82 protein-coding genes and 1 tRNA gene (1 of these 83 cut by a window edge) are annotated in these 115,343 nt (G+C 52.2%); 39 read left to right on the forward strand and 44 right to left on the reverse strand.

Going from position 1 to position 115,343, the window contains the following annotated elements; translation table 11 throughout:
* Positions 1-117: 117 nt before the first annotated feature.
* Positions 118-191: transfer RNA gene (locus tag ACN0YN_RS06870), tRNA-Ile, on the reverse strand.
* Positions 192-460: 269 nt separating this feature from the next.
* Here ACN0YN_RS06870 and ACN0YN_RS06875 point away from each other — a divergent pair.
* Entirely contained in the window at positions 461-1,567 is a 1,107-nt protein-coding gene (locus tag ACN0YN_RS06875) for a sialidase family protein (RefSeq protein ID WP_417384262.1), read from the forward strand.
* Here ACN0YN_RS06875 and ACN0YN_RS06880 read toward each other — a convergent pair.
* The 3 genes from ACN0YN_RS06880 to ACN0YN_RS06890 all read right to left on the reverse strand — a co-directional run bounded on the left by ACN0YN_RS06880 (position 1,564) and on the right by ACN0YN_RS06890 (position 8,168).
* Positions 1,564-3,636 carry a CehA/McbA family metallohydrolase gene (locus ACN0YN_RS06880; RefSeq protein WP_417384263.1) on the reverse strand — a complete coding sequence of 691 codons (2,073 nt, stop codon included), beginning with the start codon at positions 3,634-3,636 and terminating at the stop codon, positions 1,564-1,566. The two genes, ACN0YN_RS06875 and ACN0YN_RS06880, sit on opposite strands and share 4 nt — an antisense overlap.
* Positions 3,637-3,686: 50 nt before the next feature.
* On the reverse strand, positions 3,687-7,196 hold the full coding sequence (locus ACN0YN_RS06885) for a PVC-type heme-binding CxxCH protein (protein ID WP_417384264.1): 3,510 nt from the start codon (positions 7,194-7,196) through the stop codon (positions 3,687-3,689).
* A 111-nt stretch (positions 7,197-7,307) separates the two neighbouring features.
* Complete coding sequence (locus tag ACN0YN_RS06890) at positions 7,308-8,168, reverse strand: 3-keto-disaccharide hydrolase (RefSeq protein WP_417384265.1); 861 nt, start codon at positions 8,166-8,168, stop codon at positions 7,308-7,310.
* Between the two features lie 268 nt (positions 8,169-8,436).
* Here ACN0YN_RS06890 and ACN0YN_RS06895 point away from each other — a divergent pair, with 268 nt between their 5' ends.
* Both ACN0YN_RS06895 and ACN0YN_RS06900 read left to right on the forward strand, forming a co-directional pair.
* The gene (locus ACN0YN_RS06895) at positions 8,437-11,250 is read left to right on the forward strand and encodes a PSD1 and planctomycete cytochrome C domain-containing protein (RefSeq protein ID WP_417384266.1); all 2,814 of its coding nucleotides are present in this window, start codon (positions 8,437-8,439) and stop codon (positions 11,248-11,250) included.
* A 7-nt stretch (positions 11,251-11,257) separates the two neighbouring features.
* Positions 11,258-12,679, forward strand: a complete 1,422-nt coding sequence (locus tag ACN0YN_RS06900; protein WP_417384267.1) for a DUF1501 domain-containing protein — start codon at positions 11,258-11,260, stop codon at positions 12,677-12,679.
* 16 nt (positions 12,680-12,695) lie between these two features.
* Here ACN0YN_RS06900 and ACN0YN_RS06905 read toward each other — a convergent pair whose 3' ends face one another.
* Positions 12,696-13,172: a GNAT family N-acetyltransferase gene (locus tag ACN0YN_RS06905; RefSeq protein ID WP_417384268.1), complete on the reverse strand. Its 477-nt coding sequence runs from the start codon at positions 13,170-13,172 to the stop codon at positions 12,696-12,698.
* Positions 13,173-13,367: 195 nt separating this feature from the next.
* Here ACN0YN_RS06905 and ACN0YN_RS06910 point away from each other — a divergent pair, with 195 nt between their 5' ends.
* From ACN0YN_RS06910 to ACN0YN_RS06925, 4 genes are all read left to right on the forward strand, one after another.
* The gene (locus ACN0YN_RS06910) at positions 13,368-13,898 is read left to right on the forward strand and encodes a sigma-70 family RNA polymerase sigma factor (RefSeq protein ID WP_417384269.1); all 531 of its coding nucleotides are present in this window, start codon (positions 13,368-13,370) and stop codon (positions 13,896-13,898) included.
* Positions 13,898-15,508 carry a FecR domain-containing protein gene (locus tag ACN0YN_RS06915; protein ID WP_417384270.1) on the forward strand — a complete coding sequence of 537 codons (1,611 nt, stop codon included), beginning with the start codon at positions 13,898-13,900 and terminating at the stop codon, positions 15,506-15,508. Before ACN0YN_RS06910 ends, ACN0YN_RS06915 begins: the two co-directional genes overlap by 1 nt.
* 75 nt (positions 15,509-15,583) lie before the next feature.
* Complete coding sequence (locus ACN0YN_RS06920; RefSeq protein ID WP_417384271.1) at positions 15,584-16,609, forward strand: DUF1559 domain-containing protein; 1,026 nt, start codon at positions 15,584-15,586, stop codon at positions 16,607-16,609.
* 85 nt (positions 16,610-16,694) lie between these two features.
* Complete coding sequence (locus ACN0YN_RS06925; protein ID WP_417384272.1) at positions 16,695-17,159, forward strand: carboxypeptidase regulatory-like domain-containing protein; 465 nt, start codon at positions 16,695-16,697, stop codon at positions 17,157-17,159.
* Between the two features lie 18 nt (positions 17,160-17,177).
* Here the strand turns inward: ACN0YN_RS06925 and ACN0YN_RS06930 are convergent, their stop codons facing one another.
* From ACN0YN_RS06930 to ACN0YN_RS06945, 4 genes are all read right to left on the reverse strand, one after another.
* Entirely contained in the window at positions 17,178-18,809 is a 1,632-nt protein-coding gene (locus ACN0YN_RS06930) for a Na/Pi cotransporter family protein (RefSeq protein ID WP_417384273.1), read from the reverse strand.
* A gap of 119 nt (positions 18,810-18,928) precedes the next feature.
* Entirely contained in the window at positions 18,929-19,732 is an 804-nt protein-coding gene (locus ACN0YN_RS06935; protein ID WP_417384274.1) for an SDR family NAD(P)-dependent oxidoreductase, read from the reverse strand.
* Between the two features lie 21 nt (positions 19,733-19,753).
* Positions 19,754-20,773 (reverse strand): Gfo/Idh/MocA family protein, encoded by a 1,020-nt coding sequence (locus ACN0YN_RS06940; protein ID WP_417384275.1) that lies wholly within the window; start codon positions 20,771-20,773, stop codon positions 19,754-19,756.
* Between the two features lie 183 nt (positions 20,774-20,956).
* The gene (locus tag ACN0YN_RS06945) at positions 20,957-22,441 is read right to left on the reverse strand and encodes a hypothetical protein (RefSeq protein ID WP_417384276.1); all 1,485 of its coding nucleotides are present in this window, start codon (positions 22,439-22,441) and stop codon (positions 20,957-20,959) included.
* 194 nt (positions 22,442-22,635) lie between these two features.
* Here ACN0YN_RS06945 and ACN0YN_RS06950 point away from each other — a divergent pair, with 194 nt between their 5' ends.
* The 3 genes from ACN0YN_RS06950 to ACN0YN_RS06960 are packed head-to-tail and all read left to right on the forward strand — an operon-like array spanning position 22,636 to position 26,548.
* A complete protein-coding gene (locus ACN0YN_RS06950; RefSeq protein WP_417384277.1) occupies positions 22,636-23,808 on the forward strand; it encodes a GntR family transcriptional regulator in 1,173 nt (390 codons plus the stop codon).
* Positions 23,809-23,848: 40 nt separating this feature from the next.
* Entirely contained in the window at positions 23,849-25,519 is a 1,671-nt protein-coding gene (locus ACN0YN_RS06955) for a M14 family zinc carboxypeptidase (RefSeq protein ID WP_417384278.1), read from the forward strand.
* A 30-nt stretch (positions 25,520-25,549) separates the two neighbouring features.
* Positions 25,550-26,548 (forward strand): sialidase family protein, encoded by a 999-nt coding sequence (locus ACN0YN_RS06960; RefSeq protein ID WP_417384279.1) that lies wholly within the window; start codon positions 25,550-25,552, stop codon positions 26,546-26,548.
* Between the two features lie 85 nt (positions 26,549-26,633).
* Here the strand turns inward: ACN0YN_RS06960 and ACN0YN_RS06965 are convergent, their stop codons facing one another.
* Positions 26,634-28,262 (reverse strand): aspartate:alanine exchanger family transporter, encoded by a 1,629-nt coding sequence (locus tag ACN0YN_RS06965; RefSeq protein ID WP_417384280.1) that lies wholly within the window; start codon positions 28,260-28,262, stop codon positions 26,634-26,636.
* A gap of 177 nt (positions 28,263-28,439) precedes the next feature.
* Here ACN0YN_RS06965 and ACN0YN_RS06970 point away from each other — a divergent pair, with 177 nt between their 5' ends.
* Entirely contained in the window at positions 28,440-30,875 is a 2,436-nt protein-coding gene (locus ACN0YN_RS06970) for a glycoside hydrolase family 10 protein (RefSeq protein WP_417384281.1), read from the forward strand.
* A gap of 60 nt (positions 30,876-30,935) precedes the next feature.
* On the opposite strand, the gene ACN0YN_RS06975 is transcribed toward ACN0YN_RS06970, so the two are convergent.
* The gene (locus ACN0YN_RS06975; protein ID WP_417384282.1) at positions 30,936-32,339 is read right to left on the reverse strand and encodes an RtcB family protein; all 1,404 of its coding nucleotides are present in this window, start codon (positions 32,337-32,339) and stop codon (positions 30,936-30,938) included.
* Between the two features lie 667 nt (positions 32,340-33,006).
* Between ACN0YN_RS06975 and ACN0YN_RS06980 the strand changes: the two genes are divergently transcribed.
* Both ACN0YN_RS06980 and ACN0YN_RS06985 read left to right on the forward strand, forming a co-directional pair.
* Positions 33,007-36,216 (forward strand): DUF1553 domain-containing protein, encoded by a 3,210-nt coding sequence (locus ACN0YN_RS06980; RefSeq protein ID WP_417384283.1) that lies wholly within the window; start codon positions 33,007-33,009, stop codon positions 36,214-36,216.
* A gap of 80 nt (positions 36,217-36,296) precedes the next feature.
* Positions 36,297-37,781 carry a DUF1501 domain-containing protein gene (locus ACN0YN_RS06985; RefSeq protein WP_417384284.1) on the forward strand — a complete coding sequence of 495 codons (1,485 nt, stop codon included), beginning with the start codon at positions 36,297-36,299 and terminating at the stop codon, positions 37,779-37,781.
* An 86-nt stretch (positions 37,782-37,867) separates the two neighbouring features.
* Here the strand turns inward: ACN0YN_RS06985 and ACN0YN_RS06990 are convergent, their stop codons facing one another.
* A complete protein-coding gene (locus ACN0YN_RS06990) occupies positions 37,868-38,665 on the reverse strand; it encodes a sialate O-acetylesterase (RefSeq protein ID WP_417384285.1) in 798 nt (265 codons plus the stop codon).
* 121 nt (positions 38,666-38,786) lie between these two features.
* On the opposite strand from ACN0YN_RS06990, the gene ACN0YN_RS06995 reads away from it, so the two are divergent.
* Both ACN0YN_RS06995 and ACN0YN_RS07000 read left to right on the forward strand, forming a co-directional pair.
* Positions 38,787-39,689, forward strand: a complete 903-nt coding sequence (locus ACN0YN_RS06995) for an alpha/beta hydrolase (RefSeq protein ID WP_417384286.1) — start codon at positions 38,787-38,789, stop codon at positions 39,687-39,689.
* Between the two features lie 62 nt (positions 39,690-39,751).
* Positions 39,752-42,703 (forward strand): PVC-type heme-binding CxxCH protein, encoded by a 2,952-nt coding sequence (locus ACN0YN_RS07000; protein WP_417384287.1) that lies wholly within the window; start codon positions 39,752-39,754, stop codon positions 42,701-42,703.
* Positions 42,704-42,711: 8 nt separating this feature from the next.
* On the opposite strand, the gene ACN0YN_RS07005 is transcribed toward ACN0YN_RS07000, so the two are convergent.
* Positions 42,712-43,482 carry an SDR family NAD(P)-dependent oxidoreductase gene (locus tag ACN0YN_RS07005; protein ID WP_417384288.1) on the reverse strand — a complete coding sequence of 257 codons (771 nt, stop codon included), beginning with the start codon at positions 43,480-43,482 and terminating at the stop codon, positions 42,712-42,714.
* Positions 43,483-43,927: 445 nt separating this feature from the next.
* Here ACN0YN_RS07005 and ACN0YN_RS07010 point away from each other — a divergent pair, with 445 nt between their 5' ends.
* From ACN0YN_RS07010 to ndk, 3 genes are all read left to right on the forward strand, one after another.
* Positions 43,928-44,323 (forward strand): ArsR/SmtB family transcription factor, encoded by a 396-nt coding sequence (locus tag ACN0YN_RS07010; RefSeq protein ID WP_417384289.1) that lies wholly within the window; start codon positions 43,928-43,930, stop codon positions 44,321-44,323.
* Between the two features lie 141 nt (positions 44,324-44,464).
* On the forward strand, positions 44,465-45,643 hold the full coding sequence (gene carA / locus ACN0YN_RS07015; protein ID WP_417384290.1) for a glutamine-hydrolyzing carbamoyl-phosphate synthase small subunit: 1,179 nt from the start codon (positions 44,465-44,467) through the stop codon (positions 45,641-45,643).
* A gap of 210 nt (positions 45,644-45,853) precedes the next feature.
* The gene (ndk, locus tag ACN0YN_RS07020; RefSeq protein ID WP_417384291.1) at positions 45,854-46,321 is read left to right on the forward strand and encodes a nucleoside-diphosphate kinase; all 468 of its coding nucleotides are present in this window, start codon (positions 45,854-45,856) and stop codon (positions 46,319-46,321) included.
* 86 nt (positions 46,322-46,407) lie between these two features.
* Here ndk and sucD read toward each other — a convergent pair whose 3' ends face one another.
* Positions 46,408-47,286, reverse strand: a complete 879-nt coding sequence (gene sucD / locus ACN0YN_RS07025; protein ID WP_417384292.1) for a succinate--CoA ligase subunit alpha — start codon at positions 47,284-47,286, stop codon at positions 46,408-46,410.
* 116 nt (positions 47,287-47,402) lie between these two features.
* Entirely contained in the window at positions 47,403-48,590 is a 1,188-nt protein-coding gene (sucC, locus tag ACN0YN_RS07030; protein ID WP_417384293.1) for an ADP-forming succinate--CoA ligase subunit beta, read from the reverse strand.
* Between the two features lie 266 nt (positions 48,591-48,856).
* Here sucC and ACN0YN_RS07035 point away from each other — a divergent pair, with 266 nt between their 5' ends.
* Positions 48,857-49,288, forward strand: coding sequence for an RbsD/FucU family protein (locus ACN0YN_RS07035; protein ID WP_417384294.1), 432 nt, complete (start codon positions 48,857-48,859; stop codon positions 49,286-49,288).
* Between the two features lie 1,517 nt (positions 49,289-50,805).
* Here ACN0YN_RS07035 and ACN0YN_RS07040 read toward each other — a convergent pair.
* On the reverse strand, positions 50,806-52,092 hold the full coding sequence (locus ACN0YN_RS07040) for an adenylosuccinate synthase (protein ID WP_417384295.1): 1,287 nt from the start codon (positions 52,090-52,092) through the stop codon (positions 50,806-50,808).
* Between the two features lie 240 nt (positions 52,093-52,332).
* Between ACN0YN_RS07040 and ACN0YN_RS07045 the strand changes: the two genes are divergently transcribed.
* Positions 52,333-52,713 carry a response regulator transcription factor gene (locus ACN0YN_RS07045; RefSeq protein ID WP_417384296.1) on the forward strand — a complete coding sequence of 127 codons (381 nt, stop codon included), beginning with the start codon at positions 52,333-52,335 and terminating at the stop codon, positions 52,711-52,713.
* Between the two features lie 615 nt (positions 52,714-53,328).
* On the opposite strand, the gene ACN0YN_RS07050 is transcribed toward ACN0YN_RS07045, so the two are convergent.
* From ACN0YN_RS07050 to ACN0YN_RS07070, 5 genes are all read right to left on the reverse strand, one after another.
* The gene (locus ACN0YN_RS07050) at positions 53,329-53,841 is read right to left on the reverse strand and encodes an REP-associated tyrosine transposase (RefSeq protein WP_417384297.1); all 513 of its coding nucleotides are present in this window, start codon (positions 53,839-53,841) and stop codon (positions 53,329-53,331) included.
* Between the two features lie 460 nt (positions 53,842-54,301).
* Complete coding sequence (locus ACN0YN_RS07055; RefSeq protein WP_417384298.1) at positions 54,302-54,565, reverse strand: MoaD/ThiS family protein; 264 nt, start codon at positions 54,563-54,565, stop codon at positions 54,302-54,304.
* Between the two features lie 18 nt (positions 54,566-54,583).
* Complete coding sequence (locus ACN0YN_RS07060) at positions 54,584-56,878, reverse strand: xanthine dehydrogenase family protein molybdopterin-binding subunit (protein WP_417384299.1); 2,295 nt, start codon at positions 56,876-56,878, stop codon at positions 54,584-54,586.
* A complete protein-coding gene (locus ACN0YN_RS07065) occupies positions 56,878-57,384 on the reverse strand; it encodes a (2Fe-2S)-binding protein (protein ID WP_417384300.1) in 507 nt (168 codons plus the stop codon). The genes ACN0YN_RS07060 and ACN0YN_RS07065 overlap by 1 nt, the downstream gene beginning before the upstream one ends.
* Positions 57,385-57,454: 70 nt before the next feature.
* Positions 57,455-58,324 (reverse strand): FAD binding domain-containing protein, encoded by an 870-nt coding sequence (locus ACN0YN_RS07070; RefSeq protein WP_417384301.1) that lies wholly within the window; start codon positions 58,322-58,324, stop codon positions 57,455-57,457.
* Positions 58,325-58,825: 501 nt separating this feature from the next.
* Here ACN0YN_RS07070 and pruA point away from each other — a divergent pair.
* From pruA to ACN0YN_RS07085, 3 genes are all read left to right on the forward strand, one after another.
* Complete coding sequence (pruA, locus tag ACN0YN_RS07075; RefSeq protein ID WP_417384302.1) at positions 58,826-61,837, forward strand: L-glutamate gamma-semialdehyde dehydrogenase; 3,012 nt, start codon at positions 58,826-58,828, stop codon at positions 61,835-61,837.
* A 409-nt stretch (positions 61,838-62,246) separates the two neighbouring features.
* Positions 62,247-64,127, forward strand: coding sequence for a cache domain-containing protein (locus tag ACN0YN_RS07080; protein WP_417384303.1), 1,881 nt, complete (start codon positions 62,247-62,249; stop codon positions 64,125-64,127).
* Positions 64,115-66,382 (forward strand): EAL domain-containing protein, encoded by a 2,268-nt coding sequence (locus tag ACN0YN_RS07085; RefSeq protein WP_417384304.1) that lies wholly within the window; start codon positions 64,115-64,117, stop codon positions 66,380-66,382. The genes ACN0YN_RS07080 and ACN0YN_RS07085 overlap by 13 nt, the downstream gene beginning before the upstream one ends.
* Positions 66,383-66,484: 102 nt before the next feature.
* Here the strand turns inward: ACN0YN_RS07085 and ACN0YN_RS07090 are convergent, their stop codons facing one another.
* The 7 genes from ACN0YN_RS07090 to ACN0YN_RS07120 all read right to left on the reverse strand — a co-directional run bounded on the left by ACN0YN_RS07090 (position 66,485) and on the right by ACN0YN_RS07120 (position 73,099).
* Positions 66,485-68,455 carry a hypothetical protein gene (locus tag ACN0YN_RS07090; RefSeq protein WP_417384305.1) on the reverse strand — a complete coding sequence of 657 codons (1,971 nt, stop codon included), beginning with the start codon at positions 68,453-68,455 and terminating at the stop codon, positions 66,485-66,487.
* A 51-nt stretch (positions 68,456-68,506) separates the two neighbouring features.
* Positions 68,507-69,931 (reverse strand): replicative DNA helicase, encoded by a 1,425-nt coding sequence (gene dnaB, locus ACN0YN_RS07095; protein WP_417384306.1) that lies wholly within the window; start codon positions 69,929-69,931, stop codon positions 68,507-68,509.
* Positions 69,932-70,147: 216 nt separating this feature from the next.
* On the reverse strand, positions 70,148-70,654 hold the full coding sequence (gene rplI / locus ACN0YN_RS07100) for a 50S ribosomal protein L9 (protein ID WP_417384307.1): 507 nt from the start codon (positions 70,652-70,654) through the stop codon (positions 70,148-70,150).
* Between the two features lie 88 nt (positions 70,655-70,742).
* Positions 70,743-71,225, reverse strand: coding sequence for a single-stranded DNA-binding protein (gene ssb / locus ACN0YN_RS07105; protein WP_417384557.1), 483 nt, complete (start codon positions 71,223-71,225; stop codon positions 70,743-70,745).
* Positions 71,226-71,307: 82 nt separating this feature from the next.
* On the reverse strand, positions 71,308-71,724 hold the full coding sequence (gene rpsF, locus ACN0YN_RS07110) for a 30S ribosomal protein S6 (protein WP_417384308.1): 417 nt from the start codon (positions 71,722-71,724) through the stop codon (positions 71,308-71,310).
* 126 nt (positions 71,725-71,850) lie between these two features.
* Positions 71,851-72,420, reverse strand: coding sequence for an aminoacyl-tRNA hydrolase (gene pth / locus ACN0YN_RS07115; protein WP_417384309.1), 570 nt, complete (start codon positions 72,418-72,420; stop codon positions 71,851-71,853).
* 55 nt (positions 72,421-72,475) lie between these two features.
* Positions 72,476-73,099, reverse strand: coding sequence for a 50S ribosomal protein L25 (locus ACN0YN_RS07120; RefSeq protein WP_417384310.1), 624 nt, complete (start codon positions 73,097-73,099; stop codon positions 72,476-72,478).
* A gap of 676 nt (positions 73,100-73,775) precedes the next feature.
* Between ACN0YN_RS07120 and ACN0YN_RS07125 the strand changes: the two genes are divergently transcribed.
* From ACN0YN_RS07125 to ACN0YN_RS07135, 3 genes are all read left to right on the forward strand, one after another.
* Entirely contained in the window at positions 73,776-78,488 is a 4,713-nt protein-coding gene (locus ACN0YN_RS07125; RefSeq protein ID WP_417384311.1) for a PQQ-binding-like beta-propeller repeat protein, read from the forward strand.
* An 83-nt stretch (positions 78,489-78,571) separates the two neighbouring features.
* Complete coding sequence (locus ACN0YN_RS07130) at positions 78,572-79,024, forward strand: hypothetical protein (RefSeq protein ID WP_417384312.1); 453 nt, start codon at positions 78,572-78,574, stop codon at positions 79,022-79,024.
* A gap of 181 nt (positions 79,025-79,205) precedes the next feature.
* A complete protein-coding gene (locus ACN0YN_RS07135; protein ID WP_417384313.1) occupies positions 79,206-79,643 on the forward strand; it encodes a hypothetical protein in 438 nt (145 codons plus the stop codon).
* 130 nt (positions 79,644-79,773) lie between these two features.
* Here the strand turns inward: ACN0YN_RS07135 and argJ are convergent, their stop codons facing one another.
* Together argJ and argC are read right to left on the reverse strand one after the other, a co-directional pair.
* A complete protein-coding gene (argJ, locus tag ACN0YN_RS07140; protein WP_417384314.1) occupies positions 79,774-80,973 on the reverse strand; it encodes a bifunctional glutamate N-acetyltransferase/amino-acid acetyltransferase ArgJ in 1,200 nt (399 codons plus the stop codon).
* A gap of 27 nt (positions 80,974-81,000) precedes the next feature.
* Positions 81,001-82,014: an N-acetyl-gamma-glutamyl-phosphate reductase gene (gene argC, locus ACN0YN_RS07145; protein WP_417384315.1), complete on the reverse strand. Its 1,014-nt coding sequence runs from the start codon at positions 82,012-82,014 to the stop codon at positions 81,001-81,003.
* A 525-nt stretch (positions 82,015-82,539) separates the two neighbouring features.
* On the opposite strand from argC, the gene ACN0YN_RS07150 reads away from it, so the two are divergent.
* The 4 genes from ACN0YN_RS07150 to greA all read left to right on the forward strand — a co-directional run bounded on the left by ACN0YN_RS07150 (position 82,540) and on the right by greA (position 86,729).
* A complete protein-coding gene (locus ACN0YN_RS07150) occupies positions 82,540-83,763 on the forward strand; it encodes a hypothetical protein (protein WP_417384316.1) in 1,224 nt (407 codons plus the stop codon).
* An 87-nt stretch (positions 83,764-83,850) separates the two neighbouring features.
* The gene (locus tag ACN0YN_RS07155) at positions 83,851-84,903 is read left to right on the forward strand and encodes a sugar phosphate isomerase/epimerase family protein (RefSeq protein WP_417384317.1); all 1,053 of its coding nucleotides are present in this window, start codon (positions 83,851-83,853) and stop codon (positions 84,901-84,903) included.
* 58 nt (positions 84,904-84,961) lie between these two features.
* Positions 84,962-86,119 carry a Gfo/Idh/MocA family protein gene (locus ACN0YN_RS07160; RefSeq protein WP_417384318.1) on the forward strand — a complete coding sequence of 386 codons (1,158 nt, stop codon included), beginning with the start codon at positions 84,962-84,964 and terminating at the stop codon, positions 86,117-86,119.
* Between the two features lie 133 nt (positions 86,120-86,252).
* Positions 86,253-86,729 (forward strand): transcription elongation factor GreA, encoded by a 477-nt coding sequence (greA, locus tag ACN0YN_RS07165; RefSeq protein WP_417384319.1) that lies wholly within the window; start codon positions 86,253-86,255, stop codon positions 86,727-86,729.
* 291 nt (positions 86,730-87,020) lie between these two features.
* Here the strand turns inward: greA and ACN0YN_RS07170 are convergent, their stop codons facing one another.
* From ACN0YN_RS07170 to ACN0YN_RS07185, 4 genes are all read right to left on the reverse strand, one after another.
* Positions 87,021-87,362: a hypothetical protein gene (locus tag ACN0YN_RS07170; protein WP_417384320.1), complete on the reverse strand. Its 342-nt coding sequence runs from the start codon at positions 87,360-87,362 to the stop codon at positions 87,021-87,023.
* Positions 87,363-87,746: 384 nt separating this feature from the next.
* Positions 87,747-89,081 (reverse strand): alpha/beta fold hydrolase, encoded by a 1,335-nt coding sequence (locus tag ACN0YN_RS07175; RefSeq protein ID WP_417384321.1) that lies wholly within the window; start codon positions 89,079-89,081, stop codon positions 87,747-87,749.
* 120 nt (positions 89,082-89,201) lie between these two features.
* Positions 89,202-89,585 carry a hypothetical protein gene (locus tag ACN0YN_RS07180; protein WP_417384322.1) on the reverse strand — a complete coding sequence of 128 codons (384 nt, stop codon included), beginning with the start codon at positions 89,583-89,585 and terminating at the stop codon, positions 89,202-89,204.
* A 446-nt stretch (positions 89,586-90,031) separates the two neighbouring features.
* A complete protein-coding gene (locus ACN0YN_RS07185) occupies positions 90,032-92,041 on the reverse strand; it encodes a sigma 54-interacting transcriptional regulator (RefSeq protein ID WP_417384323.1) in 2,010 nt (669 codons plus the stop codon).
* Between the two features lie 257 nt (positions 92,042-92,298).
* On the opposite strand from ACN0YN_RS07185, the gene ACN0YN_RS07190 reads away from it, so the two are divergent.
* A complete protein-coding gene (locus ACN0YN_RS07190) occupies positions 92,299-93,561 on the forward strand; it encodes a PQQ-binding-like beta-propeller repeat protein (protein ID WP_417384324.1) in 1,263 nt (420 codons plus the stop codon).
* 217 nt (positions 93,562-93,778) lie between these two features.
* On the forward strand, positions 93,779-94,228 hold the full coding sequence (locus ACN0YN_RS07195; RefSeq protein ID WP_417384325.1) for a hypothetical protein: 450 nt from the start codon (positions 93,779-93,781) through the stop codon (positions 94,226-94,228).
* Positions 94,229-94,246: 18 nt separating this feature from the next.
* Here the strand turns inward: ACN0YN_RS07195 and ACN0YN_RS07200 are convergent, their stop codons facing one another.
* The 8 genes from ACN0YN_RS07200 to ACN0YN_RS07235 form a co-directional block, all read right to left on the reverse strand.
* Positions 94,247-94,654, reverse strand: a complete 408-nt coding sequence (locus tag ACN0YN_RS07200; protein ID WP_417384326.1) for a hypothetical protein — start codon at positions 94,652-94,654, stop codon at positions 94,247-94,249.
* A gap of 248 nt (positions 94,655-94,902) precedes the next feature.
* A complete protein-coding gene (rplT, locus tag ACN0YN_RS07205) occupies positions 94,903-95,259 on the reverse strand; it encodes a 50S ribosomal protein L20 (protein WP_417384327.1) in 357 nt (118 codons plus the stop codon).
* 80 nt (positions 95,260-95,339) lie between these two features.
* Positions 95,340-95,540, reverse strand: a complete 201-nt coding sequence (gene rpmI / locus ACN0YN_RS07210; RefSeq protein WP_417384328.1) for a 50S ribosomal protein L35 — start codon at positions 95,538-95,540, stop codon at positions 95,340-95,342.
* A gap of 417 nt (positions 95,541-95,957) precedes the next feature.
* Positions 95,958-97,007, reverse strand: coding sequence for a flagellar motor switch protein FliM (fliM, locus tag ACN0YN_RS07215; RefSeq protein WP_417384329.1), 1,050 nt, complete (start codon positions 97,005-97,007; stop codon positions 95,958-95,960).
* 75 nt (positions 97,008-97,082) lie between these two features.
* A complete protein-coding gene (locus tag ACN0YN_RS07220) occupies positions 97,083-98,348 on the reverse strand; it encodes a glutamate-5-semialdehyde dehydrogenase (protein WP_417384330.1) in 1,266 nt (421 codons plus the stop codon).
* A gap of 228 nt (positions 98,349-98,576) precedes the next feature.
* Positions 98,577-99,101 carry a Crp/Fnr family transcriptional regulator gene (locus ACN0YN_RS07225; RefSeq protein WP_417384331.1) on the reverse strand — a complete coding sequence of 175 codons (525 nt, stop codon included), beginning with the start codon at positions 99,099-99,101 and terminating at the stop codon, positions 98,577-98,579.
* Positions 99,102-99,184: 83 nt separating this feature from the next.
* Positions 99,185-100,414: a Glu/Leu/Phe/Val family dehydrogenase gene (locus ACN0YN_RS07230; RefSeq protein WP_417384332.1), complete on the reverse strand. Its 1,230-nt coding sequence runs from the start codon at positions 100,412-100,414 to the stop codon at positions 99,185-99,187.
* Positions 100,415-100,783: 369 nt separating this feature from the next.
* Positions 100,784-102,010: a hypothetical protein gene (locus ACN0YN_RS07235; RefSeq protein WP_417384333.1), complete on the reverse strand. Its 1,227-nt coding sequence runs from the start codon at positions 102,008-102,010 to the stop codon at positions 100,784-100,786.
* Between the two features lie 344 nt (positions 102,011-102,354).
* Here ACN0YN_RS07235 and ACN0YN_RS07240 point away from each other — a divergent pair, with 344 nt between their 5' ends.
* The 5 genes from ACN0YN_RS07240 to ACN0YN_RS07260 all read left to right on the forward strand — a co-directional run bounded on the left by ACN0YN_RS07240 (position 102,355) and on the right by ACN0YN_RS07260 (position 109,044).
* Positions 102,355-103,560 (forward strand): M20/M25/M40 family metallo-hydrolase, encoded by a 1,206-nt coding sequence (locus ACN0YN_RS07240; RefSeq protein WP_417384334.1) that lies wholly within the window; start codon positions 102,355-102,357, stop codon positions 103,558-103,560.
* A 48-nt stretch (positions 103,561-103,608) separates the two neighbouring features.
* Positions 103,609-104,505, forward strand: a complete 897-nt coding sequence (locus ACN0YN_RS07245; protein WP_417384335.1) for a polyprenyl synthetase family protein — start codon at positions 103,609-103,611, stop codon at positions 104,503-104,505.
* Entirely contained in the window at positions 104,505-106,418 is a 1,914-nt protein-coding gene (gene dxs, locus ACN0YN_RS07250; RefSeq protein WP_417384336.1) for a 1-deoxy-D-xylulose-5-phosphate synthase, read from the forward strand. The genes ACN0YN_RS07245 and dxs overlap by 1 nt, the downstream gene beginning before the upstream one ends.
* Positions 106,419-106,472: 54 nt before the next feature.
* Positions 106,473-107,876 (forward strand): hypothetical protein, encoded by a 1,404-nt coding sequence (locus ACN0YN_RS07255; protein ID WP_417384337.1) that lies wholly within the window; start codon positions 106,473-106,475, stop codon positions 107,874-107,876.
* Positions 107,877-108,108: 232 nt separating this feature from the next.
* Positions 108,109-109,044, forward strand: coding sequence for a GGDEF domain-containing protein (locus ACN0YN_RS07260; RefSeq protein WP_417384338.1), 936 nt, complete (start codon positions 108,109-108,111; stop codon positions 109,042-109,044).
* 16 nt (positions 109,045-109,060) lie between these two features.
* Here ACN0YN_RS07260 and ACN0YN_RS07265 read toward each other — a convergent pair whose 3' ends face one another.
* Positions 109,061-111,400: a parallel beta-helix domain-containing protein gene (locus tag ACN0YN_RS07265; protein ID WP_417384339.1), complete on the reverse strand. Its 2,340-nt coding sequence runs from the start codon at positions 111,398-111,400 to the stop codon at positions 109,061-109,063.
* 40 nt (positions 111,401-111,440) lie between these two features.
* The gene (locus ACN0YN_RS07270) at positions 111,441-113,201 is read right to left on the reverse strand and encodes an aldehyde dehydrogenase family protein (protein ID WP_417384340.1); all 1,761 of its coding nucleotides are present in this window, start codon (positions 113,199-113,201) and stop codon (positions 111,441-111,443) included.
* A gap of 196 nt (positions 113,202-113,397) precedes the next feature.
* Between ACN0YN_RS07270 and ACN0YN_RS07275 the strand changes: the two genes are divergently transcribed.
* Positions 113,398-114,024, forward strand: coding sequence for a TetR/AcrR family transcriptional regulator (locus tag ACN0YN_RS07275; RefSeq protein WP_417384341.1), 627 nt, complete (start codon positions 113,398-113,400; stop codon positions 114,022-114,024).
* A gap of 403 nt (positions 114,025-114,427) precedes the next feature.
* Positions 114,428-115,343 carry the beginning of a carboxy terminal-processing peptidase gene (locus ACN0YN_RS07280; RefSeq protein WP_417384342.1) on the forward strand. It continues 1,136 nt past the right edge of the window, so only the first 916 of its 2,052 coding nucleotides appear in the window; it begins with the start codon at positions 114,428-114,430; the stop codon falls past the right edge of the window.

Consider the following 115,343-nt stretch of genomic DNA (forward strand, 5'->3'; position numbering starts at 1 on the left):
CTTGAGAGATTAAGAATAACTGAGCAGGCAAAGCCATCTCCAGTCTGCTGATCGGAGAAACTCAATAAGCAGATGATTGGAGAAATGTATCAGTAGCAATTCAATGAGGAGTAAAAATAGGGCCGACAGGACTCGAACCTGTAACCAACAAATTATGAGTTTGCTGCTCTAACCGATTGAGCTACGGCCCCAAATTGTTTTCTCATTGAGATTTACCACGATGATCTCGCTGAGGGACTGCGATTCGTGGCAGTTGTTTTTTAATGGATGTGCAAGGCTGATAGCTTACTGGACCTCCTGGAGCCTGTCAAAGGAACACGACTCGAAAGCGTCAATCCTGATTAACTTTCCGTCAATTCTAACCTGCTGTTGAAGTCAGACACGGGACAGGGTAAACAGGATCGTGAAGATATTCCATTTTCGGGATTTTCCCTGTCTCTCTTTGAGGCCCGCTTCCGATATGAACACACCCTCTCGCACTCCCCTTTGCGGCGGTTCAATTCGCCTGCTGTCATTTTGCAGCCTCTGTCTGATTTTAGGGGTCGTCCCTGGTCCGATCAAAGCAGAAAGCGATCCCGCTGCGTCAGGTGCTCCCATTCGTGTTGGTTCCGTGGTTGGCGGACACATTCACCCTGCCCTCTGTCGTGCTTCAAACGGTGATTTACTGGCAGTCTATAATGAAAATGGCGGGGGTGGAAAAGAACTGCTGCTCGCGAGATCCACTGATGGCGGCCTGACCTGGTCGGTCCGTCAGCCGATTCCCACAATCAAAGATTGTTCGATTTATCCCGGCTCACTGACCACTCTCAAAAGTGGTGAAATTGTTTTGCACTGGTCCTGCTACCGGGTGGAAGGCACACGTCGCTGGCGCGTGCCTCAATTCTGCACGTCGAAGGATCATGGCGTGACCTGGTCTCCCGTCACAGAAATCCCACTGGATGACTACACCAACTATACCTGCCTGCGGCACTCCATTCTGGAAATTGATGCGGACCACTGGGTCTGCCCCTTTTACGATCGCACGGTGATTTATGATCGCAGCAAAAATACGATCACGCCCTTCGGCGATGGTCGCAATCATGGCATGGTCCCCCTCATTCGCACCAGTCAGGGCACGCTCATCAGTGGTGCGCCACAAAAACATGCGCCCGTTCCCTCCGGAAAGCCAGGCAACATGGTTTACGGTCTGCGCTCAAACGATCAGGGACAAACCTGGCAGCCTCTGCAGTCATTCCCCTACTTTGGTGTTGCCGGTTACGATTTGACCACTCTAAAACAAGGTCCCGTTGTGCTCACATCGATCCTGTATGGCGTAGGCCGTGATGATGAATGGGCGTATGAACTGAAACTCTCCCACGATGCGGGTCAAACCTGGGACAACGATCACGCAGTCATCATTTATAACCCGGGCCGCCCGATTAAAGGGCGAGGCTGGCCTCGGACTGTGCAGATTGATGACAAAACCCTGGGTACCCTGTTCTTTGATCTGGATCCTAAACAGTCCGGCGGCCCCGGCGTATTCTTTATTCGCACACCACTGGCTGCATTTCAGTCAATTAAACCTTAATTGGTATTCCGTGCGATCTGACTGGCACGCCAGGCTTCTCCGTAGAGGGCAAATCCCAGTTGCACGCTCTTTGATGCATTGCGCAGTGCTATTGTCAGTTTCGGATCAAAAGGCGCCAGGCCACGCGTTCTTAACAGACTGGCAACCTGCATCACGACCGCCTGATCGTATCCCTCCAGCTGTGTGAACAGCGCATTCAAATCTTCCGCATGCTGTTTCACCAGACGTTCTGCATATTCAACAGCAGCCGTTTTCTTACCATCGCCGTCCGCATCAATCCAGACTGCTCCTGTTGAGCCCACCACCTGTGATTCAAATTCCGGGGAATCGGGCTGGTAAGGTTTCGCGAACTGCCAGTACGGCGCCGATACGCCGGGACCGGTCGCGATTGCCACCAGAAAACAATCGTGTGCAGGCAGTTTTAGTTTCCAGGTCTCCTGCCACTTAATGCCTCCCTGTTTTGAAGACTTGATCGGCTCGCTGCGAATTAACTGCCCGTTCGCATAAAGCTGGATCTGCTCTGCGGTCACCCATGCAGGTCCGGAAACCGTCAGTTTCACTTCCCATTCTTTTGCTGGAGGAACGAGTTCCCCTGGCCCAAATCGTGAATTGACTTTGATCTGTGTCAACAGCCCATACGACAGCAGCACTTTACCATCGACAAAGTTTTGAATGGTCTGCCTGACATCAATCTTACCCGGATCCTGATCAGCCGACTGCATGTAGGTTCGGGCCTGACCGACGATATAGCGACTGACATCATGCGAATCACTGCACCCCACGGGTGCCAGAAACTGACCACGATTCAGTGCACCGAACCAGTCACGATACAGCTGCAGCACATCGGTTTGCGTTGCTCCCGAGTTAATAATTTCCATCGCATTTGCCTGTAACCGCCAGCCATCGAGATTCTCTCCCGTCAGGCTGAGATGATTTTTCGGATCAAACGGTCGGTAGCTGGAATGAATATCTCGGGCATGATTCAAAATCACTGCCTGCACATCAGGCGTGGTTAGAATACTCTCAAAAATCGCGTCCCAGGCAGGAAGTTTGTAATCGGGGACCGGCCCCTCTTCCCGCACGGGAAACACATTGAAGTGCCCCCATTTTGTTGTCACTTCATTGCCGATCACGGGCGTGAAATACGGCTTTACCTTTAATTTTCGTGCGAGCGGTTCGTAGTTAATCTGTTTGTTATGATCGGTGGCAATCGGAAATTCGATCTGCTCTCCCGCCAGTGTCAGCATGCGTTCTTCCACGGAACAGTCGCCGTGCCCGGAATGAGTCAACGTATGGATGTGTGTATCACAGCTCACATAGCCCGATGTATCCACTTCCCGACCGATCTTAAGTTCGAGCTGCTGCTGATCCCCTTTTTTCAGGATCACGTGCCTCTGATCGATTCCGTACTCGAACCCCCGACCGGCGTACACCGTATATTCGCCCGCCGGCAATTGAAACTGCGTGTTCCCGTCGCGGGTATAAATCACTCCCGTTCGCACCGCCTGCCGTTCATTGGACTCAGCAGAGGTGACGACCAGTGTCCCCTCCGCATTCACAATGGTGATACGACAGGGAATACCCTGCTTTGAATCTTTGTCTGTCACAGTCAGCGACAATTGTGCTTCCGACAGAAACTCAGCAGCCGGTTCAGGCAGGAGTACCATTTCTCCCACGCGGATGTCATCAGGAGTGATCTTACCTGACTGGTAGATCCGTAATTCATTGATGCCTGTTTTCAGCGTGTTCGGCGGAACAGGTAACAGCAACTGCTGATCCTGCTCATGTCGAACCAGTTTTCCCAGAACTTTCCCATTGAGTTCGACATTCCAGGTCTGCTTGACATCCTGTTGACGCAATAACAAAACTGCCTCTTCGGCATTCGATTCTGCCTTAAATCGTAGAGACAGTTCTTTATCCTGTGCCTGTTCCGGAAACGTTGTCCATTCACGGTCACCCGAGTGGCGCAGATGCACCAGTGTCTCAGTGAGGATCAACGGATCTGCAGCCGACACCGCTTCTGTGAAGGCCAGAAAAATCAGCACGATCAAATAGGGGAATGCTGGCATGACGAGCGACTTTCATTTGATTTAACATGAAGAGGCAAGACCTGATTGAATCAGTGACCTGCTGTTTCTTTTTTGGTACTTTGCAGTAGATACGCCAACAGATCATGCAGCTCTTGCGGCGTGAGAATTTCCAGCAGATTCGCGGGCATCAATGAGAGTGGCGACTGCTGCTGCTCGTCAATTTCATTTTTCGCGATCGTAAACTCTTTCCCTTTATTATCGACGAAGACCACAACGGCCCCTTCTTCCCGCCGTCTCAAACCCGAAAAGATGCGCCCGGCATCCGTAATAACTGTCGTCGTGCGAAAATTGATATCAACCGCACGATTCGGATCCAGCACATCTTCCAGCAGCCGCTCCAGTCCCCGGTTCCCGATGCCATCCAACTGAGGTCCCACCACGGCACCTTTGCCTGCCAGTTGATGACAGACTGCACAGTTTTTTTCAAAGACCGCTTTTCCATTTTCCACTGATAATTCAAAGGAAGCATGCGATTTGAAATGTTGAGCTATATTTTCCTGTGTCTTTTTTTCACGGGGAGGCAAGGCACTGAGTAATTTTTTTGCCCGACGTTTGAGTTCTTGATCGGCTGACTGTTGAATCTGATTTTGTATCGCAGGTTCAGCCAGTAATTGTGGCGAGGCAACCCCCTGTTCCGCATAAGCGATCAGTCGCTCCATCCCCTTCGGCTGTCTCGCTATCTCGGCTGCCAAGGCTGTCTGCAGGCGTGAGGGATACCGCTTGAAAGCATGTTTCAGCAAGTCGTCCACCTCATCCTGCTTCTGCGCGATCACTGCCTGAATCACTGTCTGTTGAAAGCTGCCCGCCTCAGGATTTTGCGGGACAGGCAATGGAAACAGGGGACGAAACGTATCCGTGCCATCCAGTGAAATCACGGCGGAAGCCAGGTCATTTTTCAATTTGGGATCGAGTCGCTTTTGCGTCAACAGGGAAACGACCTGCTCGCGGGCGGCATGCAGTTTAAACGCTTCTACCAGAAAGGCAGCGGCAGACCAGCGGTTCACCTGCTGCTGCAGACTTTCGCGGGGAATCGAAACCACTTCCGGTTGAAAGCGCCCGATCGCCAGCCAGGCAAAAGCTTTGCCCGAATCACTGTCGACCACTTCCAGATAGCCTTCCGTCCCTGCAAACTCTTTCAGATCCCAGTGGACCTGTTGCGCCAGATCGTTCCGAGGCGCAGAGACCCGCTTGAGAACACGTTGATCCTCCAGGCGACGCAGCTGCACATAATTGAATCCGTTATCGGGTTGCCTGGGAAAGCCCGTGTGTCCGGCCAGATAAAAACTGAGTTCCGAAGGTATTGAAAAGGGTTGTGAGATCAGTCGTCCAGTCGCTCGTTCTCCAGCGGGCAGACTGCAGAAAAAGGGAGCCGACTCTTTCCCGTCGGCTGAAGCTCTCTGCTGCAGAGTCCAGGGATTTTCGCTGTTTTGCTCACCTGCAGGATAATTGACCCACTGCACAGACTGCATTCCCTGCTGCGTCAGTAAAGATTGAGTCAGCCGGGCAGCCCAGTCGGAAAGCGTAGCATCAATGCGCAACCCTTTCTGCTGATATCCCTGCAATACCGCTTTGATAATTTCCACCTGCAGATCAAGGTTCTCTGCCAGTCGCGTTTGCGCCAGCTGAATCACTTCGGATAATTTCTCCGCCGGTAAATTGCGCACCATATGCCGGAAGTATTCTGGCAATTTCTCCGGATTTACTGTTTCGGTCTGCAGATAACGCAGCAGATAAAGGGCCGCCTGCTCGCTGGGCACCGCCAGTGTAAGAGACGCCAGTTCGCTGCGCTGTTTCGAATTCAGCATCTGCCAGTCCAGTTGACTTAAAATATCATCATCCCGTATCTGTAACATCAGCGCCCGTCTCGTCACGTACTCCAGATGATGGTCAGCTGCAGGAATCTGCTGCTGTAATGCGAACAGTAAAGCAATGTTCTCCAGCGCAGGATGCAGCCCCAATGCTTCCGCGGCAGCGCGTTGCACAAACGCATTGGAATCCTGTAATGCGTGCGACACCTGCTGACGGAGCTGTGGACTCCAGGGTTTCTGTTCTGCCATTATTTTCACGGCATGAATTCGCACCAGCTCCGACGGACTGGATAAAGCGTTTACCAACAGACTGTCCGTCAACGCGTCCCTGCGAAACAATGTCCATAAAGCGTGTACTACGATTTCAGGCTGTTTCGCTTCCCGTACCGCTTTCTGTAACGGCTCAACTACGTCCAGGTCTGTCTGATCAGAAAGATAATCCGTGATCAGCATGCGGGTTGTCAGATTGGAAGTCCCCAGTGCAGCAATCAACTGATCGACATTCCTCTTCGAATGATCAACCGGAGAATGATCTTTGTTTTTGCAGACAATCCGCCAGATGCGTCCCCGATAGCGGTCACGCCCCGGATGATCGAGGGGGACCTCATAATGCCCGATGATCTTGTTATAAAAGTCGGCAACATACAACGCACCATCGGGTCCCTGGCGGAGATCGACCGGGCGAAACCAGGGATCCGTCGAGATCAGGAAATCGGGCTCTTCCTGCGCGATGATTGTCGAACCATGATACACGGGAGTATTCCGGTTGATGCGACTCGTCATCACATTCCCGCTGAAGAAATCGCCCTGGTACTCCTGGGGAAACTGATCCGCCGAAATAATTTCCACCCCCGCGATCGCAGTCGAACCATGCAGGTGTTCCATCATCGGTTTAACGAATCCCAGTCCGTCATGGGGTTTTCCAAAACTGGGATAGTAGCCGCCTCTGAGAATCTGGTAAATCGGCTTGGAGTGGCAGTCCGCCGTAAACAGGTTTCCTTTTTCATCAAAGGTGGAACCAAAGGGATTGACCTGCCCGTGAGTGAAATGTTCAAGCCGCGAACCATCCAGCCGCATCCGATAGGTATTTCCCGACTGCATCTCAACGACATGCCCGTCACTGCCACTCACTCGAGTCTGGTTGTTGAAACCATGATTGGCATACAACCAGCCGTCAAAGCCGCGACGAAAGGAGTTATTCATGCCGTGCGTATCACGTTCAAATCCCATCGGCCCGAACAGCTTTGTGACTTTGTCCGCGCGATCATCTCCGTCGGTATCTTCGTAATAACAGATATCGGGAATACTGAAAGCGATCACTCCATTTCGATAAGGATACAGACCGATCGGAATATTGAGCCCTTCTGCAAACGTGGAAATTTTGTCGGCACGACCATCGCCATTCGTGTCTTCCAGAATCTTGATCGCATCCTTCCCCTGCTCTCCCGCTTTGACGGGATAGGGATATTCGGACGATTCCGTGAGCCAGAGCCGACCCTTGATATCAAAGGCCATATTCAAAGGCTTCTGAATTTCAGGCTCGGCAGCGAACAACTGAATTTCAAACCCGGGAGGCAGTGTAAATGATTTCTGCTCTGCCTGCGGAGTGAGTGGATCAGTGGGACGAATAAATTCCCGGAAGGGGTCACCCGCCTTTTGAGCAAACACAATAGCCGGCATCAGCAGACACCAGCCGAGACACCACCAGGAGATCCGAAAATTCTGCATCATCGTTGCTTCACCCGTGAATCTTCAAAAGAAAAAACCCGTCTGCTGAAGGCACTGTCGTTCCAGCAGACGGGTTCAATCGTAAAGGATCAATTCAGCAGAATCAATCGGGAGTTAATCAAGTTCTTTGATATAAATATTGCGAAACTGCATCAGACTGCTGGCGGGGCTGAATGTCCCGTCTTTTAATTTTCCGCCATGATGCTGAAAGGCAATTGGCCCTTTCTCAGGTACTTCTGGCAGCTGTGCGTTTTCCAGAACCATTTCGTTATTCAGAATGACCGTCAGGCGATCCTTGATCATGATGATGATAAATTTATTCCATTCACCCACAGGTTTGTCGGCGTTGGTTTTAGGAGTCACCCCGGCCCGGACTTCCGGTGAAACCGATTGATTGCGACGATAGGAGTAAACTTCTCCCGATCCGATGGGCCAGCACCAGATATTGACCTGTGCTTTAGGAGTGCCTCGCAGATAAATTCCCGAGTCGGCATTCGGAAGCTCAACCGTGATCACATTCCCTTTAGCATCTTTCAGTTCTGAACCATCGGCTAAGACGATGGGCACTTTATACAGGCCCGTTGTTTCTTTAATCCGCCATTCGAGGCTCAAAATGAAATCGCCATACTCTTTTTCTGTCCAGAGATTCTTATCCCCTTTGGCTTCGCTCTGCGCATCATAGTCGATTACGCCTTCCACAATTTTCCAGTGCCCGTTGTCCCCTTCCGGAAGTTTCCAGCCGGTAAAATCTTCGCCGTTAAACAGGGATGTGTAACCGGGATGCAGAGCATCCTCAGGTGAAATTTTCACGATTGCGCCATCGGTGATACTGCCCGCTTTGGGCAGTGGTTTGGGTAATGTTTTTTGTTTGGCAGGCTGGAGTTCTTTCTGAGCCAGAACTTCGCTCTGTCCCCCCAGGAAACTGACGGCACACAAACATAACCCCCAGCCGAGCACCTTATATTTACAACTCATGATTTACCTTCTCTTAAAATGGAACATCTTGGCGGAATTTTCACTGCCGCACTGCAACAGTCGTTAGAAGTTTATCGTATCGCAACACTGTTCGCCTTCCCACCCAAATACACAACTTTGTTAAGAGAAAGCACAGTGTAAGTTTGTGTCAATGCGGTTGAGAGAGGGTGAAATGAAATTGATTTCTCAGGCACCGCACAGTACCCTGATAGATAAGTCAACTTCGATCTCATTCCGAATTTCTCACCTGACTTTGAGAGAATCCTCCATGTACGTTCCTTCTGCTCTCACGGCGCGGACATTGAGCTGCAGCCTCTGTATCGCTCTGCTAATGAGCCTGCTAGTTAGTGCTGCTGCTTCAGCAGAAGAAGCTCCGCTCACAGCGCACGAGAAGTTCTACCTTCAGAAGATCCGCCCCCTCTTAGAACAGAAGTGCCTGGGCTGCCACGGCAGCACTCCCGATGATATCAAAGGGGAGTACAACATGCTGACGCGAGAGTCACTGATCAAAGGGGGGGAATCAGGTGAACCAGCGGTGATCGTCGGTAAACCTGAGCAGAGCCCCTTCTGGAAGGCAGTCACCTGGAAAGACGACAGTATCCAGATGCCGCCTCAGGAACGCAATCGCTTGTCCGCAGCGGAAATCGCCGACCTGAAACAGTGGATCTCGGAGGGAGCGGTCTGGACGGAGAGAGAACTCCCCACTTCCAACTCAGCGACATCCAGTCAAAACACGGCCATCACCATGTCCACCTCGGGAGGACAGAGCCCGACCTGGACCAATCGAACGTATGAGCCGGAAGATATCTGGGCCTATCAACCCATACAACGTTCGCCGATTCCCTGGCAGGCACTCTCTAAGAATCAGAGCTCCCAGCGTCATCCGATCGATGCCTTTATTCAGCAGAAACTCAAGCAGCAACAATTGATCGCTTCTTCGCCTGCAGAGAAAAAAACACTCCTGCGTCGTGCCACGTATGATCTGACCGGCCTGCCCCCCACATTAAAACAGATTCGTAATTTCGAAAATGCTCCAGATCAACACAGCTGGTCACAGCTTATTAAGCAACTGATGGAGACTCCTCAATATGGCGAGCAGATGGCACAGATGTGGATCGACGTCGTCCGCTATGCCGACACCAGCGGATTTGCCAACGATTACGAACGCCCCAATGCCTGGCGCTATCGCGATTACCTGGTGCGCAGTTTTAACGCTGACAAACCCTATGACAAGTTCATCATCGAACAGTTGGCCGGCGATGAACTTGATCCAGACGACCCGGAACTGCTGATCGCCACTGGTTTCCTTCGCAGCGGTCCCTGGGAGCATACAGGAATGAGTGTCGCCGCGGTCACACGCCAGCTCTTCCTGGATGACATCACCCAGAGTGTAGGCGTCAGTTTTCTCGCTCACAGTTTTCGTTGTGCCAAATGTCACGATCACAAGTTCGACCCGGTCCCAACCCGCGATTATTACCGCATTCAGGCTGTCTTCGCTCCGGTTCAGTTTGCAGACCGTAAAGTCGAATATCAGCCTTACGAAAATATCTCCGGCTTTGCCGACATGAAAGCCCGCACCGAACGACTGCTCGCAGAAACCCAGGCACAGCAACAACAGTTCAAAGAGAAAACAGATGCCGCGATTGCAGCGTGGCTTAAAGAAAACGGTTATAAAAACCTCAAACAGGTGACCGCCGACAAACGCCCCCCTCTCAGGTGGTTTGGCTTAACCGAACTCGAAAAGAGTCTGCTGAAAATCAATAACAAACGCATTGATTATTTTGAGCGGGAACTCAAACGATACGAACCTTATGCGTTTAGTGTCTATAACGGACCTCCCAACAATTACCGTTCAACCAAAACAGTCAACCTCATCCCGAATGCAAAACAACAGCAGGGTGATATTCAGCAGACCTTCATCCTCGCCGGCGGAGCAATCACGGCACCGACAGACAAAGTGACCCCGGGAGTCCTCAGTGCGATGGCTGGTTCCAACAGTACCAGAGAACCGAATGCCTGGAATACCATCCCTCAGTCAACCACAGGCAGACGCCTGGCTCTGGCCCGCTGGATTGCCAGTTCGAACAATACTCTGACCGCGCGGGTCATTGTGAACCGCATCTGGCAGATGCATTTCGGCACTGGACTAGTCGCCACCCCCAACAACTTCGGTCAGAAAGGCGCGAAACCTTCTCACCCGGAACTCCTGGACTGGCTCGCGACCTGGTTCATGGATCATGGCTGGTCGATCAAACAACTGCATCATCTGATCATGACGTCCGACACATATCAGCAGAGCAGCTTTCCTGTGGATGCGGCACGAGTTCAAACAGTCGATCCGAATAATCGACTGCTCTCTCATTTCCCCACTCGCAGAATGACTGCAGAACAGCTTCGCGATTCCCTGCTCTGTATGACAGACGAACTGAATCCGGAAATGGGTGGGCCGGGCGTTTTTCCGGAAATCAACTGGGAAGTCGCTCTGCAGCCCCGTCACATCATGGGATCAGTGGCTCCCGCGTATCAGCCGATGCCATTGCCCCGCCAGAGAAACCGCCGCACCCTGTATGCGTTTCGCTATCGCACTCTGTCTGACCCGATGCTGGAAGTCTTCAATCGACCGGGGAGCGAATCTTCATGCGAACGCCGCGATGAAACAACGGTAACTCCGCAGGCGTTTGCTCTGTTCAACGGTCAATTCACGCACGATCGCGCCCTGGCACTGGCTCACAAAATCAGTCAGGAATCAAAAACGCAGGAAGACGCGGTTCAGCGTGCTTTCCAGCAGGTTATGTTACGCCCACCAGAGAGTTCAGAACTGCAGCTGGCTCTGAAACATGTTCGGCAAATGCAGACATATCACGAAGAGCATCCTCCCCGGAAGATTCCTCTGCCCCGCGAAGTAAAACGGGAAATGATTGAAGAGCTGACGGGTGAATCGTTCAGCTGGACCGAAAAACTGGATCTCTCAGAAAATTATCAGCAGGATCTCAAACCGTGGGACGTAGATGCAGAAACCCGCGCCCTGGCGGAACTGTGCCTTGTCCTGATGAACTCCAACGAATTTATTTATTTGCGATAACAGGCCCATGCATCGATTACAACGCCGCGACTTTCTCTATGGAATGAGTGCCAGCCTGGGCACAGTCGCCCTCAATGCGCTCCTGCAGGCAGAAGAAAAGCCCTCATCCCCGCCGGAAAATCTCCAGCGGGAAAAGCCACTCGCACCCCGTGATCCACATCACAAGCCCCGCGCCAAAGCATGTATTTTCCTGTTCATGGAAGGGGGCCCCAGTCATCTGGATACATTCGATCCCAAGCCAGAGCTGGAAAAACTCCACCTGAAAGAATTCGTACGCGAAGACAAACAGGTCTCCGCGATGGCCAGCGGGAAACGGTACTACATCAAAAGCCCGTTCAAACATAAACGGGCCGGCGAATCGGGCATTTCCCTCTGCGAACACTTTTCACATCTCTCTGAAGTCGCTGATGACCTCTGCGTCTACCATGGTCTGCAGGCAGAGTCGATCAATCACCCCACCGCCTGTTACCACATGAATACCGGCAACCGGTTTGGCGGTGACCCGGCTATCGGCTCCTGGATGACCTACGGACTGGGAACCGAAAATCAGAACCTGCCCGCGTTCATCGTCCTGCCTGAAGTTGCTTATCCGCAGGGAGGCTCTGCCAACTGGTCGAACGGATTCTTGCCCGCTTACTTTCAGGGAACAGCATTGCGTTCGCAAGGCTCTCCCATTCTGGATCTGAATCCTCCCGCGCACGTCACCCGCGAGACCCAACGTAAAAACCTGGATCTGCTGTCACAGCTGAATCAGGTAGACATGCAGCGACACCCGCACGAAGAAGTTCTGGCAGCCCGCATGGAATCGTACGAACTCGCATTTCGCATGCAGGCACAGGTGCCCGATATCATCAACCTTGATCAGGAAACCAGGCAGACCCAGGAAATGTATGGCCTGGGGCAACCCGAGACAGACAGCTTCGGTCGTCGCTGCCTGCTGGCACGGAAGCTGGTGGAAGAAGGAGTCCGCTTCGTTCAGATCTATGCTGCTGGCTGGGATTCGCATGACTTCCTGGAACGATCCCACAAAGCACGTATGCAGGCGGTCGACAAACCCATTGCAGCTCTGCTGAAGGACCTGAAAGCGCGGGGACTGCTGGAAGACACTCTTGTCGTCTGGACGGGCGAATTCGGTCGCTCCCCTGATAATGGCATCCGCAGCGGCAGACAGGCCGCCGGTCGAGACCACAACGCCAAAGGAATGGCACTCTGGATGGCAGGGGGCGGCGTGAAAGCCGGCCATCGCATCGGAGCCACCGACGAAATCGGCGATCACGCAGTCGAAATCGTCAACCCGATCAAAAACCTGCACATTACCCTGGAACACATCATGGGACTGGATGACAACCAGCTGACCTACTTCCACGAAGGCCGTTTTAAAGTCCTGAGCCAGACAGGAGGGTCCGTGATCAATGAATTACTTGGCTGAACCAGGACGATGATTTTCAATCTTCCTCACTACTGAGTGACTTTTTCATTTTCTGATGCGGAATGGAAACCGACAGAAACTCATCCCCTTCCACTTCATAACCCAGTTTTTGATAAAACCCCACCGCAGAAATGCGTGCATCCAGTTCCAGCAATTGAAACCCCCGCTGTTTCAGATAGTCCTCCATATTGATCAACAGTTTTTTACCCAACCCCTGATTTTGAAATTCAGACGCAACCGCCATCTGTCGAACTTTTGCTTTCACAGCAGAAACGGGAACCACCAGCACACACGCAATAACCCGCTCTCCTTCCAGAATTCCAAAATGAAAATAATCGACTTCAGCTGATAGATCTTCCTCCCTTAAATCCAGACCCAAAGGCTGGCGTAAGATCTTGTTACGTAACTGACAAGCCTGATCATAGTGAGCAGACTGGAAAGGTATTTCAATAAAATTCATCGATCGATCAACGGCTTTCTTATCGCGAAGCACCCCACACTCAATGTTAAATCCCCACGCATTTTATCGTAAATGACTCAGAAACTTCAGCTGGAACATCAATAAAACTGCAGACTTACCGTTTTTCTCAATTTTCCGAGGCTAATTTCACCACCTTCACGATGTATTCAATAAGGGTTGGGAGTGTAAAGACTTCTCTCGTCGCGACTCAGTGAGAGGTATTAAAAAATGGCGGTAGTAACCGACCGGACAACTGAATTTATCATGCTGTTCTCCCGGCATAGTCAGAGAATCTACCGATTCATCAGATCGCTCGTAGATAATCGGACCGATGCCGAGGAGATTTATCAGAATACGTGCACGGTACTCTGGTCAAAATTTGACACCTTCGAGTCGGGATCGAATTTCTGGGCCTGGAGCTGCCAGATCGTGCGCTACGAAGTTCTCAATTACCGACGACGACAAAACCTCGAACGAAACATCTTCAGCAACGAGTTCTATAACCGCGTTGCCGAAAGTGCCATGGTGACCGTTGACGAACTGGACCAGCAACAGGCGGCTCTCTCAGTCTGCTTCGAACTGTTGTCGCAAAGACAGAAAGAAGTCCTCGAAAAAATATACGAACCGGATGCCAGCCCCAATTCGGTCGCGCAGGATCTGAAACGATCGCCAAATGCCATCTACAAAACTCTGAAACGGGCACACGATCTTCTTTTCAGCTGTATTCAAAGACGCCTTCAATCGGGAGACCTTTTCTGATGTTAACTCCTGAGGAACAGGAAGAACTGATGCAACTCTGCTGGGAATACCAGTATGGAAATCTCACATCCCGACAGGCCAGCCACCTGGAAAAACTGGTTCTCCAGTCCGATTCCGCCCGAGATTTCTTTATCCAGTATTCCGGGATGTGCGCGAACCTGGAATGGGAAGGAATTGTTGACCCCGGCCCACTGGGGCGTTCGTCAGATTACGAACCACTCCCCTCCGGTGAACTCAAAACCATCCCCGATCATCTGGGAACCGCTCCCGCGGCGCCGGATCGCCGAAAAGTGTTATCCGCGATCCTGGCATTTTCAATCTGCATCTTAGCCGCCGCGTACCTCTTAACTTCTTCACTCCTGCTTAATCAGGCCCCTCGTTATCTGGTCCGGATCATTAATACAAAAAACGTGGTCTGGTCTGCAGGAAAGCAAAACTGGCGACAGGACGACCTGCTGCATGCCGGCGATCTGCTTCACCTCAGTTCCGGAATGATCGAACTGGAAACCATCTCAGGTGCAAAAATCATTCTTAAAGGCGAATCACACCTGACGCTCGTCCAACCAGATCAGTTCATGCTCGATCAGGGCAATCTCTTTGCTCATGTTCCCCCTCAGTCCCAGGGACTGACAGTCGATACCCCTGCATCACGAGTCGTGGACCTGGGTACCTCGTTCGGACTGATTGTGACTCCTGCCCGTGAGACAGAGGTGCACGTTCTCAAAGGGCTGGTCCGATTCGACCTGCTTGATGAAAATCGACAGACAACCATTACCCGGGATCTGACGGAAAACATCGCGGTCCGTGTGCAACCTGACTCCAGGAAAATGACGCGTATCAAATCAACGCCGGAACTGTTCGTACAAAACCTCGTGCCGGATCAACCGCAGTTAATTGCACACTGGAAACTAAGTGAACCGGAAGCTTCATCAATTGCCCATGATTCCGGCGAGCATCAGCTGCATCTGAAAATACTGGAAGATCAGGGGCAGTCTCCCTTCGCTGGCTGCCAGGCGCCCCAGAACATCACATCAGCAGCCGGCCCGTTTGAAACGCAATACCATAAACTGTTTCGCACGTTCTCAGAACAGGAAGCGTCGCTGTTCGATATGCAGCGATTCACGATTGAACTCTGGGCGCGCAACCCAAACATCAAACAGCAGGGTGATTCTGACACACTGTTTCATTATCGAAATACAAACCTGCATTCCACGTCTCAATTCAATCTGTTTACTGACGATCGTTCCGGCATTCTGGGCTTCGGATTCCTGAATACAGAAGATCAATATCGTTCGTTTCACATTGAAAAGAGAGTCCCCTGGGATCAAGACCGCTGGTATCACATCGTTTTCACTTATGATGCAAACTCTGCTGCTCCACATGACAGCATTGTGACTTTCACGAGAACACCGGAATTCAGCTCCAGGCCCGATCTGCAACAGACGCTCACCAATATTCCGGACATCGCTCCCTTGACGCCAGGAGGCATTCTGGCCATCGGCGGATCTACGCTTACAGATATCTCACGACACTGGGGAGGTGAGATCTCCGATGTCCGCTTTATCAATGGAATCCCCGCACGTTATCTGCAGCAGCGGAATTCGAACTAAAAATAACTATTTTCGAGTCTTGTGAACGGTTCTCAAGAGTCATTTTTCATCTCTTTTTTTAAAAGCAGGAATCTCATGAAGACACCAAAGTCCAGACCTGGCTTTACACTGATTGAACTGTTAGTTGTCATCGCCATTATCGCCATCCTGATTGCCCTCTTACTGCCCGCCGTCCAGCAGGCGCGTGAAGCCGCGCGACGCAGTACCTGTAAAAACAATCTGAAACAGATTGGACTGGCCCTTCACAATTATCATTCTACTTTCGGAACATTTCCCGCCAGCCGCATCGGTCCCTATGAAAGCACCTGTACGACTTGTGGACTCGACTCCCGGTTCAGCGCTTATATCCCACTGCTCCCCTACATTGATCAGGCACCTTTGTCCGCCCAGATCACAGGTAACCTGGGATCGACCTCCTATGTCTGGAATACAGGATTTTCCGCATACAAAACAAAACTGCCGATCATCAATTGTCCCTCTGATATCAACACGGCTGATATCACCGACCTGGGACAGCACAATTACCTGTTCTGCATCGGCGATCAGTACAGTAATTTCCAATCCCTGTCACCAGGAAACCTGCGCGGGGTATTTGGCTTTCAGTCGAGTGTCCGAATGCGAGACATCATCGATGGTACCAGTAATACCGCAATGGTTTCAGAATGCATTCGTCCCCCCGGCTCAGGAGCGCTTACACCGGCCAATGGTGCAGGCACCAACTCAACCAGTAATTCCAATAATCCGTCCGCGTGCCTGGCCAGCTTCGTCAATGGCGCGTTTACGACAGGCTTGCTCGATCGAAACCGTTCCCTGGGCACACGCTGGACCGATGGCCGATCAGGTTATATTAATTTCAATACCATTCTGCCTCCCAATGCGCCTGTCTGTAATGGCCAGACGACTCAAGGTATCCAGCCCCCATCCAGTCGCCACGAGGGGGGAGTCCACCTGCTAATGGGAGATGGTGCCGTCCGCTTTATCAGCGAAAATATCGACACGGGTAACATCAGCGCCTCTCAGGTCTCATCCGGCAAAAGCCCTTACGGCATCTGGGGAGCACTGGGATCAAAAAATGGGGGAGAAACTCTGGGGGAATTCTAGATCACCTCTCGATCTTCTCTGTGAACGGAACGGTGGACTCAAAAGTTCCGTTCACTTTTTTCATACTTATAAGGAAGTGATTCACATGCGTCGCTCATTAATTCTGCTGTTGATGACTATAATCTGCACAGCCTGTTCAGGAGCTTCAGAAGATAAATGGACGAAACAACGTCCTCCCACCTATCCCGTTTCCGGTACGGTCAACTTCAATGGAACACCACTCGAGGGAGCCACAGTCGTCTTTCAATCCACCGGCGCGCAAACGCAGGCAGCTGTAGGTCGGACCGATAAAGAGGGACATTTTCAGATGCGTACCTTCGAAGAAGGAGACGGAGCCATTGCCGGCGAACACAGCGTGGCCATTACCTGCGTTAAATCAGAAGGTCCTGCAGAGGGAACCAATCTGGACGAAGCAGATGTCGTGATCACAGAAACGTCATTGATCCCCACAGTATATGGAAAAGCACAAAAATCAGGGCTCAATGCGACCGTCAATCCAGACCAGGAAAACACCTTTATCTTCGAACTGGAAGACAAAAAACAGAATTAACAACGGTTCCCATCAAGCTCACTCTGTCGCCTGTGGTGCAGAATGGGCTTGATCTTTGGTACCATCCGAAATAATCCTGCCCCCCTGCAGATGATGTACGATGCGCCAGAGATGATAACTGATGCGCGTCAGCCAGCGAAATGCATCCAGTTGCTGCAGCAGATCATCAAACTCGGAATCGGCCCTGGTGGCCGACTGGGTGAATTCACGACGAATCCCTTTCTGACGCCCCTCCCATTTTTCCCAGAACCCTTTCAACATTGCTTCATCTGCATCTGAAAAGCCGTTATTGATGGTGTTATCCAGATGCTGCAAGTGACTCAATAAGTCAGCGACAAACTCACGCAGTGTCTGGTTGTCTGTCGTTGATTCCAGCCGTTCTATTTCATCACACCGCCGCAGTAAACGCTGCAGATGATCCAGAGCCAGAACCACTTCCTGAGAAGAATGGATCGTCGGCTGATCTGCACTGGCAACATTAATCCGCCTGAGATACCGGGACGTCGTTTCCAGTGTATCATGATACTGAGCAAACTCCTCATCCAGTTCCTCCCGCGTCACTTCAGAGTTAAACAGATTCTGCATCAGTTGTATCACACATTGAAATACATCAACCAGTGTCGAGCGTGCAGCTTCAATGGCAACGTTCGGATTGGAGAGTAACGCTTCATCCAGCCTCTCCGTCTGATCGTTCACCGCGTCAGGTATGATATGGATAATCAAATCGGAAAAGGGTTTCGTAAACGGGACAATAACCAGCAGCCCCAGCAGGTTGAACAGGGTATGGAATGACACCAGCGCAATATCGGGAGAGATATGACTTTCAGGTCCTGCATACTCATTCCAAAGCCAGACGTAACCAGGCAAGACAAAGTAAGCAATCGTCGCTGTTACCAGGCTGTAGAAAACATGAGCAAGTCCTGTCCGTCGGGCCGCCACCGATTTTCCCAATGATGCCAGCAGGGCTGTAAAAGTCGTACCGATTCCAAACCCGATCACCAGTGCTCCCGCCTGCGCCAGTGAGATGGCTCCCGAATGCAGAGCCGTCAATGCCATAACCACCCCGGCACTGGATGATTGCGTCAACAGTACAATTCCAACCCCCATCAGCAGCAGTAACAGTCTGCCCAGCCAGGAGTCCTGCGGAAAAGTCTCCGGACTGATCATTTCAGACAGACCGGACATCCCTTCCTGCAGGATCTCAAGCCCCACAAAGATCAGACTGAAGCCAGCGATGGTGAAACCAATCAAAGCGATTCGATTCTTACCAAACAGCTTGAGCAGCACACCCACAAGGACCAGCGGAAAAGCAATCTGCCCCAGCTTCAGTTTGAAGCCAAACAGAACCACAATCCAGCCAGTGACAGTCGTCCCCAGATTCGCACCGAATACAATTCCCAGTGACTCGGTTAGCGTCAGCAGACCGGCTCCGGCAAATCCGACAGCGGTGACAGTAGTCGCACTGGAGGACTGCAGGATCGCCGTCACAATGACGCCTGTCGCGATGCCTGTGGGAATACTTTTCGTGAACCGCGCAATCATCCGCCGGATCGTGCCGCCGGCCAGATCTCTCAAGCCGCTGGTCAGAATCACCATTCCCAGCAGGAACAGCCCCAGACCACCTATCGAATCAATTATCCCTGCATCCATGGTATTTCCGGCAGTGTTGAAACAGAATCAAACATACCAGTGCAGTCTCTGCTGCAGCCAGCATGCGCCATTCTACCACAACAGGATCACATTTCGAGAGCGTCATTTTGTCCGAAATGTTACCAGGCCGTCCAACCACCATCGACCAGCAGATTTTGCCCGGTGATATAGCTGCTGGCATCACTGGCCAGAAATACGATGGCCCCTTTCAACTCCGAGGGTTTTCCCATGCGTCCCATCGGGCTGTGCGCATTCAAGCGCTCCGCCAGTCCTTCAGGTGCGGCATCGGAAGGAAAGGGCCCGGGACTCAAACAGTTCACACGCACACCATCTTTCGCCCAGTAGACTGCCAGATGCCGCGTCTGATGAATCACGCCCCCCTTCATCGTATGATACGCGACCGGGCTGGCATTACAGATACCTTCGTAAGCTTCCGGATAGGAACCGACGACACCATACATCGACCCGATCATAATCACACTGCCTTGCGCCTGCCGCTCTACCACATGATCTCGCAGTTTGCGCGCTAATAGAAAAAAACCGGTCGCATTCTGCAAGTGGCGGGTAAATGCTTCGGCTGTCACTGTTCGCCAGTCTTCACCAACGGGGTCATTGCCATTATTCACGAGCACGTCGATCTGACCGGCAGCCTGGCAGGCCGCCTCAAATCCCCGCTCGAGCGATGCCTCGTCCATATGATCCAGTTCGACGCCCAGATGTCCCACCTGATGCGGATCGGGCAATTCACTCGCAGCCTGCTGTGCCCGCTCTGCGTTGCGGCTGCTGATGACCAGCCGCGCTCCCGCTTCTGCCAGCCCGCGAGCCATCGCACTTCCCAGGTAACCACTGGCACCGGAAATCAGTACGGTTTTACCACTCAAGTCAAATAACTGCTGAATAGTCGGTTCGGTTGTGGAATTCATAAGTCGCTCAAATCAATCAGATCAGGTTAATGAAGTAAGAAACTGCGCCGGTTCCATCCAGGTCCGATTTTTCACCGAATCCAGAATCGACAGATTCACGGCCAGAGTCTGCAGCCCCGCAGCCAGCGGGCAGAGAGGAGGACTCACACCATCCAGATAGTCCAGAAAGGCACTGGCCTGTCGCTGGAATAATGTGTCTCGCTCCAGCGTTTCCTGGAAACCGACCTGCCATTCCCCGTCAGGTTCCGTCACCCAGCGATACCAGCTTTTCTGGTATTCAAACCGCAGCATGCCTCGCTCGCAGATGACTGTAATCATCGATTCATTCGCAGGCTGATGCTGGTTCAGACTGAAGCTGCCCAGCACATTCCCCTGCCGGGTAATGACATGCACGGTATCTTCGACATCGACGCCTTCCAGCACCTGATGTGAAAAGTCAGCCACCAGTGCATCGACGGGGCCGACCAGATATTCACCGGCATTCATGGAGTGAGTTAACGCATCCTGAACCGCACCGCCGCCGGTCGCATGTGATTTATAATAGATGTCCCGATAAGCCGGTCGGTAAGTCGGAAAATTCTGCCCTGACACCACAACCAGTTGAACCGGTTTACCAAATCTTCCCGAATCCAGAGCTTCCTTCATCGCTGCCAGAGCCGGATGCGCACGATACACATACGCGACCGCCGCCTTGCGACCTGTTTCTTCCAGGAGACTCTGAAGTTCACCAATGCCTTCAACACCAGTACTTAACGGCTTTTCAATAAACAGATCCAGCCCTGCCCGGACAGCCTGAATGGAATTGGCGATATGCACATGTGCGGGAGTGGCGATCACGGCACAATCATGAGGCTCGGCCAGGGCTGATTCCAGATCCGCGTACTGTCGCTCGACCCCATACTGGTCTGCAACCTTGGAACGCAAGTCGTTATTCAACTCGCAGATTGAGACATCCGCGCGTCCCGTCGATTGAAAACAGCGTAAATGCCGCTCACCTATCGAGCCCACGCCCACTACCAGTACTCGTTTTCGTTCCGTCATTGCAGTCTGTCTCTCGTCAACGGTTGGCTTACTGTGTAATTGTCGTCCCGCGTCGCCTGGAACTCAATTGTTAATCATAAAGTGACACTCTGAATCAGCAATAAGAGGTAATCAAAAAACTCCGGAAAAGATTGAGTTCATTTCCCCACTCTTCCGGAGTCATCTCAACAATTGAACGTCCTCTTATTTCTGAAACTGCAGCGAATACAGGTCTGCATCTTTCATCACGAACTTCAGACGCACCGGCTTGCCGCTCAGTGCTTTCAAGTCGCTCCCCTTTTTCCAGGAGACGACCCGGTCTACTTCGTTACCGATCTGTTCGCGGCAGTCTGCCAGGGTAAACCCGGGGATCGGCTGCCCCTGTTCATCCTGAATCTCAACCTTAATACCGCCGGCCGCGGAAGTAGAAAAGTTGATCGACAGTTCTGAACCATCAAATACCAGGGGCTTCGTGACCATCTCCCCACCTGAGTAATCAGCACGCACAGAAGCAAAGCCATCGAGGCGTAACGAATAGCGTCGCAGATGCGAGGTCGGCTGGGCATAATCCTGGTTCACATACACCGACATTTCCGCCGGTCCTGTCTGAACGACATTCAAGGCAGGATAATTAGTCCGTGAAACCCAGTTCTGCGCACCGATTCCCCCGGTGATATAGCCACTCAGAAACGTTCTCTGATAGGTATCATCGCCGCGGGTACTCATCAGGATGGCATCTGAAGTATCCTTAAAATAACGGGGGTGCACGCCGATTTCTTTTGCCTGCTCATCGGTCAGCACCTGTCGTCCCGGCATGAAACGGGCGGCAATCGCCAGGTAGATATGCGGAGCACGAAAATAAGGATGGGTCTGATTCGTATAAAGGTGCTCAATCGGTGCCTCACCATCGAGGGTGGTGTACTCCATCAGCACCGGCGCGGACCAGTGAATGAAATCGTCACTCTCACTGCGTGCGATGCGGCGGATTTTATCTTTGAACACGCGAAAATAACTGAGGTACTTTTTCTCAACAGGCGACCAGAACGCCACGTTTTGTGAATCAAACATGTATTTATAGGGAACCATTTTCGTCGGAATGACCTCCCCGGCAGGATGCTGTTTCCAGTGAATCCCATCCGGAGAAGTGAACGCGACCAGACCACTTTTCATCGTTCCACCCAGCGCTTTGTACTTTTCCGCTGCGGGTACATCCGGTCGGGTATCCAGGAACGGAGAGAAGTTATGCGTCATCGGCGGCGCGTCGGCCAGAATGATATTGTTCTTCTTATGCCCCTGCTTCTCATACAGCGAAAACTCTGGCTTCGTCCAGTTCACACCATCTTTGGATTCCGCGTAGCAGTAGACTTCCCCGACATCACCATCAGCGCCTGCGATCGGTCTCCCGCGATAATAGGCCCGGTAGACATCCCCGTCTTTAATGATGGTGCAGTAACCACAAAATAACCCCTCCCAGGGTTTATCAAACTTCAACACAGGGCCTTCATCAACGGGATGATGCAGCTGGAGCTCTGCCCTTTTCAGGCTGCCAATCAGATAATCATCCACAAAGAGTTCCCGGCGATCGCCTATCTCGAGTGGCTTTTCCGCCTGTTTCTCTTCACCAGCCCGGATCAGGGAAAGATCAAGAAATCCCACAATCACGAATAGCGTTACCATCAATTGCTTCATCTGAAACCCCTTACTGCCATAGCAAAGACATGTTGTACTACTTTCAAGTAGAATTCACATGAATCCCAACTTGATTTTTATCTTTACAGCTATTTTCACTGTTGACAACACACAAACAACTTGTATCTTATTTAAATACAAGTAACCACATTCGTATCTAATTTCAACCCCGAATGAAATAAAAAAACGGATCCATGGCAGCACGTGCTCCCGACACAATTCAGAATACGATGCCCTCCGGTTCCTCTCCTGCCGGCAAACAGCGCCCCAAGTACATGCTGCTGGTCGAACAGATCATTCAGCAGATCACGACAGGCGAAATCCGCCCGGGTGAAGCCCTGCCGTCCGAACACCAACTCTGCGAAACACACCAGTTGGCCCGGACGACAGTTCGCAACGCGATGCAACTGCTGGAAGAACAAGGCTGGGTAAATCGGATTCATGGCAAAGGTTCGTTTGTCAGCACCAACCCTCCCCTGCCGGTTTCCAGGCCACTGGATATTTTTGCATTCGTGCTGCCCGAAACGCGCACTGGCTATTATCCATCCCTGCAACGCAGCTTTGAACAAGCTGCGGCGGCGACACAGCATCAGGTTCTTGTCTGCTGCACCGAAAACAAAATCGACGCCCAGGGTAATACCATTCTGCAACTGATTGACAAACATGTCGCCGGCGTGGCACTGGTTCCTGCCACCGTTCCTGCCACACCCGCTTACCAGGTTCGTCAACTGCAGCAGCATGGCATTCCCGTTGTCTTCTGTCACCGCCAGGTCGAAGGCGTACAGGCTCCTCTACTCTCCATCCCCTTCCGCGAAGTTGGCAGACGGGCCGGACAGACACTACTGGAACAGGGACATCAATCACTGGCACTGTTTTCCCCTCATCGTGCCAGCGCTTCCATTGAATACGAAGCGGGTCTGAGAGAAGCACTCGCATCACAGGCAGATCCCTGCCCTGAGCCATTCATTTTTCATGGCCCGAGTTCTCAGATTCATCCCGTTGATTACGAACAGGATCTGCTGCAGACACTGGAAACCATGTTTCAGCGCGAACAGCCACCCACCGCTATTTTTGCGACCTTCGATTCCCTGGCCGAACTGATCTATCTGCTGCTGGGAAAACTCGGAAAGCGGGTCCCCGAAGATATTTCGCTGCTCGGTTTTGGCGGCACCGTTCGCAACGGCGCCATTCAGAGCAGACTCTCCTCCATTACGGTCGACGAAATTGCCATCGGCCAGAAAGCAGCAGAACTGCTCACACAAATGAAACAGGGAACGCTGCCCCTGGATTCTGCAGAAGTCTTCCCCATCCCGATCAATACCAGCAGGGGACAAACCCTGGGACCGCCACCTGCCCCCACCGCCTGATCAATGACAGCCAGACGTTTACACACGACAGGACAATAGCATGACTCACAGAAATCGACGATTGATACCCCGCATTAGCTCCTGCCTCTTTATCCTTACCATTTTCTGCCTGTTCGCAACTGCTTTAAGGGCAGAAGAACAGTCAGATCTGAAACAGAAACTGGCCGCACTGCCTCAACCCTGGCAGAAAAAGCTGCACCGACTGACGATCAAAGAATATACCGAGACCTTAAAATACTGGGAAGAAACTTATCCCGACCGGGTTCAGGTGGATCGCATCGGCGTGACACTCGAAGGCATCCCACTCCCGATGCTCAAGATCACCGATCCGAAAAAAGAGGACAAGCTGAAACAGGTCTGCCTGGTCACAGCCCTGCATGGCGGCCCCGAGCGGAGTGGCACGACAGCGGTCCTGCACTTCATTGAATGGGCCCTCAGCAACGATCCGGAAGCCGTCAAAACACGCGAAAATCAGTTACTGCTGATCATCCCCATCATCAACCCATATGCGTATTTCGAAACCGATCGTTTCGGTAATTCCCAGAAGATTGATCCCTACACAGGCGGGGGAACCGCCAACTGGGACCTCAAAACATTCGAATTTAAACTGCCCGAAAAAGCACCCGAAGTGATGGCGGTTCTGTCCGTGATTGACCAGTTCCGCCCCGACGTACACGTTGACGTGCATGGCACAGGCCTGCAGGAATATGGCCCTGATCAACTGGGAACCCGCGAACGTTATCGTGGTCAGACCATGTTTGAAGTCACAGGTTCTGCTTATTCCAACATGTCACTGCGCCCCTGGGACTGGAGGATTACCGAAACACTCAACGCAGCGGGCATCAAAGCCGGATTTGGTTACGACCGTTTCGAAGCCGATGCACAACGACTCTTCTGGGGTGCCTCTCTGACTGCCATGTCAAACCGACTCTGGCTCGGTCGTCCCCAGTTTTATACAGCCCATTACGGTTATGCCCGTTATCACACGATGGTAATGGCGCTGGAAGTCGGCTGGGAACAAAGCGGCCTGGCACGGCTGCAGGCCCTGATGAAGATCGGCAATGACAGATGGAAAGGCGAGTATTTCACAGGTTATCCCGTCAATCGCGTCCAGGGCTACATTGGGCACTTCGTCGCCGCCTGGGGAACGACGCCGCAAGAAAGGCGACAGAGCCGCAGCGAACTCTGGAAACAGCAACCTTCTTTCACCCAGGCCATCCTCTACCCGCAGACCGCAGGCAGAGAAACCTATCTGATTGCCACTTCGAACAAAGCCGCTGCATTACTGTCGGCTGATATCCCAGAGTTTCTGGACAACATTAAAAGCATACCTTCAGTTGATCAGGAAGCGCTGAAAACAATCATCGAAGCCGGACCGGAGATCAAATTCGCTGTCAGCAAAGGGCACTCCACTCCTGAAACGGAACAACCACTCGCGCATGGCATCTCGTTTCAAATGCGTATCCCCTATCCTGATCCGGATCTGGTTGATATCAGGCTCAACGGACACCTGCTTAAGAAGAGTGCCACCGATGGCTATCTGGCATGGTATGGAGACGGTTTTACTCATGTGCAGATTAATGTGCCCCCCGAAAAATCAAAATCCAGTGATCTGTATCTCATCACCTGTCTCTACAACCCCAAACAAACCAGAACGTATGGCTGGAAGCCGCCTCAGTCAGTCATGGAACGCCTTAAAGACACAGAATAATAAAATCGATTCTTTACAAAGGAACCTCCTATGAAATCCGCCTCGCCACTCATTGCAGTCTGCCTGTTACTGCTGTCTGCAACACTGCTCCACGCAGACGAACCGGTTCAACTGAAACTGGAAAGCGTCCAGAAAATCTGGGATAAAGATCCCCACAATGCATTTACCGGACTGACGCGTTTCAAAGATCAATGGTTCTGCGTCTTCCGTACCGGCAAAGCACATGTCTCTCCCGACGGCTCATTGCAGGTACTCGCTTCCAAAGATGGTAAATCCTGGAAACCGGTTGCCCGGATCTCCTCAGACACAGACGATCTCCGCGATGCCAAAATCAGCGTCACCCCGGAAGGCCAGCTCATGCTCAGCGGCGCTGCGGCACTGCCTCAACCCAACCCTGTCAAACATCAGTCGATGAACTGGTTTTCGGACGACGGCACACACTGGTCGAAGGGTTATAAAATCGGCGACCCCAGTGTCTGGCTCTGGGGCATGAAATGGCATAACGGCGATGTCTACAGTATCGGCTACCACACGGGGAAAGCAGGCCCCCGCTTCACACGCCTGTATAAAAGCAGTGACGGTAAAGACTACGAAACGGTCGTCGACAAACTGTTTGATACCGGGTACACCAACGAAAGTTCGCTGGTCTTCACGAAAGACAACACCTGCTACTGCCTGTTGCGTCGCGATGCCAAAGGCGCTAACACAGGTCTGCTGGGTGTCTCTCGCCCTCCGTATACCGACTGGAAATGGAAAGATCTCGGCGTTCGTATTGGTGGTCCCGACCTGTTCCAGCTTCCCGATGGCCGTTTCCTGGCAACCGTACGACTCTACTCCCCCAAAGCTCACACATCCATCTGTCAGATCGACGTTGAGAAGGGTACTCTTACAGAACTGCTGGAACTCCCCAGTGGCGGCGATACCAGTTACGCCAACATGGTCCTGCATGATGGCCTGCTGAACGTGAGCTACTATTCCAGCCACGAAGGCAAAACTTCCATCTACTTTGCCAAAGTCAGTTATAAATAATTTTTTTCACGTAAGAGTGTGGCCTGCAGACGTAACAGGGGGCTGTGAACCTGATTTCACAGTCCCCTGTATTTTGCGCTGGCATTCAGGAAAGCAACGCAATCAAAATCGGCGTCAACAGTGTCACCAGGACCAGGGCCACCGGATAGACGGTTGCATAACTCGTTGCCGGCACACTCGAATCAATGGCAGACGTGACCGCTCCCAACCCGGGCGTGGAAGTCATCGCGCCACACAAGCCCCCTGCCGTCTCCAGTAGATTCAAACGCAGCCAGAAACGGGCTGCCAGAAACCCGGACAGCAGTGGCACCGCCACCACCACCGCTGCAGCCAGGCACATCGTCAATCCGTTGGCGCGGACCACTTCCACGAAATTCCCGCCTGCCTGACAACCCGCCTGCGCCAGAAACACAGTCAGCCCGAGTTCACTTAATAACAACCGGCCCGCACGCGGCATTCGTACTGACAATCCACCAAACTGACCGAAGTGTCCCAGCAGCAGCCCGACCAGCAACGGTCCCCCCGCCATTCCCAGGGAAAACGATTGACCTCCCAGCGAAACACTCAAGCGCCCCAGGATCATCCCCAGAATCAGTCCTCCCGCCAGGATGATCAGGTCCGTTTCATCCGCAGTCCGGGCCCGGTGACCAACGGCCGTCGCAAAACGTTCCAGGTCCTCCGGCTCACCCACCGCACGCAGAATATCACCGTAATGCAGTGTCTGCTCTGACCCCGGGACAAACTCAATATTCTGGCGGGTAATCCGCGCAATGGTCACACCAAAGCGGGATCGAAAATGCAGATCCTTGAGCGTGTGTCCCACCACATCCTTGGACGTAATCACAATGTTACGACGCTGCCGCTCCACATCGAGTACATATTGCGCATCGGGGCATCTCGTCCCCAACGCTTCGACCACGCTCTCGATCTGGCCGGTTCGCCCAATCACCAGCAGGAGCTGTCCCAGTTCCAGTTGAAATTCTTTCGGAATCGGTCGTGGTTGCCCATCCACAATCAATCGTGAAACCTGGCAGTTCGATTTCGCCAGAATGGTCACGTCCCGCAGGCGTTTCCCCACCAGATTTCTGTTCTGGACTTCAACCACTTCGCGAATGATTTCGCCGCGGGCGGCAGTCGATTCACTCAGGGCTTTATCAATTCCACCGGGAAACCAGCGGGGCAGAATCTGAATGAATAGAATCACCCCGATCACACCAAAGGGGTAGGCAACCCCGAAGCCGACCGCGACATCCGAACCAGCGGGCAGCTTTTCCGTCGCCGCCGCGAGAGCCGGCGTACTCGTCAGCGCCCCCGCAAACAGGCCGCTCGCCAGGTCGGGACTCAACTTGAAGAGACGCCCCATGAGCCAGACGGCCAGCAGTGCCGAACCCATCATGACTCCGGCCAGCAGCGCCAGCGCTTTGCCTCGATTCAGAAACATCTGCAGAAAACTGGGACCTGCACCGATTCCCAGGCAGTAGATGAACAGGACAACCCCCGCCAGCCCTGCTTCGGGCGCAACCTGATAGCCCCAATGCCCTGCCAGCAGACCGGCGAAGATCACTCCCGAACTGCCCAGCGAAATTCCACGGACCGCTATTTTTCCCAGTATCAGACCGAAACCGATCACAGCAAATAATGTGATAATATCTTTGATCGTACTTAACCTTACATCTATCTTAACCGGAGCGCGAGACTCGGACCATCGTAACATAATCGAGTTATCTCCTGTGTGCCACCTGAGGCAGAATGAACATCGCATGATATTCGCATTTAATAATTGAGTGAAACAACACTGAAAAGATAAACAACTTGCCTGTAACCTTCTCACCCGATAAAACTACACATTCATTACATCGTCTCGTTTTCAGTCAGTTACAGCAGGTTTCCCATGTTCCAGTCACTCCCCTGTCTCCTGGTCCTCACTCTCGGCTTCACAACCGGCACAAATCAGATACTTGATGAATTCAGCTATTCTTCATCGACCGAAGTCAGAAAAAACTGGCAGGAACTGAAGGGGACGCTTCCCCTCGCCATGCAGAAGTCGAACGATCAGAACGTCCTGCTGCTTTCTGCCCCGTTTGCTTCGAATCGCGAGATCCCGCGGGCCGGCATGGATAAAGCGGTCAAGCTCGACCTGTCCACGCCGGGAGTCTTCACAGTCGATGTGAAACCGGAGTCACCCGACAGCAATCACCAGGTCAGCCTCTATTTCAAAAGTGGTCCCGGCTGGTATTCGGCAGCCCGAAGTGTCAAAGGAAACAACTGGCAGACGCTCCGTTTTTTGAAGAGCGATTTTCGTGACGAAGACAAACCAGCAGGCTGGAATAAAGTAGATACCATACGTCTCGTCGTCTGGCGGGAAACGGATTCGGAACCGAATACTCATTTCCAAATCCGGGATCTGAAAGCAGTCACCAATGAGATTGTGATCATTGTCCCCGATCCAGGTCAGCAGCAGAAAGACACTAACACCGTCGCTGCCGCCGAGCGGATTGAAGGCTTCCTGCAATCATCGGGCATTCACTGCGACCGCATCAGCGAGTCCGAGTTATCTGTGACGTCACTCGGAAAGCGGTCCGTTGCCATCCTCCCCTTCAATCCCAATCTCTCTGCCAAAGCGTGCGGCACTCTCAATCAGTTTATGGAACAGGGGGGCAAAGTCTTTCTGAATTTTCATATCCCCGCCGCACTGGAAAAGAACCTGGGCATAAAAAAAGGGAGTTATTATAAACCGGAGTCTCCCGGCTCTCTCTCTTCCATCCGCTTGAAAGACTCTAAAATCCTGGGCCTGCCCACCGAAGTCAAGCAGGCCTCCTGGAATCTGGTGACTGGGATTCCTTCAGGACACGGGGCGCGCGTCGTGGGTCAATGGTATGATGAAAAAGGAAAGTCAACGGGCAAACCCGCACTCATCGTCAGCGACAGAGGTGCCTACTTCAGCCATCTGATCCTGGGCGATGACCCGATCCAGAAACAGGCGCTGCTGACCGCCATCATGGGACACTTCCAGCCTCAACTCTGGGATGCCATCGCTGCAGCTACCATCGCCCAGGCAGATCAGGTGGGCCCCTTCAAGACCTTTGCCGATCTGCGACAACACATCGTGACTACCGTCACGCCTGCGAAGAGCAGTGAACTGGCAGCCCGCGATCTGGATCGCACCACAACCACACTCGATCAGGCCCGACGTCTTTTGAAACAGAATCAGGCTTTTCAGTCCATTCCTTTTGCACGCACCTGTCGCGAGAAACGGGTCAAGATTTATCTGCTCACCCGTGCCAGTCCTCCCCGGGAAGCCCGCGCCGTCTGGGATCACTCTCCTACAGGTCCCTATCCCGGCGACTGGAATCGTACCTGTAAAGAACTGTCGGACGCCGGCTTTAACATGATCATTCCCAACATGCTCTGGGGCGGTCTCGCTCATTACCCCAGCGACGTGCTCCCCCGCAGCACCACATACGAAAAGTATGGCGATCAGATTGAACAATGTCTCAAAGCCGCCCGCCAGCACGGTCTGGAAGTCCATGTCTGGAAAGTGAACCACAACCTTTCGACGGCACCGGAATCGTTTGTAAAAAAAATGCGGGACGCGGGACGTACCCAGGTCAGCGTCACCGGCGAACCTTCCGACTGGCTTAACCCGGCTCATCCGGAAAACTTTCAGCTGGAAGTGGACAGTATGCTGGAAGTCGTGCGCAAATACCCTGTGGATGGCATTCACTTTGATTACATCCGCTATCCCAATGATCGTCACGACTACAGTGACTTCAGTCGCCAGAAGTTTGAAGCCGATACGGGCATCAAAGTCCAGAACTGGCCTGCCGACTGTTATCAAGGCTCATTGAAGAGCCAGTATCGGGACTGGCGTGCCGCTCAGATCACCCGACTTGTTGAGACCGTGCAACGGGAAGCCCGCAAGATACGACCGGGAATCAAAATCTCCGCTGCCGTCTTTCGTGAATATCCGGACTGCCGGGAATGGGTGGCACAGGACTGGCCGCTGTGGGCCAAAAATGGTTATCTCGACTTCATCTGCCCTATGGATTACACCGACAACGATACCCAGTTTCGCATCTGGATCGAAGACCAGCAGAAACACCTGGCCGGCAGCATTCCCATTTATCCGGGCATCGGTGCGCTCTCAACCAGGACGACGCTCAGCAGTGATCGTATAATGGGTCAGGTTGATATGACACGCAAACTGAATGCCGGCGGTTTCACCGTCTTCAGCTTAAATCCTCAAACCATCTCCAGCATCATTCCCGATTTCAAACAGAGCGCCGGCAAAGTCAAAGCAGTCCCACCGCATCGTCTGAAAAAGTGATAAAAAACAGGCAGGTCAGAAACAATTTCCAACCTGCCTGTGAACTTTCACGCATACGAGTCAGTCTTCGGCACGGCTTCCATCACCGCACATCTTCACCACTTTTGGATTAAAGCGTGCAACGATTTCCACCAGGTCCTGCTGCTCGGCCATGACTTCATTGATGTTTTTGTAAACACCGGGAACTTCATCAGCGCCCGCTGAAATCACCGTGATACCGCGTTTCGCCAGATCATTTTTCACTGCATTCCAGCGATACTTGTCTTTGGCTTTATTACGCGACATGCAACGACCTGCCCCATGCGAAGCAGAATTCAAGCTTGCCGGATTTCCTTTTCCGCGCACTACGAATGCCGGATCAGCCATGGAACCAGGAATCACACCCAGCTCACCGGCCGCCGCTGGAGTTGCCCCCTTGCGATGCACGTAAACTTCTTTTCCGCCATGCTCTTCCTTCCAGGCAAAGTTATGATGATTCTCCACGCCGGAAATCACCTTGCTTCCCAGAATCTCTGACACGTTCTGATGAATCACGGCATGGTTCGCAGCCGCATAATCTCCCATCAGGTTCATCGCCGCCCAGTATTCCTGGCCAGGCTCGGAATCCATCTCCAGCCATGCCAGTCGTCCCAGGTGATGATGTTTCTTTCGCAGACGTGCCTGCGCAATTCCGGAATACGTGCTGCATACCGATGCACCGGTTCCCCGGCTTCCGCTATGGCTTAACAGCGCAACGTACTCGCCGGCATCCAGTCCCAACTCGGCATCATCCTGTGCAATCGTCAGCACACCAAATTCCACAAAATGATTTCCCGAACCGGAAGATCCCAGCTGCTTCCAGGCTTTGTCTTTGTTCTCGCGCGTGATTCTGGTCACGGACCAGTCTTCATCCATCACAGCATGACGCTGACGTTTTTCATGCGCCTGGCCTACGCCAAATACGGTTCCCCGATTCAACGCATCCACAAACTGGTGATGTTTCTGATTCAGTTTATCCACAGAAATATCCAGCACGGACAGCTTCATACGACACGCGATGTCCACACCGACAGCGTATGGAATCACGGCGTCTTCCAATGCCAGTACGCCACCAATTGGCAGTCCATATCCGATGTGCGCATCAGGCATCAGCGCGGCACCCCAGGCAGAAGGAACGTGGCATGCCAGATCCATCTGTGAAAACGCACCTTCATCGATGCCCTCTTTACCCCAGATCTGGTAAGAGACTGGTTCAACCACTTCTTCGCTGTTGTCATCTACCAGTTCCAGTGCCAACTGCCGAAACGCAGGATCTTCCAGATACTCTTCAGGGTGTTCCACCACTTTCTGAACGAGTTCTTTCAGTTCTTTTCCGCGCACTTTGCCGTTCGCTTTTTCCTCGGCGACTTTGTTCTGAATGGCTGTTTTTGCAGTCTTCAGACAATATTCAGGAACTCCGATTTTCAGCAACTGACGAGAATTCATTTCTCTCTTCTCCTCTACTCTCATTACGGGACACGACGCTCTGCCCCTCTACTGGTTTTCATGCGTCACCTGCTTAACATAAAACCTGTCTTCAGATTAACATGATTCGTTCCCAGTGGACACAAGCAAACTGACCAGGTTCTCTGATCTTGAAAATATGCGAGAATAATAGTTCAGCCCATCGAATTCGATAGAAAGTCGTCTCTCTCAACGGATTCTGCAGCCATTCAGAAACTTCAAGCCAACAAACCACTTCAGAGACGCGTATCAGTCACAGATCTCTGAATGTTCCTGAAAACAAAACGCATAGAGAACAGATTCGTTTGTCTGAAGTCCCTTAGATAATCGAACTCATTCCTGACCGAACTATCGCATTCACAGGGAGATACGTCAAAATCCCTCAATCGTCGTCTTGCAAAGGGTTTTCGCTGTGATTAGAATGAATGAATGAACCTGAATTCAGAAACGACAGCTTTGCTCCCCAGTTTCTGAAACAAGTGCCATCCCGCCTGCTGAACCGCGTGGCTCAGCTACCGCCGTTGCAAACTGATATGGATTGTCGGTCGGACAGGTATCACCAGAGATTCATTGACAAGTCTTAATCCAGGCAGCCCCTGACCGGTAGCCGATGATTGACTTGAAAATTTTCATCCAGAAGGTGAACGTCATGCTTCTTCTGTGTTTGAGCAAGCGCCTCGTCCCTGCTCTGCTTCTGACTGTTTTCTGCTGCACCACACCTGCCGCTCGCGCACAGAATTCAGAAAAAGTTTCCCCCACAAAGATTCGCTCCATCCTGTCTGAAAACTGTTTTCAGTGTCACGGCCCCGATGTCAAAAAACGGGCCGCCGATCTGCGATTTGATACTAAAGAAGGCGCCTTTGCCGATCTGGACGGGCACAAAGCGATTGTCCCTGGAAAGGTCAAAGAGAGCGAGCTGATCACCCGCATCACCACTGGCGATGAAGACCTCAAAATGCCCCCCGCAGAGAGTGGTAAAAAACTGACGGCAGAAGAAATCAACCTGCTCACACGATGGATTGAACAGGGAGCGGAATGGCAGGATCACTGGTCCTTTGTGACTCCAGTGAAACCAGCGCCCCCCGCAGTCAAGCAGACAGACCACGTTAAAAATCCGATCGACCAGTTCATTCTGGCCCGACTCGAAAAAGAAGGGATGAAAGCGTCACCGGAAGCAGATCGTCGCGATCTGATCCGACGCGTCACCCTCGATCTGACCGGACTTCCTCCCAGTCCAGCCGAAGTCGAAGCATTCGTGAATGACAAGTCACCCGATGCCTACGAAAAAGTGGTGAATCGTCTGTTGGAATCTCCCCATTACGGCGAGCACATGTCTCGTTACTGGCTCGATATCGCCCGTTACGGTGATACGCATGGTTTGCACCTCGATAATTACCGTGAGATGTGGCCTTACCGCGACTGGGTCATCAATGCTTTCAACACCAATATGCATTACGATCAGTTTGTGATCGAACAGCTGGCGGGTGACCTGCTGCCCAATCCGACTCTGGACCAGCAGATCGCGACCGGATTCAATCGCTGCCACGTTACCACGAACGAAGGGGGCTCAATCGCCGAAGAAGTTTACGTGCGAAACGTCATCGATCGCGTCGAAACCACCGGCCAGGCCTTCATGGGACTTACCCTCGGTTGTGCCGTCTGTCACGATCACAAATTTGACCCCTTCACGAAAACCGAATTCTACCAGATGTTCGCCTTCTTCAATAATCTGGATGGCCCAGCCATGGATGGGAACATCAAGGATTCTCCCCCTTCGGTTCGCGTTCCTAACGCGGCCCAGTCCAAACAACTGGAAGCGTACAAAACTCAGATCGCTGCCATCGTACAGCAGGGAGATAACAGAACCAAAACCAATGAACCGGCGTTTCAATCCTGGTTGCAGTGGAAACAGCAGATTTTAAAAACGGGCAGTAACCCGGACCTCTCCATTCCGCAACCGGGAGGATTACTGGCTGCCTATCCGCTCAATGAAAAAACAGAAGCCACCGCGGCGAATGTAAAAGACGAGAAAAACAAAGCGACTGTCAAAGGGGCTCCCAAATGGGTCGCTGGAAAGTTTGACAACGGCTTCCAGTTTGCTCCAGGCAGCTACCTGGATCTGGGTAAAACCGGACAGTTTAATAAAGGAACACCGTTCAGCTTTGCCATCTGGGTCAAAACAAACGGCAAAACATCGGGACCGATCGTATCCAGCATCAACCCGAATTCCCGCGAACGCGGATATGATCTGCAGATTACGAACCAGAACCTCGGCGTCAGACTCATCGACCGCTGGCCCGGCTATGCAGTGGAAGTGAAAACTGCCAATAACGAAATCACCGCCAATCAGTGGCATCACATCTGTGTGACTTACGATGGTTCCGCGAAAGCACATGGCGTTGCCATTTATGTCGACGGAAAACAGTCAGAACTGACAATCTCTTCTGATTCGTTCAAGAATACAACGCCATTGAATTCTGCGACTTTGACATTGGGACACTCGGCAACCAATGCTCACCTGACGAATGGCTTCGCCGATGAATTTCGTCTCTATGATCATGAGTTGACCGAATCCGAAGTCAATCAGGTCTACTTCGACAATCAGATTGATCCGCTTCTGAAACTGGCCGCCGAGAAACGCACGCCACAACAGACCGAATTACTCAGGCAATATTATCTGAACCAGTTCGACTCCGAATATCGCAAACTCCTGGCGAAAAAAGTTCAGATCAAAGCACAGGAAGATAAACTGATTCAGTCTCTGCCGACTACGCTTGTCTTCCGCGAGCGAAATAACGTCAAAGATGCCTTTGATCTCAAACGGGGGCAGTACGATCAAAAGGGAGACAAGGTCGAAAGAAAAACGCCGTCGCAGTTCCCCGAGATGGCAGCCGAATGGCCCGTGAACCGTCTCGGACTCGCCAAATGGCTGGTCGCTCCCAGTCATCCACTGACTTCGCGTGTCGCCGTGAACCGTTTCTGGCAGCAACTGTTTGGAACCGGCATCGTGGAAACCAGCGAAGATTTCGGCAACCAGGGAGCTGCCCCCAGCCATCCCGAACTGCTGGACTGGCTCGCGGTCGACTTCCAGGAACATCAATGGGATGTGAAACGTTTCATGAAGCAGATGGTCATGTCTGGCACTTATCGACAGAGTTCCAACATCACCCCCGAACTGTATAAGAAAGATCCAAAGAACCGCCTGCTTGCACGCGGCCCCCGCTTCCGTCTCGATGCGGAAACACTCCGTGATCAGGCATTGGCCGTCAGTGGATTACTGGTTCCCAAAGTCGGCGGTCCCAGTGTCAAACCACCACAACCCGATGGGCTCTGGTTTGCAGTCGGCTATTCCGGCTCCAACACGGTTCGCTTCAAACAGGATACCGGCCCGGAAAAAGTCTTCCGTCGCGGGATGTATACGTTCTGGAAACGAACATCGCCTCCCCCTGAAATGTCGACATTCGATGCCCCCAGCCGTGAAGCCTGTACGATGCGCCGGGAACGCACTAATACTCCACTGCAGGCACTTCTGCTCCTGAACGATCCTCAGTACATGGAAGCTGCCCGCGCGCTGGGCGAGCGCATGATCAAAGAAGGGGGCAACACACCAGAAGAACGGATCAAATTTGCGTATCTGCTGGCTACGGGAAAACCAGTCTCCGCCGAAGATCTGACCCTGATGCAGAACACGTTCCAGGATATGTTGACCTATTATCAGGGTGACTCGAAAGCCGCTACAGAACTGATCGCCGTTGGAGAATCCAAACCGGATCCCAAACTGAATCCCCAGGAACTGGCAGCCTGGACCATGATCGCCAACCTCATCCTGAACCTGGATGAAGTACTCACGAAAAACTGACGTTGCATAACGGAATTTCGAATGAGTCTCTGTCACAAACACAATCTGGTTTAGTATGAAATAGAAATAAAGGTAAAGTCATGAATCCCATTCAGGAACGACTCTCACAAATCACGCGACGTCACTTTTTCAAAACCGGTGGCTTAGGACTGGGTACCGCAGCGCTCGCCTCTCTGGAAGCGGGTCGTCTGCCACTTCAGGTAGCCACACCGGAATTAAAAGACATGAAATCGACGGGTGGCCTGCCAGGCGTCCCGCATTTTGCCCCCAAAGCAAAACAGGCGATTTACCTGTTCATGGCGGGGTCCCCTTCGCAGATTGATACTCTCGATTACAAACCCAAACTGGATGAACTGTTCGATAAGGATCTCCCAGAAGAAGTCCGTAAAGGTCAGCGACTGACCACCATGACTTCAGGACAGTCCCGCTTTCCACTGGCTCCTTCCAAGTTCAAGTTTCAGAAATACGATAATGGAGGCGATGGTGCCTGGGTCAGTGAGCTGCTGCCTCACACGGCCGGCATCGTGAAAGATATCTCCATCGTCCGCTCGCTCTGGACGGAAGCCATCAACCACGATCCCGCCATCACCTACATCTGCACCGGCAATCAGTTGCCCGGTCGCGCCAGTCTGGGCTCCTGGCTCAGTTATGGCCTGGGTTCCATGAATGAAAACCTCCCTTCATTCGTCGTGTTGACTTCTACCTGGTCGGGACGTCAGCAGGCACAGGCCCTGTACAACCGACTCTGGGGCAGCGGCTTCCTGGCGAGTAAATACGCAGGCGTTTCTTTACGATCACAAGGCGATCCCGTGCTGTTTCTTTCGAATCCTCCGGGGGTCCCTTCCAAACTGCGACGACGCATGCTGGATACACTGGCGGAAATGAATCAGAACGAATTCGATCAGATCGGGGACCCGGAAATTCAAACCCGGATTTCTCAATATGAAATGGCGTTCCGCATGCAGACGTCGGTGCCCGAACTGACCGACATCTCCAAAGAAACAAAAGCCACTCTCGACATGTATGGCCCTGATGTCCACAAGCCGGGCACCTTCGCCTACCACTGTCTGCTGGCACGTCGCATGGCCGAACGGGGCGTTCGCTTCTCACAGATCTTCCACCGTGGCTGGGACCAGCACGCGAACATTGCCGGCGACCTGCCCAAGCAATGTAAAGATATCGACCAGCCTGCAGCCGCCCTGGTCAAAGACCTGAAACAGCGAGGCATGCTCGATGACACACTCGTGGTCTGGGGGGGTGAGTTTGGTCGTACTGTTTACTGTCAGGGTAAACTGACGCGAGAAAATTACGGACGCGATCACCATCCGCGCTGCTTCAGTATCTGGATGGCGGGAGGCGGAATCAAAAAAGGGGTCGTGCATGGCACAACCGATGATTTCAGCTACAACATCACGGAAAACCCGGTTCACATCCATGAGTTCAACGCGACGATTCTCAAGTGCCTGGGAATCGATCACAAAAAACTCACCTATAAATTCCAGGGACTTGATCAGAGACTGACAGGGGTAGAAGATCACAGCCCCGTTGAAGCAATTCTCGCGTGACCCGAATATCACGTTTTTAAAGCGAAAGAGGCTCGTCCGTCACCTGCGACAGACGAGCCTCTTTTCATTGAATTTATCGTTGGCTGTTATTTATCAGCGTCCTGCTTCTGCAGTTTTAACATCTCAGCAGCATAGCGTTTGCCAAACTCCCGCTCCGATTCTGCATTGAAGTGCACCTGGTCACTTTTCGCAGGCAGTCCCTTAGAAGAAGCGACTGCTGTCGCGGGGACCTCTTTGGCGATCCCGTGTAATGCCTGATTGACGGTCGGAGCCCCCTCTCGTGTGAAAAATTCACCCAGCTCTCCCATCACGAAGGGCAGATCAGGTTCTCCCAGATCTGTTCTCAGATCCACAATCATTCCGGCCAACCGTTTCTGGTAACTGTTATATAATTTGGGATTCGAGGAATCCCCTTCTCCCTGATGCCAGATCGCGCCCTTAATCACTCCCTTATTCTGATTCTCTTTAGCCAGCTTGACCGCGCGTTCATAAAGATCGCCCCCCTTGACCCAGCGACTGAGTGGCGTCCCTCCGACCGCAGCAGGGATCAAACCGATCGTCACCTCAGGGTAAGCGTCTGCGATCACTGGTCCAAATCCTGACCCCGGTCCCACTCCTGCAATTTTCGGTTTATCGAAATGCAGCGGGTCGGTGGCTGGCACCCAGTTTCCTGCTTTGTCGAGTTTCAACACCCGGGGGTGTGCTTTGTTGGTGGCAGGATCAACTTTTCCACGCCCCGCCATGTTCGACTGCCCGATCAACAGGTAGATATGAAACTTTTCTTTCTCGGGTAATTCAGCCGGTTTGTCAGCTGCCATCAGCGGTGACAAAACAGAAAACATCCCCAGACACAAGGTCAGATTCAACAACCATTTAATTTTCATTTTTTGGATTTCCCACTCGAAAACAAGAGACACATACATCGGTATTTCTTTTACTATAGAGTCAGACGCAATTCCAACTCAAGTATACGGTTTCTGTTTTTTACGAAAGAAGCATCGCGCCATGAACTTTCTCAGCCCCAGAGCACTCGTTTTATTTCTCGTGGTAACCTTTTCCTGCCTGTCATCAGTATCAGCGGCTGATAAAAAACCGGCAGCAAATAAGAATGCGTGGAAACCATTACCAGGCGCGGAATACAAAGTCTATAAAAAGACCAAACAGGGTGACCTGCATCTGAATATTTATAAACCCGCAGACTGGAAAACCGGTGATTCCCGTCCCACCATCGTCTTCTTTTTTGGTGGCGGCTGGAGAAACGGTAACCCCAGTCAGTTTGAACCGCACTGCAAACACCTGGCATCGAAAGGAATGGTCGCCTGCACTGCCGAATACCGTATCAAATCCAAACACGACACCACTCCCTTTGAATGTGTGGCCGATGGCAAATCAGCGGTTCGCTGGATTCGCGAACATGCCAAAGAACTGGGAATTGACCCAGACCGGATCGTCGCCGGAGGCGGTTCTGCCGGTGGACATGTCGCCGCCTGTACGGGAACCGTGATCGGCTTTGACGAACCGGATGAAAATAAAAGCATCTCATCGGTTCCCAATGCGATGGCACTGTTCAATCCTGTCGTCGATACCACCGAAACCGGCTGGAAAGGGGGGCCTGCTCAGTTAGGAGAACGCTGCAGGGAAATCTCTCCAATACACTTTGTAAAGAAAGGGACGCCTCCCACCATCATTTTTCATGGTACTGAGGATAAAACAGTCCTGTTCGAAAATGTAGAACGATTCACAGAACAGATGAAGCAAAAAGGGAACCGCTGTGTGCTGGTTGCTTATCCGAATGAAGGACACGGCTTCTTCAATCTGCGTAAAAACAGTGAAGACAACTACTACTCCACCATCAAAAAACTGGACCAGTTTCTGACCTCACTCGGATATCTGGAACCGAAACAATAAACACCGTCGCTAAATCAACGCGCACCCTTTCAATGACGATCATCAACTTGAGGAATATTCCCATGGCCGGTTTCATAAATCGGAAGAGACTCTTTTTCGGCATCAGCTGCGCCATGGTCGTTTTAGTCACCTCGCTTCTGCAGGCAGAGGAGATCAAAACGCCTCGTTCACTGGATGATCGTGTGAAGATCGAACTGTTTGCCTCAGAACCGGACATCGTTACTGTCACCGGCCTGAGTGTCGATCAACAGAATCGTGTCTATGTTGTTGAGAGCCACACTCACTTTCGTCCTGAGAATTACCAGGGCCCCAAAACCGACCGCATTCGTCTGCTGCAGGACACCACCGGCGACGGCCACGCCGATCGCATCCAGACCTTCTATGAAGGTTCCACAGAAACGATGAATGTCGCCGCACATCCGGATGGCTGGATCTACGTCGCCACCCGCAGTTCGATCTTTCGACTGCGCGATAAAGACGATGATGGCACCGCGGATGTCAGGCAGAACCTGGTGCAACTCGAAACCACAGCCACCTACCCCCACAATGGTTTTTCCGGCTTCGCCTTCGACTTCTTTAACAACATCTATTTCAGCATGGGAGAGAACGAAGGTGCTGACGCGGAACTGGTCGGCGATTTTGGAAATGTCTACTTCACCTTCGGTCAGAATTACGGAGACGATGCCACGCTCATCGGCAAAGGAAATGTCCGCATTCCTGCCCTCCGCGGCGAAGGTGGCATCTTCCGTTGTCGCCTGGATGGCAGCAGACTCGAGCGCATCGCTACAGGTTTCTGGAACCCGTTTCACCTCTGCTTTGATGTCAACGGTCGCATGTTTGTCGGCGATAATGATCCCGGAAACCGGCCTCCCTGCCGCCTGCTCACAATCGTGCAGGGGGGCGACTATGGATATCGACGCCGAACGCTCGAACCCTTTATCGCCGTTAACGCAGAAACACCTGGCACACTGCCCATGACTTCGTCCACGGGCGAATCTCCCACTGGTCTGATCATCTACGAATCCGATCAACTCCCCGCAGACTATCGCGGGGAGTTACTGGTCGCCAGCTGGGGCGAACATCGTATTGACCGCTACCACCTCACGCCGGACGGCGCCTCTTTTCGAACGACAACACAACCGGTAATCGCCGGTGAAGAACATTTTCGACCCGCCGGTATTGCCGCAGGGCCGGATGGCTGCCTGTATGTCGGCGACTGGGCCGACCGTTCTTATCCCCTGCATGGCAAAGGCCGCGTCTGGCGCATCTCTGCAGTCAAACCGGAAACAAAACAGAGAGACAACACCATCACCTCTCCAGACTGGCAGACACGAAATGCCGCTGCGCGAAAGCAACTCAAGCAGGGAGCAGCGGGTATCTCTGCGTTACAGGCAGCTCTCAAAAATAAAGATCCCCGCGTCCGTGCCGTCGCTTTGAACGCCCTGGTCAGTGTCGACAAACTCACACCCGAACAGGCTGACTCAATCCTGCAGGACAATCAGGCCGGACTGCGGGAACAGGCGGTGACGATCCTGCCCGATCGGCTGATTAAGTTAACGAAAATCGCGAAGGAAGACCCCTCACCTGCGGTTCAGGCAGCGGCGTTAAGACGCATTTCAGAAAAGTCAGCATTACCGCTGATCTTTGAACGGCTTTCTTCTTCCGACAAATTTATGCAGCAGGCCGCGCGACAGGGACTCCGCAATACGCTATCCGACGCGGAGCTTGCAGAGAACTTTTCCCATGCTGATCCCGCCGTCCGTCTGGCTGTGATCCTGTTATTAAAAGAAAGCCGTGCTAACCCCTCTACTGCTATCCTGAAACAGGCATTAACAGATGAGAATCCGCAGGTTCGCTTTGCAGCCGTCGAGTGGATTGGTCGCGATGAGCTGCATGAATTTCGCGAGACTTTGATTGCAGACCTCGCCAGCAAAGCGACAACGCCGGAACTGCTTAAAGCTTATCTCGCAGCCATCGCGCAACTGGACGGAGTCATGAAAGAATGGACGCGAGGCACCACCGGCGACTGGTGGGTCAGCAAATCCCAGGCACGCCAGCAGGCAGCACAACTGCTCGAACTACCCGAAACTTCGCCGACCGTGTTACAACAGATCCTGCTGTTTTTGCCGGCAAATGATCCCGCTTTGAGCGAAGCGAAACTGACGGAATTCCTGAAATCGGAAGCTCCCGGCTTGCGAACCGAAGCTGTCCGCACTTTACGCGAACGCAAATCTGATTCTGCCCGGGATAAACTGTTGCAACTTGCTAACGATGAATCAACGGATGCCAATCTGCGTGCAGAAGCCCTGATTGGCCTCGACTCTTCTCTTTCCAAAAATATCGAGCCTCTGCTGAAATTAGCACAAGACAAAAATCCGATCGTCAGTAAAGAAGCCTTGCGCACCCTCTCCGGTGCCACCTTGACCGAAGCACAACGCAAGACTCTTCAACAGATCACAGCAGCAGGCACAGCTGCAGCGGTAGAACGGATCTTGGCACGACAGCTCAATGAAAAACGCCCCGGCAAGGAGCAACTCGCAGCATGGATGCAGACGCTCGCAGGTCCCGCGGACTCACAGGCTGGTCAGCGTCTTTTCTTTCACCCCAGAGGTCCCGGCTGTTTTCGCTGTCACCAGATCGATGGCCGTGGTCAACAGGTAGGCCCTGGACTCATCCGTTCGAACGGCCGGATCGCTCTGAACCGGGAACGGCTGGTGGAAGCGATCATCAATCCCAGCAAAGACATCGACCCTGGTTTTCTGCCTTTGACGATTGTCACCATCGATGGAAAGACGGCATCAGGCATCTATCACAAACACAACAATAAAGAACGCTCGATCTACGATTCGAAGGGGAATGTGATCTCATTCAAAATCAGTGACATTGAAGAGATGATCCCTTCCAAAACTTCGATCATGCCTGACGGGCTGGCAGACCAGATGACGTTTCAGGAATTTCGGGACCTGATAGCCTATCTGCTGCCGGAAAAAGAATCGAATGATTCATCTGACTGAATCTTATTTTAACGGACGGCCCCCCCGTTGACGTTGATCACCTGCCCCGTGATATAGGATGCTTCATCACTGCAGAGATAGCGTGCCATCTTCGCGATATCTTCCGGTGTCCCCCAGCACTGCATGGGGGTTTCCCGTTTGACCCGTTCCTGCCAGACCTCGCTGGCAGTCTCACCCCAGGTGGTCAGAATCCAGCCCGGGGCAATACAGTTCACACGCACCTGGGGAGCCAGCGAAACGGCCAGAGATCGACTGAACCCCATGATGGCATTTTTACTGGTCGAAAATAATTCCCCGCTGGCCCCTTCCATGCCCCGGTCTGACTGATCCCAGCCGATGTTCAAAATACAGCCACCCCCCTGCTGCTGCATGCGTTCTCCCACTTCGCGGGATAACAAAACGGTGCCTCGAACATCGACATCGAGTAGCTTTTCCAGTTTTTGAGAATAATCCAGTGTTGCTTCGCTTCCCGTCAGCAAATCGACCCCTGCGTTATTCACCCAAATGTCCAACTGGCCCCAGATCTGAAAAGCCTGGTTCAGAAAAGATTCATACTGTTCGAGACAGGCAAGATCTGCAGATAATGTCTCCGAATTTCGTCCCAGTTTGCGGATCTGGCTGGCAACGTCTTCAGCTGCCGCTTGCGATTTCCGATAATGAATCAGCACGTCCGCCCCCGCTTGAGCCATCTCAAGCGCGATTGCTTTTCCGATCCCACTGGAAGAACCTGTAACCAGAACTTTCTTACCGGTGAGATTACAGAACGAAGATACAGACACGTCATAACTCCATATTTAAAAAACACTTAAGCAGACAAAACGCATGTTATTTCGCGAATAATTAGATAAACTGGATAAATACTAGTTGACGATCGCTGATGGCACTACCATAATTGCCAACGAATTAAGGGAGCGTTCTTGGCGGTCATTTGAGACCGAAAAGCGTCTTCCTCATATCACATCTTTCGCCTGTCTGGCAAATAATACAAGTAGTTGAGTAAGTAATTCAGCTTAGATCTGCGCGCCATGTATTACAGGCGATTTAGGGCCACAATATTGTAAAGTTGGTATGGCCAGCGATTGGCTGCTTGTTTTTTTTGCGATTCATTCCCCCACTTGACTTGTGAGCGGAACGAACAGATTATGCCCCACAGGCCGGTCGTTGAAAAGAACGACGGTTGAAAATGAGCTTTTTTGCATGAATTTAAAAAAGGAAACTAGTAATATGGCCACAAACCTTGTGGATCCGCCCCAAGAAGGAACGACACAGCGATTTCCCACTCTGCCAGATCATCTTGAAAAGAATCTGGTAAAGGTCTTTAAGTTGCTGTCTGACGAGACACGACTGCGAATTATGCTTTATCTGGCCCAGGAAGAAGAGTTATTCGTTACGGCGTTATGCGAACGGCTCAATCAGAGTCAACCTGCTGTCAGCCACCACCTTGCACTGCTGCGAGATGCCGGTCTGATCGAAGCTCGACGGGATGGAAAACACAACTTCTATTCCATCTGCCGTGAACACTTCCATTCCATTATGGGAGAATTATTCAACAGTTTTAATGATCCCGATGAAAACATCATCCGAATAGATAACTTCACACTGACACAAAATCTGAGCTGATCCCTGAATCAGTCTCAAATCTGAAAAATCCACCGAAGAGGCCGACCATTGACAGTCGGTCTCTTTTTATTTGCGCTCATCTTTGATAGAACATAGCAGATTTAACCAGATTTTTTCCAGGTCCTGAGATTTGTAAAAACAATGCAGAAAACAGCGAAATTAGCCCTTGCCGATGGTAGTGTGTTCACAGGGACAGCCTTTGGTGCAGACGGAGAAGTCCACGGTGAAGTTGTGTTCAACACGAGCATGACCGGCTACCAGGAAATCCTGACCGACCCGTCCTACTGCGGTCAGATCGTCACCATGACCTATCCGCAGATCGGCAATTACGGGATCGTCCCCGAAGATGTGGAATCCGGGGGCATCGCCTTGCAGGGCTTCATCGTACGCGAACTCTGCGAAATCCCCAGCAACTATCGTTCAACACAGACTCTGGATGAATACCTCAAAGCGGCCGGTGTCATCGGCCTGCAGGGCATCGATACCCGCGCCCTGGTTCGAAAAATTCGCACCAGCGGAGCCATGACAGGCGTGCTCTCCACAACAGATCTCGATGATGAATCGCTGGTGAAGAAAGCACAAAGCAGTCCGCAGCTCGTGGGACAGGACCTGGTCAGTAAAGTCATCCCGGAAACAGCTTCCGAATGGACCGAAGCACTGCATCCCCTGGCACACAGCAGCTCGACACATTCATTCGCCGGTAAAAATATCGCGACACTATCCGAAGACGATGTTTCCGCCGACAGTGCCTACCACATTGTCGCCATCGATTATGGCATGAAGTGGAATATTCCGCGTCACCTGAAACAGCTGGGCTGTAAGGTAACTGTGCTCCCCGGTAACTGCACCGCTGCGGAAGTTCTGGAACTCAATCCGGACGGCGTCTTTCTTTCGAACGGCCCCGGAGACCCGGAACCGCTGACCTATGCCATCGATACCATCCGCGAACTGCTCGGTCAGGTCCCGATCTTCGGCATCTGTCTCGGGCATCAGCTGTTGGGACTGGCCTGTGGATGCAAAACATTCAAGCTCAAATTCGGTCACCGCGGTGCCAACCAGCCGGTAATCAATCACGCCACCGGACAGGTCGAAATTACCTCGCAGAATCACGGTTTTGCCATCGATCCGGAATCCAAACCCGACGATGTGGAAATCACCCATATCAATATGAATGACAATACCGTCGCCGGATTACGTCACAAAACACACCCGGCTTTCAGCGTGCAGTACCATCCCGAAGCCTCAGCCGGCCCGCACGACAGCCATTATCTGTTCCAGCAGTTTTTTGAAAGCATCAGTCAGGCGCGCGTTTCTTCCTGATCACTCCTGCGATTCATGTGAATCAGGGTTGAAATGATTGCTGAATTTCATTTCAATTCACTTCAATCAGGCGTGGAAGATCCGTTTAGAACCGACTCACCAGCCTCTGCAGATACAGAACCTGGCAACTTCAATACACACAGACTGGCAGGAACAGATTCTGTTCCCGCTCCTTTTTACAGACAACTGACAAGATAGAAAGAAACCCACATGGCTCTCGAACGAACTCTGATTCTGATTAAACCCGATGCCATCCAGCGTCGCCTGGCCGGTACCATTCTGACCCGCTTCGAAAACAAGGGACTGAAAATCGTCGGCCTGAAACTTCTGCAGGTTACGAAAGAATTAGCCGCCGAACATTATGCAGAACATGTGGAAAAACCTTTCTATCCGCTGCTCGAAGAATTCATCACCGCCGGCCCCGTCGTTGCGATTGTTGCAGAAGGCCCGGAAGCGATTACCGTTGTCCGCTCGATGATGGGTTCGACCAATGGTCGTGAATCCGCCCCCGGAACCATTCGCGGCGATTATGGTATCAGCCGCCAGATGAATCTGGTTCACGGCAGCGACGGTCCCGATGCAGCCACCCGTGAAATCAAAATCTACTTCAAGCCCGAAGAGCTCATCGAGTACGGCACTGCCCTGGGTGACTGGGTCTGTGCAGACGACGAGAAATAAACTCAGCTCTGTCTCAATTCGTAATAAAAAAGGACCATCCGAAAATCGGGTGGTCCTTTTCTTTTTGTCTCTCAGCGACAGGCAGCTTATTTTGCTGCTTCAATCGCCCGCTTCATCGCGGTGCCCATGTCGGCAGGGCTTTCTGCCACGACGACACCGGCTGCTTCCAGAGCGGCAATCTTCTCATCGGCGGTTCCACTTCCACCACTGATGATCGCACCTGCGTGCCCCATCCGTTTTCCGGGAGGAGCGGTCTTACCGGCAATGAAACCGGCCACTGGTTTGGTGACATGTTCTTTAATGTATTCAGCGGCTTCAATTTCAGCCGTTCCACCAATTTCACCAATCAGCATGATCGATTCCGTTCCGGGATCGTTTTCGAACAGCTCCAGCAGATCGATAAAGGTTGTCCCGATAATCGGATCACCACCGATGCCTACTGCCGTGCTCTGCCCCAGACCAATATTCCCCAGCTGCCAGGCAGCTTCGTAAGTCAGCGTTCCACTCTTGCTGATCAGCCCCACGGTACCAGGCGTATGAATGTAACCGGGCATAATCCCGATCTTGGCAATCCCGGGTGTAATCACACCAGGACAGTTCGGCCCGATCAGGCGGCTCTTTTTGTCTTTCAGATATTCCATCACGCGTACCATGTCGAAGACAGGCACACCTTCTGTAATCGCAATGATCAGCTCCATGCCGGCATCTGCGGCTTCCATGATCGCTTCGCCACAAAACGGTGGTGGCACGAAGATCAGACTGGTGTTGGCACCGGTCTTCTCAACGGCTTCTTCTACCGTATTGAAAACAGGAAAACCATCGACTTCGGTTCCCCCTTTTCCGGGAGTCACGCCGCCCAGCAGCGGAGTCCCATATTCGCGGCATTGCTGGCTGTGAAACAGCCCCGACTTACCAGTGATCCCCTGGCAAATGACGCGTGTCTTTTCAGTAACTAAAATACTCATAATCTGTCACCCTTGCGGGAAATATGTGTTTGAATGATGGCAAAGATCGCTTTTTACAAAACAACCACGTCAATTGATCGCGGCCCGCTGAACAGACAGCAGGGCCGCAGTCGATCCTACGAACTCAGGGTGGCGACCACTTTCTGAGCAGCATCGGTCAGGTCGGTCGCTGAGATAATATCCCGGCCACTTTCCGCAAGCATCACACGCGCTTTCTCCACGTTTGTCCCTTCCAGACGCACGACCAGAGGCACGGTGAATCCAACCTTCTCATAAGCTTCCAGCAGCGCGGTCACAATCGTGTCGCACTTCATGATCCCACCAAAAATATTGACCAGAACCGCCTTCACGTTTTTATCCGCCAGGATAATCCGGAATGCTTCGGTCACCTGATCGACGTTCGCTCCGCCACCAACGTCCAGGAAGTTGGCTGGTTCGCCGCCATGATGCTTGATCAGGTCCATCGTGCTCATTGCCAGACCGGCTCCGTTCACGAGACAACCAATATTTCCATCCAGTTTGACGTAACTCAGTCCTGCATTGCCCGCATCGACTTCAGCTGGTTCTTCTTCGGTCAGGTCGCGCAGTTCTTCCAGAGGCTTGTGGCGGAACATCGCGTTCTCATCAAACGAAACCTTCGCATCCAGCGCTACCAGTTCTCCGTCGCCGGTAATCACCAGCGGGTTGATTTCCGTCATGCTGCAATCATTGTCGATGAAAAAGCGGCTCATCTGGCAGAAGAACTTCTCGGCGTGACGAACCGTTTTTCCTTCCATCCCCAGTTTGAATGCCAGCTTGCGGGCCTGGAATCCGAGCAGACCGGTGTGAATCGAGAAGGGCTCGCTCAGAATTTTTTCCGGGCTCTCTTCTGCCACCACTTCGATCTCCATCCCCCCTTCTGTGGAGAGAATCAAAACCGGGCCACCTGCTTCACGGTCGACAACACATCCCAGATACAGCTCTTTCGCGATATCCAGTCCCTGTTCGATGAACAGCGTGTTGACCTGCTTGCCTTCCTCACCCGTCTGGATTGTCACCAGCGTTGAGCCCAGCATCCGCTCCGCGTTCTCACGAACTTCGTCGGCTGAGCGTGCCAGCACGACACCTGCCTGATCGGGGTATTCTTTGAAACGACCTTTTCCACGGCCGCCGGCGTGAATCTGCGACTTCACAACCACCAAGGGGCGATCCAGTTTCTCAAACGCGGCCACCGCTTCATCTACGGTTTTCGCTACAATTCCCTCAGGTACGGGAATCCCGGCTTCGCGAAACAATTGTTTGGCCTGATATTCGTGAATTTTCATTGATTTTTCAGACTTTCTCCTGAAAATTTGCTACCGATTAGAAAAAGCGGCGTTCAAAAACTTTGTCGAGCCCACAGCTTGAACTCAGGCCATCATAACGGTTTCCCAACTGCATATCCAGCAAGCCATCCTCGCCAGCGACGTAAAATTTCGGCATAATGGAAATCGGTGTCTGCTGCCGGTTTCAATCTGTTTTTTGATGCGTCAAAATCAGAAAACAGCCGTCTGTCCAACACGCTCCAATACAATTGATTCAGAGAAATCGCATGCTGAAAAACATCCCCCCCATCCTTTCGCCTGATCTGATGTATGTGCTCATGAAAATGGGGCACGGCGACGACATCGTCCTCGCCGACGGTAATTTCCCCGCCGACTCCCACGCCCGCCGACTCGTGCGTCTCGACGGGCATGATGTGCCGGAAATTCTGGAAGCGATCCTGCAGTTCTTCCCCCTCGATACATTTGTGGAATCGCCCGCTGGTGTGATGCGTCCGGTCGACGATCAGACCCCGACTCCCCCCATCTGGAAAACATATGCAGATCTTATTCATCAGCATGACTCCCGCAAGCCGGAACTGGAGCAAATCGAACGCTTCGAATTCTACGAACGGGCCAGAAATGCCTACGCCGTCGTCGCCACCAGTGAATCGGCCCTGTATGCTAACCTGATCCTCAAAAAAGGTGTGGTGACCACTTAGCCATCTTAAGCACTGATTCACCGCTCCACGTCTCCACTGCATAACTTCCCCTTGACCCACTCGCGCCGCCAGCGATAAACGCAGTTCTGTGTCGCGCGCGTGACCAGTTTACAGTGCACTGAAACACGCGACACCTGTTCGAAATATACACCCGATTTAAGGGCCTTTTTTCCAGATGAGCAGTTCGCAAAACAGTACCCGTTCCGAATGTATGCCTGCGGGTCGCCGCACATCGCAAGCCGTCACCCCAGCCCCCGCACTGATCACCCCGGCATCGGTTCCATATCAACCGGTATCGCCACAACATTCTGAAAATCCACTTGATCGCCTCACGCCATTCGCGAAGATTAAACATCATCGGGATGTAAACCATCATCCTCTCCCTTAGAATTCCACTGACAGAGAAAGCATTGTGAAACACGACCAGCTCCTGATTACCCTGGAAACGGTATGATAAAACGGGACAGAGTCTTAACTGCCATCGCAGACACGTTCGACGATTTGATGCCAGCACGACACCAGAACACGAACAGCGGACCGGGCAATAATACGGAAGCGCACGAGCAGACCCAGCTGAATCTCAACCACTGGTGCTCAACACGAGGCAGAAGATGCAATGAAATCCCGAGTCAGACACTATTACGAACTCTGATTTCATCAACCAAAAGTTTTGGGTAGTACCGGATGCAATCCGGTACGAGCGCAGCGAGCAGGAGGTCACAGCTGCAGCGATCGGCGCAGAGCAATGCCACCTACTTCTACGTTTCAGAAATGAGGTTCGCTTTCAAACCAGAGGCAACCAACTCTGCCACCTCCTGTTGTCTACGACAACCCCGGATTGCATCCGGGGCCACCCGAGAATTATTGATTCGTATAAAATAGCGGGTGGTACCGGATGCAATCCGGTACGAGCGCAGCGAGCAGGAGGTCTCAGTTGCAACGATCGGCACAGAGTAATGCCACCTACTTCTACTTTTCAGAAATGAGGATCGTTTTCAAACCAGACGCACCCAACTCTGCAACCTCCTGTTGTCTACGACAACCCCGGATTACATCCGGGGCCACCCGAGAATTGTTGATTCGTATAAAATAGCGGGTGGTACCGGATGCAATCCGGTACGAGCGCAGCGAGCAGGAGGTCTCAGCTGCAACGATCGGCGCAGAGCAATGCCACCGAACTCTTCATTTCAGAAATTGAGGATCGCTTTCAAACCAGACGCACCCAACTCTGCCACCTCCTGTTGTCTACGACAACCCCGGATTGCATCCGGGGCCACCCGAGAATTGTTGATTCGTATAAAATAGCGGGTGGTACCGGATGAAATCCGGTACGAGCGCAGCGAGCAGGAGGTCTCAGCTGCAACGATCGGCGCAGAGCAATGCCACCGAACTCTTCGTTTCAGAAAATGAAGATCGCTCTCAAACCAGCCAACCCAACTCTGCAACCTCCTGTTGTCTGACGACAACCCCGGATTTCATCCGGGGCCAGCCGGGAAGATACGAAAAACGTATCCAGCCTACTTCAACAGGATTGTCTGCTCACGGTCCGGTCCGACGGAAACGATTTCCACGGGTTTGCCGATGATTTCCTCGATCGCTTTGATGTAAGCAATCGCGTTTTCCGGCAGATCTTCCATCTTACGAATGCCGGTGATGTCCTCTTTCCAGCCTGCAATCGTACGATAGACAGGTTTGGCCTGTTCCAGATCCAGAATGTGGCTGGGGAAGTCAATGACCTGCTTGCCATTCACGTCGTAGGCTTCGCAGATCTTCAGTTCATCCAGGCCGCTCAAGACATCCAGCAGCATCACAGCGATACAATCCACGCCACTGATGTTGGCACCATAACGGGTTGCAACTGCATCGAACCAGCCACACCGCCGGGGCCGACCGGTCACGGTACCATATTCATTCCCTACATCGCGAATCCGCTGCCCGATTTCATCGTGCAGTTCGGTCACGAATGGTCCGCCTCCCACGCGGGTGGTATAGGCTTTCACAACGCCGATCATCTTATCGATATAGCGTTCGGAGACACCACTCCCGTTATGAATCCCACACCCGGAACTGTTGGAAGAGGTCACATACGGAAATGTTCCATGGTCGATATCCAGAAGGCTTCCCTGGGCCCCTTCGAACAGAATTTTTTTCTTGTCGGCGACCGCTTTGAGCAGATAGGCACTCGTATCAACCACATGGTCTTTCAAGATCTCTGCATAACCGGAATACTCTTCGTAAATCGCATCGACATCCAGAGGCTCTGCTTCCGGATCGAGGGCCTGAAAGATCTTGTTTTTATAAGCGACGATTTCTTCGAGACGGGCCCGGAAAAACTCGGGACGCACCAGATCCCCCATCCGGATGGCATGGGTCCGCCCCGCTTTGTCACGGTAGCAGGTCCCGATTCCCCGCATGGTCGTGCCAATCGCTTTATCCTTGCGGCTCTGCTCGAAAACGACTTCTTCCTGCATATGATAAGGGAAAATCACGTGGGCCCGGTCACTGATTAACAGCCGACTGGCTTCAATTGGACCATTCTGGTCGGCAATGGAGGCCATTTCCTGCAGGAAAGCCTTGGGATTGATCACAACGCCCCCGGTAATCACCGAAGTGACGTTGGGATTCAGAACTCCCGCCGGTAAAAGTGAGAGTTTGTAAGTCTTTCCGTCAAATTTAACAGTGTGGCCTGCGTTATTGCCCCCCAGGTACCGCACGACAATTTCGTGCTGTTCTGAGAGTAAATCTACAATTTTGCCCTTGGCTTCATCGCCCCACTGTAATCCAATTACCGACGTCGCTGACACAACACTATCCCACTGATTAGACAATATAAAACGGAGAAAAGATGATTCTGCCTGATTCAGAAAGGACCAGACAGGGCGCATTCCAGGCGCGCACCGGCCCATTTTATCGAACTAAAACCCGTTTGGGGAGCGCCACGCCTCAGGTTGATCTTAATAATTGGATTTTCGCTGCTGCTGGTGATATAATTTGAGACAGAGATCGCCGCCGTGCGGGCCAGACCAGTAAAATTCAGCAGGATAATGAACATAACTCCTCAAAAACGCGTACTGATTATTGATGATGACGAAGGTCTGACAGAACCGCTTCAAATGGCAATGGAAGCCGCCGGATACGAAGTCCTGGTCGCCCATGACGGAAACGAAGGCCTGATGAAAATCGAGCGGGATGCGCCGGATCTGGTGCTTCTGGATCTGGTCATGCCCCGACGTAGCGGTTTTGCGGTCCTCGACAGCATCACCAATTACAAACAGCGGGCCCCCCGGATCATCATGGTGACAGGGAACAGCGAACCCAAATACCGCGAACTCGCCCTCGACCGCGGCGTCGACCGCTTCATCCCCAAACCCTACCACATCGAAGAACTCATCGAAGCAGTGAATGACCTGCTGAACCCCGAGTAAAATCTTCCTGGTTATCTCAAAAAGCGGGTGGTACCGGATGCAATCCGGTACGAGCGCAGCGAGCAGGAAACTGACAGAGAAACCGCACAAACAAAAGTAACCGCTGCCGATCAGACCGAAGACATCGTAAGCTCCAATCTGAATCGATCAACAACACTGACAGTTTCCTGTTGTCTCGCGACAACCCCGGATTACATCCGGGGCCACCCGGAAAAAAGTTGGTCACTAAAAAGATTGGGGTGGTACCGGATGAAATCCGGTACGAGCGTAGCGAGCAGGAAACTGACAGAGAAACCGCTAAAACAAAAGTAACCGCTTCCGGCCAGACCGAAGTCATCGTAAGACTCACTCTGAATCGATCAACAACACTGACAGTTTCCTGTTGTCTCACGACAACCCCGGATTACATCCGGGGTCACCCGGAAAAAAGTTGGTCACTAAAAAGATTGGGGTGGTACCGGATGCAATCCGGTACGAGCGCAGCGAGCAGGAAACTGACAGAGAAACCGCACAAACAAAAGTAACCGCTGCCGATCAGACCGAAGACATCGTAAGCCCCAATCTGAATCGATCACCAACCCTGACAGTTTCCTGTTGTCTCACGACAACCCCGGATTACATCCGGGGCCACCCGATGGGTACACCTACAGATTTTTCAGATACATAATGCCTCGCAGAACCCCAGCACCAATCTGTGATGTTTTCTACCAGCCCCTTCTTTACCGGGTTCATGTGCATGTAGGTCAGTTTCTCTTCGATTTTTTCTTCTGTCTCGATCTCAAACGAGTAAAATCGTTTTTGCCAGATTGGATCTTCTTTCGGAGTTGTTTTCGCCAATTGATTTTGATCAAGCAAGAACAGCTTGATGGAGCGACTCGAACTCCGTTTCCAGTCCCTGATGAATGCACTGAGCTTACCGATTTCAGGAAACCAGATGAGAATATGGACATGATCTGGCATAATTACAAAACCGATGCAAATCGCGTTATGCCGTTTTAACTCATGATTGAGAGATCCAAGAAGTATTCGCTTGCATTGATCACGACTCAGGTGTGCACGTTTTCCATAGCAGGAAAAAGTAACAAAATGCACGTACCTCTGATTGTCATAAATGGTCGGTTTTCCCATCCAGATATTGTAGCGTGAATAAGGTATAACACTCCTATAAATAAAGAAAAACGGATGGTACCGGATGAAATCCGGTACGAGCGCAGCGAGCAGGAAACTGATAGAGAAACCGCACAAATAAAGAAATCGATTCACACCGGAACGCCGTAGTCGACGGTTTTGCTCTGAATCGATATTTCCCTCTGACAGTTTCCTGTTGTCTCACGACAACCCCGGATTACATCCGGGGCCACCCGGGAATTGTTGATTCGTATAAAATTGCGGGTGGTACCGGATGCAATCCGGTACGAGCGCAGCGAGCAGGAAACTGACAGAGAAACCGCACAAACAAAAATAACCGCTTCCGACCAGACCGAAGACATCGTAAGCCCCAATCTGAATCGATCAACAACCCTGACAGTTTCCTGTTGTCTTCGACAACCCCGGATTGCATCCGGGACCAACCGGTGTGAATTCATCCTCAACCGCCGCCGATTGCGGGCAGGAAGTGAATCTCACTTTCCGCAGTGACCTTCTCAGACAGTCCGCGGGGGGTTACGTTCTGATCGACGGTAACGGAGAGCCCTGCCCTGAGTGTGTCCTCAGGGCAGAGTCGTTCTTTGACACCAGGATACATCTCGTCTAACGACTCAACCGCCTCCCGGACGGTGGTCCCTTCCACAATGGCTTCCGTCGCTCCTTTGCAATAGGGTTTGAGCAGCGGAGGAATAAACAGACGAGGCATATCAGATTCCGTTCCTGATCAGGATTCTTTCTTCAACAGTTCGTGCAGAACCCGTGGCGGCGACATCGGCAGTTCGTACATCCGCACGTCGACTGCTTCGTGAATCGCTGCTCCCAGAGCGGCCGGCGGTGGTACGATGGGGACCTCCCCTACGCCACGCACACCAAACGGATGCCCGGGGTTCGGTACTTCCACAATGATCGTTTCGATCATCGGCAGGTCGTAACAGGTGGGAATCCGGTAATCGAGGAAGTTGGCATTCCGCATGCTGCCTTCCGTGTCATACCAGTATTCTTCGTTGAGCCCCCAGCCAATCCCCTGTACGGCACCGCCTTGAATCTGCCCTTCGACATAGGAAGGATGGATTGCCGTGCCGCAGTCCTGGGCAGCGGTATAACGAAGAATATCGACTTTACCCGTGTCCGGATCGACTTCCACATCCACCACGTGCGCACCAAAGGCTCCGCCGGGCTCGTTATGATTGGAAACCCCGCGTCCCACCAGCGGCTCACCTCCCAGAGATAATTCGATAGCAATTTCCTTGAAGGTCATCGACTTGTCCGGACCAATTACGGATCCATCTTCGTAAGAAACCAGATCCGGATCCACTTCCCACAGTTCGGCGGCTCGGCTGACGATCTGCCGCTTCAGGTCTTGTGCGGCTTCATAAGCGGCCCAGCCTGTCGCGTATGTCACGCGGCTTCCGCCGGTCACATCGGTATAGCCTACACTGTCTGTATCCACCACAGCCGGCTTGATGTCTTCCGCAGCCAGTCCGATCGCTTCTGCAAACTGCATGGCAATCGCGGTACGAGACCCGCCAATATCGGTTGAACCTTCCAGCAGACCGACAGAACCATCTGTGTTCACGGTCGCGGTAACAGCCGACTTCAGGCCGGCGTTGAACCAGAAACCGCAGGCAATGCCACGCCCCTGATTCTCACCCTCCAGCGGCGAATTAAAATGCTCACTGTTTTTGATCGCTTCGAGAGTTTCAATCAGCCCGACGCGCGGATAAGTCACACCATCAATTCGACGTGTCCCTTCTTTCGAGGCATTCAGCAGCCTGAAATCAATGGGAGCCATGCCCAGCTGTTCGCACAATTCATCGACGACGGTTTCCGTGGCAAACGCGGCATTGGTCGCTCCGGGTGCCCGATACGCGTTTGTGCGTGGCTTATTGACGCAGACATCGTATCCTTCCACGCGGCCGTTAGGCACATCGTAGCAGGAGAACACACACATGCAGCCTGCTCCAATGGGTGCACCGGGATATCCGCCCGCTTCATACGCCATCCACGCTTCAGCAGCGGTGATACGACCGTCAGCGTCGGCCCCCATTTTGACTTTGATATACGAACCGGGAGTCGGTCCGGTCGCCTGCAGAACGTCGGCCCGGTCCATTATCAGCTGGACAGGAGCACCTGACTTGCGGGACAGAACAGCGGCCACCGGTGCGAGGTAGACCGAAATCTTACCACCGAAGCCACCGCCGATTTCCATCGGCACGACTTTCACGCGGGCCAGAGGCACATCCAGCAGTTCGGCTACCTGCTGACGCACGGAAAACGTCCCCTGGGTTGACGTCCAGACCGTAATCTGTCCGTCGTTATTCCAGAGTGCAGTCGCGACGTGTGGCTCGATATATCCCTGGTGCACGGTTGCGGTGCGGAATTCTTTTTCCACGACGTACTTTGCATCGGCAAAGCCTTTCGCGATATCCCCTTTTTCATAGACGATGTGTTTGGCGATGTTCGATGGTTTCTCGCCTGTTTCACCGGAGGCCACCTCTTCGGTGCGCACATCCGGATTCAGAACGGGGGCATCGTCTTCCATTGCTTTCAGTACGTCCATCACTGGAGGCAGAACTTCATATTCCACCTTGATCAGACTGGCGGCTTCCTGTGCGATATGAATGTTGTCAGCAGCAACCGCCGCGATCGGATGCCCCTTGTATAGCACCTTGGTGCGGGCCAGGTTATTGCTGCTCAGGTGATTGAGGTTCACGGCCCCTTCGCCCAGTTCCGCGATTTTGTCGCCTGGTTCGGGCATGTCGGCACTGGTCGCCACGGCGCGAACGCCGGGTAATGCTTCCGCCTGGGAAATATCGATGGACTTGATAATCGCATGGGCGTGCGGGCTGCGGAGTGAGGCACCGTAGAGCATCCCTTTGACTTTGATGTCCGCTCCATACAAGGCACGACCAGTGACTTTGTCGGCTCCGTCGTGTCGGATCGGACGGGTGCCAATCACTTTATACTTGGGTGCATCGCCACTGCCTGCATCTGCTTTGGTTTCATCGATTGTCGCCATTACACTGTCTCCTTTTCACATGAGGCAGATTGTCCGCATCGTACTTCAGCAGCCTGCTGGATCGCACGTACGATTTTGTCGTAACCGGTGCAACGGCACAGATTGCCCGCCATCGAAAAACGAATCTCTTCTTCGGTGGGATTGGGGTTCTCATCCAGGAACGCTTTGGCTGCCATGATATAACCGGGGGTGCAGATACCACACTGCAGTGCCGCATTTTCCAGAAATGCTTCCTGCAGCGGATCCAGGCCATCGCCGGGGGCCAGGCCTTCAATCGTTTCGATATTCGCGCCTTCGGCTTCTACCGCCAGCATCATACAGCTGTTGATAGCTTTGCCGTCAATCACCACGGAACAGGCACCACAGTTCCCGTTCGAGCAACCTTCTTTGGCACCGGTCAGATTGAGTGTATTTCGCAAGACTTCGAGCAATGTCTGCCGGGGCTGACAGAGGAATTCCTCTTCACGCCCATTGACAGTCGCGGTTACGATCCGTTTCTTCGCCATCGAAAAGTCCTTATTAAAAATTGATCTATTAAAATTCGTTGATTGAGCCAGACATCAGTAATTTGATGCATTAACCGCGAGCACGTTCGACCGCTTTCTTCAGCACACGTTCGGTCAGCACACCTGTCACATGCAGGCGGAATTCTTCGGTTCCCCGCATGTCGGTAATCGGATGGATCACAGACCGGGCCGCCTCACCTGCTTTTTTGATGGTCTCATCATTCACAGGCTGGCCGGCCAGCAGTTCGCTGGCTTCCTGGGCATAAAATGGTTTCGCAGCGACTGCTCCCAGACCAATGCGTGCCGAGACGAAGTTCTCGCCACTTTCATCCAGTACGACAGACGCTCCGACGCCAACCACGGCGATATCCATTTCGTTGCGGGGAATGAATCGGCGGTAGTGAGAACCGCTGTGCTCAGGTCGTGGCGGGAATTTGAGTTCGACGATGATTTCGCCCGGTTCCAGGACATTCTGACCAGGTCCCGTGCAGAACTGATCAACGGGGACTTCTTTGGTTCCCGATGGCCCTTGAATCACAACTGTCGCATCCAGGGCGATCAAGGCGGGTGTCGAATCAGCGGCGGCTCCCGAGTTCGCCAGGTTCCCCCCGACGCTGGCCCGGTTCTGAATCTGCATGCCACCAATGATATTGCTGCTGTCAGCAATCGCCGTGTATTTTTCCAGAATTCCCGGATGGTTATAGATCTGGTAACAGGGGACGGCTGCCCCCAGACGCAACCCTGCGTCATTCACTTCCAGCACCATCAGTTCCGGGATCTTTTTCAGATCGACAATTAGATCGGTTGTTAACCGGCCGGTCCGGACATGGTCGATTAAATCGGTTCCTCCCGCGAGCGGGCGGGCATTTCCATTGCTTTTGGCCAGCAGACCGACGGCGTCTGCCAGTGAAGTGGGAGCTTCATATTCAAAGTCACGCATCGCAGGTTCATCCCTCTCCTAATTGTCCAGACCCTCATCCATTCTCAGTCGAATCTCTGACGGGTCATCGAAATCGCTTTGTCTTCATTATCAGTCACCTGTCAGGGAACATCAATGCAACCAAAGTAGAACAGGTGACCTAAATTCTTATTTTTATAATTTCTTTAAGAATAAAGTCTCAGCCCTGTCTGGCAAGACCGATTCTGACTCAGCGAAGCAGAAAAGTTCCGATTGCCTGACCCGCAACACTTACCTCTCTTATGCGGATTTGTTAACCTGCTTGCAGTTAACAGTATATAAGAATATTTCGGGGCACTGCGCCCCGTACAACAAGAGGCCAGCCCCCAACACTCAAGGGAGTGTTTACGTAAGAGTATTACTGACAGGATGTCGTTCAACAGGGCCTTCCTCCCCGAAAAACACCCCCTGTCCAGTGGTCATAAAAATTAATAATACCGCGACACAGAAAGTGCAGACTGCACTCAGAGGCAGGTTATATAAGTGGCACGAAAAAAAGCGTCTTCCAACCTGAACAATAATTTTGAGCAGCGAACGCAGGAACTCGGCGAGCAGATCTGGGGTCTGCTGGAACGCCGCGAACCGACCATGTTCGAAAAGCGCTGGTGGGACGATCGGATTCTCTCCTGGGCCATGGCCGATGAGTCCGTCAAAGTGCAGATGTTCCGTTTCGTGGACGTTCTGCCTATGCTTCGCTCTCATGAATCCATCGTCAGGCACCTGCACGAATATTTTGAAGATGTCCGCAAGCATCTCCCCTGGGCGGCCCGCATCGGCCTCGAGCTTTCGACACCGAATTCGGTGCTCGGCCGGGCCCTGGCTCTGAACGCCCGCTCCAATGCCCGACGGATGGCCAGCCGGTTTATCGCGGGTTCGACGGTCGATGAAGTGCACCGCACCGTCGATCGCCTTCGCAGTGAAAACTTTACCTTCACGCTGGACCTGCTGGGAGAAGCGGTTATCAGTGAAATGGAAGCCGAAGCCTATCTGCAGTCGTATCTCGATCTGATCCGAGGCTTGGCCCCCCGTGTCCGCAAATGGTCCGAAAATGTGCAGCTCGACTGGGACAACGAGGGGCACCTGCCCCGCACGAATGTTTCGATCAAACTCTCAGCGCTCTGCAGTCAGTTCAAACCGACCGATCCCGTCGGCACGATGGCAGCGGTTCAGCCCCGCCTGCGAACTCTGCTGCGACAGGCGATGAAATACGACGCCTACCTGCACGTCGACATGGAACAGAATTCCTACAAACCACTCACGCTGGAAATCTTTAAACAGACGCTGATGGAACAGGAATTCCGCGACTTCGACAACGTGGGGATTGTGATCCAGGCCTATCAGCCTCAGGCCGAAGCCGATCTGATGGATCTGCTTAAATGGGCTAAAAAACGCAAGACCCCCGTCTGGGTCCGGCTCGTCAAGGGGGCCTACTGGGATTACGAAACGATCACTTCCCAGTACCGCAACTGGCCGATCCCGGTCTTCCAGGAAAAATGGGAGTCGGATGCCAACTACGAAAAGCTGACGCAGATTCTGCTGCAGAACTTTGAATGGCTCAAACCCGCGTTCGGCAGTCACAACATGCGCAGCCTGGCTCATGCCATCGCAGTCGCGCATGAACTGGATGTCCCCCCTTCCGCGTATGAAATTCAAATGCTGTACGGGATGGGCAAAGAACAGGCACAGGTTTTTGCTGAAATGGGCCATCGGGTCCGCATCTACACGCCGTTCGGCGAACTGATTCCGGGCATGGCCTACCTGGTCCGCCGCCTGCTGGAAAATACTTCTAACGACTCATTCCTTCGACAAAGCTTTACTGAGAACGTCAATCTGGAGACCTTGATGATGAACCCGTCCGATCACGCCAGCAAATCCAACCGGAACAAAGCGGCTGCCGAAGAAAAGCATTTCCAGAACGAACCGCTCACCGATTTCAGTCTGGAAGAATCACGCCAGAAGATGCAGGAAGCACTCCAGGCCGTCGAAGATCAGTTCGGCAAAGAATACCCCCTGCTGATCAACGGTCGTGCCATCGATACCAAAGCCACTCTCACCTCACGCAATCCGTCTCATCTGTCGGAGTCGCTGGGAACCATTTCCTCAGCCTCCGCCGACGATGCGATTGACGCCATTGACGCCGCCCGTCGGGCCTTTCCCGGCTGGTCCAAAACCGAACCTCAGTACCGGGCCGAATACCTGGAACTGATTGCCGCCAACATGCGACGCAAGCGTTTTGAACTGGCCGCCTGGATTGTCTTCGAATGCGGTAAGCCCTGGGAAGAAGCAGACGGCGACGTCGTCGAAGCAATTGACTTCTGCATGTATTACGCCGACCAGATGCGGAAACTGGCCAACCCTCAACACTGTGATGTTCCCGGCGAAGAAAACGTTTACTTCTATCGCCCCCGTGGTACAGTCGCTGTGATTGCTCCCTGGAACTTCCCGCTGGCCATTCTGACCGGCATGACCACCGCGGCACTGGTCACCGGGAATACCGTAGTCATGAAACCCGCCGAACAGTCTTCAATCGTCGCTGCCAAACTGATGGACCTGATTCACGAATCGGGTATCCCCGATGGCGTTGTGAACTTCCTCCCCGGCGTCGGTGAAGAAGTCGGCCCGGAACTGGTTGGCAGCCCCGATGTGGAGATGATCACTTTCACCGGTTCCCGCGAAGTCGGACTGTCAATCAACGAAGCTGCCTCCGAAACCGATATCCGCCAGAAGATGGTCAAACGGGTTGTCGCTGAAATGGGCGGCAAGAACGCGATCATCGTCGATGATGACGCCGACCTCGACGAAGCCGTCCTGGGCGTGATTCACTCCGCCTTCAATTATGCCGGCCAGAAATGCTCTGCCTGCTCGCGGGTGATCGTGCTGGAATCCATTCACGACGCGTTCGTCAGTCGTCTGGTAGAAGCGACCAAGAGTCTGAAAATCGGCCCCGCGGAAGATCCCGGCACCATTGTGGGTCCGGTCATCGATCAGGAAGCCCGGCAGCGAATTCTGGAATACATCGAAATCGGAAAAGAAGAAGCCACGCTGGCGCTGGCCTGTGATACGTCCGAACTGGAAGAGGAAGGTTACTACGTCGGCCCGCATATCTTCACCGACGTCGATTCCACCTGCCAGATCGCACAGGAAGAAATTTTCGGCCCGGTTCTCGCAGTCATGAAAGCCGAAGACTTCGAGGAAGCCATCACCATCGCCAACGATACGCCGTACGCTCTGACTGCCGGCATCTTCAGCCGCAGCCCGGCTCACCTGCAGAAAGCACGCATGGAACTGATGGCCGGTAACATCTATCTGAATCGCAACATTACCGGTGCGATGGTCGAACGCCACCCATTCGGCGGATTCAAAATGTCAGGCATGGGGAGCAAAACCGGCGGCCCCGATTACCTGCTGCAGTTCCTGGTTCCCGTCAACGTCACCGAGAACACGATGCGACGCGGATTCGCTCCTGCCGCCATCAGTGAAGACGAAGAAGAATAACCTGGTCATTTACGCCTGATAACCAAGATGAGGTTATCAGGCGACTGGAATTGATTAACACATTTTGTCCAGTGACAATCAGACCGCGTCCCCATCTGCGGTCTGTCTCCAATGCCGATTCTTACCGCGGCATCCCTTCAATAATCAGGAGGGAATCACCTGCAGAATGACAGGAAATTTCACTCAACGTCACAGTTATTTGGGTTCTAGTACGACAGATTGACACTTCACCCTCAAATAACAATCTCACCGGATGCGCCTCCCAAACCGTATTCTATACTTTGGAACTTGGTAGAGGCACAGATGTTCAAATCAGCTCCACTCGTTGCACGGAGCTCCCTGCCGAGTCAGTACAAACAGGACGACAAAGTGAAATCTTTGTCACCCGCGTTATAAACAAACTGACATTATGCAGAATCATTTAGCAAAAACCGGCCAGCTATACCACAATATGAAATTGCGCATCCTGATACCACTCGTGATAGCCATCATGATTCTGATTGGTTGTGGTCTGTGGGGCATGTACTGGCAAACGCAAAAGTCGATCAATGAGAACGTGCAATCTCGCATCACTGGCGCCAGTCGTGTTTTATCAAATCAACTCGAAGACGATGCGGCCCATCTTATTGGATATCAGCAACTCATCGCGACTGATAAACAACTCCAGCAAGCCTGGCTGCACAAAGATCGCGAGGCACTTCTCCGCTATGCTGCTCCGATCTATGAAATGATCCATGCATCCAGCAAAATCACACACTTTTACTTTATTGATCTCGACCAGACCTGCTTTCTCCGCGTCCATCGCCCGTCTGAGTTCGGGGATACGATCAACCGCGAAACAACCCAGCAGGCTGTCCATACCGGAAAAACATCCTACGGCATTGAACTGGGTAAATTCGGCCAATTCACCCTCAGAGTTGTAAAACCCTGGTTCATCGACGGAAAACTAGCCGGCTATTTCGAGCTGGGAGAAGAAATCGATCACATCACTCCCAAGCTCTCTGAGATCCTGGGTGTCGAAGTTTTCATCGCCATTGATAAACAATTTCTCGACCGCAATCAGTGGGAAACGGGGCTCTCCCAACTGGACCGTCCAGGAGACTGGGACCAGCTCTCGAATCTGATCATTATCGACCAGTCACTCCCGCAACTCCCCGACGGGTTAATTCCCCTGATCGACTCTGGTGAGATCAACCGCACACCGTTTTCTCTCACATCGGAATCAACGAAGAAAAAATATTGTGGAGCGATTCTCCCGCTGAAAGATGCCAGCGACCAACAGGTAGGCCAACTTGTGATCCTGGATGATATTACCCGGAAAGCGGCATTCCTGGGGAGAATGGAAAGCCTGCTGCTGCTGGCTGGTTTAACGACTGGTCTGGGGCTGTTCAGCATCTGCTATCTCTATCTCACTTCTTTATGGAAAGCCTCCCGGCAACTTGTACGATCGGCGAACATGGCCGGCAAAGCCGAGATTGCCACCAGCGTCCTGCATAATGTGGGGAATGTACTCAACAGCGTGAATGTCTCTGCCAGTGTGATCCAGGAAAAGCTCAGCCAGTCCAGTGTTCACAATCTGATGAAGGGCATTGATGTGATGAAACAGCATATCGAGGACATCGGCGACTTCGTCACCCGGGATGAACGGGGAAAGCATCTTCCCTGTTACCTGATTGACGTCAGCCACCAGCTCTCCAGTGAAGAAGATTATATTCTTGAGGAAATCAACTCGCTGATCCACAACATAGACCACATCAAATCGATCGTCGCTTCACAACAGATACATGCCAAAACCGATACGGATCTGATCAAAGTCTTCTCACTGAATGAACTGCTGGAAAACGCAATCAAAATTAATCTGGCTTCGATGGAACGGCACGCAATCAAAGTGGTACGAAAATTTGAGAATATCGGCCAGATTTACGGCAAGCAACAACTGCTGCTGCAGATCATGATCAACCTGATCAGCAATGCCAAATATGCGTGCCTGGAAAGTGAAAACCAGAACCACGAACTCATCATTCGAACGCATCGCGTGGGCGATGAGCGGATTGTCATTCAGGTCCAGGACAACGGTGTGGGAATCCCTGAGGAAAACCTGACCAGAATCTTTGCACACGGATTCACAACACGATCAGAAGGACATGGCTTCGGATTACACAGCGCTGCAATCTCTGCCGTTGAGCTGCATGGCAAACTGACTGCCGCCAGCAATGGCCCCGGAGCCGGTGCCACCTTTACACTGGAAATCCCCTATCAAAGGGCAGGAGTGAAACAATGCACGACATAATGGAATCGCGTAACCGGCGTATCCTGGTTATTGACGACAATGAATCAATTCACGCTGACTTCCGGAAAATACTGAACCACACAGACAATCGGCCCTCTTTCAGCAATTCTTACACTGCCCTGTTTGGAGAGGAACCGGAATCCGGTAACAATGAGTTTTCTTTTGAAGTCGATTCCGCCTCCCAGGGAAAAGAAGGCCTGGAGAAAGTTCAGCGTTCGCTCCAAAACCAGCAACCCTATGCGATGGCCTTTGTTGATATTCGCATGCCCCCCGGCTGGGATGGCATCGAAACGGTCAAACACCTGTGGGAAGTCGATCCCGACCTGCTGATTGTGCTCTGCACTGCATTTAATGATTACAACTGGAATGAAATGTCGCATGAACTGGGCAGCATGGACCGCTGGCTCATTCTGAAAAAACCATTTGAAAGTATCGAGATCCGACAGCTTGCCGCCTCCCTCACCGAAAAATGGGACCTGGCCAGAAAAGCAGAACTCAAAGTGAAAGATCTGCAGTCCACGATCGGTACCACCAATCGTAAACTGGAGGCCTTCCGGAAAGCAGTCGATTCGGCAGGTATCGTAGCAGTCCTCGATCTCCAGGGCACAATCCTGGAAGCCAATGACAATTTCTGTCGGCTCTCCGGATACTCAAGGGAGGAACTGGTTGGCCAGAATCACGATCTCGTGCTGTCCGAGCATCATCCCCCCGAGTTTTTCGATGAACTGTACTTAACGATAGAACAGAACAGGATCTGGCGCGGTGAGATCTGTAATCGCGCCAAAGATGGCTCTCTCTACTGGGTCGACACCACCATTGTTCCTATGCTGGATGAACACGACAAGACAGAAAGCTATTTCACTTTACGAATTGAAATCAGTGAAAGAAAACGGCTGCTGGGACAGCTGCGCACCCAGGCTTACCATGACGCCCTGACGGGATTACCCAATCGCGCCGCCATCCTGGATGACATTCAGCAGGCCATCGATCGCAGTGATCAGCACAAATTCGCGTTACTGTTCCTGGACTTCGACCGGTTCAAACTGATCAATGACAGTCTGGGCCATGATAAGGGTGACGAACTCTTACAACTGATCGCACGACGTCTCTGCACCACACTCAGAGCTACCGATCAGATCAAGCCGGCTCGGCTGGGCGGAGATGAATTTGTCATCCTGCTGAATGGACTTGCCAGTTATTCCGATGCCACTCGGGTCGCAGAACGACTGCTGGAGACCTTCTCGCAAAGCTATCAGTTAGGCTCACACACCGTTTACTCTTCGGCCAGCATTGGAATTGTTACCAGTGATTACGCTTATCAATCTGCACTGGAAATCCTCCGCGATGCCGACCTCGCCATGTACAAAGCAAAAGAATCAGGTCAAGGCGCCTACGTTGTCTTCGACCAGACGATGAGAGAACAGGTTCAGGTACGCATGCAGGTTGAAAGCGACCTGCGGAATGCGGGTTCAGAAAATGAATTCGCGCTCTTCTATCAGCCGATTGTTTCACTGGATTCAGGCAAAATGGTGGGAGTCGAAGCACTGATCCGTTGGGAGCACACCGAATACGGGCTCATCAACCCCGACGACTTCATCCCGGTTGCTGAAGAGACCGGGATGATCAATTCCATTGGTTCGTGGGTCCTTGAAGAATCTTGTCGGCAGTTTGCGCACTGGACAAACACCTTCGGCCCCGCGGCCCCTGCCTTCATCCATGTTAATATTTCAAGAAAGCAGCTGCTTGATCCGGAATTCTGCACGTTTGTTGAACAGATCACCGGGAAGTATGCGATCCCCGTGGGTTGTCTGCATCTGGAAGTCACCGAAAGCCTGATCATGCAGGATCGCCTGCTGATCATTGACTCATTACGGAAGCTGAAGAGCATGGGAGTCAAAATTGATATGGACGACTTTGGGACCGGCTATTCTTCCCTGGCATGCCTGCACGAACTCCCTCTGGATGTCCTCAAAATCGATCGTACTCTGATCTTGAATGTAAAAGAGGCACGTGATTATGCAGCGCTGATGCATGCTGTCCTGGTCCTGGCTGACAACCTCCAATTAAAAGTAGTCGCCGAAGGAATCGAAACCCACGATCAGTTGATTCTGTTACAGGCCCTGGGATGCGAATATGGACAGGGCTTTCTGTTTTCTCGCCCCTGTCCTGCCGATGAATTACAACGATTCTTTGGTGACCAACCTGACTGGAACAAGCAGTTCCTTCCTCTGCCTGTCTCGGCATTCATGAACTGAATGCATCCCTCTCAAAACTGAACTATATCAACTGATACTTTTGGGGACACAGACGAAAACAGAACGGACCGATTCCAGGCAAACGGCAATCCGTTTATGACTTCATTTTTCCTGAGCCGGTTCTTCGGGCAGGAATTTTTTAAACTCCTGCAGGTGCTCTGCTTTTCCGATCAGCTCCGGTGTCAGCAGCCCTGCAAAATAGATGGGGAGTTCCGGTTTCGTCTGCAGATTTTTGATCAGCCAGTTCAACCCTGCAGTTCCCTTGACGAGCACGATGACGCTGACTTCCTCCTTTTCCACCATATGTTTTTTTGCAAGGATATGCGGCGAATCGCCGAGCCTTTTTGAAACGTATTGCTTTGAAGCGGGGATCGTACTGGCAGACTCATCGCCGAACATGAGGATATACACGCCCCGCGCGCTGTATTCTTCTCCATTGGGTGGATCTGAGCCTGTCAGCTGTTTGTAGGCACTGTCCGCCTGCTGCAATGCGATGTCAGACAACTTCTCATGGTCACGTAATGCCTCCGCAAACAGAGTTGAGAGAAAATACTTGTCATCTGCATGGTCCCGCACACTCCATAAAATGCGCGTCCGCATGTTTCGATTGGTCGTGTCGTCGAACGGCGGTGCCATATAAACGCCAAAGATGGCCCGCAGAATATTCCTGGTCTTAGCGGTCCCCAGCCCAAACCCGTAATAGAGAGCCGCTTTCCGTACCTCCTCAGGACCTTTCGGATCAAGCGCCTGAAAAAAGATTTCAGTCAGACGGGGATCGCGGGGCCACCCCAGTGCACCGGAGAGCCAGCCCAGCATTATATTCGGCTGATAGGAACTATGACGGAGCCCGAATCGAAACGCTTCCAGTAATTCGCGGTCAGTGAGTGTCAGTTTTTCCCGATTGTCATACAGCTGATCAAGCTTCTTTCCCGCCGAGGCATCATCAGCAAAGTAGGACTGAAAATCGGGAGCGACATAATCCTCCGCCTGGTAGGCATAAGATTTATCCACAGGCGGGCGCGTGTAAGCAGGCAGTCTGCTGGCAGGCGCGTCTTCTGGCAGAAAACGCGCGAACTCCTGGAGCCGCAGCTCCTGTAGAACCCGTGCCGAAAAGAGTTGATTGAAATCGATTTTCACATGCGTCAGTTTCGAAAGTCTCTCCACCAGTAACGCGCGCTGCCGGTAGCCTTTCACTAATGCCACTGCCGTTTCATGCCCCTGGTCCACGCGTGTTACAAACCCCAGCAGCGAGGCTTCCCGGGTACGTAAGATCTTTTCAACCATTTCCCGCAAAATCTCAGCAGCCCGGGGATGCGTGGCAGAAAGATCATCCCGATGAAAGCCAACCACCCACAGTCCCGCTTCATCAAATCGATTCAATTCAGGCGGTTCCGTTTTAAATACTGCCTGGTAAGTTTCCAGCGCCGCCCCGACTGTAGAATCATCCAATTTCTTAAAATCATCCAGCAGCCCCAGCAGCAATTTCCTGGTCTGCTCTTTATCGCCATACGTCTGCATGCCCCAGGCGATTCGCTGTTGCATCTGCGCACTAAGCATGGGGTACTGCTCCATCAGCATCCGCACAAGGTTAGCTGATCGCCGTTTTACCACCGTGGGACCATGATACAACGCATAATGTGCGATATCGCCATCGTCGCTGGCACTCGCCTGATACATCAACTCAATGGCACGGGGATCCTGTTGCTCCCGGTTCCAGATATATTGATTACCGACCTGCCCTAACAGGGTCGTACGATACTTCGAGCAATGACGCAGTCCGCGTCGAATCAAAGCCAGACGCGCATCAATGCTCGTAACCTTCAACTTTCCTTCCAGCATCAGATCAAGCTCTTTGCCCGCTTCTATGTCGTCCGGAAAGAAAGCTTTGAAATCCGGAGGAACATAGCGATCCGTGCGGTTCCAGGCAAACGGGGATTCAATTCTGAAGGGGATGACTTCATCAAAGGAATCATCCGCCGCGTTGAGCGGGTGACAGGTTGAACCTGCCAGAAAGAGAACCGTTGCGATCAGCAGTACTCCAAAACGGGACTTCAACTCAGAGGCCAGCTTCATCTCACTTCCTCCCTCATTTGAAAGTCAACTGTTTCAGTCAGGCGGGATCAATCAAAAACCGCCGTCCCCACCTTCACCCATGTAGCCCCCTTCAGGGACATCCATATTCGTGTAGTTGGCAAACCGCATGGAAGACGCCCGCCAGGTCAGGTTGATGATCCCGGTCGGACCACTACGGTGTTTCGCCACGACCACTTCCGCCAGACCGGGGCTGTCTTCCGGATCGTATTTGTCCGGACGATGCAGAAACATGATCAGGTCGGCATCCTGTTCGATGGCACCACTTTCTCGCAGGTCAGCCAGTCGAGGGCGTTTGTCATCGCGTAATTCGACACCACGGTTCAACTGTGCCAACGCGATGATTGGCACATTCAGTTCTTTACACAGCCCCTTCAGACGGCGGGTAATCGATGCAATCTGCTGTTCACGAGGCATCGTTTTATCTTCCGGTTCAATCAACTGCAGATAGTCGATGATAATCAGCCCCAGGTTGCTCAGTCGCTTCAAACGTCGGCAGATCGCGCTGATTTCCTGGATGGTCCGCCCCGGTTTATCATCAATATACAGCGGCATCTCACTCAGTTCGGAAGAGGCTTCCATCAGGCGATGGCGTTCATCGTCTTGCAGATCACCGGCACGCAGCGAGTGGCCATTCACGCCGGAACGGATACAGAGCAGACGTTCGGCCAGCTCGAGTTTGGACTGTTCCAGACTGAAGATGATCGTCGAAGTCCCCCCTTCGTCGGCCGCCGCTTCGGCAAAGTTACAGACCAGCGCCGTTTTTCCCATGGAAGGACGAGCCGCCAGAATAATCAGTTCGGAGGGCTGAAAACCATTGATCTGGGCGTCCAGATCCAGGAAGCCCGTCGTCAAACCGGTCAGCGTGCCATCTTTTTGAGAGCGTTCGTGAATTCGGTCGAAGGCATCCATCAGGATGTCACGGATCTCGATCTTGTCCCCTTCTCCCTGCTGTTCCAGAATGCTGAAGATGCTCTGCTCGGCCTTGTTCAACACGTCCAGCGTGTCTCCCTGCGGCGCATAACTTTCACGGATGATTTCCGTGCAGGAATGAATCAGGGTCCGTTGTACCGATTTATCTCGGACAATTTTCGCATAGTATTCGGCATGCGCCGCGTGCGGCACACTCTCCAGAATTTCGTGCAGGTACATGACCCCGCCCGCTTCTTCCAGTTCGCCTTTCGAATCCAGCTCTTCCGCGACGGTCACCGCATCGATACCGCGCACACCGGCATCATGCAGACGGAGGATGGCAGAAAAAATCCGCGTATTTTTATCGCTGTAAAACTGGTTGGCTTTAACAATCGATACCAGATCGTCAATCACCACGTTATCCAGGAGAATCCCGCCGAGCACCGCCTTTTCCGCATCCAGGTTTTGCGGGGGCACCTTGCCGAACAGCTCTTCGACAGATTCCTGTTTCGGGCGGCGAAAATTTCCTTTACCGGCAACTGACATAACCATCCCCTGGTTCTGTAGGCATTAAGAAGTGAGCTCTCTCTGCAGTAAAACGGCACACAGCCTGACTGATTCAGCGAGAAGCGGCAAACATCTGCGAATCAGTTCGCACTGCTTCTCAGATCATATATAACAAAAAGAGGCCCGGCAATATACCGGACCTCTCGCTTATTCGGGAAACTCGATGTGGTAATTTTTTGCTTACCAGACCGGGGTTCAGCTCTTTTCTGCAGTCGGTACGACCCAGACTTTGACTTCGGTTTTGACCTTATCATGCAGCTGCATTTTGACGGTATACATCCCCAGTTCTTTCAGAGGACCTTCCAGGCGAATGCTTTCGGCATCAACGTCAAAACCACCCTCTTTCAGAGATTTGCTGATGTCAACGGCAACGATGGAACCGTAAAGATGGCCATCTTCGTTGGCATTGGCTTCCATGGTCACGCTGTGCTTGCTCAGTTTGTCGGCCAGATTCTTGAGTGACTTCAGACGGTCTTTTTCGAGTTCAGCCATCCGCTTCTGATGCTGCACGACCATCCATTTGTTGTGATCGGTTGCAATCGTTGCCAGACCGTATGGCAACAGGAAGTTACGGGCATAGCCAGGTTTCACCCGGACAATATCACCCTGCTCACCAAGGCTTTCCACTTTTTCAGCCAGTAATACTTCGACAGATGATTTAGTACTACCAATGACAGCGGTGCTACGTTGTTTACGAACCATTATCAGTCACTTCCGTAATTTTTGTTTTATACAATCGTTTTAAAAATACTGTTACCTGCTGTGCAATTCACCAGCAACCCGGTGCCGATTAGAAAGGCACATCGTCGTCAGGAATTCCACCAGGAGTGTCATCGTAAAAGGAATCTGCCGCACTGGAACCGCCACCCTGCGAAGGAGCGTTTCCACGTGAAGCATATCCGCCACCACCACCCGATGGTGCGCCACCAGATTCACCTTTGCCGCCCAGCATGGTCATGTTTTCGCCGACCACTTTGAGCTTACTGCGTTTTTGTCCGGACTCTTTATCATCCCACTGATCCAGTTGCAACCGACCTTCAATCAGCACGGAACGCCCCTTGGTCAGATATTCGCTGGCAACTTCTGCTGTCCGCCCCCATAACGTCACATCGATGAAGGTGGTTTCTTCCTTACGGGAATTGGAGTTCTTGTCAAACCAGCTGCGATTTACCGCGAGGCCAATTTCAGCGACTGCACTTCCACCCGGTGTATAACGCACCTGTGGGTCACGAGTCAAATTGCCTACCAGAATGACTTTATTAAAACTGGCCATCATAGGCCTCCCTGAGGTTGAATGTTATAAGCGGGAACATTCCAAAAGAACTGTTTCTGAATCATCGAACCGCGATGAGACACTAGTCCTCGTCGTCGTCGTCCAGCGCATCGTAATCTGCTGCATCCACATCAGCATCCCCTTTACCGTCTGCGGCAGCAGCTTCTGGTGCAGAACTGGGATCGATCGCAGAGACCATCGCATCAAACAGGGTTTGAGGCTGTTTGATGACCATTTGACGAATCACAATGTCGCTCAGGTGGCAGGAACGGGTAATCAGATCCATACCGCTACCTGGCATCGTGAAGTACACGAGATAATGCAGGCCTTTCATGTGACCTTCGATCTCATATGCCAGTTTTCCATCCTGCCAGGGACGATGTGCCACCACTTCGGCACCAGCCTTCTCCAGGATTTCCATCAGATGAGCAATAGTCCCTTCGTGATCAGCGGCAAACTTGCCACTGTCCAGCAGGAACATTCCTTCGTAATTTACCATAACTGCTTTTTTTTCTGTTACAGACAAGACTTTTCTCCCGGAATAATTTGGCTGATGTATTTCAGCCAGATTGATAACCCAATTCTCATTTATTTTTATTGCCGGTTCAACCAAACCGGGATCTGTTTACTCAGGTGCATTGACCTGGTTCATCGCCATTTCCAGTCCCTGCTGAACCCAGCACTCAATCCCTCGGGCAGCGTTGTCCACTGCCGTCGCGATCAGTTCGAATTCCTTTTTTCCCTGGAATCGGCCCAGAACATAATCCGCTGCTGAAAATCCGGCAGGAGGTCGTCCCACACCCACTCTCAGGCGTGGCACATCCTGAGTACCCAGCTTCTGAATGATATCCTGTAATCCTTTTTGTCCGCCTGCTGAACCAGAGCCCCTTAAACGGAGTCGGCCGACAGGCAGATTCATATCATCACAAACGACCATCACATCAGTTGCTGGCAGTTTGAAAAAATTTGCCACAGCGGCAACACTGCGACCACTTAAATTCATAAATGTTTGTGGGGCAACAAGTAACACCTTATCGCCGCCACAGGAAATCTCAGTGACTTCCGCTTCAAACTGGCTTCGTGAACCGGGAGTTCCGTGCCACTCTGCCAATTGATTTAACACTTCAAACCCGACATTGTGACGCGTTCGTTCGTATTTTTTACCGGGATTCCCCAGCCCTACGACCACTTTCACAGCGACACCCGCCAGATTTTAATTACTTATTCAGTTCCAGTCACACCCGGTGATCTTACTCTTCTGTTGATTCTTCTGCTTCAGGTGCTTCGGCTTCTTCACCCGCAGGTGCAACTTCTTCAGCACCGTGAGCAAGAACATGCACAACAACCAGTTCGGGATCATTGTGAATCTTACAGCCACGAGGCACTTCAATATCACTGACATGAACGGCATCACCAATTTCCAGTGCATTGATTCGCACGGAAATGTAATCCGGAATGCTGTGAGCCAGACAGTCCAGTTCCAGGGCATGCAGAGGCTGTTCCAGAATACCACCGTCAGTCGCACCTGGTGAAGTTCCCCGAAGTCGTACGGGAACTTCCAGAGTGACTCGTTCTGAAGCGTTAATCCGCATCAGGTCCACATGCAGAATCTGTGTTCCGAATGTATCCCACTGCAGATCCCGCAGCATGGTTTCTTCTACTTTACCATCAACGTCGATCTCGAACACGCGTTCGCGGTTTTTGATCAGATCCTGCAGATCGTGCTCATCCACGCTCAGATGAGCAGGTTCCTGACCGTGGCCATAGACCACTGCCGGAATCCGACCAGCACGGCGAATATGTCGACTTTCGATCGAGCCTAATTTTTCACGCTTCGAAGCACTGATTTTCTGCAATACAAAATCGTCTGACATTTCCCAACATTCCTCGAGGAGTGATTAAACGACTCACGCCGAACCACTCTTCCATTAAAGACTTTTGAATCTATCACCTGACACTATGTCATTAAATACTGTTGATGCTCAACCAGTGCCTCGCCCGATCAGTGCTCTCTGGAGCGCCCCGTTACATCGATGTGTTCATTTCTGTCATTGCAACCCAACGTCCCGGAGTTGCATCTATCGATTTGGGCACATGCTAAAGCCAGACAGGGAAGGCAGTTCCGTCTGAAAAGCACATATGATCCAAGGGCAATCCCAGCGATTCCACCCGCCTGAGCGGCTGGTACTTCACCAGTTTGCTATAGTTGAAGCGTGCAAAAATAACTTCCCGCGCACAAATCTGCAACCGATTCCCCCCTCTATCTTGCTTGAAAGTTGCAAGACACACCGTTTTTTTTGATTTCCACAAATCGATTCTCTCTGTCCTGTTCAGGCCGACTTTCTCCCTGACCCAAAAAGTGTACGTAAAACCACTCGCAAATTCAACCAGCTCCCCTCATCTGGCAGGAACAATTGTAAAGAGTCCGCCAGAACCGGATTCCGCCAGTTTACGTATTGGCTCTGGCAATTCAGGCTGTAGAATAGAATCAGGATGTCTCAAATGTTCTGGCAATCTTAATCACTGCCAGACAACCATAAGGCTGTGTGAATGAATGTAACCAGAATAAACCGAACGAACGTTCTTATCATTATAACCTGCCTGCTCCTGCTTCCCGTCGCCAGACTGTCCGCCGATGAAGAGGAAAAACAGGACCCCTTCCAACCCAATGCCCAGAAGGCAGCCCCGGCACAGAACGCGCTTAACCCGCTGAAGAAAATCATTCAGGGCTGGTTCGGAAAGCCTAAAGCGGCACAACAGGCCAACAAACCCTCCCAATCGAAAAGTCCCGACTACTACCGTTTTCCCCAGGATCTGGAACAGGAACGGCGTTTCAAAAGCGTGCAGCAGTTAATTGACGGCGAAGAGTGGGAAGCAGCACGTGAAAAACTGCAGCTAATGCTGGAAAACAGCTTGAACCTGCCGGTTCACATCGATGGCGAGCGATCACTGATCACGGACCGTGAACTGATTTACGAGCTCCTGCCGTTACTTCCGGAGGAAGAGCAGGAAAAATTCACGCGCCAGTATGAGGCATTAGCGGGAAAACTGCTGACAGATGCCCTGCAGAATAATGCCACTCCGGAAACGTATGCCGAGATCGCGACCCGGTTCGCCAGCACTCCCGCCGGTTTTTCTGCCATGAACTTCCTGACTTCGTATCATCTCGAACGAGGGGAATTTGGCCTGGCTGCACAATACCTGCAACGCCTGTTGAAGCAGAATGCCCCGATTACCCGCTCGCGGCAGTGGAGAACCAAAGCAGCCTACATCTTTAAACAGACCGGAAACGAAGAACTTGTCACCGAACTGTTACAGCCTGACAAAGAGTCCGCTGGCCTCGATGAATCCATCAAAATCGGTGGCGCCGAAGAAAGCCCGCTGAAGTGGCTGCAGAAACAGGAAATTCTGCAGACGACCGCCAACCTGATGCTGACGGAGTGGCCGATGCTGTTTGGCAGCCCGAATCATGCTGCCCGGGCTCAAGCCGCTGACCCGTTACTGATTCCCCGCTGGTCTTATCCGCTCACATCGAATCATTCCATTCAGACGCAACTGCAACTGATCCAGGAAGATCTCACCAGCGCGCAACATGCCACCATTCCCGCTCTGCCACCCCTGGCAATTGATGGAAAAATCATCTTCCGCACTCTCAAGGGAGTACAGGTGCTCGACTCCCGCACAGGAGCGCCTCTCTGGGAAGCCGCCCTGGAAAACTCACCGGAAACGGCTTACATCAATGCCCAGCTCAAGGGCAGCAAGACGCCACAGGCCCGAGGTCTGTTTGATGCCGAACCGGAACAACAGTCATTTTCTCCTTATAATGGGACCGATCCCGACTCGCACGCTTTAACCAGCCTGCTCTTTCGCAATGCCAACTGGGGCAGTCAGAGCAGCGACGGGAGGCACCTGTTTGTTCTGGAGAGCATGCGTCTGAATCTCGGCAGTTCCCGTTCTGCAAGGAATTTTAACCGCCTGAGACAGCGAAACGGCTTTGAAACGGACTTCTGGTCCAGCAATCAACTGGTCGCTTACGATCTGAAAACCGGTCAACCCAAATGGAAAGTCGGGGGAACCCGTTTTGAAGAACCATTCGACCTGCCTCTGGCGGGAACCTTTTTCTTCGGTGCGCCCACACCGGCTGAAAATGAAATCTATATCATCGGGGAACGGGACCGGGAAATTCGCGTTTACGCCCTCGATCCGGAGACCGGTGCAGAACGCTGGTCACAACAGATTGGCAACCCCGATCAGGATATCGAACTCGACATGGTCCGTCGCTGGTGGATTGCTCCCGTCGCGATTGACCACGGTGTCATCATCTGCCCGACGACGATTGGCCTCTTAACCGCCATCGATCGCCTGAATCATTCCATCCTCTGGTCAACCCGATACGAACCAGCCAGCAAAAATGACAATAATCAGCGGTTCAATCACATCAGCCAGACGAGCCGGGAACCCCTGAATCAGCGCTGGTGCCCTTCTGCCCCCATTATCAGCGGGAATAAAGTAGTCTACACTCCCCAGGATGATGAAACACTGGTCTGCCTCGATCTGATCACCGGTTCCCCCTGCTGGACCCGCCGCGCCAAAGAGAGCTCGCTCTACCTGGCAGGAGTCGTCGATGATCTGATTCTTCTGGTTGGTTTGAACGGCGTGCATGCGGTCTCCATGACCAATGGAAAAACAGTCTGGAATAAAAACTTTGATTCAGAAGCCGGCCTCCCTTCAGGCCAGGCGGTCATCGCCGATCAGCGTCTGCACGTTCCACTCCAGAGCGGACAGATCTGGACCTTCGATGTGAAATCAGGCATCGTTCTGAATAAACTTTTCAATCCCAACCCCGGACAGCCACTCGGTAATCTGATCATCTACCAGGGGCAGTTCTTGTCACTCAGTGCAGCGGGACTGGCCAGTTTCGAACAGAAACAGACCTTTGAAGCAGAAATTGAAAAGCTGAAACAGCAGAACGCCACTGCCCCCATGGTCCTCTTTAAAGAGTCAGAACTGTTAATGATGAGCCACCGCTATTCGCAGGCTCTGACAAGACTGCAACAGATCGACCCCGCGCAGCTCCCTGCAAAACACCGACCTCAGTATCAGTCACTGATGATCGACTGCCTGACTTCGATGATCCGCTCGAACTTCCAGCAGCATGATGATCTGGTTCAACGACTGAAACAACAGGTCGCCTCAGAAAAAGAACGCATCGAGCTGCAAAGGCTGCTTGTGGAACGCTCACTGGCACGCAAGGAATCTTCCACGGCTCTCGATTATCTGCTTGAACTTACCACCGCCCCTGCTGACTCGATCATTAAAACCGGGGGAACAGAAACGCAGATTGACTGCTGGATCGCCGGGCAGGCCGGAGATCTCTGGAAACAGGTCACTCCCGCGGAACGGGATCAGTTCAATCAACGGATCAGCGAACTTGCCCGGTCGACCATCATGGCAGACAGCGAAACCAGAGAACGCTTTCTGCAGCAGTTCGGTTTCCTTGAAGCCGCAATTCCTGTTCTGCAATATCAAATCAAAACCGCAATGCAGTCGGAACGGTTCTTCGAAGCGGAACTCTGGCTGACCCGATTGATGAAGCTGAAATCGCCGCAGTATCAAGCGGAAGCGCTGGCTGGACTCGTGCAGCTCTGCGTCAAATTTGACCTGACAGATGACGCCATTTATTATCTGCAACAACTTTCACAATACGATTCCAGTCTACCCGTGGCAGAAAATCTGACTGTGGCACAATTTCAGGAACAGTACCATCAAAAGCTGCAGACAGCCAATCAGAAAACCCTGTCGGAATACTGGCGTCCCCGGAACCTGAAACTCATTGTAGGCGGTTCCGCGCGAGGTTATTCCGTGCGGGAAAATACACTGGATACCAGTGATTCCAGCCTGCCTTTCTATCGATCGCTGATCCTGTCAGTTGATCCCAAAGAAAATCGTCTGTCGATGGAACAGCCCGCAGGCAATGTGTTGAAGTGGTCTACCCCCTTGCGATCAACCATGCAATCCCGCTCATCCGGGTTTAACGAGAGTGATGTCGTCGGGCATAATCTGATTTTGCAACATCGCGATATGCTGCATTTCTTTGACCTCGTCGATCAAAAACTGATCTGGAGCCAGAAACTGGAGAAGGAACAGGCCAATCGCTATTACTCAAGCTACTATCGCCTGACTCCGGCACAACTGGGAAATGAATCAACGCTCGTGCATCGACACCATCCTTCCATCGCCATTCGCAAAGTCGGAATGATTGCCGCTGCGAATTCTGACTACACCTGCTATTACAGTCGTCGGCAGATCATCCTGATTGATACCCGCACCGGAAAAGTTCGCTGGACCCATGAGAACGTCGATAAAGAAACCCGCGTGCTGGGTGACGATCGCATGATCTACCTGGTCACCCGGGATCGAGTCACCAGAAAGATTCTGCGTGTCAGCGATGGCCAGCTGATCGACATCGGCGAAACCGGACAATACCTGGAAAACGCCATCTATCAGGGTGAATCAGCATTCGTCGCAATCTCAGCCGCTGAAGAGACAAAACTGCCTGGCCTGACAGCCGGCGTCAGTACTGTTTTCAGTTTTCACCCCCAGTCAAAAGAATATCACTGGAAGCTGGATTTCCCCCGGGATTCCCAGTTTGGACTGTTCAGTCACCACTTCCTGTCGGTTCTGAGCCCCAAAGGACAGTTGTCAATCATTGACCTTCGAACGGGGAAACGCTCAGAACTGGAAGGCATCCCGCGGGTTGAGCTCAAAGATCATCAGAATTTTTACCTGGTTGCCGATCAGGAACAGATCTATTTTGCCGCCCATACACCTTCACATAACTCTATTTCAGTTAATATTCCCTCAATTCCCATCAACGGGATGCTATACACCTTTAATCGCCAGACCGGAAAACGTCTCTGGAACCAGAAAATCGATAAACAGCACCTGGTGCTCGACCAGCAGAATCTGCTGCCTGTGATCCTGCTGGTGTCGCGAGATTACAAACGCATGGGAAATCGGTCGACCAGCATTATCCATCTGCAGGCAATCGACAAGCAGACCGGTGACAGCCTGGTCACCTGGAATGCCCCCATCGACTCCAATATCAGAGATCTGAGTGTCGATTATGGGCAGAAAATGATAGAAATTCTGACTTATAATGCAAGAATTCGCCTGTACGATGCCGATGAACTGGCAATCCGAGACCAGAAGCAGGCTGCCCCTCAGGCACCTGCTGAAAAGCAGACGACGGAAAAGAATTAAATTTCTACTTGCGAAACAAAACTCATAAAAATACAATGAGGGAGTTTCGCACTGCTGTTTCTTCCCAACTGAAGAAAGTATTTATGTACCGTTTCCTTGTTCTGATTCTGATGACCTGCCTGGTGATACCAGCCGCCCCCGTTTCGGGTTGCGAGTGCAGTCAGGAACAGTCCAGCCAGGCAAAAAGCTGCTGCTGCAGTAAATCGGCCTCCGAGGAACAAGAGCAGACGAAATCCTGTTGCTGTCGGACTAAGGACGTAACGGAAAAGCAGTCTCCAGCGAAACAAAAGCAGACGCAATGCCAGAAACCGGATTGCCACTGTCACCAGACGTTCTCACAGACAGCGGCAACCACTTCACTAAAAACCGTCGAGTTAGAGCAGCAGTTACGCAGTCAGTTTGAATCGATCGACCTGACTTCTCAGCTCACTCACTCTGTTCGCCCTGCCGCTTCACGCAATTTTGAGCGGCGTCCCCCTGAAATCTCTTACTCCTCAGGGGAGTTTTGCGCGCACTTCTGCCTCTGGTTGATCTAGTTCTACATAACCAGATTGACCAGCGCCGTTCTCAAGCAGTCGACACACTGGCCTGACTCTTGCGCTGTCCGCTGTCGAATCTGATTCCTGCAGCGGAAAACCGGAACGGATCCTGCTTTCGTCTATGTACTGTACAATTTTGTAACAATGACACTGTTTTTTAATTCTCAAGGAGAAACCCATGCGTCAAGTATTCACAATCGCTGCTTTAGCGGCAGTCGTTGCATTTGTTGGTCAGAGCTTTGCTGCTGAAGAAGGTAAAGCAGTCTGCCCCGTTGCTGGCAAACCTGCCAACCCTGCTCAGACTGTTGCTTACAAAGGTGGTACCGTCAGCCTCTGCTGTGGAAACTGCAAAAAAGCTTTCGAAGCCAACCCTAAGAAGTTTGCTGCAAAAGCCAACCTGCAGCTGGTAGCAACCGGACAGGCCAAGCAGGTCAGCTGCCCCTTCGCCGGCAAACCAGTTAATCCTGCACAGGCTGTGACCGTTGCCGGTACAGAAGTCAAATTCTGTTGCGGTGGCTGCAAAGGAAAAGCTTCTAAAGCAGAAGGCGATGAACAGATCAAACTGATCTTCAACGACAAAGCCTTCGAAAAAGGATTCAAAGTCACTGAAAAGTAATCTCTTTCCAGTAGACTGAATCAGTTTTTCCTCAGCATCCATTCGCGGGCCAGCATGCTGAGGGTAAAACGGGAGCGGGAGTTTTCATGAAAACTCCCGCTCTTTTTTTGTACCGATATCGCCGGTTCGATTACGTTGTATATTCCGAATTCAGCCGTACATATTCCTGCGTCAGATCGCTGGTCCAGAATACAACCTGCTCCTCACCAAATGGCAGTCGAACCTGGATCAATACATCGCGATTCTGCCGGATCCCGTCCGAGACATCCTGCTCGTTATAGTCAGCAGGCCTGCCGTCCTCATAAATCAGCGCGCCGTTAATGTGCAGCACGATGTCCCGCTCTGTCAGTTTGACACTGGTCCGCCCGGTAGCAGAAACAATCCGCCCCCAGTTCGGATCTGAGCCGGCAATCGCGGTTTTCACCAGCGCATCGTTGGCAATCGTGCGGGCAATCTCCATCGCATCTGCACGCTCTGCTGCCCCGGATACTTCAATCGTCACAAAGTGGTCGGCCCCTTCCGCATCCCGGATGATGGCCTGTCCCAGTTCCATCGCCACTTCATCCAGCGCGGTCTGTAACTGAGTCAACTCTGCTTCCGATAATGCATCTGCTCCAGAGGCACCGTTGGCGAGCAGAATCACCGTGTCACTGGTGCTGGTATGACCTTCCACAGAAACACAGTTGAAACTGCGATCGACGGCGTGCCTTAACATCTGATCGGCTTGACTCGCATCCAGAGGGGCATCCGTCATGATCACCGATAACATGGTCGCCATGTTAGGGGCAATCATCGCGGCACCTTTTGCAACGCCACTCACGCGGATCTCCTGGCCACCGGCACTCACAACACGTGTTGCCTGCTTGGGAACCGTATCGGTCGTCATCATTCCCCGGGCTGCATTCAGAAACGATTCTGCGTCTGCCCCCAGTTGTTCAATCGCTGCGGGTATTCCGGCTTCAAGCGGTGTGCGAGGCAGAAATCGCCCGATGATCCCCGTCGAACAGACCAGCACATCTTCCGCGGCAACATCCAGCCCCGCGGCCACCAGCCCGGTCATCCATTTCGCATCTTCAATCCCCTGCTCTCCGGTACAGGCATTCGCATTGCCCGAGTTGATCACAACTGCCCGCAGAGCAGCGCCGGGCACCCGTTCGCGCGAGACTTTTACCGGGGCGCCACACACCTGATTTTTCGTAAATACGCCTGCTCCGGCACAAGGCACATCAGAGACAAACAGCGCCAAATCAAAAGTCGATTTCTTTTCTTTAATACCACAGGCCAGACCGGCAGAACGAAATCCCCGGGGCAAAATCATGTCAGCAGTCAACTGCTTCTCCTCGCGATAATAATTGTTTCAGACGATCAGGCCCGTTGTTTCCGGGTAACCAGCCATCAGATTGAAATTCTGGACGGCAACACCGGCTGCCCCCTTGATCAAATTATCGGTGGCTGAGAACACAATCAATTGATCGCCGGCAAATTGCACCGAAATATCACAGTAATTGGTCCCCGAGACATTCTTCGTCGCCGGAATTCCTTCCACGATGCGAATGAACGGCTTCCCTGCATAATAAGACCGATACACGTCCAGCAGTTCTTCGCGGCTGGCCGCTTTCGTCAGACGGGGATACATGGTTGCCAGGATCCCCCGGTTCATCGGCGTCAGGTGTGGTGTGAAAGTCACCTTCACATCTTTTCCGCCTACGGTGGTCAATACTTCTTCGATTTCGGGGGTATGTCGATGTGTCCCGACGCCGTAGGCGGTGATACTTTCATTACACTCCGGATAGAGGGTTCCCAGCTTGGGATTTCGGCCTGCTCCGCTCACGCCGCTCTTGGCGTCAATGATGATTCCCGTCGGTTCAATCAGGCCAGCAGCCATCAGCGGTGCCAGCCCCAGAATCGCGGTGCTCGTATAACAGCCGGGGTTGGCAATCAGGTCGGCATCCGGAATCTTTTCCGCCCACAATTCGGGGAGACCATACACGGTACTTCCCAGTCGCGTCGGGTCGATATGCACGTGATGATACCATTTTTCATAGACGGCAGGGTCACTCAGCCGGTAGTCGGCACTCAGGTCCACCACCCGACAGCCTTCCGCCAGCAGATCGGGAATGACTTCCATACTGGCCACATGCGGGAGCGCGCAGAATACGAAATCGGAACGTTCGGCAATCTCGGCAGCCGTCAATGCTTCGCAACACAGGTCCAGGCGACCGGTCAGGCAGGGATGAATTTCACTGATATGCGGCGATTCTTCAGAGCGTGACGTCAGAGCGACAATCTCCACCTCTGGATTTCGCAATAGAATTTTGATGAGTTCCAGAGCCGCATAACCGGTGGCTCCCATGATGGCAACTTTTGTCATTATTTCCTGATCCGAGTTTTCTGGTACGACTTAATTCCGCCACAGAGCCTGCATCTGACTGGCTTCTGCAAAAAAAGTTTCAAAACGTACATTCTAAGCCTGATTACGATGACGACAAGGAACTGATCAGAAAGGATCGCCCGCTTTATCCAGATTCTGTTCTGTAAACACTGATCAAGCATCAGATAACGGAAAATGAAATCCAATCAACGTGTTGAACTGATTGACGCATTCAGAACGTATCCTCATCCCGATTTTATAATGATTGTTTAGAATCAACAAAGTCAACACTCACACCGAGTTTGACTGTGATTCTTTCAAATTAAGGTCAAAAACAATTCGGTTTCCTTTTCAAAAACGGGTTGAAACATCACAATAAAATCATTGATTCAAGTCGTTTTTTCGACAGCCGTTCAATTTGCCTGTGTTCCAGAACCCTTAACAGGATGATGCTTTTGGTGAGGTCGTCATCGGGGTTCCAGGTGGACATGTGACATTTCAACACGGAATAAATAAGAGAAAAGAATGTCTAACGTAGCTAAATTAGCCGCCGATGCGCTGACTGAAGGTGGTGGAATTTTTCGTTTGTCTCCAACCTGGGTTCCCCGGTCATTTCTGCAGCCTGGCCGTCGCCTGAAACTGCATCCCAATGATTACTATGCATTAGGCACCCACCGGGGCGGGATTGATGAACGCTGGTTTGCCTCCACGACCGTCACTACCAACGAAGGTGCTCCCGACGATGAAGGTTTAAGCTACTGTGTGTTCGGCGGTGAAAAATTCACGCTGCGGGACGCCATCAGCGAACTCGGAGCTGAAATCATCGGCGATGCCATCTGGGGCAAATACAATCGCTGGCCCGTCTATTCCAAGTTCTTCGATAACATGGGCCCGATTCCTCACCACATGCACCAGAACACCGAACAGGCTGCCAAAGTGGGTCAGGAAGGAAAACCCGAATCGTACTACTTCCCCCCCCAGATGAACGCCATCGGAAACAATTTCCCGTACACCTTCATGGGACTGGAACCCGGTACCACCAAACAGGATGTGATTGACTGTCTGGACCGCTGGAATGACGGCGATAACGGCATTCTTGACCTGTCCAAAGCCTATCGTCTCAAGCCGGGAACCGGCTGGCTGATTCCACCCTGCGTGCTGCACGCTCCCGGAAGTCTCGTGACTTACGAACCACAGTGGGGCAGCGACGTGTTCGGCATGTACCAGTCAATGGTCGAAGGCCGTGCGGTTCACCGCTCGCTGCTGACCAAAGACTTCCCGGAAGACAAACGCGACGACAACGCTTACCTCGTCGATGCCCTCGACTGGGAAGCCAACGTCGACCCGAACTTCAAAGAAAATAACTACCTCGAGCCAATCGCCATCGGCGATACCGCAGCCGACGGTTATGTCGATCGCTGGATCGTGTACGGTAAGGTCAATGGCGAACAGCTCTTCACAGCCAAAGAGCTGACCGTCGATCCAGGTACCAGAGTCACCATCAAGGACACCGGCGCTTACAGCTGGATCACGGTTCAGGGTGAAGGTACTATTGGTAATCTGCGACTGCAGACACCTGCCATGATCCGCTTCGGCGAAATCACTGAAGACGAAGTCTTTGTGACCGAAAAAACCGCCCGAGCGGGTGTCACGATTGAAAACACCGGCAGTGAGCCTCTGGTTTCACTCCGCTACTTTGGACCCGATGCCTGCCCGAGTGCACCCAACATCGGTGATTACCGTAAATAAAACCGATCTATCACACAGGAACTGCCCGAACCCTCGGGCAGTTTTCTTTTTGATCTCTCAAATCCTGCTAACATGAAGGACCATCTCATGAGTGATAACGCAGCTAACACCTTACCCAAACTTCATAATGCAGCCTGGCCGGGAGTGGTCGGTAAAGGCCCTGATTCTGAACCGCCCATCGACCTGGATACGATGCTCGACCTGACTGCAGCCGCAGAAGTCGACGGCATCAAGTTCGACGGAACCGACCTGTTCCTGTTCGATCCCCACGTCAGCATCGACTCCACCGATGACGACCTGAAACAACTGGCCGAAAAAGTCCAGAGCCGCAATCTGGTGATTGGCTCTGTCGTCGCTCCTGTCTGGCCTCCCACCGGAGGTGGCTCTGCCATGGGCAGCGAAGAAGAACGCGGACAGTTTCTCGAACAGGTGCTCAAAGGTTGCACCATTGCTAAAAAACTGCGTGAACTGGGCGTCCGTCCTTACGGCGTCGTGCGTCTGGACTCTGCAGCCGGCGTCAGTGACTGGGTTGGCGATCCGGAAGGCAACCAGGCCAAAATCGCCGAGACCTTCAAACAGGCAGCCGACATTGCCGCCGATCATGGCGAACGCCTGGCTGCCGAAGGCGAAATCTGCTGGGGTGGTATGCACAGCTGGAAACGTATGGTGCAACTCCTGGAAATGGTCGATCGTCCCGACACACTCGGTTTCCAGGCAGACATGTCACACACCCTGCTTTACCTGATGGGTTATAACGCCCCTGAGGACCGTCTGCTCCCCGAAGACTTCGACTGGAGTGATGAAGCCACGTTTGATGCGGCTTACAAAACTCTGACTGATGCCCTGCGTCCCTGGACGATCGATTTCCACGTCGCCCAGAATGACGGCACCGTGCATGGCACCGGTTCTCACGACAAGACCGGCCGCCACTGTCTGCCGAAAGACCCCAACGGAAAACTGGACATCGTCAAACGGGCCGGCTACTGGCTCCGCGACGAAAACGGCAATCCAACAAAGAAATTCGAGCACATCTGCTGGGACGGTTGCATGTTCTCCAACGAGACCATGATGAGCCCACAGACCTGGAATGACATTCTGGAAGCCATGATCAATGTCCGCAAAGCCCATGGCTGGTCCTGATCCTGCTTAATTTAATTTCAATCTCAACCTGTATTTTTTTCTTGAAGGAGTCACACCAATGAGCAAACCCGTACGCGTCGGCCTGATCGGCTACGGATTCATGGGACGTACCCACTCCAATGCTTATAGACAAGTCGGTAAATTTTTTGATATCGAACACACGCCGGTCCTGCAGGCCTGCTGTGCCCGCAGCGAAGACAAGATCAAAGACTTCGCCGACAACTGGGGCTGGGAATCCTACGAAACCGACTGGCGCAAGCTGATCGAACGTGACGACATCGACCTGATCGATATCACCACCCCCAATAACTCGCACCACGACATCGCCATCGCTGCCGCAGAAGCCGGTAAAATGGTACTCTGTGAAAAGCCGCTGGCGATGAATGTCGCTGAAGCAGTCGCCATGACCGAAGCCATCGAAAAAGCTGGCGTCGCGAACATGGTCTGGTTCAACTATCGTCGTGTGCCTTCCATCACCCTGGCCAAGCAGCTGGTCGATGAAAACCGCATCGGTCGTCCCTTCCACTACCGGGCCCAGTACCTGCAGGACTGGACGATCGCTGAAGACGTCCCCCAGGGGGGTGCAACACTCTGGCGTCTGGATGCCAAAGTCGCTGGAAGTGGTGTGACTGGCGACCTGCTGGCCCACTCGATCGATTCCGCCATCTGGCTCAACGGGCCGATCACCTCGGTCTCTGCAGCCACGGAAACCTTCATCAAAGAACGCGTGCACCAGGAAACCGGTGAAAAGACGAAGGTCGAAATCGACGACGCCTGCATGTTCCTGGCCCGCTTTGCCAATGGCTCGATGGGAACCTTTGAAAGCTCCCGCTACGCCCGCGGACGTAAGAACTTCAACACGTTCGAACTGAACGGCGAAGCCGGCTCTGTCTACTTCGACCTGGAAGACCCGCAGATTCTGCAGTTCTTCGAATACGCCAACCCCACCACGGGTAAGAAGGTCGAAGACCATGTCACCGGCTGGCGGCGGATTCACGTCACCAACTTCGAACATCCCTACATGGATAAATGGTGGGTCCCCGGTTGTACGATCGGATACGAGCACACCTTTACCAATGCCCTGGCTGACTTCTTCCAGGGGCTCGATACCGGTAAACCGACTCAGCCCGACTTCCGTGCAGCTCTGGAAACCCAGAAAGTCTGTGACGCGGTCCTGCAGAGCGCGAAAGACAAGCAATGGGTTGAAATAGCATAGCATTTCAGGCAGGTTTTCTGTTATAATGCCTGCATAACAAGTCTTTGCAAAAACGGGTGGCACTCCGCGTCGCCCGTTTTTGTTATATAATGAACCAAAAATCTGAAGTTATCACGAATCGGGAGTCAAACAGATGGACCGTCATCCAATCACACAAGAAGGTTATGACAAGCTGCGCGAAGAAATTCGTCACCTCGAAAGCGATGTCATGCCTGAGATCGCGGAAAAAATCGCAGATGCCCGCGCAGAAGGTGATTTGAAAGAAAATACAGAGTACCATGCCCAGCGTGAAGCACAGGGAATGACACAGGCGAAAATCAACCAGCTCAAATCCAAACTGGCCAACTGCTATATCGCAGATAAGTCTACCATGCCGAAAGGGGTTGTTACCTTTGGCTCAGTCGTCACCGTAAAAAACCTGGATGACGGCCTGGACGAGAAATACGAGTTCGTTGGTCCGGGTGAAGAAGACTACATGGGTGAAGTCATGAAGATCCTCACCTCCAGCCCGCTGGCAGAAGGCCTGCTGAACAAGAAAGTCGGAGATAAAGTCGAAGTCGAAGTCCCTTCAGGGACACTCAAATTCGAAGTGATTGAGATTGAAGACTGATCTCAACAAAGCCCGATAAAGCAAAAAGCGGCGTGAGAAACTTCTCACGCCGCTTTTTCTGTTTGTTCCACACAATAGACTGTGTCCAGTTTTACTGTAGCGTCTCCAGGTCCAATTGAACCGAGTACATTAGATTGATAGACGCTATAGTTAAATGTGATACGCTCTAGAAGGGAAGTCGTCAGAAATCCCGGGCTGTTTCAGCTGAATAACTCGATATTGAGGACATCTCAGTTTCCCACAACCAGAGGCCCACGAGCCTCGAAGATGTCTTACTCAATCAGAAACAGATTATTTAGCCTGAACGAGCACACGATTCATTAAGGGAATCGATGGTGCAAATGTCTGTACGGTCTGTGTTACCAGTTGCTTCAGGTAGTAGCTGGAACTGACACCATAGACAGTAATTCCAGCATGATCACAGCGAACTTTCACATTCTGGACCTGATGATGCGTACCTGACAGAATCTCTGATTCCAGTTTGGCAGGGGCAGGACAGGAGTCCCAGGCTGCAGTAAACCGCTGGGAAACTTCCCGAGAAGGCTTACTTTCCACACGTTCAACATGAGGTTTCACTGTGATTGTCTCTTCTGCAACGGTACGTTCTGGCTTTTGTAAAATTTGCAAAGACATTGCAATCATCCAACTTAAAAAAAGTGTGTCGGCTTTGTTTTGTACTGTTTTCCAGACAGTCGCGAATCATGTGCCGAAATGAAAACTGTTCCCAAAAAACAGCATTCGCGATACACGGATAGTAATATGCAAAACGCGCATCTGATTCAATACACAAGACTTAGTCAATTCAACTTTGAACCGAATCTTAACCCGCTCCAAATATGACTGCCTTGAATATTAAGTTTCTGTGTGCGTCGTTTGTTTGCGGCTGCTCTGAGGGATGCTCAAAAAGTGTGCGTACGGCTGCAGCAACCCCCGCAGACAACTGATAACACCTCAAGCTACCACCGGAAACCAGGAAAAATCTTCCCAGACTTCCTACCTTGAAGGTATATCGAGGAACTACTTCTGACCGTGGATCCAGGCCGCAATGTCATCAACGACTTCAGCTGCGACATTGCCGGGAATCATGTACTCCACGGGAACTCCCGGCCCCTCACCAGACATAAGCAGGTGGTTGAGCTTCGGGTAGGACTTGAACCTGACATCCTTCCGGCCTCCGAGAGCCTGTTTCCACTTCGCGAAGTCATCCATCGTCACCTGATAATCCCGTTCCCCCTGCAGGATCAGGAACGGCGTCTGAAGCGTTCTGGCGCTCTCTGCGGGATCATAGTCTCGCAAGGCCAGCCAGTAGCTCGCTGAGATTCCCAGAGGCAGCTGATCGGCGGGAGTCTCCGGCTTCAGCTCGGATGATTTCACCAGCGCCACCTGTTCAGCCAGCTGCTGAAGTTTCTGCCTGCTTTCAGCCGTGGGCTCCCCATTGAGCGCGGATAGATACTTCACCTGTGCCAGTACGATTTCCTCCAGAGGCCGTGTCGAGCCCGCCAGACTGATCAGACCGGCAATCTGCTGCTCCTCAGCTCCGATTTGAGGTAGCAGGTAGCCCCCCAGGCTATGCCCCAGAACAAATACCCGGTTGCCGTCGATCCGCTCATGAGCCTGCAGAAACTGAACTGCTGAGACGGCGTCTTCGACCGTTTCTTCTCTGACAGTCAGGCTTCCCGAGAGGAGTGCCATCTTGATTCGATGATGCTTTGTGCGCTTCTCATACCGTAAAACAGCGATTCCCTGAGAAGCCAGCCCCTCTGCCAGATCACGGAATGGCTGATTCGGGCCGATCGTTTCATTCCGATCCTGAGGACCGGAACCGTGCACGAGCACGACAGCAGGCAGCTTCCCCTTCTCAGTCGGCAGAGACAGAGTTCCCGGGAGAGTCCAGAGCCCGGTTCCGATGGTGACTTTAGTCTCTTTAAACCGGTCCGGTTTGACATAAGCGGGAGTTTGATAGTTCCCGGCGGGTAGAAAGAACAACCCAGAGATCTTCTGGTTCTCTGAGAAGACGACCTTCACATCCAGTTGTCCCCTCTGGAAGCGGCAGGTGACCAGGACGACCTGAAACTTCTGAACCGCCTGCTGCCGTGTCCTCTGGATTTTCTGCAGTTCTCCCCACTGGACAAGTAGACCTTCCCAGAGGTTTTTAAGCTTGTCTGCAGGCAGGTGCTGACTCAGCTTACTGTCAAAGCGGGCAACAGCCTGACCATACTCTTTTTGAGCCAGTTGGTTGACGAATTCACGGGCCCGGTCATCGGGTGTGCTCTCTGCCTTCTCGGCGGACCTGGCCTCCAGGGTGACAGCAGCTACGAGCAACAGGACTATGAACAAAACCCTCTGTCTCATGCCGTCAATCCCTCCGTCTCAGCGCAAGGAAAGGGTCTTCAGGCAATTGACTGAAGACCCTTTTCTATTGAAAACATAACGATTCGCGTTGTGCTAAAAGACGCCGCGAAATCGATGATTTTAAGCAAGAAGTCCCTGCAGGAGGTTCTCTCCAGGACCGTGATCATAACAATCACTGTTATTCCAGAGGGGTAGACCAGCAGCATAGCGTGCGGCCAGCATCAGAACTTTCTGTTCTGAACCAGGCTTTGCCTGTGTTGCTTCGTCTGGGTTAATGCCCATTTCACGGTACTCTTCTTCACCGAACAGAGCATCGAAGTTGGGATCATAATCTTCACCAGAAAAATCCTGATAATCACCATCTTCGTAGCTGACCAATGACTGATCATCTTCAAGTTCGTATGAAAGAGTATCAACGTCATCTGTACCCATCAAAAATGCCGACATTCTCTTCTTCTTTCTCCAACAACAATAACAAAAGTCCAGAATCTCCACCCAAACCATATGAGTGGACAAACCTTCTACGTGGAACAAAACAATCAGTCATCTCTACCAAACCGAGAAATTCAATCGCTCGTAGCGTACGCATCCATTGCGTTATTTGGGAGATTGAAAGCAACACCCTCCAAGGGTGTGGGAAGTTTTTTCAGGTGGGAAACTCTTCTAAATTGGTGGTTAAAAAACATCCCGATTTTTTTTGGCTGCAGTTGAAAACCGCAAGAGAGGACACCTATTAGGTATCCCCTGTTTCTAGGACAATTCTTTAGTTTTTATGGTAAAATGTCAACAAGATTTTTGACATTTTTGCAAACTACTCTGAAATCGAATCCCTCAACAGGCAACTCTCGCCTGAGATCCAGATTTCGCCTGCCGTTTCGGCGGAAACTGCTGGATTTTGATGAATCAAAACCACACGGTGACAACCATCAACGGTAGCACTCGTTCACAAATCAGGGGCGATGTATCCCATAGCGTTTCAGCTTCCGATCGAGAGTGGAACGCTCGATTCCCAGTATCTGAGCCGATCGGGATTTATTCCAGTTCGTATTGTTGAGCACCGCCAGAATGTGCTCCTGCTCCACAGTCTCCAGTGAGACTTCCCGGAACCGGGTATGAGGCGGGGGGAGCACATTTTGCGGGTCACTTTCCATGCCCACAGCGGATAACTGGATATCCTCAGCATCGATAAACTCGCTGGTACACAGGATAAATGCCCGTTCGATCGTATTCTGCAGTTCGCGGACATTACCCGGCCAGTGATATGCCTCCAGCAGCTCCTTGGCTTCTTCGGTAAAGCCACGAATCGGACGCCCTGTTTTGACCACAAAGCGATTCAGGAAGTAATCAGCCAGCAGCAGAATATCATCCGCACGTACACGTAGTGGATCCACACTGACCTCGACGACATGCAGACGGAAATAAAGGTCCTGCCGAAAAATTCCTTTCGCGACCGCTTTCTCCATATCCCGGTTTGTCGCAGCGACCACCCTTACATCAACATTGATTGATACACTCCCGCCGACCCGCTCAAAGGAATGCCCTTCCAGCACCCTCAGAAACTTTGCCTGAACCCCCAGGGACATTTCCCCGACTTCATCCAGAAACAGGGTGCCTTTATGGGCCTGTTCGAATTTACCGGGCTTCTGACCGGTGGCTCCGGTAAAGGCCCCCTTTTCATGCCCGAACAATTCACTCTCCAGCAGCCCCTCACTGAGAGCCGCACAGTTCATGCAGACAAAAGGCTGTTTCTTTCTCTGGCTGTTGAAATGGATGGCGCGTGCCACCAGCTCTTTCCCCACGCCGCTCTCCCCCCGAATCAGCACACTGGCGTCCGTAGGAGCAATCCGCAGGATCTGTGCCTTCATCGCAGTCATGCTCGGGCTTTTCCCTACGAGCTCACTCTCGAGCTCCAGCTGCTCCCGCAACGCTTTGTTTTCGCCTTCCATCCGCGCCAGACCGTCGCTAAGCCGCAGCTTCTCACTCAGGTTCTGAAACGATATCGCCAGTTGATCCGCCAGAGCCAGCGTAAACTCCAGGTCGTCCGAATCGAGTGGATTGTCAGGGTTGGTCGAATACAGGTGGATCAGCCCTGCAACCCCCTGTTTATTCCGCAACGGTGCGCAGATGACGCTCTGGGCATGAATCTTCCCCAGACTATCCCGCGTCGACAGCTTGCTGTCATCCGCGATATTATGAGCCAGAATCGCATCACCTTCAGCAAACACCATCTCTGACAGGAAGTGGGACGGCTTCTGGTAAGGTAGCTCATCGACCGATTGAAACGCAATGACCTTCAGATGCTCTGGTTTGCGTGGCTGCTGCAGGCTCGGATCAAAATACAAAATAGCCCCGATGTCTGCACTCGTCCCCTCAAACAGCCCGTTTAAGACGATCTGGGAGAGTTCCTGCTCGGACTGGACATTCCCCATATCCAGCGCCAGGCGATACAGGCGTCCCAGCTCGCGGCTGGTCCGATCCCGATCCCGGTCTGAATGAGAGACAGGAGGTGGCGTGTGAAACCGGGTATGACTCTTGCGCTGGATGATCTCGGGGACATTGAATTCCTCCCAGCTGGACTGGTGCCCCGCCCCCATGGTCTCACTTTCCAGTTCGGCACTGGAGCCGTCTGACGTGGGTCGCGAAGAGAAGCGGGAGACATCAAAAGTAAAGATCGCCTGACTGTCACCGATCTCGACAATATCGCCTTCCTGTAGCTCGTAGTCCTGGCTGATGGGAATACCCTGCACCAGTGTTCCGTTTCGACTGCCGAGATCACGGATGTACCAGGCGGAGTCGCTAAAGAAGATCTCACAATGGTTACGACTGCAGACTTCATCGTCGAGCACGATCCGATTCGTCGGCGCGCGACCGATGGTCGTCACCTGGCGATCTACCAGGCGGTACACCTTCCCCCGCTCTTCCAGTTCCTGAATGATCAGATACGCTACTGAGGAAGTCACGTTAGAGTTTTTCTTATCAGAATTATGCATGTATGATGACACAGGATTTGTTCCGCCATAGAGAATACAGCGAACGTGATCCCTCATGAAAGAGCCAACAGGCACCCGCCCCGCAAACACTGCCGAAATCAGTACGCCCTATTTACTTACGATAGCCCGGACATTTATTATATTCAATTAACTTGCAACAGAACATAAAATTCGTCAAGCTTATTATGTGAAATCTGAATTACTCCTGCCTCAAACGAGAACCTCCCATGAACAGACTGCCTTCCAACCGCTGTTTTACCCATACTCTGCGGATTCTCCTGATCGTATGCTGCTCTGTTACCGTTCTGACCTCACTGCAGGCTGAAAACTGGCCTCGCTTTCGAGGGCTCGACGGTTCAGGTATCTCGGATGAAAAAGGCTACCCCCTGCAGTGGACCGAAAAAGATTACGCCTGGCATATGGAACTGCCCGGCATCGGACACTCCTCCCCATCCATCTGGGGCGACAACCTGTTTGTCACATCAGCGATTGACGAAGGCGAAACCCGCTACCTGTTCTGCATCGACACGAAATCCGGTAAAGAAAAATGGCGACGGGAAACCAAACTCAAAAAGAGCCACAAACACCGCAAGGGAAGCTGGGCTTCCAGCACCCCTGCCACCGACGGCGAACATGTTTATGTCGAGTTTGCGGATGAAGAATCTTATCTACTGATTGCCTACGACTTCAAAGGCAATAAAATCTGGGAACGCAACCTGGGATCCTTTACCAGCCAGCACGGGCACGGCAGTTCCCCCATCATCTATAAAAACCTGGTCATCGCCACCAACGATCAGCAGGGCCCCAGCTCTGTCACTGCGTTCAATAAACTGACTGGCGAAACAGTCTGGCAGGCAGACCGGGCGGTTCGTCGAACCTCCTATGCAACCCCCATCATCATCACTCACCCGAATACCGGACCTCAACTGATTTGTGTCAGCGGTGCCACCGGCGTGAGCAGCCTCGACCCCGAAACCGGGAAACTGAACTGGACCACGGGAGAATTTCCTCAACGAACCGTTTCGTCCCCCGTGTACGGCGAAGGCCTGATTTTCGCCACTTGTGGTGGCGGTGGTCGTGGTAAGCTGCTGTACGGCGTCGATCCCACAGGCTCAGGAAACATCAAAGAAAGCCACATCAAATATCAGCGTTCTACCAAACTCCCTTACGTTCCGACTCCGATTGTCTACGAAGGCCATCTCTACCTCTGGGGAGATGCCGGCGTCGTGAGCTGTGTCGATCTGGCCACTCAGAAAAACATCTGGACGGAACGTGTCGACGGAGATTTCAGCAGTTCGCCCGTCTGCATTAACGGCGTTCTGTACTGTATCAATGAAAATGGCGACGTCGCCATGCTCGAAGCTTCACCCCAGTTTAAAGCACACGAAAAAGTCAAGCTGGGAGACCCCAGTCATGCGACTGTGGTGGTTGCCAACGGTCAGATGTATTTTCGAACCTTCAAACACCTGTATTGCCTGCAACCTAAATAATCAGCTTCCTTCGGGAATGAATGCAGAACGTTGGAGATTTTTTGATTTAACCCGCTCCTGTATCTGCTATAATTGTATGAGGACAGTTCTTAACGCTCAAATACATCCACAGGCATTCTCCGTGGAATCGAGTATTTTCAAAACTCAACCGAGATAACGGGCCATCTCAAAACTTCAGTAACCTGAAAAACTGACTGATTGAAAACAAGGATTTATTATGCCCGCCTGGCCCGGTGGCCCCTGCCCGCAATGCGGGGAGGACATGCCTGCAAATCTGGTACACTGTCAAACCTGCCGTGAGTTGCTCAACGATGACCTCGAGCACGATACAGTAGAGATCCCGGCGTTTCACCCCCTGAAAGAACTGGCAGTCTGCAGCGACGCTTATCCGGTTGGCTACTTCTTTCAGTGTCCGGACTGCCGCAAAGAATTACGCGTCCATAAAAAATACCTGGGCAAACAGGTCAGCTGCAATTTCTGCCAGGCCCCCTTCTCTTTGAAAATTGATGCCAGCAAAGCCATTTCCCAGGGATTCTACACCCAGTGTCCTCACTGCCGAAAAGAATTGCGCATTGCCCATAAATATCTGGGCACAGTCGCTGCCTGTAAATTCTGTCAGGGACACATCCAGCTACTTGAGAAACCCGCTGACCCCGTAGATCAATAACCCGGGAACCGTTTCGATTCAGGGCTCCGACTGCGTCGTAGTGGACTCGCCTTCCTTTTCCCAGCTGATATCGGCCTGTGCCGGTCGGGTCTTATAAAGCGTTCCGTCTTCCTTGAACAGCAACGCGACATTCAGATGCCACTGCGTCCCATCTTCACGCTGCCACAGATCACAATAGTAGATCGATGGACTGGACGAAAAATCCCCGGAGATCCCGGCTTCGTTCAACTGACGAACCGCCTGTTCCTTGGGAGTTCCCAGGGGTGCAATTTCGAGGATTTTTGCTGACTGCTCTTCAAAGACCAGCGGTGCAGGCACAACCGACCTGAAGCCGGTACAGGCAGTCAGACTCACGACACATGACAGACAGAACCACAGTGCAAGTCGCCAGTGTGGCCCTCGCCTGTTACCCTGATCCGATTTCATGCCTGCCTGCATCAACTCCCTGCCTCCGTGATCGGGGACTGACTTCTGAAGTGAAACCTGCTCCTATCTCGGCAGGTTCGGCACACAATATAACAGATTCCCTTTTTCAGGCGTACTGCAATTTGAAGCTTCCCGGGGAGCCCCACTGGCCTGGTTGAGCGATATCGGAACGTAAAAAAAGCCAGGTCTGCTCATCGAACAGATCTGGCTTTAATTGTATCTCAATTCAGCGGTAATCCACTCAGAGATTATGCTGCTAAAGCGGCCTGGGCAGCTTTCACAATCTCATCAAAGATTTCTGGCTGATAAATTGCCAGTTCGCTCAGTGATTTGCGGTTCAGAGTGATCCCGGCTTTGGTCAGACCATTGATAAACTGGGAGTAATTCGTTCCACGTGCACGACAGGCAGCGGTGATTCGAGTCACCCACAGAGCACGGAATTCACGCTTACGAACGCGACGGTCACGATATGCGTAAACACGAGCCCGAACCAGGGTTTCCTTGACGGTTCGCAGCAGTTTACTGCGGCCACCATAATTGCCACGGGCTTCTTTGAACAGTCTTTTCTTGGCTCGACGTCGAGCGGCACCTTTTCGAACTCGCATTATTACTTTCCAACTGTGATGTTAAATATTGATTCTGTCAGCACATCTCCCAGCTTTGTCAGCCGGGAACACAGCAAAGCTTATGAACTGGGACGCAGGGCATTCACAATCAGCTTTGCTTCAGCGCCAGTCACTACACCATCACCGCGAAGTCTGATTTTTCGCTTAGGGCTCTTCTTACTGAGAATGTGACCGCGAAACGCTTTCCTGTGCTTGGCTTTACCAGAAGCGGTAATCTTGAACCGCTTCTTTAATCCTTTATGTGTCTTTTGCTTAGGCATTTTATTTTCTATCTTCGTAAACGTTTCAGAGACACGGCTGTCTCTAAGAAAACAGAGATCCAGTCATCAATCCTGAGTCATATTTCTTACACGTTCTGCACTCTGTTTATTCAGAGTTGATGCAGAATCCTCAACCAGAAAGACCACATCCGTTCATTACATCAGTACAGACTGATCTTCAACTGGGAGGTTGATCGGGCAGTATAATCAGCCTCACATTACTTTTTCCACCGAAACGGGGTGAAAAACCCGGTGACTTCGTAGAAAAAATGACGGATTGACTGAAAATCGGCATTCGTTCAATCAAATCAGGAATCTGGCGAGCTGAAACATCAGCAGATCCCGATTGATACTCAAAGCTTAATACAATTCTTCTCGAAAGTACAGCCCGAGACATTACCACCAGACAGACTTAGTTTAACCTGTCGCTGCCTCCGCTTTCTTCAGTCGTTCTTCAATCACATCCCGGGGAATGGCCAGCATTTTCTCAATACTGATGGCTTTATGCCCTTTATACACCCCTGGGAACGCTGTGAAGACCGGGGCTCCTTCCAGTTCCACAGTCAGGCTCTGGGAACTCCCTTTGTTGCACATGATCACATCACCCACAGCCAGATTCAGAACTTCGCCCGCCGTCAGTTTACTGTTGTCCAGTTCAACACGCATTGAAATCTTTGACTTGGAGACGCTGGCTTCCAGATTCAACTGCTGCCTCAAATCCGGTGACTTCTTTTTATAAGCAGACCAGGTATCGGAGGTCAGCTTATTGGAGAGAGGCTCGATCGTATTGAAGGGAATACAGAGATTGATAATTCCCCGCGTTTCGCCCATCGTGACTTCGAAAGAAATCAGCACGATCACTTCGTTGGGAGGCACAATCTGGACGAGCTGAGGATTACTTTCCACCTGGGAGACCCGCAGTTTCCAGTCACACAGGTTACTCCAGGCCGACTCAATCCCTTCGATGGCCAGCCCGGTAATCCGGGAAACCAGGCGGATTTCAATTTCCGTCAACGCCCGGTTCGGGTAGGCACCATGCGAGTGCCCATCCCCGCCCAGTAACCGGTCAATGATCGGAAAAATGATCGACGGGCTGATATCCAGGATGATATGTCCGTCCAGCGTTTCTGACTCAAGTAGATTAAAACAGGTGGGGTTTTCCAGACTGAAAACAAACTCACTGTAGGTCAACTGGTCGACACTGATCAGCTTGACTTCAATGATGGAACGCAACATCCCGCTGAGGGCGGCTCCAAATTCACGACTGAAGCTTTCATGCAATGCGCGAAACGCCCGCATCTGTTCTTTGCTGACACGCTCGGGGCGTTTGAAGTCATAAATGCTGATCTGGGAATTGAAGTCGGTATTGCGGGTCGCAGGACGACTCGATCCGCCACTGCTGTTTGCAGAGGGATCTAACGCCGATAAGAGCGACTCGACTTCATTTTGACTGAGTACGTCTGCCATCCCTGGCCTCCCTGAAAATTGAACCACATCGCAGGCCGACTGCCCGCAACAGGATTTCAATCATTGATCTAACTGCTACTCTCGAATCTGCCCTGCTCCATGGGCCACATATTTATAACTGGTCAATTCATTGAGTCCACAGGGACCGCGGGCATGAAATTTATCGGTACTGATTCCGATTTCCGCCCCCAGTCCGAACTCTCCACCATCATTGAATCGCGTGCTCGCATTGACGATGACAGCCGCCGAATCGACCTGTGTCGTGAATTTTTCAGACGCTGCCAGTTCGGTCGTGACGATCGACTCGGTATGTCCCGATCCATATTTATGAATGTGTCGGATCGCTTCATCCATATCATTCACAATTTTGACCGAGATGATTTTGGCGCCGTATTCCGTGCCGTAATCTTCTTCTGTCGCCGCTTTTGCCCCTGGTGTCAGTTCCAGCGAACGTGGACAGCAGCGGAGTTCGACTCCCTGCGCTTTCAAAGCCTCTGCCACCCGTGGATAAATCGTTTCCGCAACATCCACATGCACCAGCAGACATTCCGCCGCATTACACACACCGGGACGCTGACATTTACTGTTCACCGTAATCGACTCCGCCAGATCCGGATCGGCTGATTTGTCGAGATACACATGACAGACGCCGTCGAAATGCTTAATCACGGGCATCGTCGCATCACGGGCCACGCGTTCGATCAGGCTTTTTCCGCCACGGGGAATCGTCACATCAATGTATTCGTGCAGTTTCAGGAAATGTCCCACTGCTTCACGGTCTGTCGTTTCGACCAGCTGGACGGCCTCTTCCGGAAGCCCCACGTCGCGCAGCCCTTCCTGCAGCAGCTTATAGAACGCGATATTGCTGTGAAACGCTTCTTTTCCGCCTCTTAAAATGACCGCATTTCCACTTTTCACACACAAAGCAGCCGCATCAATGGTCACATTCGGACGTGACTCATAGATGAAAAACACGACTCCCAGAGGCACTCTGACGCGCGTGACCAGCAGGCCATTCGGACGAATGTTACTGTCAATGACTTCCCCAATCGGGTTCGGCAGCGCGATGATCTCTTCCAGTGCCGTGATAATGCCCTGCAGTCGGGCTTCGGTCAGGCGCAGGCGATCAATCGAAGCTTCCGTCAGGCCATATTCCGGAGCCTGCTTGAGATCGACGGCGTTTGCTTCCAGAAGTTCCGGTGTCCGTTCGCGAATCAGCTCGATCATACGGCGCAGCCAGGCATTTTTCTGATTCCCGTTCGCAGAAACCAGTTTGCGTGAAGCCTCTCGTGCCTGAGTTGCCAGCCGTTCTGTATATTGAGCCAGGTCTTGTTCTGTCATGTTACTCTTAATCAATTACGGGTAGATGGTTAATGTGTTCATCGACCATCCTGGTACGTAAAACACGTGCAGTTCTCTGAAAAGGACACTCTGCGCAGCCCAGAGGTGCGCACCGTGCATCCACAGGCTAACTGCCTGATTGACGGTGTTCAACATACGGGAGTATCAAATATCCGCCGAAATGTGTCAACGCGGGATCAAAAACGCTGATTCTGGCTGGATTTCAGGCTAAAACTTCCAGTCGGAATACAGTTTCGACCGGAAATCGTGCCATTCTGCATTTTTAGTCCGGGAACTGCAGTTCTCTGCCATTTCCGCTGACCATTTATCCATCATCCGCAACCGGTCCGACATGATCCGCACGGTATTGAACACGACCTTCTGAGCGCCTTTGGCTCCGTCATGCAACATCTGATCGAACTCTCGACCAGGAATCCGAACCACTTCCACGTCTGAAACAGCAACCACGCTCGCTGAGTGAGGCGCCGGTTTGAAAAATGACATTTCACCAAATACAGAAAGTGGGCTTAATGTGGTAAGAGTCTGTTCGCTTCCATTGGCCAGCTTTTTACGTACCTCACAGGTACCACTTTTAATGATCCAGAGATAACGTGTGGAATTCCCTTCATCCAGGATACGAGCCCCTTCAGAAAACTCTTCCGTTTCAGAGTAATAGAGCAATTCTTCCATTTCAGCTGGTGTCACAGACTGAAACAGAACGCAATCATTGATCAGTTCCTCTGTTGATATCATTTTAATTACCTCGTAAGCGTCTTAAGTAAAATAAATGTGAATCCGGGTCCGAATTGAACTTTACGAAACATCATGGCGGGATTTCAGATGCCTCCCAGAACGGTGGCACGCCCTACCCGTCCGATTCCCAGTATATAGGCGGCAACGCGCAGAGACACTTTTTTATCGGTTGCAATTTTCCAGACCAGTTTAAAACTGTCATTCATAATACGATCTAATTCCGAACGTACGCGGGATTTTTCCCAGCTGAAATGCTGTCGGTTCTGAACCCACTCGAAGTAACTCACCGTCACTCCCCCGGCATTGGCCAGGATATCTGGTACCACGATAATCCCGTTCTTATCAAATATTTCGTCTGCTTCCGGGACAGTCGGATTATTGGCTGCTTCAATAATACATCGCGCTTTGACTTCCTTCGCGATGTCTTTAGTCAAGACTCCGCCTAAAGCCGCAGGAATCAACACGGTCACATTGGATGTGAGCAGTTCCTCATTCGACAAAGCTTCCGTTTCCGGAAATCCTTTGACGGCTCCGGTGTCCTTAGTGTATTCGATCAGCTTGGGAATATTAATCCCATCGGCACTGTAAATTCCGCCACTGGCATCTGAGACGGCAACAATCTTGGCACCAAACTCATCCAGAAAATGAGCCGTATAGCTTCCCACATTGCCGAATCCCTGGATTGCGACCGTGACTCCCGTCATATCAATTTTCATATGATCCAGTGTATCGCGTGTCACCATCGCCACTCCACGACCGGTTGCCTCTTCACGACCATCGGCTCCGTGCAGTTCCAGTGGTTTTCCTGTGACACAGGCCGGGTTAAATCCCCGATACTTTTCATACTGGTTCATGATCCACGCCATCACCTGCGCGTTCGTTCCCATGTCCGGTGCCGGAATGTCTTTGAGAGGCCCGATCACATCGTAGATCTTATCGATGAATTTACGGGTGACCCGTTCCAGTTCGCCTTGAGACAGTTGACTGGTATCAACGGAAATTCCCCCTTTGGCACCGCCATAAGGAATATTCACCAGAGCCGTCTTCCAGGTCATCAGCGAGGCCAGTGCCAGTACTTCATCTCCGTTGACCTCGGGGTGAAAACGCAGCCCCCCTTTCATGGGACCACGCGAACTGTCGTGTTGTACGCGATAGCCGATGTAGGTCGCGATTTCACCATTATCGCGTTCGATGGCCACTTCCACTTTGACTTCACGCTCCGGGGTTCGCAGCAGATCCTGCATATTCTTCGATAACCCGACCTGGCGCGATGCCTGATCAAAATAACGACATGCTGTTTCGTAAGAGCTCATTACTTCCTGTCCTGTCTCATCAACGCGAGCTGATATCTGAAAAAATCAGGGTACCGACTGGTTCGAAGCGTAGTTGACTGAAATCAAAATTCCAGCTGACTCGCTCCTGATTTTCAATTCGCCGTGAATGCCAGTTCCTGGTCAAATAATTTAGAATTCTTCATACTTGAAAAGAGTAGGTCACGTTTTGTACTTAAAGTCTTTGAAAATCAGAGAATCTGCACTTCGAAACCGAAACCAGAGCTTCCCCTCAGATTTGTACTTCGCGATATAATTATGGTTGATTAAAAGGTCATTAAACAAACAGTTAAATGGAATTGAATAATCCATACATTCATCAATACCCGGCCTTTAAGCCAGATGTTTCTTTCAACGCATGGGAACCAGCGCCTGTCGATCCGCCGGCGGTTCCAGTTGCGAAGGAACTTCGCGAGACCAGATTCCGGGAACATCCTTAAGAATAAACAGAGCCAGTTCACGTGCATATAAGGCATGCCCTTCCCGTGAAAACTGAGGTACATTTTGCAGATAGTAGCGATCCGGGTTCTGGATACTCTGAAACGTGCGTGAGGTATCGCAGAAGGAAAGACTGATCTGTTTAGAATACGTCTCCAGCAGTTCAAAGGGGAAACGACTTCCATAAGTCACCCCTTCCCGAACCCCCAGCCGGGCCCGTGCCAGTTCTCCACTCATCGCCGTCTCTGACACCTGCCAGGGTTTAGGGTAGGATGCGAGGATAAATCGCGAGTAAGTTCCCTGCGATATCTGCTGAATATTTTGAATCGGCTCCAGGGTCTGTCTGACATAGACTGACCAGTCGGGCGGATGATCTTCCAGCCACAGATATTTCCCCTGTGGTGTATCAATATCACGATCCAGTCCCGCAGGTTGATTTTCGACCCAGTAATCACCGAGCCAGCGCAGCAGGTAACGAGAGACGAAGAACTGACTTTCCAGTCGCTCCGGTTCGTTAAACTTTTCAAACAGAGGATGCATCGAGCATAAAGGCAGCCCCTCATCACTGATCTTTGTATAACGTCGCAATGCATGATCGTCGGCAACATCGGACATGTCAAAATGGAACAGGATCAGATCAGGCTGCAGACCCAGCAGGGAATGTCTGAGATGCAGATACGACATCAGCGGGCTGGCATCAGGTACGCCGGCATTGATGACTTCGACCTTCAACTCGGTCCGCTTCTGCAGCAGTGCTTCCAGCCGGGAGCAGAATGTGTCCTCATCCGCCATCTCTGGTGCCAGAACCGTCTCCCCCCCCAGGCAGAGAATCCGATAGACCCCCGCAGGTTTGGGGATCGCAGGTTCCGCCCCTCTGAGCCCCATACTGTTGATTTCAAACTGAACCGTTTCTCCCGTATCAGGATGTTTGCGGGAAACATCCTGCAAAGGCCGGATACGGTGGTAACTCACATCAGAGGGAATCAGAAACCCCTCGGCATCATAGCTGCTGACAGAGTCCTGATCTCGATATTCCGCAACGCGCAACGCGACCTCACTCCCGACTGCTAACAGGATGAGAGTAATCAGTGCCAGCGTAACATGCTTAAGCCAGCGCAGAGGTTTGCGAATGATCTTCAATTATCAGAAACCGATGTTAAGATTTTAAGCTGATTCTACTTAAAGAATGCGTTGTCCCCGGCCATCCGGGCTGGAAACAACTCAGGAAGTGCGACCATTACTTCTGAACAAATACGAAGTGGCTGAGAAAAACCAGTTGCAGATATTTGTCGAGAAATCAGCGGGGATTCTAATTTTGATCCTGATTTACAGCAATATGAGTCTGAATGCCCGCCCTGGTGGATCTGAGAAGTTCCGTCTCAACCGCATTGAAAAAACTGTTGTGAAAGCCTAACTTGCATCATTCGAAACAGGATGCTGTCAATCGAATGTCTTACTCTCCTCTTTACCGGTGATCCAGACTTATGAGTACAAGCCCCTCAGAGACCGCAGCTAAAGTCAATCCTGAAAAAGCGTTACAGCTCGTAACTGAGCTCATGGCAATCCCCGGCAAAAGCGGTGAAGAGGGACAAATCGCCGCGGAAATCAAAAAACGCCTGCTCAAAGCGGGGCTGTCTGAAAAATTAATCCAGTATGATACCGCTCATAAGAAAAGCCCGATTGGCGGTCAGACCGGTAATATGATTGTCAAACTGCCCGGTACGCTACGGGGCCCACGCCGTCTGCTGATGGCCCATATGGATACCGTCCCCCTGTGTGTTGGTGCCGAACCGGTCAAAAAGGGAAACCTGATTCATTCCAAAAGTGATCTGACCGCACTCGGCGCGGATGACCGTGCTGGCTGCAGCGTCATCCTGAACGCACTGCTCACGATCCTCGAACAGAAACTCCCCCATCCACCACTCACTTTCTGCTGGATGGTCCAGGAAGAAATCGGCCTGGTCGGCGTGCGTCTGCTGACAGCCAGCAAACTGGGCAAACCCAGAATGTGCTTCAACTGGGATGGCAAAATGTCGGACATGGTCTGTATTGGTGCGACCGGTGATTCCGGCATGCTGATCCGGATTCAAGGCATCGCCAGTCATGCCGGCGCGCATCCCGAATGTGGCGTCAGTGCCGCCGTGATCGCTTCCCGTGCAATTGACGATCTCTACACAAACGGCTGGCATGGCCTGGTCATCAAAGGCAAAAACACGGGCTCCAGTAATGTCGGCGTCATCGAAGGGGGAGCCGCTACGAACGTGGTGATGCCCGAGTTGACCATCAAAGCCGAAGCTCGCAGCCACAATCCCCGCTTCCGCCAGAAAATATTGGATGAATTCAAAAAAGCCTTCCTGAAAGCTGCCAAATCAGTCAAAAACAGCGAAGGGAAACTGGGGAACGTTTCTTTCGAATCTTATTTGAAATATGATTCGTTCCGCCTTCCGGAAGAAGAACCCGCTGTGCAGACCGCGCGACTTGCGATTGAAAAACAGGGGGGACAGCCGGAACTGACCATTGCCAATGGAGGCCTGGATGCCAACTGGATGACCGCCCATGGATTTCCAGCGGTCACACTGGGCTGCGGCCAGCAGGACATTCACACCACCAGCGAAACCCTGATGATTGATGAATATCTCAAAGCCTGTCAGATCGGTCTGCTGCTGGCGACGGCAACAGAATCAGACTGAATCCACACACACGAATGACTCAAGATAATAGTTAAAGACTCTGATTGCATGAGCGACTCATCCCTGCCCTTCAAAGAAATGTGGAGCAACCTGCAGACACTGGTCAATCACCGGCTGGAAGAGGCACTCGATCAATCTGCTGACTGCCCGCCGATTCTCAAAGAGGCAATGTCTTACAGCCTCTCTGCGGGCGGAAAACGGTTACGTCCCATCCTCGTGTTACTCAGCTGTGAAGCCTGTGGCGGTGACCAGAAAGCAGCTTTCCCAGCCGCCTGTGCCATCGAAATGGTACACACTTACTCTTTGATCCATGACGATCTGCCGGCAATGGACGACGATGAACTCCGTCGCGGATTACCAACCAGTCACATCAAATTCGGTGAAGCCAATGCGATCCTCGCAGGGGATGCTCTCTTGACCCGTGCCTTTGAACTGCTTGCAGATCAGATCGAAGTAAAGTCCTGTGCAGCAGCGTGTTGTGTCGATCTGGCAAATGCCGCTGGTGCAGTGGGTATGGTCGGCGGTCAGGTCGCCGATCTGGAATCAGAACACCTCGAAAACCCCACACTCGAAATTCTGGAAGCCATTCATAAACGCAAGACAGGACGTCTGATCTGTAGTGCACTAACCATGGGGGCCCGCATTGGCGGAGCAGATCCTGAAACGCTGAAAAACCTGGAAAGATACGGTACTTGCATAGGATTGGCATTCCAAATTACCGATGACCTGCTTGATTTAACGGGTGATGAAGAAAAAATGGGAAAAGGCGTGCGAAAAGACGCTGATCACGGTAAATTAACCTACCCCTCCCTGATTGGCGTTGAAGAAAGTCGACGACGCTCTCAAAATTTGATTGAAGAAGCGTGCCTCTCGATCGCCCCACTTGGGAGCCACGGCCAACGATTGGAAGAACTGGCCCACTTTATATTAGAACGAGACCATTGATGAACATCGAAATTCTACCACGGATCAAGTCGCCACTTGATATGAAAACTTTATCCGGGACTGAACTCGAAACGCTGGCTGCAGAAATTCGTGAAGTTTTGTGTACGGTTGTGGAAGACCGCTCGGCACACTTTGCGAGCAACCTTGGAGTGGTGGAACTCTGCATTGCCCTGCATATGTCTTACGACTTTTCCAGAGATCGTCTGATCTGGGACACAGGACATCAGATTTATCCACACAAACTGCTGACGGGACGCTACTCGCAAATTTCGACCATCCGTCGTAAAGGGGGCCTGATGGGTTACCCCAATCCGGAAGAGAGCGATTACGACCTGTTCATGACCGGGCATGCCGGCGCCAGTGTCTCCACTGTTCTGGGACTGAAAGCGGGCGATGATCTGATGGGAGAATCAGATCGCAAATCAGTGGCCGTCATCGGAGATGGCGCACTCCCTTCCGGCGTCGTGTTCGAAGCCATGAACAACGCAGCCGGCATGAATCAGGATGTGCTCGTTATTCTCAACGATAACAAAATGGGAATCTGCCCCCGCGTCGGCGGACTGGCGCAATACCTCGATAAAGCTCGCGTCGCCCCCTTTTACAATGGCCTGAAACGGGACGTCTCCTGGCTCTTGAACAAACTCCCCGTCGTCGGCGAGTCCATGGAAAATACGCTGGGCAGCTTTAAAGAAGCAGTCAAAGGCTTTCTACACGGCGGTATGCTGTTTGAAGAAATGGGCTTCCGCTACATCGGCCCTGTAGACGGACACGATATTGAATCGCTGTCCGGATACCTGAAAATGATCAAGAACATCAAAGGGCCTGTCCTGCTGCATGTCTTGACTGAAAAAGGGCACGGATTCGAACCGGCAACCAACGACCCGGTTTCGTTTCATGCTCCGGCTCCCTTTCAGAGGAATGAAGAAAACGAAATTGTACCTGTGGAAAAACCAGGCAGCAGTTCGTCCAAAGCCTTCACCGATGTCGTCAGCAGTTCCATCTTCCAGGCCATGACTGACAACGAACGGGTCGTCGTCCTCACAGCAGCCATGTGTGCCGGCAATAAACTCGGCAAGGTCCGCGACGGCTTCCCCGATCGCTTCTTTGATACCGGGATCTGTGAAGCGCACGCGGTTGCCTTTGCAGGCGGGATGGCCAAAGCCGGTCTGCGCCCGATTGTCGATATCTACAGCACATTTCTGCAGCGCAGCTTCGACCATATTTTCCAGGAGGTCGCTCTGCAGAATCTGCCCGTCACCTTCTGCATGGACCGGGCCGGTATCGCCGGTGAAGACGGTCCCACACACCACGGCGCTTTCGACAACAGCTATATGCGATGCTTTCCGAACATTGTCAACATGTCCCCCGGAGACGCACTGGATGTCGAGCCCATGCTCGAATTTTCGCTGCAGCATGAGGGACCAGCGGCAATCCGTTACCCCAAAGCAGCCGCTGACGCCGTCGAACGCAAGGTCGCACCGGTGGAACTGGGCAAGTCCGAAGTCTATGTCTGGGGCAAAGATGGCATGCTCATCGCTTTCGGCTCGCTGTTCACCAGTTGTGTACAGGCTGCGGAAAAACTGCGGGAAGAAGGACTCGACGTCGGCGTCATAAACGCCCGGTTCTCCAAACCGCTCGACACCGAAGTCATCCACCAGGCGCTGTCGGAATCGGGCTTTGTGATTACCGTTGAAGAAGGTACACTTTGTGGCGGTTTCGGTTCTGCTGTTCTCGAATCGGCAAACGATGCAGGTTTAAATACCAGTCACCTCAAGCGGCTGGGAATCCCGGATCGTTTCATCGAACACGGAAACCGCAATGAATTACTGGCTGATCTGGGACTGGATGTGGACGGTATCACGGCAACGGCCCGTGAACTGGCACAGCAGACCAAAGTAGCAATCAACGATTAATAACGTCTCGCATTCTCCAATCAGTATGGACGCTTGATTTACGGAGCATTCCGCATGTTTTCACTGAGTTCTGTTTCTTCTGCACGGATTCCCGGTTTACTCTGTCTGGCGCTGATCGCCTTTGCTCTGACAGCATCTACGGCCCCCGCTTTCGCGGAAACCTATGAATTCCGAGAACCCGTTCAGGACGCCCGTACCTTCAACGTGAACTCCACCGTGCGGGTCAAGGGACAGCTGGAAACCGCGATCAAAACCGGACAGGCGCGCTCGCTGGAACTCGACGTCGATGGAAAATTTCAGTACCTCGAACGACGGCTGCCCGGAACCGGACGCGATGCGGAAGCCTTTCGTTCACTCCGTTATTATGAAGCAGCAACCGCCACCATTGATGTTCAGGGACAGAAAACCTATGCCCGTGGCAGCGACAAGCATCGACTCATCGTGGCGGAAGGGACCCTGGAAGGGCTCTCACTGCATGCCCCCAACAGTCATCTCCTGCCTTCGGAACTGGAACTGCTGAACTCCCCCGGAGACAGTCTGCCGGTTCTGGCGTTGTTGCCCCAGTCGGATGTTGAAGTGGGCGAAGTCTGGACTCCGGACCGCTGGGTGCTGCAGTCCCTGACCGGCCTGGAAGCAGTTTTGAAATCCGAATTAACCTGCCAGCTGGATTCCGTGGAAGATCAACTGGCGACCATCAGTTTCAAAGGCAGTATTGAAGGTGCCACCGTCGGTGCCCAGACGACGATTACCGTCAAAGGCAAACTGCAATTCCGCCTGGACCACAACTATATCAGTCAACTGGAACTGCAGCAGACAGAAAAACGCTCGGTAGGCTCCGTCAGTCCGGGGATGAAAGTGACAGCGGACGTCAACTGGACCCGCAGTGTCGCGACTGCCCCTGGTCCGCTCACCGATGAAATTCTCGCTACAATTCCACTGGAGACCAGCCCGGAAGCCAAATACCTGAGCTTCGAACCACCTTGGGACGTCCGGCTGCTGCTGCCTCGTGACTGGTATGTCTTCCATCAGACAGGTCAGGTTGCGGTTTTACGTCTCCTCGATAAAGGAAGCCTGGTTTCACAGGCCAATATCTCAAAGATCCCGACTGTAAAACCGGGCGAACACACCAGCGAAGAACAGTTCCAGCAGGATATCCGCTCTTCTCTGGGTGACAAGCTTGTCAAAATTCTGAAAGCCGAAAACCTCTCTACAGACGACGGACGGTTCATCCACCGCGTCACCGTTGCCGGGAAAGCCAACGACATCCCGGTTCAATGGATTTATTATCTGTGCGCGTCTCCGTCCGGCAGACAGATCTCGTTCGTCTTCACCGTCGACGAAAAACTGATCGATGAATTGAACCAGCGTGACACGGACATCGTCTTGAGTCTGCAGTTCCTCGAGCCGAAACCAGCGCCCGTCCAGGCAACGCCCCTCGATGGTAATAAGCGGAAATAGTCCGGATCACTTGCCTGCTATTTATCGCTGAGCTGCAAATTCAGGCTCAAAATCCTCACGACCAGTGTAATCGGTCATTGAGTTTCGAGAGAGAACGGGGATTCCTCTGCCCGCCACCACGGAATGCGTACTAAACTTCAGTACCGGGCTCCCATGTTTTCGTTGTTTCCAGGCAATGAATTTCAAACCATTTTCATCCAAAACGATTTCCTTCCCGGACAGGAAGAGAAGTATGACGCCAGTTCTCTCAACATCACTTTCGACACTACCAAACGAAATACTGATCAGTTTCGGTGCAGGAATGCTGATTGCAGTTTCACTCGGATTCGCCGCCGGCTATTTCCTCGGAAAGAGTGCACCAGTCCGGAATCTCAAGCGGGCCCAGAAACATCTGCAGAACTGCTATCAACACGTCAAAGAAACTCTGGATACTGCATACGCCGCCTGCTCACTTCTCGAAAAATTTCCGGGAACCATTCTGACCAGTGACCAGACTCGGGAATTGAATTCCAGACGTACCAGCCTGCTGTCACTGATCAATCGACTGGTGGAACGAAAAAATACAGAGCCGGTCAACACCCCGCCTGTCACAAAACCAGAGAAGAAGAAACAGCAGGATTTCCCGGCGTTACAATGGGCGTTCCAGCCGGAACACTCGCATTTAAAACTGCCTGACTCGTCCGCGTTCGAAGCCAACCTGGAAATGATGCTGCTGGCGGGAACGGCCACGGAAAACAACTGCGGGCTGTTACTCGTGCAGATGAATCAGCATGACCAGTTGAAAGAACGGTTTGGCATCATGGCTCCCATCAAGTTCATGAAAACCCTGTCCCGTCTGATCATGCACCAGGTACGAGACGAGGACGTCATCTGCCTCTGGAAGTCAGACACGCTGGCGGTCCTGTTCCCGGGTGTCGAAGTCGATGCCGGTCAGGTCTGTGCCGAAACGATTCGCGAAGCAATTCGCCATCATCACTTCCGACTGGAAAGCAACAGCCCCGAAGTCGTCGTCACCGCCAGCCTTGCGTATCTCAACTGTGTTCCCGGCGATTCCGCCGACCTGATTCTGGAACGTGGCTTGCATGCACTGGCGCAATCCCAGAAACAGGGCCGCAATCAGCTGATCATTCAGGACAGCCATTCTTACGAACACAAACAGGCGATTTGAATCAGCCGAGCTTTGTCTAAGGCTTCTTTGATTCAGTTCGTTCGGCTGGCATTTCGCTGATCCACTGCCCGATCAGATCGACGGCTTCCTGATGAACAACGCGGTTCCCGATATTCGGCATCCGCGCTGCCAGATCGTTGGACTGCAGACGATGCATCAGGATCGACTTCTCAGGTGCCCCAGGCACGATATCATAACTGCGCCCGCCCGAGCCTCTGCCGGCAGCAACCGGATTTTTCCAGACACCCCACCGGGCCGGATCCTGTTGTGAAAAACGCAAGTCCAGGCCCGTCGTTCGCGCATTGCCACCCGGACTGTGACAGTGGGCACAGTTCACAGCCAGGTAAGCGCGAACCCGTTGATCGACCGTACCGGAATGCGGGTTCGAAAATTCAGGCAGCCTGTTGATCTCTTTTAATTCAGGAGTTCCCTGCAGCAGTCCTTTGCGTGTCAGGTAAGCTAACTGATTTTCATCCCCGTCTGCAAAGTGGTGCATGCGATTCAGATTCGCAGCAGTCGGACCGATGGGCACATATTTTTCGTTCTGGCTGTGACAGCTGATACACTGATTGGCATTCGGCACCAGATGTCGCGTCGATCGTGTCTGCCCATCAGTGTGAATCCAGGAAACATCAATCTCACCACCTCCCAGGCTGAGTTCGGCGTCGGTCTGTTCCTCATTCCAGATGTAGGAATACCCGTACCAGCCTGACTCCTTCAGAAACTCAACGCGTGTTTCCAGCAGTCGTTCACCCGCGGCTGGATTTCGCTGATCTTTCATGTAAGAAAACGTTTTGATCAACATGCTGCCTACAGGAAACTCCAGCACACCGGATTTCTGAAAACGGATTTTCTCTCCCGCCGGCAGACGAACAAAACGATGTTTGGTTGTGTAATCGGTAAACAGCGTTGTCAGCAGATCGTAGGGAATCACATCCTCTGCCGGCTCCTGTGTCGCCCCGTTCCCCTGAAACAAACCCAGCTCAGACAGTTTTCGCGGTGCATCATAATACACCTGCAAGGCCCTGTTGCTGGTTGGCTCCGGTTTACCGTGAGGCTGAAGCTGAACGGGTTTGAGCGCAGCCAGTGTCCCTGTAAACGCCGTGGCATCGGTCTCAGGCTTGTATTTCCCGGTTGCAATATTCACGGGATTCAGGTTGCCGAAGTCAATATTCAGAAACCGGACTTCGCCATTATTAGACAGCCGCAAACTTTTTTCTGGCGGCATTTTTCCATCGACCAGCTTGCGAGAATCAATCAAGCCATCATACACAATCTCCGGTAGCGGGGTGCCTACGATCGACTTCAAAACCAACCCCATTTCCCCGTCCGGATCATTGCCTCCCCCTTCAATTTTGTTGTCATGAATGAAAACACCTTCCGGATAAGGATCGTAGTTAGGATCGTTCATCTTCTTGCCGAAGATCAGAAAACTGACTACGGACACATTAAAAGATCGATTATCCGTGATAGTATTCTCAAAGATTTCCACATCATCCGTCGCCATCAACAGGATTCCGGTTCCCGCCGGGACGGAGGCCACCATATTCCCCGCCGGTGCAAAATTAGACAGGTTATTCTTAAAAATCCGATTACGAAACAGCCTGACATGCCTCCCGTTTTTTTGAGGCAGCCCGGGCAGATCAAACACCAGCAGTCCCCCGGTATTCCCGGTCACGACGTTGTCATACACGTCTGCATTGACGGTATTCTCAATTTCAATTCCGGCGACATTCGCTTCCGCACGACTGTTACGCACAATCACATCAGTCGACTGACCGACATAAATTCCCGCATCGGCGGCACCGATCGCCACACAGTTTTCGATCAATACGTTTTTGCATTGCACCGGATAGAGCCCATAGGCCCCGTTCGTCTTTTTCGCCCCCCCCGTCCATTCCGTGCGCACACCGCGAAACGTGACATTCTCAGCCCCTAAGACTTTGATGGCATTGTGACTGGTATCTTCCACCGCGAAGTTTTCCAGAACCAGGTTATCCCCGCTCGCCAGCAATCCAAAACTGCCATCGGTCTGATTCCTGAATGAGAGAACCGATTTCTCATGCCCCTGTCCGCGAATGGTCACATTATCGGTGACCAGATTTAAACCGGAGTGTAAGTCATAGGTCCCCTCTTTCAGAATCAACACATCACCGGGTACCGCCTGGATCAGTCGCGACTGAAATTCAAACTGAAACTCAGGTCCGGGTGAAAACGTATAAGTAGATGCTTCCAGCTTGAAAGCCTGTTTTTTCCCGGCTCCTGCTGGTTCAGCTACACTCAATAAGCTGCATCCCAGAACCAGCCCCCACAGAGCCATCGCTCGAAAAACTGTCACCCGTTGATAAAGCGCCATATCAAAGAAACCTGTTAAGAAATGAGTTGAATTGAATTCGTTATTTTAAGGCAACTGTCAGACCGGTTCGTAACAGATTGCCCAGTGATGGGTTCGTATACAAGTCCAGCAAACGCCAGCCCACCGCTTCCGGATTGGGATGCGAAGGGAACCAGACCGGCTGAGGAAACAGGGTGAGCGGACCAGAGAGAACCGTTTTTTCCACACCCGCCAGAAAGTAAGTGTTATGGACGTTTCCCATGCCACTGACAACATCCTGCAACGTTGCCCCGGGTGCTCCTCCCCAGGGGGTCGACATGAACGCGTAATTCAAAGCGGGCCAGTGATTGATTCCCACCGCGCCGTATTTCAGCTTCCCGATGCACCGTTCAAGCGTTGCTTGTTCTGATTTGCGAAAGTCAGCGGGAACCGTCATCGTCGCACATAAGGTCCCCCAGACATCCCGGTTCACAAATTCCACCGCCTGCTCCAGAAATTCCGCAGCAGACGCTGCTTGTAATGCTGTCTCTGCACAGACACAAACGAAAGATTCTTCCTGAAACAGCTGAGGCGACTGAGCAGGATCAGTATCGCGCATCAGTTTCCAGGGCAGATACTCACTGTCGTCAGGATCAGAACCGGCAAAACGCCGCCAGCGCTCGGCTGCCCCTGGATAATAGGCATAACGTCGCGGAATCTGCTGCAGCTTCTGCTCAATCATCGTCATGAACCGATCCCGATCCGGCCAGTCTGCAGAGGTAACGATGACCTTGGTCGCCAGACAGTTAAAGGAGGCATTGTTCACAATCGAAGCCGCGATGTTTTCCGCCTGAAACTGCAACTGACGTTCTGAATATTTACCGGGAACAACAATCCAGGGAGAGACATTGCCCAGCTCACTGGTCACGGGAATCTGTAGACGGGGCTGATGACTCGCTTTTCGGGTACGGCATTCCTCCGGATCACTGCCCCACACAATCGCATCATGTGTCTGTGTCGAACCGGTGATATGAATCCGGTCGATCGCTGCATGGTCAACCAGATAAGCCCCTGCTGCTGCTCCCCCGTCGACGATCCTGAGCAACCCCGCAGTGATCAGCGGCGCAAACGATCGTTCGAACACTGGTTTGAGATACGCATTCACCGGATTCATCTTCAACAGCACCCGCTCGCCATCCTGCAACACTTTAGTTAACACATCGGTCGCAGGAATCGCAGAAACGTTTCCCGCCCCCAGCACGAGAGTCAGTGGTGATGCTTTTGTTTCAGCAGGTTCGAAACCGGTCAGATCGAACAGGTTCTCCGCGCTGATCTCCTCGCGCAACCAGGCCTCTGCGGACAGTCCAAAGAACACCAGAGAATCATAAATCCCCGCAGTCGGAAACACGGGGACGCGAAGCGGCGCTCCTGGTTTTGCGATCGGCGATCCCGGTAACCGCGGCCGACCTGCCGCTTGAATCGCTTTGAGACTGGTCAACAACACTCGTAGAAACCGGGCCACCGAAACCGGTCCTGCCAGAACTTCTTCTGCGCAGGTCGTGCTCTCCCTTGGGATTCGCTTCGCTTCACAAGCCAGATCAGCCCAGTCTCTGGCTGCCTGGGACAGACAAGACAGACACTGCGCGGTCAACTCGATTCGGCGGGCAACAGACAGACCAGCCCCACTCCGGCTGGTTTCCGCCAGTTCATCCAAAGCCTGATCCAGCTCAGGCTGATCTACTTTTGTCGCGTGTTGCTGATGCAGGATCGTTGTCTCCCCGTTGAACCGGAGAAATTCCACTCTTCGAATCACACTGACTCGAAACCGGAGACATGATTTCATGAAATGACATGGATAACCGGTAACGTTACCGTTACAATTACCTGAATCCTAAACCCGCCTCATCTGGATTTCAACAAAAATCTGAAAAATCACCTGTCCTGCACGAGCACAGGAAATTCGATGGCAAAATCGAAGCTGCCTGACTTCAGAATCCGTGGGAGTGATACTTCTGACTCCGTTCGTATTGTGAGCCGCCATGAGTTCGAGTGAAACCGAAAAGATCCCTGCTAAAAAAGAGATCAGTTCACAGGATGCGATCCTCAAGGCAGCCATCGCAGAATTTGCGGAGCGAGGCGTGGAGGGTGCCCGGATCGAAGCCATCGCCAGAGAGGCGAAATTCAATAAATCGCTGATTTACCGCTATTTTAACGACAAACAGGGTCTGTTCGAAGCAGCTCTGCAAAGCAAACTCGAAGAACGAAACGAGAGCGTTGCAAAAATCCCCAAAGAGATTTCCGAAGTTCTGCAGTTCTATTTTAAGGAAAACCTGCGCGACCAGAATTACGTGCGGGTCCTGCTCAATGAAGCACAGCAGAACCAGGGGGAACCGCTCATCGACGATGCCTGGCGAAGGGAATACTACCACAACCATATTGAGCGGCTGAAGCAGGCACAGACAGCGGGAGAACTCTCTGATGAGCTGGATCCGGTCTGTCTGATGCTGATCTTCACGGCTCTGGTCTTTTTCCCCGCCACGCTGCCTCAGCTGGCACAATTAATTTCCGGCCACAAAGTCGACTCGGACGCATTTCAGACAATCTGGAGCAACTGCCTGCGGACCCTCACCAGACTGCTGCAACCAGACAATCTCGATTCCGTTTAGACGCTCAACTGCAACGAAACGTAAACTAATTAAAATATTACACTTACAGAAAACACTCTAAAAAACGCACTATAATCAGACATCAACATCTGAAATCAAGGGCGTGCACTCGCTGAGAGTCCCCGTTCTTTCGGAATTCTGTTGAATTTAGACCAACGTCCGACGCTCATGAGACGTAATAGTTTCTACTGGACTCTGGAAACAGGGTAAAAGTCTCTGCATCGTATTTTTTAAAGCGATCACTGACAGACAGTTGGAAAGGAATCTCCTGGAAATGTCACCTTGTCCTGTTTTCTCTGATCCTATAATATCAAGCGGCTGACATTAGTGAGTTTCTGGATGACTTCAGTTCTCTCTAACGGTTTTTCTATATCACTTCCAATCCAAGCAACGGACGAAACTTATGAAGTTAAATCCTCCCTCAAAAGCAGCCTCTGCTCTCAGTCTTTGTATGGTTCTCCTTCTGGGAACCGCGATTTTCGCGCAGCAGGCGACAGTCTCTGATACAGCCAGTGATTCGACCACAGCCAAACGGGTCTGTGCGATGGTCAGCCGCTTCCACATCAGCGGCAAACCGATCAATGATGAAATTTCTCAGAAACTGATGAAACGTTTCATCAAACAACTCGATCCACAAAAGCTGTACTTTTACCAGTCAGATATTGAGGGTTTCGAAAAAGACAAAACTCAGCTGGATGACAAACTGGCTGTCGGTGATGTCAACTTTGCTTACGAGTCTTTTGATCTGTACCTGAAACGTCTTCAGGAGCGGATGGATTACGCTCAACAGCTGGTCGATGTCGACCACGACTTCACCGTTGATGAATCGATTATCGTCGACGCCAAGGAACAGGACTTTGCTAAAGATCAGACCGAGATGAATGAACGCTGGAGAAAGCGTGTCAAATACGATCTGTTGAATCTGATGCTCGAAGACACCAAGCTCGAAGAAGCACGCGAGCAGTTACACAAGCGTTATCACAATAACCTGCGAACGATGGCTCAGACTGAAAAATCTGAGAAGCTGGAAATGTACCTGAGTGCTCTGACACACTGTTTTGATCCTCACTCCAGCTACATGTCTCCCCAGACACTGGAAGATTTCCGGATTAGCATGGAACTCAGCCTGGACGGCATCGGAGCCGCTCTGCGTTCTGAAGACGGTTTCACAGTCGTTGCCGAAATCGTACCCGGCGGTGCCGCTGATGCTGATGGACGCCTGAAAGCGGGTGACAAAATTGTCGCTGTCGCTCAGGAAGATGGCGAATTTGTTGATGTCGTCGAAATGAAACTCAGCAAAGTGGTTCGCTACATCCGTG

Origin of the sequence: Gimesia sp. (assembly GCF_048260065.1) — a bacterium.
Taxonomy (GTDB): domain Bacteria; phylum Planctomycetota; class Planctomycetia; order Planctomycetales; family Planctomycetaceae; genus Gimesia.

Excerpts from the sequence above, each read along its gene's own strand:
- ACN0YN_RS06875 (WP_417384262.1), top strand. The coding sequence starts at position 461 with ATGAACACACCCTCTCGCACTCCCCTTTGCGGCGGTTCAATTCGCCTG.
- ACN0YN_RS06880 (WP_417384263.1), bottom strand. The coding sequence starts at position 3,636 with ATGCCAGCATTCCCCTATTTGATCGTGCTGATTTTTCTGGCCTTCACA.
- ACN0YN_RS06885 (WP_417384264.1), bottom strand. The coding sequence starts at position 7,196 with ATGATGCAGAATTTTCGGATCTCCTGGTGGTGTCTCGGCTGGTGTCTG.
- ACN0YN_RS06890 (WP_417384265.1), bottom strand. The coding sequence starts at position 8,168 with ATGAGTTGTAAATATAAGGTGCTCGGCTGGGGGTTATGTTTGTGTGCC.
- ACN0YN_RS06895 (WP_417384266.1), top strand. The coding sequence starts at position 8,437 with ATGTACGTTCCTTCTGCTCTCACGGCGCGGACATTGAGCTGCAGCCTC.
- ACN0YN_RS06900 (WP_417384267.1), top strand. The coding sequence starts at position 11,258 with ATGCATCGATTACAACGCCGCGACTTTCTCTATGGAATGAGTGCCAGC.
- ACN0YN_RS06910 (WP_417384269.1), top strand. The coding sequence starts at position 13,368 with ATGGCGGTAGTAACCGACCGGACAACTGAATTTATCATGCTGTTCTCC.
- ACN0YN_RS06915 (WP_417384270.1), top strand. The coding sequence starts at position 13,898 with ATGTTAACTCCTGAGGAACAGGAAGAACTGATGCAACTCTGCTGGGAA.
- ACN0YN_RS06920 (WP_417384271.1), top strand. The coding sequence starts at position 15,584 with ATGAAGACACCAAAGTCCAGACCTGGCTTTACACTGATTGAACTGTTA.
- ACN0YN_RS06925 (WP_417384272.1), top strand. The coding sequence starts at position 16,695 with ATGCGTCGCTCATTAATTCTGCTGTTGATGACTATAATCTGCACAGCC.
- ACN0YN_RS06930 (WP_417384273.1), bottom strand. The coding sequence starts at position 18,809 with ATGGATGCAGGGATAATTGATTCGATAGGTGGTCTGGGGCTGTTCCTG.
- ACN0YN_RS06935 (WP_417384274.1), bottom strand. The coding sequence starts at position 19,732 with ATGAATTCCACAACCGAACCGACTATTCAGCAGTTATTTGACTTGAGT.
- ACN0YN_RS06940 (WP_417384275.1), bottom strand. The coding sequence starts at position 20,773 with ATGACGGAACGAAAACGAGTACTGGTAGTGGGCGTGGGCTCGATAGGT.
- ACN0YN_RS06945 (WP_417384276.1), bottom strand. The coding sequence starts at position 22,441 with ATGAAGCAATTGATGGTAACGCTATTCGTGATTGTGGGATTTCTTGAT.
- ACN0YN_RS06950 (WP_417384277.1), top strand. The coding sequence starts at position 22,636 with ATGGCAGCACGTGCTCCCGACACAATTCAGAATACGATGCCCTCCGGT.
- ACN0YN_RS06955 (WP_417384278.1), top strand. The coding sequence starts at position 23,849 with ATGACTCACAGAAATCGACGATTGATACCCCGCATTAGCTCCTGCCTC.
- ACN0YN_RS06960 (WP_417384279.1), top strand. The coding sequence starts at position 25,550 with ATGAAATCCGCCTCGCCACTCATTGCAGTCTGCCTGTTACTGCTGTCT.
- ACN0YN_RS06965 (WP_417384280.1), bottom strand. The coding sequence starts at position 28,262 with ATGTTACGATGGTCCGAGTCTCGCGCTCCGGTTAAGATAGATGTAAGG.
- ACN0YN_RS06970 (WP_417384281.1), top strand. The coding sequence starts at position 28,440 with ATGTTCCAGTCACTCCCCTGTCTCCTGGTCCTCACTCTCGGCTTCACA.
- ACN0YN_RS06975 (WP_417384282.1), bottom strand. The coding sequence starts at position 32,339 with ATGAATTCTCGTCAGTTGCTGAAAATCGGAGTTCCTGAATATTGTCTG.
- ACN0YN_RS06980 (WP_417384283.1), top strand. The coding sequence starts at position 33,007 with ATGCTTCTTCTGTGTTTGAGCAAGCGCCTCGTCCCTGCTCTGCTTCTG.
- ACN0YN_RS06985 (WP_417384284.1), top strand. The coding sequence starts at position 36,297 with ATGAATCCCATTCAGGAACGACTCTCACAAATCACGCGACGTCACTTT.
- ACN0YN_RS06990 (WP_417384285.1), bottom strand. The coding sequence starts at position 38,665 with ATGAAAATTAAATGGTTGTTGAATCTGACCTTGTGTCTGGGGATGTTT.
- ACN0YN_RS06995 (WP_417384286.1), top strand. The coding sequence starts at position 38,787 with ATGAACTTTCTCAGCCCCAGAGCACTCGTTTTATTTCTCGTGGTAACC.
- ACN0YN_RS07000 (WP_417384287.1), top strand. The coding sequence starts at position 39,752 with ATGGCCGGTTTCATAAATCGGAAGAGACTCTTTTTCGGCATCAGCTGC.
- ACN0YN_RS07010 (WP_417384289.1), top strand. The coding sequence starts at position 43,928 with ATGGCCACAAACCTTGTGGATCCGCCCCAAGAAGGAACGACACAGCGA.
- carA (WP_417384290.1), top strand. The coding sequence starts at position 44,465 with ATGCAGAAAACAGCGAAATTAGCCCTTGCCGATGGTAGTGTGTTCACA.
- ndk (WP_417384291.1), top strand. The coding sequence starts at position 45,854 with ATGGCTCTCGAACGAACTCTGATTCTGATTAAACCCGATGCCATCCAG.
- sucD (WP_417384292.1), bottom strand. The coding sequence starts at position 47,286 with ATGAGTATTTTAGTTACTGAAAAGACACGCGTCATTTGCCAGGGGATC.
- sucC (WP_417384293.1), bottom strand. The coding sequence starts at position 48,590 with ATGAAAATTCACGAATATCAGGCCAAACAATTGTTTCGCGAAGCCGGG.
- ACN0YN_RS07035 (WP_417384294.1), top strand. The coding sequence starts at position 48,857 with ATGCTGAAAAACATCCCCCCCATCCTTTCGCCTGATCTGATGTATGTG.
- ACN0YN_RS07045 (WP_417384296.1), top strand. The coding sequence starts at position 52,333 with ATGAACATAACTCCTCAAAAACGCGTACTGATTATTGATGATGACGAA.
- ACN0YN_RS07050 (WP_417384297.1), bottom strand. The coding sequence starts at position 53,841 with ATGGGAAAACCGACCATTTATGACAATCAGAGGTACGTGCATTTTGTT.
- ACN0YN_RS07055 (WP_417384298.1), bottom strand. The coding sequence starts at position 54,565 with ATGCCTCGTCTGTTTATTCCTCCGCTGCTCAAACCCTATTGCAAAGGA.
- ACN0YN_RS07060 (WP_417384299.1), bottom strand. The coding sequence starts at position 56,878 with ATGGCGACAATCGATGAAACCAAAGCAGATGCAGGCAGTGGCGATGCA.
- ACN0YN_RS07065 (WP_417384300.1), bottom strand. The coding sequence starts at position 57,384 with ATGGCGAAGAAACGGATCGTAACCGCGACTGTCAATGGGCGTGAAGAG.
- ACN0YN_RS07070 (WP_417384301.1), bottom strand. The coding sequence starts at position 58,324 with ATGCGTGACTTTGAATATGAAGCTCCCACTTCACTGGCAGACGCCGTC.
- ACN0YN_RS07080 (WP_417384303.1), top strand. The coding sequence starts at position 62,247 with ATGCAGAATCATTTAGCAAAAACCGGCCAGCTATACCACAATATGAAA.
- ACN0YN_RS07085 (WP_417384304.1), top strand. The coding sequence starts at position 64,115 with ATGCACGACATAATGGAATCGCGTAACCGGCGTATCCTGGTTATTGAC.
- ACN0YN_RS07090 (WP_417384305.1), bottom strand. The coding sequence starts at position 68,455 with ATGAAGCTGGCCTCTGAGTTGAAGTCCCGTTTTGGAGTACTGCTGATC.
- dnaB (WP_417384306.1), bottom strand. The coding sequence starts at position 69,931 with ATGTCAGTTGCCGGTAAAGGAAATTTTCGCCGCCCGAAACAGGAATCT.
- rplI (WP_417384307.1), bottom strand. The coding sequence starts at position 70,654 with ATGGTTCGTAAACAACGTAGCACCGCTGTCATTGGTAGTACTAAATCA.
- ssb (WP_417384557.1), bottom strand. The coding sequence starts at position 71,225 with ATGGCCAGTTTTAATAAAGTCATTCTGGTAGGCAATTTGACTCGTGAC.
- rpsF (WP_417384308.1), bottom strand. The coding sequence starts at position 71,724 with ATGGTAAATTACGAAGGAATGTTCCTGCTGGACAGTGGCAAGTTTGCC.
- ACN0YN_RS07120 (WP_417384310.1), bottom strand. The coding sequence starts at position 73,099 with ATGTCAGACGATTTTGTATTGCAGAAAATCAGTGCTTCGAAGCGTGAA.
- ACN0YN_RS07125 (WP_417384311.1), top strand. The coding sequence starts at position 73,776 with ATGAATGTAACCAGAATAAACCGAACGAACGTTCTTATCATTATAACC.
- ACN0YN_RS07130 (WP_417384312.1), top strand. The coding sequence starts at position 78,572 with ATGTACCGTTTCCTTGTTCTGATTCTGATGACCTGCCTGGTGATACCA.
- ACN0YN_RS07135 (WP_417384313.1), top strand. The coding sequence starts at position 79,206 with ATGCGTCAAGTATTCACAATCGCTGCTTTAGCGGCAGTCGTTGCATTT.
- argC (WP_417384315.1), bottom strand. The coding sequence starts at position 82,014 with ATGACAAAAGTTGCCATCATGGGAGCCACCGGTTATGCGGCTCTGGAA.
- ACN0YN_RS07150 (WP_417384316.1), top strand. The coding sequence starts at position 82,540 with ATGTCTAACGTAGCTAAATTAGCCGCCGATGCGCTGACTGAAGGTGGT.
- ACN0YN_RS07155 (WP_417384317.1), top strand. The coding sequence starts at position 83,851 with ATGAGTGATAACGCAGCTAACACCTTACCCAAACTTCATAATGCAGCC.
- ACN0YN_RS07160 (WP_417384318.1), top strand. The coding sequence starts at position 84,962 with ATGAGCAAACCCGTACGCGTCGGCCTGATCGGCTACGGATTCATGGGA.
- greA (WP_417384319.1), top strand. The coding sequence starts at position 86,253 with ATGGACCGTCATCCAATCACACAAGAAGGTTATGACAAGCTGCGCGAA.
- ACN0YN_RS07170 (WP_417384320.1), bottom strand. The coding sequence starts at position 87,362 with ATGTCTTTGCAAATTTTACAAAAGCCAGAACGTACCGTTGCAGAAGAG.
- ACN0YN_RS07175 (WP_417384321.1), bottom strand. The coding sequence starts at position 89,081 with ATGAGACAGAGGGTTTTGTTCATAGTCCTGTTGCTCGTAGCTGCTGTC.
- ACN0YN_RS07180 (WP_417384322.1), bottom strand. The coding sequence starts at position 89,585 with ATGGTTTGGGTGGAGATTCTGGACTTTTGTTATTGTTGTTGGAGAAAG.
- ACN0YN_RS07190 (WP_417384324.1), top strand. The coding sequence starts at position 92,299 with ATGAACAGACTGCCTTCCAACCGCTGTTTTACCCATACTCTGCGGATT.
- ACN0YN_RS07195 (WP_417384325.1), top strand. The coding sequence starts at position 93,779 with ATGCCCGCCTGGCCCGGTGGCCCCTGCCCGCAATGCGGGGAGGACATG.
- ACN0YN_RS07200 (WP_417384326.1), bottom strand. The coding sequence starts at position 94,654 with ATGAAATCGGATCAGGGTAACAGGCGAGGGCCACACTGGCGACTTGCA.
- rplT (WP_417384327.1), bottom strand. The coding sequence starts at position 95,259 with ATGCGAGTTCGAAAAGGTGCCGCTCGACGTCGAGCCAAGAAAAGACTG.
- rpmI (WP_417384328.1), bottom strand. The coding sequence starts at position 95,540 with ATGCCTAAGCAAAAGACACATAAAGGATTAAAGAAGCGGTTCAAGATT.
- fliM (WP_417384329.1), bottom strand. The coding sequence starts at position 97,007 with ATGGCAGACGTACTCAGTCAAAATGAAGTCGAGTCGCTCTTATCGGCG.
- ACN0YN_RS07220 (WP_417384330.1), bottom strand. The coding sequence starts at position 98,348 with ATGACAGAACAAGACCTGGCTCAATATACAGAACGGCTGGCAACTCAG.
- ACN0YN_RS07225 (WP_417384331.1), bottom strand. The coding sequence starts at position 99,101 with ATGATATCAACAGAGGAACTGATCAATGATTGCGTTCTGTTTCAGTCT.
- ACN0YN_RS07230 (WP_417384332.1), bottom strand. The coding sequence starts at position 100,414 with ATGAGCTCTTACGAAACAGCATGTCGTTATTTTGATCAGGCATCGCGC.
- ACN0YN_RS07240 (WP_417384334.1), top strand. The coding sequence starts at position 102,355 with ATGAGTACAAGCCCCTCAGAGACCGCAGCTAAAGTCAATCCTGAAAAA.
- ACN0YN_RS07245 (WP_417384335.1), top strand. The coding sequence starts at position 103,609 with ATGAGCGACTCATCCCTGCCCTTCAAAGAAATGTGGAGCAACCTGCAG.
- dxs (WP_417384336.1), top strand. The coding sequence starts at position 104,505 with ATGAACATCGAAATTCTACCACGGATCAAGTCGCCACTTGATATGAAA.
- ACN0YN_RS07255 (WP_417384337.1), top strand. The coding sequence starts at position 106,473 with ATGTTTTCACTGAGTTCTGTTTCTTCTGCACGGATTCCCGGTTTACTC.
- ACN0YN_RS07260 (WP_417384338.1), top strand. The coding sequence starts at position 108,109 with ATGACGCCAGTTCTCTCAACATCACTTTCGACACTACCAAACGAAATA.
- ACN0YN_RS07265 (WP_417384339.1), bottom strand. The coding sequence starts at position 111,400 with ATGGCGCTTTATCAACGGGTGACAGTTTTTCGAGCGATGGCTCTGTGG.
- ACN0YN_RS07270 (WP_417384340.1), bottom strand. The coding sequence starts at position 113,201 with ATGAAATCATGTCTCCGGTTTCGAGTCAGTGTGATTCGAAGAGTGGAA.
- ACN0YN_RS07275 (WP_417384341.1), top strand. The coding sequence starts at position 113,398 with ATGAGTTCGAGTGAAACCGAAAAGATCCCTGCTAAAAAAGAGATCAGT.